The organism is Sphingomonas sp. SRI_018, assembly GCF_057586275.1.
The window spans coordinates 223447-336382 of record NZ_JBYCZO010000001.1 but is presented as its reverse complement, the minus strand read 5'-3'; the positions used below and the strand labels follow the sequence as shown (position 1 = coordinate 336382).

General features: G+C 65.7%; 118 protein-coding genes, 1 tRNA gene and 1 pseudogene (2 of these 120 running past the window's edge). 60 read left to right on the top strand and 60 right to left on the bottom strand.

What is annotated here, in order from left to right; all coding sequences use genetic code 11:
* The 4 genes in view from AC2YHA_RS01700 to AC2YHA_RS01685 are tightly spaced (at most 13 nt apart) and all read left to right on the top strand, a layout consistent with a single transcriptional unit that may run on beyond the window.
* A protein-coding gene (locus tag AC2YHA_RS01700; RefSeq protein WP_487400124.1) for a glycoside hydrolase family 3 N-terminal domain-containing protein crosses the window boundary here: on the top strand, nt 1-153 show its final stretch. It extends 2214 nt beyond the left edge of the window; 153 of the gene's 2367 nt are visible here — the last part of the coding sequence; the start codon falls outside the window, past its left edge; it ends in the stop codon at nt 151-153.
* A 13-nt stretch (nt 154-166) separates the two neighbouring features.
* Nucleotides 167-1378 (top strand): D-mannonate dehydratase ManD, encoded by a 1212-nt coding sequence (gene manD / locus AC2YHA_RS01695; RefSeq protein ID WP_487400123.1) that lies wholly within the window; start codon nt 167-169, stop codon nt 1376-1378.
* 5 nt (nt 1379-1383) lie between these two features.
* Nucleotides 1384-2682, top strand: a complete 1299-nt coding sequence (locus tag AC2YHA_RS01690) for an MFS transporter (protein ID WP_487401678.1) — start codon at nt 1384-1386, stop codon at nt 2680-2682.
* Entirely contained in the window at nt 2679-3905 is a 1227-nt protein-coding gene (locus AC2YHA_RS01685) for an SGNH/GDSL hydrolase family protein (RefSeq protein ID WP_487400122.1), read from the top strand. The genes AC2YHA_RS01690 and AC2YHA_RS01685 overlap by 4 nt, the downstream gene beginning before the upstream one ends.
* Before the next feature lie 3 nt (nt 3906-3908).
* Here AC2YHA_RS01685 and AC2YHA_RS01680 read toward each other — a convergent pair whose 3' ends face one another.
* The 4 genes from AC2YHA_RS01680 to AC2YHA_RS01665 form a co-directional block, all read right to left on the bottom strand.
* Complete coding sequence (locus AC2YHA_RS01680) at nt 3909-4376, bottom strand: hypothetical protein (RefSeq protein ID WP_487400121.1); 468 nt, start codon at nt 4374-4376, stop codon at nt 3909-3911.
* A gap of 128 nt (nt 4377-4504) precedes the next feature.
* Nucleotides 4505-5110, bottom strand: a complete 606-nt coding sequence (locus AC2YHA_RS01675; protein WP_487400120.1) for a cytochrome b — start codon at nt 5108-5110, stop codon at nt 4505-4507.
* A gap of 48 nt (nt 5111-5158) precedes the next feature.
* Entirely contained in the window at nt 5159-6667 is a 1509-nt protein-coding gene (locus tag AC2YHA_RS01670) for a YifB family Mg chelatase-like AAA ATPase (RefSeq protein WP_487400119.1), read from the bottom strand.
* Between the two features lie 64 nt (nt 6668-6731).
* Nucleotides 6732-7637 carry an isocitrate lyase/PEP mutase family protein gene (locus AC2YHA_RS01665; protein WP_487400118.1) on the bottom strand — a complete coding sequence of 302 codons (906 nt, stop codon included), beginning with the start codon at nt 7635-7637 and terminating at the stop codon, nt 6732-6734.
* A gap of 191 nt (nt 7638-7828) precedes the next feature.
* Here AC2YHA_RS01665 and rpmH point away from each other — a divergent pair, with 191 nt between their 5' ends.
* From rpmH to AC2YHA_RS01635, 6 genes are all read left to right on the top strand, one after another.
* Complete coding sequence (rpmH, locus tag AC2YHA_RS01660; RefSeq protein WP_233783256.1) at nt 7829-7963, top strand: 50S ribosomal protein L34; 135 nt, start codon at nt 7829-7831, stop codon at nt 7961-7963.
* 20 nt (nt 7964-7983) lie between these two features.
* Nucleotides 7984-8304 carry a ribonuclease P protein component gene (gene rnpA, locus AC2YHA_RS01655; protein ID WP_487400117.1) on the top strand — a complete coding sequence of 107 codons (321 nt, stop codon included), beginning with the start codon at nt 7984-7986 and terminating at the stop codon, nt 8302-8304.
* A 130-nt stretch (nt 8305-8434) separates the two neighbouring features.
* Nucleotides 8435-8647, top strand: coding sequence for a membrane protein insertion efficiency factor YidD (gene yidD / locus AC2YHA_RS01650; RefSeq protein ID WP_233783260.1), 213 nt, complete (start codon nt 8435-8437; stop codon nt 8645-8647).
* 23 nt (nt 8648-8670) lie between these two features.
* Nucleotides 8671-10371 (top strand): membrane protein insertase YidC, encoded by a 1701-nt coding sequence (yidC, locus tag AC2YHA_RS01645; RefSeq protein WP_487400116.1) that lies wholly within the window; start codon nt 8671-8673, stop codon nt 10369-10371.
* A gap of 15 nt (nt 10372-10386) precedes the next feature.
* Nucleotides 10387-11028 (top strand): ribosome biogenesis GTP-binding protein YihA/YsxC, encoded by a 642-nt coding sequence (yihA, locus tag AC2YHA_RS01640; protein ID WP_487400115.1) that lies wholly within the window; start codon nt 10387-10389, stop codon nt 11026-11028.
* 14 nt (nt 11029-11042) lie between these two features.
* Nucleotides 11043-11471, top strand: coding sequence for a nuclear transport factor 2 family protein (locus tag AC2YHA_RS01635; protein ID WP_487400114.1), 429 nt, complete (start codon nt 11043-11045; stop codon nt 11469-11471).
* 7 nt (nt 11472-11478) lie between these two features.
* Here AC2YHA_RS01635 and AC2YHA_RS01630 read toward each other — a convergent pair whose 3' ends face one another.
* On the bottom strand, nt 11479-13401 hold the full coding sequence (locus tag AC2YHA_RS01630) for an alpha/beta hydrolase family protein (RefSeq protein ID WP_487400113.1): 1923 nt from the start codon (nt 13399-13401) through the stop codon (nt 11479-11481).
* Between the two features lie 118 nt (nt 13402-13519).
* Here AC2YHA_RS01630 and AC2YHA_RS01625 point away from each other — a divergent pair, with 118 nt between their 5' ends.
* Complete coding sequence (locus AC2YHA_RS01625; protein WP_487400112.1) at nt 13520-14182, top strand: glutathione S-transferase family protein; 663 nt, start codon at nt 13520-13522, stop codon at nt 14180-14182.
* On the opposite strand, the gene AC2YHA_RS01620 is transcribed toward AC2YHA_RS01625, so the two are convergent.
* Nucleotides 14183-14644, bottom strand: a complete 462-nt coding sequence (locus AC2YHA_RS01620) for a cupin domain-containing protein (protein ID WP_487400111.1) — start codon at nt 14642-14644, stop codon at nt 14183-14185.
* Nucleotides 14645-14655: 11 nt separating this feature from the next.
* Between AC2YHA_RS01620 and dapE the strand changes: the two genes are divergently transcribed.
* Nucleotides 14656-15780, top strand: coding sequence for a succinyl-diaminopimelate desuccinylase (gene dapE / locus AC2YHA_RS01615; RefSeq protein ID WP_487400110.1), 1125 nt, complete (start codon nt 14656-14658; stop codon nt 15778-15780).
* On the opposite strand, the gene AC2YHA_RS01610 is transcribed toward dapE, so the two are convergent.
* From AC2YHA_RS01610 to AC2YHA_RS01595, 4 genes are all read right to left on the bottom strand, one after another.
* Complete coding sequence (locus AC2YHA_RS01610; protein ID WP_487400109.1) at nt 15741-17423, bottom strand: putative bifunctional diguanylate cyclase/phosphodiesterase; 1683 nt, start codon at nt 17421-17423, stop codon at nt 15741-15743. The genes dapE and AC2YHA_RS01610 overlap by 40 nt on opposite strands.
* Before the next feature lie 77 nt (nt 17424-17500).
* The gene (locus AC2YHA_RS01605; RefSeq protein ID WP_406694216.1) at nt 17501-17995 is read right to left on the bottom strand and encodes a Smr/MutS family protein; all 495 of its coding nucleotides are present in this window, start codon (nt 17993-17995) and stop codon (nt 17501-17503) included.
* A gap of 25 nt (nt 17996-18020) precedes the next feature.
* Nucleotides 18021-19295, bottom strand: coding sequence for a murein transglycosylase A (mltA, locus tag AC2YHA_RS01600; protein ID WP_487400108.1), 1275 nt, complete (start codon nt 19293-19295; stop codon nt 18021-18023).
* A 209-nt stretch (nt 19296-19504) separates the two neighbouring features.
* On the bottom strand, nt 19505-20182 hold the full coding sequence (locus AC2YHA_RS01595) for a Tim44/TimA family putative adaptor protein (RefSeq protein WP_487400107.1): 678 nt from the start codon (nt 20180-20182) through the stop codon (nt 19505-19507).
* Between the two features lie 133 nt (nt 20183-20315).
* Between AC2YHA_RS01595 and secB the strand changes: the two genes are divergently transcribed.
* The 3 genes from secB (at nt 20316) to trpS (ending at nt 23517) form a co-directional block, all read left to right on the top strand.
* Entirely contained in the window at nt 20316-20828 is a 513-nt protein-coding gene (secB, locus tag AC2YHA_RS01590; protein WP_233783278.1) for a protein-export chaperone SecB, read from the top strand.
* A 112-nt stretch (nt 20829-20940) separates the two neighbouring features.
* Entirely contained in the window at nt 20941-22500 is a 1560-nt protein-coding gene (gene murJ, locus AC2YHA_RS01585; protein WP_487400106.1) for a murein biosynthesis integral membrane protein MurJ, read from the top strand.
* 9 nt (nt 22501-22509) lie between these two features.
* On the top strand, nt 22510-23517 hold the full coding sequence (gene trpS, locus AC2YHA_RS01580; protein WP_487400105.1) for a tryptophan--tRNA ligase: 1008 nt from the start codon (nt 22510-22512) through the stop codon (nt 23515-23517).
* A 98-nt stretch (nt 23518-23615) separates the two neighbouring features.
* Here trpS and AC2YHA_RS01575 read toward each other — a convergent pair whose 3' ends face one another.
* Entirely contained in the window at nt 23616-24683 is a 1068-nt protein-coding gene (locus AC2YHA_RS01575) for a winged helix-turn-helix domain-containing protein (RefSeq protein WP_487400104.1), read from the bottom strand.
* A gap of 89 nt (nt 24684-24772) precedes the next feature.
* Here AC2YHA_RS01575 and AC2YHA_RS01570 point away from each other — a divergent pair, with 89 nt between their 5' ends.
* Nucleotides 24773-25327 carry a hypothetical protein gene (locus tag AC2YHA_RS01570; RefSeq protein WP_487400103.1) on the top strand — a complete coding sequence of 185 codons (555 nt, stop codon included), beginning with the start codon at nt 24773-24775 and terminating at the stop codon, nt 25325-25327.
* A gap of 36 nt (nt 25328-25363) precedes the next feature.
* On the opposite strand, the gene AC2YHA_RS01565 is transcribed toward AC2YHA_RS01570, so the two are convergent.
* The 4 genes from AC2YHA_RS01565 to mutM all read right to left on the bottom strand — a co-directional run bounded on the left by AC2YHA_RS01565 (nt 25364) and on the right by mutM (nt 29078).
* Complete coding sequence (locus AC2YHA_RS01565) at nt 25364-25849, bottom strand: methylated-DNA--[protein]-cysteine S-methyltransferase (RefSeq protein WP_233783288.1); 486 nt, start codon at nt 25847-25849, stop codon at nt 25364-25366.
* Nucleotides 25850-25964: 115 nt separating this feature from the next.
* Nucleotides 25965-27344, bottom strand: a complete 1380-nt coding sequence (gene dnaA, locus AC2YHA_RS01560; RefSeq protein ID WP_487400102.1) for a chromosomal replication initiator protein DnaA — start codon at nt 27342-27344, stop codon at nt 25965-25967.
* A gap of 432 nt (nt 27345-27776) precedes the next feature.
* Nucleotides 27777-28040 (bottom strand): 30S ribosomal protein S20, encoded by a 264-nt coding sequence (gene rpsT / locus AC2YHA_RS01555; protein WP_233783291.1) that lies wholly within the window; start codon nt 28038-28040, stop codon nt 27777-27779.
* Nucleotides 28041-28265: 225 nt separating this feature from the next.
* Nucleotides 28266-29078 (bottom strand): bifunctional DNA-formamidopyrimidine glycosylase/DNA-(apurinic or apyrimidinic site) lyase, encoded by an 813-nt coding sequence (mutM, locus tag AC2YHA_RS01550; protein WP_487400101.1) that lies wholly within the window; start codon nt 29076-29078, stop codon nt 28266-28268.
* A 58-nt stretch (nt 29079-29136) separates the two neighbouring features.
* Between mutM and AC2YHA_RS01545 the strand changes: the two genes are divergently transcribed.
* The 9 genes from AC2YHA_RS01545 to AC2YHA_RS01505 all read left to right on the top strand — a co-directional run bounded on the left by AC2YHA_RS01545 (nt 29137) and on the right by AC2YHA_RS01505 (nt 36644).
* Complete coding sequence (locus tag AC2YHA_RS01545) at nt 29137-29868, top strand: class I SAM-dependent methyltransferase (RefSeq protein WP_487400100.1); 732 nt, start codon at nt 29137-29139, stop codon at nt 29866-29868.
* Nucleotides 29869-30025: 157 nt separating this feature from the next.
* The gene (gene ubiB / locus AC2YHA_RS01540; RefSeq protein ID WP_487400099.1) at nt 30026-31558 is read left to right on the top strand and encodes a 2-polyprenylphenol 6-hydroxylase; all 1533 of its coding nucleotides are present in this window, start codon (nt 30026-30028) and stop codon (nt 31556-31558) included.
* Complete coding sequence (locus AC2YHA_RS01535) at nt 31558-32667, top strand: hypothetical protein (RefSeq protein ID WP_487400098.1); 1110 nt, start codon at nt 31558-31560, stop codon at nt 32665-32667. Before ubiB ends, AC2YHA_RS01535 begins: the two co-directional genes overlap by 1 nt.
* Nucleotides 32664-33833, top strand: coding sequence for a bifunctional phosphopantothenoylcysteine decarboxylase/phosphopantothenate--cysteine ligase CoaBC (gene coaBC, locus AC2YHA_RS01530; RefSeq protein ID WP_487400097.1), 1170 nt, complete (start codon nt 32664-32666; stop codon nt 33831-33833). The genes AC2YHA_RS01535 and coaBC overlap by 4 nt, the downstream gene beginning before the upstream one ends.
* A gap of 130 nt (nt 33834-33963) precedes the next feature.
* The gene (locus tag AC2YHA_RS01525) at nt 33964-34776 is read left to right on the top strand and encodes an alpha/beta hydrolase (RefSeq protein WP_487400096.1); all 813 of its coding nucleotides are present in this window, start codon (nt 33964-33966) and stop codon (nt 34774-34776) included.
* On the top strand, nt 34773-35222 hold the full coding sequence (gene dut, locus AC2YHA_RS01520) for a dUTP diphosphatase (RefSeq protein WP_487400095.1): 450 nt from the start codon (nt 34773-34775) through the stop codon (nt 35220-35222). Before AC2YHA_RS01525 ends, dut begins: the two co-directional genes overlap by 4 nt.
* Nucleotides 35219-35608, top strand: coding sequence for a hypothetical protein (locus AC2YHA_RS01515; protein ID WP_233783306.1), 390 nt, complete (start codon nt 35219-35221; stop codon nt 35606-35608). Before dut ends, AC2YHA_RS01515 begins: the two co-directional genes overlap by 4 nt.
* Nucleotides 35605-36357 carry a HesA/MoeB/ThiF family protein gene (locus AC2YHA_RS01510; protein ID WP_487400094.1) on the top strand — a complete coding sequence of 251 codons (753 nt, stop codon included), beginning with the start codon at nt 35605-35607 and terminating at the stop codon, nt 36355-36357. The genes AC2YHA_RS01515 and AC2YHA_RS01510 overlap by 4 nt, the downstream gene beginning before the upstream one ends.
* Nucleotides 36336-36644, top strand: a complete 309-nt coding sequence (locus AC2YHA_RS01505) for a peroxiredoxin (protein ID WP_487400093.1) — start codon at nt 36336-36338, stop codon at nt 36642-36644. Before AC2YHA_RS01510 ends, AC2YHA_RS01505 begins: the two co-directional genes overlap by 22 nt.
* 99 nt (nt 36645-36743) lie before the next feature.
* Here AC2YHA_RS01505 and rfbB read toward each other — a convergent pair whose 3' ends face one another.
* From rfbB to galU, 3 genes are read right to left on the bottom strand one after another with little or no spacing between them, the layout of a single operon-like run.
* Entirely contained in the window at nt 36744-37787 is a 1044-nt protein-coding gene (gene rfbB, locus AC2YHA_RS01500; protein WP_487400092.1) for a dTDP-glucose 4,6-dehydratase, read from the bottom strand.
* A complete protein-coding gene (rfbA, locus tag AC2YHA_RS01495) occupies nt 37784-38656 on the bottom strand; it encodes a glucose-1-phosphate thymidylyltransferase RfbA (protein ID WP_233783314.1) in 873 nt (290 codons plus the stop codon). The genes rfbB and rfbA overlap by 4 nt, the downstream gene beginning before the upstream one ends.
* Before the next feature lie 44 nt (nt 38657-38700).
* A complete protein-coding gene (galU, locus tag AC2YHA_RS01490) occupies nt 38701-39579 on the bottom strand; it encodes a UTP--glucose-1-phosphate uridylyltransferase GalU (RefSeq protein ID WP_487400091.1) in 879 nt (292 codons plus the stop codon).
* A gap of 99 nt (nt 39580-39678) precedes the next feature.
* Between galU and wecB (AC2YHA_RS01485) the strand changes: the two genes are divergently transcribed.
* Together wecB (AC2YHA_RS01485) and wecC are read left to right on the top strand one after the other, a co-directional pair.
* Nucleotides 39679-40815, top strand: a complete 1137-nt coding sequence (gene wecB, locus AC2YHA_RS01485) for a non-hydrolyzing UDP-N-acetylglucosamine 2-epimerase (protein ID WP_487400090.1) — start codon at nt 39679-39681, stop codon at nt 40813-40815.
* Complete coding sequence (wecC, locus tag AC2YHA_RS01480; protein WP_487400089.1) at nt 40799-42094, top strand: UDP-N-acetyl-D-mannosamine dehydrogenase; 1296 nt, start codon at nt 40799-40801, stop codon at nt 42092-42094. The genes wecB (AC2YHA_RS01485) and wecC overlap by 17 nt, the downstream gene beginning before the upstream one ends.
* An 841-nt stretch (nt 42095-42935) precedes the next feature.
* Here the strand turns inward: wecC and AC2YHA_RS01475 are convergent.
* A complete protein-coding gene (locus AC2YHA_RS01475; protein WP_487400088.1) occupies nt 42936-43955 on the bottom strand; it encodes a M48 family metallopeptidase in 1020 nt (339 codons plus the stop codon).
* 172 nt (nt 43956-44127) lie between these two features.
* Here AC2YHA_RS01475 and AC2YHA_RS01470 point away from each other — a divergent pair, with 172 nt between their 5' ends.
* Together AC2YHA_RS01470 and AC2YHA_RS01465 are read left to right on the top strand one after the other, a co-directional pair.
* Nucleotides 44128-44934, top strand: coding sequence for a metallophosphoesterase family protein (locus AC2YHA_RS01470; protein ID WP_233783324.1), 807 nt, complete (start codon nt 44128-44130; stop codon nt 44932-44934).
* Between the two features lie 149 nt (nt 44935-45083).
* A complete protein-coding gene (locus AC2YHA_RS01465; protein WP_233783326.1) occupies nt 45084-45338 on the top strand; it encodes a hypothetical protein in 255 nt (84 codons plus the stop codon).
* Nucleotides 45339-45638: 300 nt separating this feature from the next.
* On the opposite strand, the gene AC2YHA_RS01460 is transcribed toward AC2YHA_RS01465, so the two are convergent.
* The 28 genes from AC2YHA_RS01460 to rpsU all read right to left on the bottom strand — a co-directional run bounded on the left by AC2YHA_RS01460 (nt 45639) and on the right by rpsU (nt 76791).
* Entirely contained in the window at nt 45639-45770 is a 132-nt protein-coding gene (locus AC2YHA_RS01460; protein ID WP_487400087.1) for a hypothetical protein, read from the bottom strand.
* A gap of 755 nt (nt 45771-46525) precedes the next feature.
* A complete protein-coding gene (locus tag AC2YHA_RS01455) occupies nt 46526-46897 on the bottom strand; it encodes a hypothetical protein (protein WP_487400086.1) in 372 nt (123 codons plus the stop codon).
* Nucleotides 46894-47832 (bottom strand): hypothetical protein, encoded by a 939-nt coding sequence (locus AC2YHA_RS01450; protein ID WP_487400085.1) that lies wholly within the window; start codon nt 47830-47832, stop codon nt 46894-46896. The genes AC2YHA_RS01455 and AC2YHA_RS01450 overlap by 4 nt, the downstream gene beginning before the upstream one ends.
* 313 nt (nt 47833-48145) lie before the next feature.
* Nucleotides 48146-50269 (bottom strand): GumC family protein, encoded by a 2124-nt coding sequence (locus tag AC2YHA_RS01445; protein WP_233783331.1) that lies wholly within the window; start codon nt 50267-50269, stop codon nt 48146-48148.
* A gap of 102 nt (nt 50270-50371) precedes the next feature.
* Nucleotides 50372-51016, bottom strand: a complete 645-nt coding sequence (locus tag AC2YHA_RS01440; RefSeq protein WP_233783333.1) for a polysaccharide biosynthesis/export family protein — start codon at nt 51014-51016, stop codon at nt 50372-50374.
* A 102-nt stretch (nt 51017-51118) separates the two neighbouring features.
* Nucleotides 51119-52507 carry an O-antigen ligase family protein gene (locus tag AC2YHA_RS01435; protein ID WP_233783335.1) on the bottom strand — a complete coding sequence of 463 codons (1389 nt, stop codon included), beginning with the start codon at nt 52505-52507 and terminating at the stop codon, nt 51119-51121.
* Nucleotides 52508-52516: 9 nt separating this feature from the next.
* Nucleotides 52517-53815 (bottom strand): glycosyltransferase family 4 protein, encoded by a 1299-nt coding sequence (locus tag AC2YHA_RS01430; protein ID WP_233786610.1) that lies wholly within the window; start codon nt 53813-53815, stop codon nt 52517-52519.
* A gap of 5 nt (nt 53816-53820) precedes the next feature.
* On the bottom strand, nt 53821-54537 hold the full coding sequence (locus tag AC2YHA_RS01425) for a class I SAM-dependent methyltransferase (RefSeq protein ID WP_487400084.1): 717 nt from the start codon (nt 54535-54537) through the stop codon (nt 53821-53823).
* A 75-nt stretch (nt 54538-54612) separates the two neighbouring features.
* Nucleotides 54613-55743, bottom strand: a complete 1131-nt coding sequence (wecB, locus tag AC2YHA_RS01420; protein ID WP_487400083.1) for a non-hydrolyzing UDP-N-acetylglucosamine 2-epimerase — start codon at nt 55741-55743, stop codon at nt 54613-54615.
* Between the two features lie 5 nt (nt 55744-55748).
* Nucleotides 55749-56849, bottom strand: a complete 1101-nt coding sequence (gene wbjC, locus AC2YHA_RS01415; RefSeq protein ID WP_487400082.1) for a UDP-2-acetamido-2,6-beta-L-arabino-hexul-4-ose reductase — start codon at nt 56847-56849, stop codon at nt 55749-55751.
* Nucleotides 56846-57886 carry a polysaccharide biosynthesis protein gene (locus AC2YHA_RS01410; RefSeq protein WP_233783342.1) on the bottom strand — a complete coding sequence of 347 codons (1041 nt, stop codon included), beginning with the start codon at nt 57884-57886 and terminating at the stop codon, nt 56846-56848. Before AC2YHA_RS01410 ends, wbjC begins: the two co-directional genes overlap by 4 nt.
* A gap of 13 nt (nt 57887-57899) precedes the next feature.
* Nucleotides 57900-58676: an AglZ/HisF2 family acetamidino modification protein gene (locus AC2YHA_RS01405; protein ID WP_233783344.1), complete on the bottom strand. Its 777-nt coding sequence runs from the start codon at nt 58674-58676 to the stop codon at nt 57900-57902.
* Nucleotides 58677-58739: 63 nt separating this feature from the next.
* Nucleotides 58740-59492 carry a polysaccharide deacetylase family protein gene (locus AC2YHA_RS01400; RefSeq protein WP_487400081.1) on the bottom strand — a complete coding sequence of 251 codons (753 nt, stop codon included), beginning with the start codon at nt 59490-59492 and terminating at the stop codon, nt 58740-58742.
* Nucleotides 59482-60447: a UDP-3-O-(3-hydroxymyristoyl)glucosamine N-acyltransferase gene (locus tag AC2YHA_RS01395; RefSeq protein ID WP_487400080.1), complete on the bottom strand. Its 966-nt coding sequence runs from the start codon at nt 60445-60447 to the stop codon at nt 59482-59484. The genes AC2YHA_RS01400 and AC2YHA_RS01395 overlap by 11 nt, the downstream gene beginning before the upstream one ends.
* A gap of 49 nt (nt 60448-60496) precedes the next feature.
* Nucleotides 60497-61114, bottom strand: coding sequence for an imidazole glycerol phosphate synthase subunit HisH (gene hisH, locus AC2YHA_RS01390; RefSeq protein ID WP_487400079.1), 618 nt, complete (start codon nt 61112-61114; stop codon nt 60497-60499).
* Nucleotides 61111-62265, bottom strand: coding sequence for an N-acetyl sugar amidotransferase (locus AC2YHA_RS01385; RefSeq protein WP_487400078.1), 1155 nt, complete (start codon nt 62263-62265; stop codon nt 61111-61113). The genes hisH and AC2YHA_RS01385 overlap by 4 nt, the downstream gene beginning before the upstream one ends.
* A 359-nt stretch (nt 62266-62624) precedes the next feature.
* Nucleotides 62625-64001 (bottom strand): hypothetical protein, encoded by a 1377-nt coding sequence (locus AC2YHA_RS01380; protein ID WP_487400077.1) that lies wholly within the window; start codon nt 63999-64001, stop codon nt 62625-62627.
* A complete protein-coding gene (locus tag AC2YHA_RS01375; RefSeq protein WP_487400076.1) occupies nt 63998-65161 on the bottom strand; it encodes a glycosyltransferase in 1164 nt (387 codons plus the stop codon). The genes AC2YHA_RS01380 and AC2YHA_RS01375 overlap by 4 nt, the downstream gene beginning before the upstream one ends.
* A 14-nt stretch (nt 65162-65175) precedes the next feature.
* Nucleotides 65176-66384 carry a glycosyltransferase family 4 protein gene (locus AC2YHA_RS01370; protein WP_487400075.1) on the bottom strand — a complete coding sequence of 403 codons (1209 nt, stop codon included), beginning with the start codon at nt 66382-66384 and terminating at the stop codon, nt 65176-65178.
* 104 nt (nt 66385-66488) lie between these two features.
* Entirely contained in the window at nt 66489-68309 is a 1821-nt protein-coding gene (locus tag AC2YHA_RS01365) for a right-handed parallel beta-helix repeat-containing protein (RefSeq protein ID WP_233783360.1), read from the bottom strand.
* Nucleotides 68306-69613 (bottom strand): lipopolysaccharide biosynthesis protein, encoded by a 1308-nt coding sequence (locus tag AC2YHA_RS01360; protein WP_487400074.1) that lies wholly within the window; start codon nt 69611-69613, stop codon nt 68306-68308. Before AC2YHA_RS01360 ends, AC2YHA_RS01365 begins: the two co-directional genes overlap by 4 nt.
* A gap of 22 nt (nt 69614-69635) precedes the next feature.
* Nucleotides 69636-70748 carry a DegT/DnrJ/EryC1/StrS family aminotransferase gene (locus tag AC2YHA_RS01355; RefSeq protein ID WP_487400073.1) on the bottom strand — a complete coding sequence of 371 codons (1113 nt, stop codon included), beginning with the start codon at nt 70746-70748 and terminating at the stop codon, nt 69636-69638.
* Entirely contained in the window at nt 70741-71298 is a 558-nt protein-coding gene (locus tag AC2YHA_RS01350; protein WP_233783363.1) for an acyltransferase, read from the bottom strand. Before AC2YHA_RS01350 ends, AC2YHA_RS01355 begins: the two co-directional genes overlap by 8 nt.
* Nucleotides 71295-72359: a Gfo/Idh/MocA family protein gene (locus AC2YHA_RS01345; protein WP_487400072.1), complete on the bottom strand. Its 1065-nt coding sequence runs from the start codon at nt 72357-72359 to the stop codon at nt 71295-71297. The genes AC2YHA_RS01350 and AC2YHA_RS01345 overlap by 4 nt, the downstream gene beginning before the upstream one ends.
* Nucleotides 72360-72363: 4 nt before the next feature.
* Nucleotides 72364-73638: a nucleotide sugar dehydrogenase gene (locus tag AC2YHA_RS01340; RefSeq protein WP_487400071.1), complete on the bottom strand. Its 1275-nt coding sequence runs from the start codon at nt 73636-73638 to the stop codon at nt 72364-72366.
* 62 nt (nt 73639-73700) lie between these two features.
* Nucleotides 73701-74969 (bottom strand): sugar transferase, encoded by a 1269-nt coding sequence (locus AC2YHA_RS01335; RefSeq protein WP_487400070.1) that lies wholly within the window; start codon nt 74967-74969, stop codon nt 73701-73703.
* A gap of 927 nt (nt 74970-75896) precedes the next feature.
* Nucleotides 75897-76493: an FKBP-type peptidyl-prolyl cis-trans isomerase gene (locus tag AC2YHA_RS01330; protein WP_487400069.1), complete on the bottom strand. Its 597-nt coding sequence runs from the start codon at nt 76491-76493 to the stop codon at nt 75897-75899.
* 91 nt (nt 76494-76584) lie between these two features.
* Entirely contained in the window at nt 76585-76791 is a 207-nt protein-coding gene (gene rpsU / locus AC2YHA_RS01325; RefSeq protein ID WP_146570052.1) for a 30S ribosomal protein S21, read from the bottom strand.
* Nucleotides 76792-76946: 155 nt separating this feature from the next.
* Between rpsU and AC2YHA_RS01320 the strand changes: the two genes are divergently transcribed.
* Nucleotides 76947-78161, top strand: a complete 1215-nt coding sequence (locus AC2YHA_RS01320; RefSeq protein WP_487401677.1) for a nucleotidyltransferase family protein — start codon at nt 76947-76949, stop codon at nt 78159-78161.
* Nucleotides 78162-78170: 9 nt separating this feature from the next.
* Nucleotides 78171-79169 (top strand): NAD-dependent epimerase/dehydratase family protein, encoded by a 999-nt coding sequence (locus AC2YHA_RS01315; protein ID WP_233783373.1) that lies wholly within the window; start codon nt 78171-78173, stop codon nt 79167-79169.
* Between the two features lie 33 nt (nt 79170-79202).
* On the opposite strand, the gene AC2YHA_RS01310 is transcribed toward AC2YHA_RS01315, so the two are convergent.
* Complete coding sequence (locus tag AC2YHA_RS01310) at nt 79203-79628, bottom strand: cytidine deaminase family protein (protein WP_487400068.1); 426 nt, start codon at nt 79626-79628, stop codon at nt 79203-79205.
* Between the two features lie 155 nt (nt 79629-79783).
* On the opposite strand from AC2YHA_RS01310, the gene AC2YHA_RS01305 reads away from it, so the two are divergent.
* Nucleotides 79784-81070, top strand: a complete 1287-nt coding sequence (locus AC2YHA_RS01305) for an MFS transporter (protein WP_487401676.1) — start codon at nt 79784-79786, stop codon at nt 81068-81070.
* A gap of 2 nt (nt 81071-81072) precedes the next feature.
* Here AC2YHA_RS01305 and AC2YHA_RS01300 read toward each other — a convergent pair whose 3' ends face one another.
* Entirely contained in the window at nt 81073-82626 is a 1554-nt protein-coding gene (locus AC2YHA_RS01300; RefSeq protein WP_487400067.1) for a hypothetical protein, read from the bottom strand.
* Between the two features lie 134 nt (nt 82627-82760).
* Here AC2YHA_RS01300 and AC2YHA_RS01295 point away from each other — a divergent pair, with 134 nt between their 5' ends.
* Both AC2YHA_RS01295 and AC2YHA_RS01290 read left to right on the top strand, forming a co-directional pair.
* Nucleotides 82761-84068, top strand: coding sequence for a UDP-glucose dehydrogenase family protein (locus AC2YHA_RS01295; RefSeq protein WP_487400066.1), 1308 nt, complete (start codon nt 82761-82763; stop codon nt 84066-84068).
* A 9-nt stretch (nt 84069-84077) separates the two neighbouring features.
* Entirely contained in the window at nt 84078-84383 is a 306-nt protein-coding gene (locus tag AC2YHA_RS01290; protein WP_487400065.1) for an alkylphosphonate utilization protein, read from the top strand.
* A 37-nt stretch (nt 84384-84420) separates the two neighbouring features.
* On the opposite strand, the gene AC2YHA_RS01285 is transcribed toward AC2YHA_RS01290, so the two are convergent.
* Together AC2YHA_RS01285 and AC2YHA_RS01280 are read right to left on the bottom strand one after the other, a co-directional pair.
* On the bottom strand, nt 84421-84666 hold the full coding sequence (locus AC2YHA_RS01285) for a hypothetical protein (RefSeq protein ID WP_233783384.1): 246 nt from the start codon (nt 84664-84666) through the stop codon (nt 84421-84423).
* Between the two features lie 116 nt (nt 84667-84782).
* Entirely contained in the window at nt 84783-85775 is a 993-nt protein-coding gene (locus AC2YHA_RS01280) for a cysteine synthase A (protein ID WP_487400064.1), read from the bottom strand.
* A 110-nt stretch (nt 85776-85885) separates the two neighbouring features.
* Between AC2YHA_RS01280 and AC2YHA_RS01275 the strand changes: the two genes are divergently transcribed.
* From AC2YHA_RS01275 to aat, 9 genes are all read left to right on the top strand, one after another.
* Nucleotides 85886-86164, top strand: a complete 279-nt coding sequence (locus AC2YHA_RS01275; RefSeq protein WP_233783388.1) for a type II toxin-antitoxin system VapB family antitoxin — start codon at nt 85886-85888, stop codon at nt 86162-86164.
* A complete protein-coding gene (locus tag AC2YHA_RS01270; RefSeq protein WP_487400063.1) occupies nt 86161-86553 on the top strand; it encodes a type II toxin-antitoxin system VapC family toxin in 393 nt (130 codons plus the stop codon). Before AC2YHA_RS01275 ends, AC2YHA_RS01270 begins: the two co-directional genes overlap by 4 nt.
* Nucleotides 86550-87035 (top strand): DNA-deoxyinosine glycosylase, encoded by a 486-nt coding sequence (locus AC2YHA_RS01265; protein WP_487400062.1) that lies wholly within the window; start codon nt 86550-86552, stop codon nt 87033-87035. Before AC2YHA_RS01270 ends, AC2YHA_RS01265 begins: the two co-directional genes overlap by 4 nt.
* Nucleotides 87036-87112: 77 nt before the next feature.
* Entirely contained in the window at nt 87113-87538 is a 426-nt protein-coding gene (locus tag AC2YHA_RS01260) for a DUF7684 family protein (protein ID WP_487400061.1), read from the top strand.
* Nucleotides 87539-87802: 264 nt separating this feature from the next.
* Nucleotides 87803-88027, top strand: a complete 225-nt coding sequence (locus AC2YHA_RS01255; RefSeq protein WP_487400060.1) for a hypothetical protein — start codon at nt 87803-87805, stop codon at nt 88025-88027.
* Between the two features lie 53 nt (nt 88028-88080).
* Complete coding sequence (locus tag AC2YHA_RS01250; protein ID WP_487400059.1) at nt 88081-89043, top strand: class I SAM-dependent methyltransferase; 963 nt, start codon at nt 88081-88083, stop codon at nt 89041-89043.
* 95 nt (nt 89044-89138) lie between these two features.
* Nucleotides 89139-90479 carry a Y-family DNA polymerase gene (locus AC2YHA_RS01245; protein WP_487400058.1) on the top strand — a complete coding sequence of 447 codons (1341 nt, stop codon included), beginning with the start codon at nt 89139-89141 and terminating at the stop codon, nt 90477-90479.
* A gap of 125 nt (nt 90480-90604) precedes the next feature.
* Nucleotides 90605-90982: a hypothetical protein gene (locus AC2YHA_RS01240; RefSeq protein WP_233783399.1), complete on the top strand. Its 378-nt coding sequence runs from the start codon at nt 90605-90607 to the stop codon at nt 90980-90982.
* An 85-nt stretch (nt 90983-91067) separates the two neighbouring features.
* The gene (gene aat / locus AC2YHA_RS01235; protein ID WP_487400057.1) at nt 91068-91835 is read left to right on the top strand and encodes a leucyl/phenylalanyl-tRNA--protein transferase; all 768 of its coding nucleotides are present in this window, start codon (nt 91068-91070) and stop codon (nt 91833-91835) included.
* A 35-nt stretch (nt 91836-91870) separates the two neighbouring features.
* Here the strand turns inward: aat and AC2YHA_RS01230 are convergent.
* The 5 genes and pseudogenes from AC2YHA_RS01230 to AC2YHA_RS01210 form a co-directional block, all read right to left on the bottom strand.
* A pseudogene (locus AC2YHA_RS01230) lies at nt 91871-92038 on the bottom strand (DUF2155 domain-containing protein); the annotation flags it as partial.
* Nucleotides 92039-92304: 266 nt separating this feature from the next.
* Nucleotides 92305-92697 (bottom strand): NADH:ubiquinone oxidoreductase subunit NDUFA12, encoded by a 393-nt coding sequence (locus AC2YHA_RS01225; protein ID WP_487400056.1) that lies wholly within the window; start codon nt 92695-92697, stop codon nt 92305-92307.
* A 246-nt stretch (nt 92698-92943) separates the two neighbouring features.
* Nucleotides 92944-93438 carry a DUF192 domain-containing protein gene (locus AC2YHA_RS01220; protein WP_487400055.1) on the bottom strand — a complete coding sequence of 165 codons (495 nt, stop codon included), beginning with the start codon at nt 93436-93438 and terminating at the stop codon, nt 92944-92946.
* A gap of 2 nt (nt 93439-93440) precedes the next feature.
* Entirely contained in the window at nt 93441-93986 is a 546-nt protein-coding gene (locus AC2YHA_RS01215; RefSeq protein WP_487400054.1) for a cold shock domain-containing protein, read from the bottom strand.
* A gap of 105 nt (nt 93987-94091) precedes the next feature.
* Nucleotides 94092-94637: a RecX family transcriptional regulator gene (locus AC2YHA_RS01210; RefSeq protein ID WP_487400053.1), complete on the bottom strand. Its 546-nt coding sequence runs from the start codon at nt 94635-94637 to the stop codon at nt 94092-94094.
* Between the two features lie 117 nt (nt 94638-94754).
* On the opposite strand from AC2YHA_RS01210, the gene AC2YHA_RS01205 reads away from it, so the two are divergent.
* The 5 genes from AC2YHA_RS01205 (at nt 94755) to nusG (ending at nt 100160) form a co-directional block, all read left to right on the top strand.
* A complete protein-coding gene (locus AC2YHA_RS01205) occupies nt 94755-96515 on the top strand; it encodes a fatty acyl-AMP ligase (protein ID WP_487400052.1) in 1761 nt (586 codons plus the stop codon).
* 177 nt (nt 96516-96692) lie between these two features.
* On the top strand, nt 96693-99053 hold the full coding sequence (locus tag AC2YHA_RS01200) for a putative bifunctional diguanylate cyclase/phosphodiesterase (RefSeq protein ID WP_487400051.1): 2361 nt from the start codon (nt 96693-96695) through the stop codon (nt 99051-99053).
* Between the two features lie 110 nt (nt 99054-99163).
* Nucleotides 99164-99239, top strand: a tRNA-Trp gene (locus AC2YHA_RS01195).
* A 164-nt stretch (nt 99240-99403) separates the two neighbouring features.
* A complete protein-coding gene (gene secE, locus AC2YHA_RS01190; RefSeq protein WP_487400050.1) occupies nt 99404-99601 on the top strand; it encodes a preprotein translocase subunit SecE in 198 nt (65 codons plus the stop codon).
* A 22-nt stretch (nt 99602-99623) separates the two neighbouring features.
* Nucleotides 99624-100160, top strand: a complete 537-nt coding sequence (nusG, locus tag AC2YHA_RS01185) for a transcription termination/antitermination protein NusG (RefSeq protein WP_233783413.1) — start codon at nt 99624-99626, stop codon at nt 100158-100160.
* Between the two features lie 89 nt (nt 100161-100249).
* On the opposite strand, the gene AC2YHA_RS01180 is transcribed toward nusG, so the two are convergent.
* Complete coding sequence (locus AC2YHA_RS01180) at nt 100250-102130, bottom strand: acyltransferase family protein (protein WP_487400049.1); 1881 nt, start codon at nt 102128-102130, stop codon at nt 100250-100252.
* Between the two features lie 391 nt (nt 102131-102521).
* On the bottom strand, nt 102522-103367 hold the full coding sequence (locus tag AC2YHA_RS01175; protein WP_487400048.1) for an oxidoreductase: 846 nt from the start codon (nt 103365-103367) through the stop codon (nt 102522-102524).
* Between the two features lie 49 nt (nt 103368-103416).
* Here AC2YHA_RS01175 and AC2YHA_RS01170 point away from each other — a divergent pair, with 49 nt between their 5' ends.
* Nucleotides 103417-104040 carry a TetR/AcrR family transcriptional regulator gene (locus AC2YHA_RS01170; protein WP_487400047.1) on the top strand — a complete coding sequence of 208 codons (624 nt, stop codon included), beginning with the start codon at nt 103417-103419 and terminating at the stop codon, nt 104038-104040.
* Nucleotides 104041-104312: 272 nt separating this feature from the next.
* Here the strand turns inward: AC2YHA_RS01170 and AC2YHA_RS01165 are convergent, their stop codons facing one another.
* Nucleotides 104313-105221: a hypothetical protein gene (locus AC2YHA_RS01165; RefSeq protein ID WP_487400046.1), complete on the bottom strand. Its 909-nt coding sequence runs from the start codon at nt 105219-105221 to the stop codon at nt 104313-104315.
* 262 nt (nt 105222-105483) lie between these two features.
* Here AC2YHA_RS01165 and AC2YHA_RS01160 point away from each other — a divergent pair, with 262 nt between their 5' ends.
* The 11 genes from AC2YHA_RS01160 (at nt 105484) to rplL (ending at nt 112237) form a co-directional block, all read left to right on the top strand.
* Entirely contained in the window at nt 105484-105807 is a 324-nt protein-coding gene (locus tag AC2YHA_RS01160) for an ArsR/SmtB family transcription factor (protein WP_233783422.1), read from the top strand.
* Entirely contained in the window at nt 105804-106235 is a 432-nt protein-coding gene (locus AC2YHA_RS01155) for an SRPBCC family protein (protein WP_487400045.1), read from the top strand. Before AC2YHA_RS01160 ends, AC2YHA_RS01155 begins: the two co-directional genes overlap by 4 nt.
* A 15-nt stretch (nt 106236-106250) precedes the next feature.
* A complete protein-coding gene (locus tag AC2YHA_RS01150) occupies nt 106251-106478 on the top strand; it encodes a hypothetical protein (RefSeq protein ID WP_233783425.1) in 228 nt (75 codons plus the stop codon).
* A 4-nt stretch (nt 106479-106482) separates the two neighbouring features.
* Nucleotides 106483-106884, top strand: coding sequence for a DUF1801 domain-containing protein (locus AC2YHA_RS01145; RefSeq protein ID WP_487400044.1), 402 nt, complete (start codon nt 106483-106485; stop codon nt 106882-106884).
* Between the two features lie 15 nt (nt 106885-106899).
* Nucleotides 106900-107310 (top strand): DUF1801 domain-containing protein, encoded by a 411-nt coding sequence (locus AC2YHA_RS01140; protein ID WP_487400043.1) that lies wholly within the window; start codon nt 106900-106902, stop codon nt 107308-107310.
* Nucleotides 107311-107444: 134 nt separating this feature from the next.
* Nucleotides 107445-107876: a 50S ribosomal protein L11 gene (gene rplK, locus AC2YHA_RS01135; RefSeq protein WP_233783430.1), complete on the top strand. Its 432-nt coding sequence runs from the start codon at nt 107445-107447 to the stop codon at nt 107874-107876.
* Nucleotides 107877-107880: 4 nt separating this feature from the next.
* Nucleotides 107881-108579, top strand: a complete 699-nt coding sequence (gene rplA, locus AC2YHA_RS01130) for a 50S ribosomal protein L1 (protein ID WP_233783431.1) — start codon at nt 107881-107883, stop codon at nt 108577-108579.
* A gap of 235 nt (nt 108580-108814) precedes the next feature.
* Nucleotides 108815-110389 carry a L,D-transpeptidase family protein gene (locus AC2YHA_RS01125; protein ID WP_487400042.1) on the top strand — a complete coding sequence of 525 codons (1575 nt, stop codon included), beginning with the start codon at nt 108815-108817 and terminating at the stop codon, nt 110387-110389.
* A 21-nt stretch (nt 110390-110410) separates the two neighbouring features.
* Entirely contained in the window at nt 110411-110749 is a 339-nt protein-coding gene (locus AC2YHA_RS01120; RefSeq protein ID WP_233783435.1) for a hypothetical protein, read from the top strand.
* Nucleotides 110750-111290: 541 nt separating this feature from the next.
* Nucleotides 111291-111806 (top strand): 50S ribosomal protein L10, encoded by a 516-nt coding sequence (rplJ, locus tag AC2YHA_RS01115; RefSeq protein ID WP_233783437.1) that lies wholly within the window; start codon nt 111291-111293, stop codon nt 111804-111806.
* Between the two features lie 47 nt (nt 111807-111853).
* The gene (gene rplL, locus AC2YHA_RS01110; RefSeq protein WP_233783439.1) at nt 111854-112237 is read left to right on the top strand and encodes a 50S ribosomal protein L7/L12; all 384 of its coding nucleotides are present in this window, start codon (nt 111854-111856) and stop codon (nt 112235-112237) included.
* A 64-nt stretch (nt 112238-112301) separates the two neighbouring features.
* On the opposite strand, the gene chrA is transcribed toward rplL, so the two are convergent.
* Nucleotides 112302-112936, bottom strand: partial view of a chromate efflux transporter gene (gene chrA / locus AC2YHA_RS01105; RefSeq protein WP_487400041.1) — the 3' portion only. It continues 556 nt past the right edge of the window; the window shows 635 of its 1191 coding nt (coding positions 557-1191); the start codon falls outside the window, past its right edge — the gene reads right to left on this strand; the stop codon is at nt 112302-112304.

Here is a 112936-nt window from a genome sequence, read left to right as displayed (position 1 = left end):
GGCGAGGCGCGCACCGTCACCTTCACCCTCGGCCCCGAGCATCTCCGCATCTGGAACGCCGCGATGCGCGAGGTGGTCGAGCCTGGCCAGGTCGCGATCATGGTTGGCAACAGCTCCGCCGCGGTCCAGTCCACCACGCTTACCATCGCCTAACCGGGAGCCCTTCGTGCCCAAGATCACTGCCGCCCGCGTCATCATCACCTCGCCGGGGCGCAATTTCGTTACGCTGAAGATCGAGACCGACGAGGGCGTCTACGGCCTCGGCGACGCTACCCTGAACGGCCGCGAGCTGGCGGTGGCGAGCTACCTCGCCGACCATGTCATCCCCTGTCTGATCGGCCGCGACGCCCACCGGATCGAGGACGTCTGGCAGTTCCTCTACAAGGGCGCCTATTGGCGGCGCGGCCCCGTCACCATGTCGGCGATCGCCGCGGTCGACACCGCGCTGTGGGACATCAAGGGCAAGATCGCGGGCCTCCCCGTCTACCAGCTCCTCGGCGGCGCCAGCCGCGAGGGCGCGATGGTCTACGGCCACGCCAACGGCAAGACGATCGAGGAGACGATCGACAACGCGCTCCACTACAAGGAACAGGGCTACAAGGCGATCCGGCTCCAGTCGGGCGTGCCGGGCCTCGCCTCCACCTACGGCGTGTCGAAGGACCGCTATTTCTACGAGCCGGCCGACGCCGACCTTCCCACCGAGAACCTCTGGTCGAGCGAGAAATATCTCCGCTCGGTGCCGCCATTGTTCGAGAAGGCGCGCGAGGCGCTCGGCTGGGACGTCCACCTGCTCCACGACATCCACCACCGCCTGACGCCGATCGAGGCGGGCCGGCTCGGCAAGGACCTCGAGCCCTACCGCCCCTTCTGGCTGGAGGACGCGACACCCGCCGAGAACCAGGCCAATTTCCGCCTGATCCGCCAGCACACCACGTCTCCCCTCGCGGTCGGCGAGATCTTCAATTCGATCTGGGACGCCAAGCAGCTCATCGAGGAGCAGCTGATCGACTATATCCGCGCGACCGTCGTCCACGCCGGCGGCATCACGCACCTGCGCCGCATCGCCAGCTTCGCCGATCTCTACAACGTCCGCACCGGCTGCCACGGCGCGACCGATCTGTCACCGGTGTGCATGGCCGCGGCGCTGCACTTCGACCTCAGCGTGCCGAACTTCGGCATCCAGGAATATATGCGCCACACCGAGGAGACCGACGCGGTGTTCCCCCACGCCTACAGCTTCAAGGACGGCCTGATGCACCCGGGCGACGCCCCCGGCCTCGGCGTCGACATCGACGAGACGCTCGCCGCCAAATACGAATACAAGCGCGCCTTCCTGCCGGTGAACCGGCTGGAGGACGGCACGATGTTCAACTGGTGAGCGGCGTGGCGTCCTCCGCCGCATCGCGGCCCCGTCCGGTCGGCTACATCCGCTGGACGATCTGCATCCTGCTGTTCGCGGCGGTGGTGCTGAGCTACGTCGACCGGCTGGTGCTGCCGGTGCTCAAGCCCACGCTCCAGGCCGAGTACGGCTGGAGCGAGACCGGCTACGGATACGTCAACGTCGCCTTCCAGGCCGCCTACGGCATCGGCTTTCTGTTCTTCGGCAGGCTGATCGACCGCGTCGGCGCCAAGGCCGGCTATCTGATCGCGATGGGCACCTGGACCGTCGCGCACATGGCGCAGGCGCTGGTGACCTCGACGCTCGGCTTCGCGATCGCGCGCATCCCGCTCGCGATCGGCGAGTCCGGCACCTACCCGGCCGCGCTCGCCGCCGCGTCCGAGTGGTTCCCGCAGCGCGAGCGCGCGCTGGCGATCGGCATCTTCAACGCCGGCGCCAATGTCGGCGCGATCGTCACGCCGCTGATCGTCCCCGCCCTCACCCTGTGGCTTGGCTGGGAAAGCGCCTTCTGGGGCACGGGGCTGCTCAACCTCGTGTGGATCGCCGCCTGGGTGATCTATTACCGCCGCCCGCGCGAGCATCCGCGGATCACCCCGGCCGAGGTCGCCTATATCGAATCGGACCCGCCGATCGTGCAGCAGCCGGTGCCATGGCGCCGCCTGCTCGCCACCCGCCAGGCCTGGGCGTACATGTCGGGACGCTTCCTGATCGATCCGGTCTGGTGGATGTTCCTGTTCTGGCTGCCGGACTTCCTGAGCCGGCGCTATGCCATCGATCTCAAGGGCTACGGCCCGCCGCTGATCGCGATCTACGTCATCGCCGACATCGGTTCGATCCTCGGCGGCTGGGCGTCGTCGCGGATGCTGGCGCGGGGCGTCAGCGCCAACCGCGCGCGCAAGCTGGCGATGCTCGGCTGCGCGCTCATCGTCGTGCCGGTCGCCTTCGCCGCCTATGCGCCGAGCGCCTGGATCGCGGTGCTGCTGATCGGGCTCGCCTGCGCCGGGCACCAGGGCTTCTCGTCCAACCTGTTCTCGATGCCGTCCGACCTCTACCCGCGCTGGGCGCAGGGCTCGATCGTCGGGCTCGGCGGCTTCGCCGGCGCGGCGGGCGGGATGCTGATGTCGACCTATGCCGGCTGGGTGCTGCAGACGGTCGGCAGCTACACGCCGATCTTCCTGTTCTGCGGCATCGCCTATCTGCTCGCGCTCGCGGTCGTGCACGCGATCAACCCCAGCTACGCCCCGGTCACCAAGTTCGCGCCCGTGGAGGAACCGACGACATGACGCGACTGCGCTCGACATGGCTGGCGGCGCTCGCCGGCATCGCGATGCTGTGGACCGGCGCCGCGCCGGCGGAAGCGCCGTCCTCGTGGCTCGGAAGCTGGGCCGCATCGCAGCAGGTCCCGGAGGAACGCAACGCGCTGCCCGATGCCGACCTTACCGACGCGACGCTGCGCCAGGTCGTCCGCCTCAGCACCGGCGGCCGATCGGTGCGCGTGCTGCTCTCCAACGCCTTCGGCACCGAGCCGCTGGTGGTCGACGCCGCGCATGTCGCGCTCGGCACGGCGGGCAGCGCGCGGATCGGGCGCGGGCAGGCGCTAACCTTCGACGGCGCGCCGCACGTCACGATCCCGGCGGGTGCAGCCTATTGGTCCGACCCCGTCGCCATCGACGTACCGCCGCTGTCGAGCCTGGCGGTCTCGATCCACCTGCCGGCCGCGCCCGCACGCCAGACCAGCCACCCGGGCTCGCGCGCCACCTCCTATCTGGTTCGCGGCAACCATGTGAGCGACCCGGACCTGCCGCGCGCGAAGACCGTCACCCACTGGTATCAGCTCGCCGCGATCGACGTCCGCGGCACGGGCCGCGCGATCGTGACGCTCGGCGATTCGATCACCGACGGGCACGGCGTCCGCGACAACCGTGACGAGCGCTGGCCCGATCGCCTCGCCGAGCGGCTCCAGGCGGACCCGAGAACCCGCATGGTCTCGGTGCTCAACCACGGCATCGGCGGCAACCGGCTGCTGCTCGATGGGCTCGGCCCCAACGCCCTCGCCCGCTTCGACCGCGACGTGCTGGCGATGAGCGGCGTGCGCTACTTGATCGTGCTGGAGGGTGTGAACGATCTCGGCACGCTCACCCGCGACGCGCCCGTCAGCGCAGAGGCGCACGCCGACCTCGTCCGCCAGCTGATCGGCGCCTATCGCCAGATCGTCGCCCGCGCACGCGCCCACGGCATCAAGGCGATCGGCGCGACGATCACTCCCTATGGCGGATCGGACTATTACCACCCCGACGCCGCCAACGAGGCGGACCGCCAGGCGATCAACGCCTGGATCCGCGCGCCCGGCAACTTCGACGCGGTGATCGACTTCGACGCCGTCCTGCGCGATCCCGGCAAACCCACCCGGATGCTGCCCGCCTATGATTCGGGCGACCATCTCCACCCGGGTCCTGCAGGATACAAGGCGATGGCCGACGCCATCCCGCTGTCGCTGTTCCGCTGAACCCTATGAGCCGGTGATCGGCGTCCCCACCGCCACGACGTCGGGGCGGGTTGTCTGGGTTTCCGATACGGTGAAGAAGATCGGACGCTCGTGCGCCTCCGGATCGGCCTCGGCCAGCGCGAGCATGATCCGGGTGGACCGTAGCGCGACATGGATCGGCGCGGACGCGGCGGCATCGCCGATATCGACCGGCACCTCGCCGGCGAGCAGCTCGATCAGCTGAACCTCATCCTCGCTCAGGTTCGACGTCCCGGCGTCGCCGGTACGGAACCGCCGTCCGAACCGCGCCTCGAACAGCGCCATCAGGCTGTCGAACACCGGCGCGAGGATGCCCAGCCCGAACGGCTGGAGCCGCGCGAAGAGCGCCGGTTGGACAGGCGCACAGGCATCGCGGACGGCGCGCCAGCAGCGCGCGGCCTCAACGACCAGGAAAGCGGCGGAACGGGTACGGGGGACAGGCATGGCGCACATGTGACATCCTTCTCACCCCTTTGCTCTCCGTCGCTTCTTGCGACTGGTTCGCAGTGCGCTAGCGGGACTAGATGGCAGGAAAAAGACAGATGCGACGAAGCGAGACTCGGTCCGTCGCTATTCGCCGGTCACCGATCCGGAACTTCGGCCCGTTCGCCGCCGGGTGCCTGGAACGGCGGCATCCGGCCCGCCACCCGCGCCCGATCGACGAACTGATGCTTGAGCGCGGCGGCGAGGTGGAGGACGACCAGCGCGATGGTGGTGAACACCAGCACCTCGTGCACGCTGCCGAAGGTGTCGCCGGCCGCCTCGGGCAATCCGGGGATGAGCGGCAGCGGGATGCCGCCCGCAAGCTTCGTCACGCCCGATTCGCCCGCCGAGATGGTGGCAAGGCCGGTCAGCGGCAGCGCGATCAGCAGGACATAGAAGATCCGGTGGTTCCACACGGCCGCGATCCGCTCCCAGCGCGGCAGGCTTTCTGGAAAGGGCGGCGGCTTGTGGGCAAGGCGCCAGGCCAGGCGGACCAGGCTCAGCACCAGGATCGTCGCGCCGATGGTCTTGTGCCAGGTGAACCATTCGCCCCGCGCCGGACCGCGCGGCATGTCGGCGAAGGTGAAGCCGACATAGATCTGCGCCAGCACCAGCACCACCGTCAGCCAGTGGAGCGCGATCGCACCGTTGGTGTAGCGCAGCAGCACCTGGCGCTGGTCGGTCGCCTCGGGAACCGTCGCCATCGTTCCTCTCCCGTTTCGTTCGCTCAAACGCGGGGAGGCGCCGGAGGTTCAGCTGCGCGGCGCCTGCCGGCGATAGCTGAGCGCCTCGGCGACATGGATCCGCCCGATCGTCTCCGCTCCCGCGAGGTCGGCGATGGTGCGGGCGACGCGGAGCACGCGGGTATAGCCTCGCGCCGACAGCCGCATGGCCGCGGCCGCCTGGGCGAGCAGCTGGCGGCCGGGTTCGTCGGGCGTCGCATGGGCCTCGAGCAATTTGCCCTCGGCTTCGGCATTGGTGCGGATCGCCTCGCCGCGATAGCGTTCGCCCTGCACCGACCGCGCTTCGGCGACACGCGCGGCCACCTCCGCCGAGCCTTCGGCCGGCGGCGGCAGGACGAGATCGGCGGCGCTCACCGCCGCCACCTCGACATGAAGGTCGATGCGGTCGAGCAGCGGACCCGACACCTTCGCTTGATAGTCGGCCGCGCACCTCGGCGCCCGTGCGCAGGCCAGCGCCGGATCCCCGAGATGGCCGCAGCGGCACGGGTTCATCGCCGCGATCAGCTGCACCCGCGCCGGAAAGGTGACATGCGCGTTCGCCCGCGCGACGCTGACGGTGCCCGTCTCCAGCGGCTGCCGCAGCGAATCGAGCACCGCGCGCTGGAACTCGGGCAGCTCGTCGAGGAACAGCACGCCGAGATGCGCCAGGCTCACCTCGCCCGGCTTGACCCTGAGCCCGCCACCGGTCAGCGCCGCCATCGATGCCGAATGATGCGGCGCGCGGAACGGCCGCGCGCGCGTAAGCCGGCCGCCGGTCAGCGTCCCCGCCACCGACTGCACCATCGACGCCTCCAGCGCCTCGGCTGCATCGAGCGGCGGCAGGATGCCCGGCAGGCACGACGCCATCAGCGACTTGCCCGCGCCAGGCGGACCGACCATCAGCAGATTGTGCCCACCGGCCGCGGCGATCTCCAGCGCGCGCTTGGCGGTCTCCTGCCCCTTCACCTGACGGAGGTCCGGGCCGAGACCCGGCTCCTCGATCTCTCCGGGCGCCGGCGGGGAGAGCAGCTGCTGCCCCTTCAGGTGGTTGAGCAGGCCGATCAGGTCAGCGGCGGCGAGCACCCCGACCGATCCCGCCCAGGCCGCCTCGGAGCCCTGCGCGGCGGGGCAGATCAGCCCCTTTCCTTCCGTGCTCGCATGGAGCGCCGCCAGCAGCACGCCCGGCGAGGCGGTGATCCGCCCGTCGAGCCCGAGCTCGCCAACGCAGACATGATCGGCCAGCGCCTCCGCATCGACCACGCCCATCGCCGCGAGTAGCGCCAGCGCGATCGGCAGGTCGAAATGCGACCCCTCTTTGGGAAGATCGGCCGGCGACAGGTTCACCGTGATCCGCTTCGGCGGCAGCGACAGCCCCAGCGCCGCGATCGCGCCGCGCACCCGTTCGCGGCTCTCCGCCACCGCCTTGTCGGGCAGGCCCACCACCACGAACGCCGGCAGCCCGGCGACGAGCGTGCACTGCACCTCGACGCTCCGCGCCTCCAGCCCGAGATACGCCACCGTCGAGACGCTCGCGACCATGAATGCTTCCCCCTGCCCCGGATGCACTCATAGCGGCTTTCCCGTGCTTGGGAACAGACCGTGATCAGCCCTGCTTCGGCGTGTAGCGATCCTCGATCGCACCCCATTCCTCGAGGTCGGCCAGGTCCTCGAACCGCGCGAAGTCGATGCTGTCGGCCTCGTCCAGCGGCCGCCCGGCGCGCAGGTCGTCGAGACCGCGCTCGATCGCGCGCACCAGGCGGAACAGCAAGGTCGTCGGGTAGAGGATCATGCTGTACCCCAATGCCTTGAACTCGCCCGGCGACAGCCACGGCGTCACCCCGCCGCGCTCGAGCACGCTGGTGGCGAGCGGCACGCCGCCCAGTGCGCGTCCGATCTGCTCCAGCTCGGCACGGTTGCGCGGCCCCTCGACATAGACGCCGTCAGCCCCCGCCTGGAGATAGGCATCGGCCCGCCGCAAGGCGCTGTCGACGCCCTCCGGCTCGATCGCGTCGGTGCGGGCGAGGATGAAGGTGTCCCGCTCCTGCCGCGCGGCCACGGCAGCGCGGATCTTGCCGACCATCTGCTCGACCGGCACAACCGTCTTGCCTGCCATATGGCCGCAGCGCTTGGGCGCGGTCTGGTCCTCGATGAACAGCGCCGCGGCGCCTAGCGCCTCATAGCCGCGCACGGTGCGCGTCACGTTCTTGGCGTCGCCATAGCCGTCGTCGCAATCGACCAGCACCGGCAACGCGCAGCCGTCGATGATGTCCTGCACCGCGCGGTTCTTCTCGCCGAAATGCTCGAGGTCGACGTCGGGCCGGCCGTAGCGGGTGCCGACCAGCGCGAAACCGCCGACCTGATAGGCGGGAAAGCCGGCCCGCTCGATCAGCTTGGCCGTGAGCGCGTCGTGCGCGGCGGGGAGTTGGAGGCAGCCCTCGCGGTCCAGCAGCGCCTTCCACGAAATCTGGCTGCGGCGCACCGCAGGGATATCGAGCTCGGGCTCATCCATGCATATGCGAACGCCTGCGCAACGATCGCGGTTCCGGTGTCTTGTATCGACGATACACCGTCGCCACATGCCTGCCCGTGCAACACGGCGGTCACATCCGTTGACTTTGGCTCTCACCCCCGATAAGGCGCCGTTCGTTCGGGCCGTCCCCTGTGGCGGCCTTTTTAATTCTAGATACCAGGGAATGACCGATGAAGCGGACCTTTCAGCCGAGCAATCTGGTGCGTGCGCGCCGGCACGGCTTCCGCGCGCGGATGGCGACTCCGGGCGGCCGCAAGGTGATCCGCGCCCGTCGCGCCCGCGGCCGCAAGACGCTGTCGGCGTAAGCGCCGGCACGCTGGCGCGGATGACGCGCCGGGCGGACTATCTCGCTGCTAACGGCGGACGCCGGGCCCCCATGCCCGGCTTCGTCCTGCTCGTGCGCGACCGCGCCGACGGCGATCCGGCGATTCGCGTCGGCATCACCGTGTCGAAGAAGGTCGGCAATGCGGTGGCGCGCAACCGCATGAAGCGCCGCTTCCGCGAACTTGCGCGCGCGGTGCTGCCGGACAGCGGCCTGCCTGGGGCGGATCATGTCCTGATCGGCCGCCCGTCCGGCATCGAACGCGACTTCGACGCGCTCAAGGCCGAGCTCGCCAAGGCGCTGACCAAGGTGCGGCGGGTATGATTCACATCTTCGTCATGCCGGACTTGTTCCGGCATCCACCGTGCGGCGAGCACATCGCTCTCGCCTCCCGCCCTGCACCGGCGGCACGGTGGACCCCGGCACAAGGCCGGGGTGACGGGAGAAGGTCGGCATGATCGCCCGCCTCCTCATCCTCATCGCACGCGCCTGGCAGCTGGGCCCCTCGCTGATTTTGCCGCCGTCGTGCCGTTACCAGCCGAGCTGTTCGGCCTATGCAATCGAGGCGCTTCGCCGCTATGGCGCTGTGAAAGGCGGCTGGCTGGCCGCACGGCGCATCGCGCGCTGCCATCCGTGGGGCGGGCACGGCTACGATCCGGTGCCGTGAACTAGGTTTTTTCGGGGACTGACGTGAAGGAAGACCAGAAGAATTTCGTCCTGTTCGCGGTGATCGCGGCGCTGCTGCTGTTCGCCTGGCCGTGGGTCACGAGCCGCTTCTTCCCCAGCAATCCCCCGGTCACCAAGATCGAGGGCGGCAAGACCAAGGTGGTGACCCAGCCCGGCGCCACCCCGGCCGCCGACAGCGCGACGACGCTGCGCGACCGCCAGACGGTGCTGCGCGAGGCGCCACGCGTGCGGATCGACACCCCGACGCTCAGCGGCTCGATCAACCTCAAGGGCGCGCGCTTCGACGATCTGGTGCTCAAGACCTACAAGGAGACGATCGCCAAGAACTCACCGCCGATCCGCCTCCTCTCCCCCTCCGGCGCGCAGGGGGCCTATTTCGCCGGTTTCGGCTGGCGCGGCAGCGCCGGCCTCAAGGTGCCCGACGCCAATACCGTATGGCGCGCCTCGGGCGACCTGCTCGCGCCGGGCAAGCCGGTGACGCTGGAGGCCGACAACGGCCAGGGCCAGCGCTTCCGCATCGAGCTCGCCGTCGACGACCAATATATGTTCACCGCCAAGCAGTCGGTGCTGAACGGCGGCGCCGGCACGATCGCCGTCGCGCCCTACGGCTATCTCAGCCGCAGCTCGCGTTCGGCCGACGTCGATCAGTGGGTCGCGCACGTCGGCCCGATGGCGGTGCGGAACGGCAGCGCCGACTATGTCGACTGGAAGGAGGTCGACAAGGCGCCGTCGCAATACACCACCACCGGCGGCTGGGCCGGCTTCACCGATCATTATTGGCTGGCGGCGCTGGTGCCCGACCAGAAGACGCCAGTCGACATCCAGCTCCGCTCGGCGCCGAACGGCGGCTACCAGGCCGATTTCGCGGTGCGCGATTCGGCCGATGTCGCGCCCGGCAAGGCGATCACCCAGACCTCGCGCTTCTTCGCCGGCGCCAAGGAGGTGAAGACGCTGGAGGCCTATGAGCAGTCCGGCATCGTCCAGTTCGACCGCGCGATCGACTGGGGCTGGTTCGCGGTGATCGAGAAGCCGATGTTCTACTATCTCGACTGGCTGTTCCGCGCCGTCGGCAACTTCGGCGTCGCGATCATCCTCTTGACCCTCACCATCCGCGCGCTGCTGTTCCCCATCGCGCAACGCCAGTTCGCCTCGATGGCGTCGATGCGCGCGATCCAGCCGAAGATGAAGGCGCTGCAGGAGCGTCACAAGGACGACAAGCCGCGCCTCCAGCAGGAGATGATGAAGCTCTACCGCGACGAGAAGGTGAATCCGCTGGCCGGCTGCGCCCCGACGCTCCTCCAGATCCCAATCATGTTCGCGCTCTACAAGGTGCTGATCCTGACGATCGAGATGCGGCACCAGCCGTTCGTCGCCTGGATCAAGGACCTGTCGGCGCCCGATCCGCTGACGCCGGTCAACCTGTTCGGCCTGCTCGCCTTCACCCCGCCGCACTTCCTGGCGATCGGCGTGGTGCCGATCCTGCTCGGCATCTCGATGTACTTCCAGTTCAAGCTCAACCCGGCGCCGATGGACGAGGTGCAGAAGCAGGTGTTCGCGATCATGCCGTGGATGATGATGTTCCTGATGGCGCCGTTCGCGGTCGGGCTGCAGGTCTACTGGATCACGTCCAACTGCCTGACGATGCTGCAGCAATGGGTGCTCTACCGCCAGCACCCGCAGCTCAAGACGGCACCGGCGAAGTGACGGTCGCGGAACATCATGGCTGAGGAGTTCGACGCCGACCTCATCGAAGCTGCGCGCAAGACCTTCGCCGGTCCGGTCGCGTTCCTCAAATCGGCGCCGGCGCTCCAGCATCTGCCGGAGGCCGACGTTCCCGAGGTCGCCTTCGCCGGCCGCTCGAACGTCGGCAAGTCGTCGCTGCTCAACGCGCTCACCAACCGGAGCGGGCTTGCCCGCACCTCGAACACGCCCGGGCGGACGCAGGAGCTCAACTTCTTCGACGTCGGGGAGCCGCTGCGCTTTCGGCTGGTCGACATGCCCGGCTACGGCTTTGCCGAGGCACCGAAGGATATCGTCAAGAAATGGCGATTCCTGGTCAACGACTTCCTGCGCGGCCGCAGCACGTTGAAACGCGCGCTGGTGCTGATCGACTCGCGCCACGGCATCAAGCCGGTCGACCGCGAGGTGATGGACATGCTCGATGCCGCCGCAGTCAGCTATCGCCTCGTCCTCACCAAGGCCGACAAGATCAAGGCGAGCGAACTCGCCGCCGTCGCCGCGCGCACCGCCGAGGAGGCGCGCAAGCGCCCGGCCGCGCACCCCGAGATCATCGCCACCTCGAGCGAGAAGGGCCTGGGCATCGCCGAGCTGCGCGCCGCCGTGCTAGAAGCGGTCAGCTAGACAGGGAGAGGGCAATGCTGAAGCTCATGTTCGCGCTGGCGCTCGCCGCCGGCGCACCGGCACTGGCGGCCGGAGACACCGAGGCCGAGATCAAGGCAGCATCCCGGGCGTTCGACGACGCCCAGCTCCACAGGGACAAGGCTGCGCTCGACCGCTTCCTCGCCAGAGATTTCAAGTTCGTGCGCGGCTCGGGCAAGTTCACCGACCGCAACGAGTTCATCGCCGGCTTCACCGATCCGAACGTCACCTTCGAGCCGTTCGTGATCCGCGACCCGATGTACGTGCCGCTCGGCGCCGACGCCGGCATCGTCGGCGGCGAAGGCATCATCCGCGGCACCGAGAGCGGCAAGCCGTTCGAGGAACGTTTCCGCTACGCCGACACCTTCCGCCGCATCGATGGGCGGTGGCAGGTGGTCTACGTGCAGGTCACGCCGATCAGATAGCCTTCCACTATGCCGGATTGTGCTTGGCCAGAAAGCTCTCCAGCGCCTTCAGAAACTCCAGCCGATCCTCGCTTCGCGTGAAATGGTGGTCGGCGAGCGGCTGCTCGATGTAGATCGCGTCCTTGCCCGCGGCCTTGAGCTTCTGCGCCATGACGCGCGAGTGGACCACCGGGACGGTCTGGTCCTTCTTCCCGTGCACGATCAGCACCGGAATCGAGAAGCCCTCCGGATCATTGACCGGCGACACGCCCTTGAGGTCCGGCGCCTGCGTGCGTACCCAGTCCCGCTTCGCGCCGGACCAGAGGCTGTTGCTGTCCTGCCGCATCCAGCGCGTGAGGTCCGACACGCCGGCATAGGACACCGCGCAGCGGTAGAGCTTGCCGTCGCGCTCCGCCGCACGCAGCGCCGCATAGCCGCCATAGGAGGCGCCGACCATGCACACGCGCTTGGGGTCGGCGATCCCCTGCGCCGCCAGCGCGGTGACGGCGTCGTTGAGGTCGTCCTGCATCGCCAGGCCCCATTGGCCCTCGCCCTTCCTCATGAACGACGTGCCGTAGCCGGTCGATCCGCGGTAGTTGGGCTGGATCACGGCATAGCCGCGGTCGGCGAGGAACTGCGCCCACCAGTCCCATTCCTCGCTGTCGCGCGCGCGGGGGCCGCCGTGGGGCATGACGATCAGCGGCAGGTTCGCGCTCTTCCCCTTGGGCAGCGTCAGCACCGCCGCGATCTCCAGCCCATCCCGCGCCTTGTAGCGGATCGTGCGTACCGGATGCATGTGCTTCATCCGGATCGCGCTGTTGTTCAGCTGGAGCAGGTCCATCGTGTCCTCGGCTGCCCGATAGATGAAATAGGCACCCGGCGCGTCGGCGCTTCCGACATGAACGATGGCGACCGAACGGTCGCGGCTCAGCGAGACGATTCGTGGCGAGCCCCCCTTGATCTTCGAGGCCACCGTCTTCTCCAGCGCTTCCAACGCCGGATCGGTCCAGCGGATTCCCGGCCGGTCCTCGTTCACATAATAGCCGATATAGCTGAAGCCATCCTGATCGGTGATGAGCCCGCCGAGGTCATAGCCCTTGGACGAGACGAGCTGCTTGCCCCGCTCGAGCGTTTGGAGGTCGAGCTCGTACAGGGCCGAATAACCCTCATCGTCATCCGAGATCATTACCGCCTTGTTCGGATCCTTCAGGAACAGCGACGGGACGAGCAGGTCGTCGTCTCCCCTCCCGGCCTTGTCGATCGTCCGGAAGGAGCTGTGCGCATCGGGCCGGTAGAGCACGCGCCGCGAACGGCCGTCGTCGGACCGACCGATTCCCAGCCGGATCGTGCCGGCGCCATCGGCATACCAGTTGAACACACCGCTGCGCCCCGCGAGCACGGACTTGCGCCGACCATTGCTCACGTTGATTTCGTCGACGCCGGGCCAGAAGCCCGGGTCGTTGGTGTAGATCGACGTCTGCGACGCCATCAGGATGCGCGGGCTGCCGTCATTCGCCACCCAGAGGACGTCGTCGGCATTCTGCCCCGCGTCGCGGGTGGCAAGCCGGACCAGCTTGCCGTCGACGGCGCTGACGCTGACGGCGCGCCGGACGTACCAGTCATCGCCCTCGACCGGCACCTGCTGGCCGACGCCAAGGATCAGCCAGTCGTCGTTGACCCATCGCCACCAGTTGAAGTCGTTGTCGCCGAGCGCGACATAGCGCGGCTTGCCGCCGTCGAGCGGCAGGATCGTGAAATATTGCGTGCCCTGAACCGCGATCTTGGCTGCCAGCATCTTGCCGTTCGGCGACAGCTCGGGGCCCTCGAGCGCCGGCACTTCCGCGAACGCCGCGACATCGAGCGGCTGCGGCTTCGGCGGCGATTCCGCCCCGATCGCGCTCGCGCACATGAAACCCGCGGCCAAAACCAGGCCGGCAAGCCGACGTCGCATCCCCCATTCCCCCTGAGTCACATCTTTGCCCCGCCCCGATGCTGCCTTTGTCGCGGAGGCTTGGCAAGCGGCCTCGTCACCCTCGACTCGGCCGGACGATCGCGGCTAGGACGCACCCATGAAGCTCATCATCGGCAACAAGGCCTATTCGTCCTGGTCGCTGCGCGGCTGGCTCGCCTGCAAGCAATCCGGCCTGCCGTTCGAGGAGATGGTGGTCCCCCTCTACGACGATGCGTGGGAGAAGCGGCGCGAGGGCGACGAGTTCGCGCCGTCGTCCGGCAAGGTGCCGATCCTATGGGACGGCGATGTGGTGGTGTGGGACAGCCTCGCCATCGTCGAATATCTGAACGAGGCGTCGGGCGGCGACAAATTCTGGCCGACCGATCCGGCGGCACGCGCGATGGCGCGGTCGATGGCGGCGGAAATGCACTCGAGCTTCGCGGCGCTGCGCCGCAAGCACAGCATGAACATCCGCCAGGTCTATCCCGCGCAGCAGCCCGACGACGACGTGCTCGCCGATCTGCAGCGGATCATGGAGTTGTGGGCACAGGCGCGCGCCCGCTTCGGCGGAGACGGCCAGTTCCTGTTCGGTGAGTTCGGCGCCGCCGACATCATGTTCGCGCCGGTGGTGACGCGGCTCGTCACCTATTCGCTGCCCGTCGCGCGCTTCGCTCCGGCGTACATGAACGCGGTGCTCCAGCACCCCTTCATGCAGGACTGGATCGCCGCAGCGCAGGAGGAGGAATGGGTGCTCGAGCAGTTCGAGCAGACGCCGGCGTGATCACTTGATCCGCTCCGCCGGATACGGCGTCCCGTCCTTGTGGACATAGCCTTCCGGCGTGAACCGCATGTCGATATCCGGATAGTCACCGCCGATATCGTCGCCGGCGCCGACCACCACGAACACGCAATCCGCATCGCTGCGGTTCTGCAGATGATGACCGTTCGGCTCGCCGGCCGGAAACGACGCGCAATCTCCGGGCCGCAGCATCGTCTCGCCGCTATCGTCGACCAGCACCGCCTCGCCCGCCAGCATCACCAGGAACTCGTCCTCTCCGACGTGCCAGTGGCGCTGCGACGACCAGGCGCCCGGCTTCAGCGTGACGTGGCTGACGCCGAATCTGGTCAGCCCCGATGCGGGCGAGAGCCGGCGATACCAGCGCCCCTGCACCGGCCGGTCGAACGGCGCCGGATAGCCGGTGCGATTGGTCTGCGGGATTGCGTCGAGATCGAGCTTGGGCAATGCCGCCTCCGATGACGAGAGATGCGGTGGATGTCGTAGCGCTGGCGAAGGCGCTGATCGAGTGCGAAAGCGTGACGCCGGCGCGGGGTCCGGTGTTCGACGCGCTGGAGGCGGCGCTGGTGCCGCTCGGCTTCGCGGTCGAGCGATTCGTGGCGGGCGGCGAAGTCGAGAATCTGCTCGCGGTGCGCGGCTCCGGCGGACGGCATTTCGCCTTCGCCGGCCATGTCGACGTCGTACCGCCGGGCGAAGGCTGGACCAGCGGCCCGTTCGAGGGCGCGATCCGCGGCGACCTGCTCTACGGACGCGGGGCGGTCGACATGAAGGGCGCCGTCGCCGCCTTCGTCGCCGCTGTCGCCGCCGCGCCGGCCGAGGGCACCGTCAGCCTGATCATCACCGGCGATGAGGAAGGCCCCGCCCTCCACGGCACCCGCGCGCTGATCGATCGCATGGCCGAGCGCGGCCTGACGCCCGACCTCTGCCTGGTCGGCGAGCCTACGTCCGCCCAGCGCCTCGGCGACACGGTCAAGATCGGCCGGCGCGGCTCGGTCAACATCTGGATCGACGTGCCGGGGCGGCAGGGCCATGTCGCCTATCCCCATCTCGCCGACAATCCGATCCCGAAGCTGGTCACCGCACTGGCGGAGATCGACGCGGTGGTGCTCGACCACGGCAGCGAATGGTTCCAGCCGTCAAACATCGAGCCGACCGACCTCGCCGTCGGCAATCCCGCGACCAACGTCATCCCCGGCGCCGCCTCGGCCCGGCTCAGCATCCGCTTCAACGACCAGCAGCGGGGGCAAGATCTGGTCGAGCTGGTCCGCAGCATCGTCCACTCCCACGCACCGGAGGCCGACGTGCGGGCGATGATCTCGGGCGAGGCGTTCCTGACGCAGCCGGGCGCCTTCTCGACGATGGTTTCCGACGCGATCGAGGCGCAGCTGGGCGTGCGGCCCGAACTCAGCACCACCGGCGGCACCTCCGACGCACGCTTCCTTTCGAAACTATGCCCGACGGTCGAGTTCGGCCTCGTCAACGCGACGATGCACAAGCTCGACGAAGCGGTCGCGCTCGCCGACCTCCGCGCGCTCTCGGCGGTCTACGCCGACATTCTCCAGCGGGCGCTGTCGTCGCCCTGAACCCAGGCGAGGAAGGCCGCCTCGTCCATCGGCGGCGCGACCACATAGCCCTGGATCACGTCGCAGCCGAGCACGCGCAGCACGTTGGCCTGGGCATCGTCCTCGATCCCCTCGGCGACCACTTCATAGCCGAGCCCATGGACCAGGCTGATCACCGCCTGGGCGATGGCTCGGGCGCTCGCCTGATGCGCGACCTGCTCGGTCAGGCTGCGGTCGAGCTTGACCCGGTCGATCGGGAGGTCGCGCAGCCGCGGCAGATTGGAATAGCCGGTGCCGAAATCGTCGACCGCCACCGTCGCGCCATCGGCACGCAGCGCCTTGATCGCGTCGATCACGTCGTCGGAGCAATGCATCGCCAGCGTCTCGGTCAGCTCGATCTCGAGCAGCCCGGCCGGTGCCCTGGCCACGCGCATCGCATCGCGCAGGCGGCGGAAGAAGGTGGCGTTGTCGAGCTCCCGTGCGCTGATGTTGACCGCCAGCCGCGCATCGATGCCGATCGCGCCCCAGCGGGCGATGGTGTCGGCGACGCTGCCCACCACCCATTCGCCGATCTCGACGATCAGCCCGGTCTCCTCGGCGCGGCGCAGGAAGCTGCCCGGCAGCCGCAGCTCGCCCGACGGATGGCGCCAGCGCAGCAACGCCTCGGCGGCGACGATCCGCCCCTCGCCCATCGCGATCTGGGGCTGGAACACCAACGCGAACTGGCTGCGCTCGATCGCATCGCGCAGGTCGGCCTCGAGCTTCGCCCGATCGGCGATCTCGCTGGCGAGACTCTCGGTGAAATGCTCGGCACGGCCGCGGCCCGAGCCCTTGGCATGATACATGGCGGCGTCGGCCGAACGCATCAACTCGGCGAGCGTGGTGCCGTGATCCGGCCGCATCGCGATGCCGATCGACGCGCCGACCGTGATTTCCTGGTCGCCGAGGCCGAACGGTTCGCTCAGCGCGAACAGGATGCCGCGCCCGATCCGGTCGGCGTCGCCGGCGTTGGCGAGCGCCGGGAAGAACATCGTGAACTCGTCGCCGGCAAGGCGGCCGATCAGCGGCGTCAGCGCCGTGTTGCGCGGCGCGAACCGCTCGGCCACGGCGCGCAGGCGGTTGGCGACCATCGCCAGCAACTGGTCGCCGGTGGCATGGCCGAGCGTGTCGTTGACGCCCTTGAAGCGGTCGAGATCGATGAAGAAGATCGCCGCCCTCGCCCCCGGCTCGAGCCCGGCAAGGATATGTTCGGCGCTCCGGCGGAAATTGGTGCGATTGGCGAGACCGGTGACCGGATCGAACATCGCCAGTTGCTGGACGTTCTCGATCTGGCTGTGGAACTGGCGGAACAGCCCGTCCATCGCGGCGGCCAGCGCCGGCACATGCTCGCTCACCTCTTCGGGGATTTCACTTTCGAGATCGCCGTTGCCCGCTCTGGCAAGTCGCGCGATCGCGGCGTCGATCGCCGCGGCGGTGACGCTCACCGTCCGTTCGGCATAGGCCCAGCACATCACGGCGCAGACGATCGCCGGGACCAGCGCCCGGCCGGCGCTTTCCTGATCGGCTCGCCCGCCCGACGTGGCGATCAGCGCGAGGATGAACACCACCGCGCCCGCGCACATCGCAAAGGCGATCGCCCGGCTCTTGAGCGAGAAATTCTCCATCGTCTCGTGTAACGCTCGCCCTACACTGTCGAGCGCTCTGCGCCCTGTCCCCATGCGGCGATGATGGCGGTGAAGGGTTAAGAAACTTGCCGTGACTTTCGTAACACTATGTAAAGTGCGCCGGCCCCGCCGTGCCGCGGATGCGCGCCGCGAACCGCCGCGATGCGATCGGCATGGCGCGAGGCGGCGAGCCAGTCGCCCACCGCTGCACGGATCGCGCCGCGCGCGTGCGGCCGCTCGGAATCCGGCCGCGGCGGCTTGCCGGTGACGAGCAGGATCAACCGCTCGCCCGCCGCGATCGCGCGGTCGAGCGACTGGTCGAGCAGCAGATAGGCCGAGTTGAGGCCATGGCCGTGGAGGTCGACCGTCCGATCGGGCGAGACGAGTCCTCGCGCCAGCTTCCGGTCCCAGCTCGCGTCGAGCGTGGTCCCGGGCGCCGATGGCTTCGGCTTCGGCACGGGCACCTGCACCGGCGGCTTGCCCGCCGCCGCAGCCGGCTTACGCTTGACCGGCTCCGGAGCGTCGGCGACCGGCAGCGGCGGTACCGGCCCGAGCGGCCGCACGCTCGCCATCACTCGCCGCCACAGCGCCGCCTCCTCAGCGCTGAGTCGGCGCTCCGCCACTGCTGCCTCCTCCCTGGAGCCGCGCCAGCGTGCCCACCGGCAGCAGCAGGAAGGCGGTGCCGCGCGCCGACATGCCCCCGGCGATCGCGCGCGCCTCGGCCCCTGCGCCCCAGAAGGTGTCGACCCGATTGGCGCCCTTGATCGCCCCGCCGGTATCCTGCGCAACCCACAGGCCATTGGCGTCGGCGCGGTCCATCGACAGGAACACGGGCGCACCCAGCGGCACGAACTTGGGATCGGCGGCGACGCTCACCTGCGCCGTCACCGGTACACCCAGCGCACCGAGCGGTCCCGGGCCGGTGAGCTCGCGGAAGAACACCCAGCTCTTGTTCTCCTCCATGATCGCGCGTCCCTCCTCGGGGTGGGCGCGCAGCCAGGCCATGATCCCCTGCATCGACGCTTCGCCGGGCCCGAGCAGCCCCCGCTGCCGCATCAGCGCACCGATGCCGGTATAGTCGCGCCCGTTCTGGCCGTCGTAGCCGATCCGCATCACCCCGCCGTCGGGCAGACGCAGCCGCCCCGAGCCCTGGACCTGGAGGAAGAACAGCTCGACCGGATCGGCCGCCCAGGCGATCTCGAGCCCACGCCCGGCGAGCGCGCCGCGATCGATCTCCGCGCGTTCGTAATAGGGCACCAGCTTCTGCCCATCCACGCGCCCGCGGATGCGCTTGCCCTTGAGCGTGTCGGAGAAGAGGCCGAGATCGACCTCTATGATGTCCTTGGGCCGGGCGTAGATCGGCACCTCATAGCCGGGGCGGCGGGTGCGCGACCCGGCGATCTCGGGCTCGTAATAGCCGGTGGCGAATGCCTTGCCGTCGGCAATCTGCACTGCCTCGAAATAGCGGCTGAAGAAGTCGCGCGCGCCGCCGTCGGGCACGCTCGCCGCTGCCTGGCAGGCCGCGGTCCAGTCCTCCGGCCGGGTGAGGCCCGACGCATCGGCACGCCGAGTCAGCGCGGAGCACGAGGTGCGGAACGCCGCCAGAGCGCGCTGGGCGCCGTCGGGCGCGATCGGCAATGTCGCGATCGCCGGTCCGGCGACGACGCCGGCCGCCACGGCGGTCACGGCATCGGCAGGCGCCGGCGCGGCCGGTTGGGCCGCCATCGGAGTCGAGGGCGTGGGCTGGCGCACGGGCAGATGATCGCCGGGCGCGGCTGGCGGCGCCCTGCCCGGGCCTTCACCGGGCGGCACGATTCCGCTCGCGCAGCCGCCGAGCAGCACCAGGACTCCGAACAGAGCTAGTCTACGCACATGCGCCCTCCCGCTCACGTATTCCCTCTCCCTTTGGGAGAGGGAAGGAGCCGCCGAAGGCGGCGGGAGGGTGAGGGTGACTGCGGCCGGCGTGGTCACCCTCACCCTCCCACTCGGGCTATGCCCGAGCGGGCCCCTCCCTCTCCCAATGGGAGAGGGGAAATTGAGCTACGTCCTAGAAGAAACCCCCGGCCTCAGACAAGCCGCGGTCAGGCTTCATCGGTGTCAGCGAGCTTCCAGTTGGGATCGCTGCTGCGGAGCACACGGGTGAACGTCCACGACTCGTGCGTCTCGATCGCGTCGGTCAGCGAACCGGCGATCACCGCGCCGTCCTTGTCGCGGGTGACGGCGGCGACGTCCGCATCGAATCGCACGGTGATCCGCGCGGTGCGGCCTTCGACCTGCGCCTCGGTGATCGCGGCGCGCTCAATGCTGACCAGGCGGTTGTCGAGCACCTCGCCCTTCGCCTCGCGCTCGTCGATCGCGTGCACGAACTCGGCGCGGACCTCGTCCTCGCACAGCCACTTGAGCGTCTCGCGGTCGCCCTTCCAATAGGCTTCCAGGATCATGCGATAAGCGCCCTTCGCGCCCTCGATGAACTGGGCGACGTCGAAGCCGGGATCGGCCGAGACCACCGCGCGCAGGCCGCTCTCGGCACCGCTCTCGATCGTGCGCGGCGCCGCCTCGCGGTGCTCGGGCGTCACGTCGATCGTACGCGCGACCGGTGGCGCGCTCAGACGCTCCTCGGCGGGCTTCAGCGGGGTCTGCTCATGCCCCGTGCGCTTGCCCAGGACCGAATAGAGCCTGAGCGCAAGGAACGCCGCGACCATGGCGAGGAGAATGACGTAGAAAAGCACCGTGCCTCCAAAGCATCGAACGCCCAACATAGGCAAGCGTTGCGTGACATTCAAATAGGACGGTCCGTGCCATTGTCTCGCCCCGCGGCGGCTGCTAGTCGCCACGCCTGTTTTTCGAGGCGCCGGACCGCCGGCGCCGATCTTCCACGAAGGGACGTAACAAATGGCCGAAGAGAGCACGGACGCCGGCATCGGCGAGACGCTCGGCAATGGTGCGGACACCGCCCCCGTCGCGGGCGTGCTGTCGCAGTATATCAAGGATCTCTCGTTCGAGAATCCGAACGCGCCGGCGATCTACCAGAATCAGAGCGCGCCCAAGATCGACGTGAGCTTCAACATCGGCTCGGCCCAGGTCGGCGAGGACGTCTACGAGGTCATGCTCAAGATCGAGGCGCGCGCCGAGACCGAGAACGGCCAGGTCGCCTTCGTCGTCGACCTCTCCTACGCGGGCCTGTTCGGCCTGCGCAACGTGCCGGCCGATCAGATGCAGCCGTTCCTGCTGGCCGAGGCGCCGCGCATCCTGTTCCCCTTCGCGCGCCACATCGTCGCCGAAGCGGTGCGCGACGGCGGCTTCCCGCCGCTGATGCTCGACCCGATCGACTTCGGCGCGCTCTACCTCCAGCAGGCGGCCCAGGCCGAGCAGCTCGCCCAGGGCGAGACGGCCGGGCAGGCCTGAGCCTCGTTCCGACGCTCTCCCCGTTCGTGCTGAGCTTGTCGAAGCACCGTTCTTCGGTCGAAGGAAGTACGGCCCTTCGACAAGCTCAGGGCGAACGGGGAGAGTTAAGACCATGAATCTCGCACGTTCGCTCGGTTCGATAGGCGGGCTGACCCTCGTCAGCCGCGTCCTCGCTCTGGTCCGCGATTCGCTCCAGGCGGCCTTCGTCGGTGCAGGCTTCGCGTCCGACGCCTTCCTGGTCGCCTTCCGCCTGCCCAACATGTTCCGCGCGCTGTTCGCGGAGGGCGCCTTCTCCTCCGCCTTCATCCCGCTGTTCAACAAGAAGGTGGCCGAGGGCGGCGAGCTCAACGCCGGCCTGCTCTTCGCCGAGCGTGCGCTGGCGGTGCTGTTCCCGATCCTGCTGGTCTTCACGATCATATTGATCGCCGCAGCCTGGCCCCTCACCTGGCTGCTGTCGGGCGGGTTCAACAACCCGACGCCCGATCAGTTCGCCTATGCCGTCACGCTGTCGCGGATCACCCTGCCCTATCTCGCGCTGATCAGTCTGGTGTCGCTGCTCGGCGGCATCCTCAATTCGCTCGACAAATTCTGGGTCAACGCCGCCGCGCCGATCCTGCTCAACGTCGCGATGGTCGCGGGGCTGTGGTTCTTCCACGGCGCCGATGCCTATGAGACCGCGCGCGTGCAGGCGATCAGCGTGCCGGTCGGCGGCCTGCTCCAGCTGCTCTGGCTGATCTGGGCGTGCCGCCGCGCCGGAGTGAAGCTCCGCCTCGCCGTGCCGCGCATCGATGACGACGTGCGCGCGCTGTTCCGGCTGATCATCCCCGCCGCCGCCGGTGCCGGTGCCGCACAGATCAATCTCGTGATCTCGACCGCGCTGGCCGGGGCGCTGCTCGATCCTGGCTCGATCAGCTACATCTATTACGCCGACCGGCTGAACCAGCTCCCGCTCGGCCTGATCGGCATCGGGCTCGGCACCATCCTGCTCCCGACGATCTCGCGCCTCCTCTCGAACGGCAAGGACGGCGAGGCGATGGAGACGCAGAACCGCGGCATCGAGCTGGCGCTGTTCCTGACGCTGCCGGCGACCGTCGCCTTCATCGTCGCCGCCGAGCCGATCATCCGCGGCCTGTTCCAACATGGCGCCTTCACCGCCGAGGATACGATGAAGTGCGGGTGGGCACTGTCGGCCTTCTCGATCGGCCTTCCCAGCTATGTGCTGGTCAAGGTGCTGACTCCCGGCTTCTACGCGCGCCACGACACCAAGACGCCGGTCCGCTACGCCACCATCTCGATCGGCGTGAACATCGCGCTCAACCTCGCGCTGATCCCGCTGATCGGCCATATCGGCCCGCCGCTCGCGACCGCGGTGTCGTCGAGCATCAACGTCGCGATGCTCTACTGGACGCTCCGCAAGCGCGGCCATTTCGAGAGCGACCAGCGCCTCAGGCGCCGCATCCCCCGCCTCGCCGTCGCCGCGGTGCTGATGGGCGCGGTGCTGTTCGGCACCGAGCGGCTGCTCGATCCCTATCTCACCGGCGGCTTCTGGATTCGCCTCGCCGGCCTCACCGCTCTGGTCAGCCTGGGCGTTGCGGCCTATGCGGTCGCCTGCTTCATCACCGGCGCGTTCCGGCTCAGCGACCTCAAGGCGCTGGCCCGCCGCCGAGCCTAGAGGACCACAATGCGCGTCGTTTCCGGCATCCAGCCCACCGGCAATCTCCACCTCGGCAATTACCTGGGCGCGGTGAAGCAGTGGGTGCGCATGCAGGACGAGGTGGCGGCCCAGGGCGGCGAGACGATGTACTTCATCGCCGACCTCCACGGCCTCACCCAGTGGATCGACCCGCGCGAGCTCACCGCCAACACGATCGAGATGACTGCGACGATGATCGCCGCCGGCATCGATCCCGAACGCTCGATCCTGTGGAACCAGGCGCGCGTGCCGGCGCACAGCGAGCTCACCTGGCTGCTCAACAACGTCGCGCGCGTCGGCTGGCTCAACCGCATGACCCAGTTCAAGGACAAGGCGGGCAAGGATCGTGAGGGCGCCAGCGTCGGGCTGTACGATTATCCGGTGCTGATGGCGGCCGACGTGCTGCTCTACAAGACCACGCACGTCCCGGTCGGCGAGGACCAGAAGCAGCATCTCGAGCTCGCCCGCGACATCGCCACCAAGTTCAACACCGACTATGGGGTCGAGCTCTTCCCGCTCCCTGAGCCGATGGTGAGCAAGGAGGCGCCGCGCATCATGAGCCTGCGCGACGCGACCTCCAAGATGTCCAAGTCGAACCCGTCGGAGATGTCGCGCGTCCACCTGGTCGATTCGGACGACGACATCGCGGCCAAGTTCCGCAAGGCGAAGACCGATCCCGAGCCGCTGCCCGACAGCTTCGATGCGCTGGCCGAGCGCCCCGAGGCGCGCAACCTCGTGACGATCTATGCCGCCCTCGCCGACCGCACGCCGCAGTCGGTGGTCGAGGAATATGCGGGACAGGGCTTCGGCCAGTTCAAGCCGGCGCTGGCGGACCTGGCGGTATCGGTGCTGAGCCCGATCCGCGACCGGCTGACCCGCCTGCTCGACGACCGCGCCGCGGTGTCGGCGGTGCTGGCGAAGGGGGCGGAGAAAGCCGCCGCCCTCGCCGCACCGACGCTGAGAGCCGCGCAGGACGCGATGGGACTGGAGCTATAAAATCCTCCCCGAGCTTGCTCGGGGAGGGGGACCGCCGAAGGCGGTGGAGGGGCGCCGCGCAGCGGCGATCGTCCTCACCCACTTGTAATCCGATGGCGTCACTCGATTACGCGGTCACCGTGGCCGCGTGATCGGCCAAGCGCCAGCGCACTGGCCACGCAGATGCCGAACAATCCGCCTTCGATCGTCGCCGTCAAAGCCTCGCTCACGCGGCCGAAACCCTCCTCGCCCAGCAACGCGCCGATCGCGTCGAGCCGGAAGCGCGCCCCCGCAAATCCGTGCGCCAGAAGATTGAGGCTGCCGCCCAGCAGATGTCCGCCAAGCAGAGGCACGAGCAGCCCCGCGGCTCCACCGGCAAGTCCGCCGACTACAGCGCTGCCGCCGAACTCGAGCTGCCGGTCGACGGAAATCCACGTAGCAAAGCCGAGCGCCGCACCGAGCAAAGCCCCTTCCGCCGGGCCGGTCATTCCCGAGGGCGACGCGCCGAACAGCAGCGCGAACGCGTCGAGCCCGAGGAGCTTGGCGATCCCGCCGATCGCGAGGCCACCGACCATCCCTCCCGCGGTGCTCCATTGCCACCTGTCGCTCGGCATCAGGCGCACCACCGCGATTCCGCCACCCACCCCCAGGCCGGCGACGAGGCCGATCAGCACGTTGATCGCGAGCAGCACCAGCAGCACCGAGATCGCCCCCATTCCCTGCGCGGGCGACGCCGGAGACACCGCAAACCCATAGAGCAGCCCGCCGCCGACCCCCGCCAACGCGCCGCCGAGACCGGCTGCCCCGGCAGTCCGCAGGACCTGATGCAGGTCGAAGCCTCGCGGTTTCGCCGGTGCAGTGCCCTCGACACCGGCCCATTGCGCCTCGGCAATGAAACGATAGCCGTATTTCGGCACGGTTTCGATGAAGCGCGGGCGCGCGGCATCGTCGCCGAGCTCGCGGCGCAACGCGCGGATGCATTGGGTCAGCGCCTCGTCGGTCACGGGCACGCCGTTCCAGACCTCATCCATGAACCGGTTCTTGGTGACGAGCTTGCCCCGCTCGCGGAGCAATAGCCCGAGCGCATCGAGATAGCGGCCGCCCAGGTCGAGCCGCTCGCCTCCGCGAGTCAGCGAACGCTCGGCGGGATCGAAGGTGAAATCCCCGAAGCGAAGGCGACCGAGCATCATTCTTCAGCCATTTCTCATCTCCGGCTCATGCCGCTCATCCGGATCCACACCAGGATAAGAGCGCAATTTCCACAGGAGGCAAGTCCATGACGGGATCGAGCGAACGGTCCGGCGCGAGGGTCTGGAACTATTGGCGGATCGCGCGCTGGACGGCGGCATTGGCTCTGCTGCTCACGCCGCTGGTGATGATGCAGATCAGCGACGAATGGCACTGGAACATCGGCAGCTTCCTCGTTGCCGGCACCATCATTGGCGGAGTGGGCCTTCTCTACGAGCTTGCCGAACGGGCAAGCGGAAGCCGGGCCTACCGCGCCGGAGCGGCCATCGCGCTGGTGGCACCGGTCCTGCTCGTGTGGAGCACGATCGTTCGCGACGACGGCAATGGCATCGGTTTCTTCATGGTGATCATGGCAGCAGCGGTAGGCAGCTTTTCGGCCTGGTTTCGACCCGCCGGCATGGCGCGGACCATGTTCGGGATAGCGATCATGCAGGCATTGCTCGGCCTGGCCATCGCGACCGCTCCGTCGACCGCGAGCATCCCGGACGGCCCGCTCAGGGCATGGTTGTACAGCGGCTTCTTTACCGTGCTGTGGCTGATGTCGGCGATCCTCTTCCGCGTGGCCGCGAAAGAGGATCGGTGAAGCCTATCCCGACCCGGCTGCCGGAAGGAGAGTCGCTCAAATCGCGCCCCCTTCCAACCGCAGCAGCATCGCCTTCGCCTCCAACCCGCCGGCAAAGCCGGTGAGCGCTCCATTGCTCCCGATCACGCGATGGCACGGCGCGACGATCGAGATCGGGTTGCGCCCATTGGCAGCCCCCACCGCCCGCGAAGCGCTCGGGCGGCCGAGCTGGCGGGCGATCTCGCCATAGCTGCGCGTCTCGCCGAACGGGATCGTCAGCAGCGCCGCCCACACGCTCTTCTGGAAATCGGTGCCGCGGAAATCGAGCGGCAGGTCGAACGCCCTGAGCTCGCCCGCGAAATAGCGGTCGATCTGGCGCGCCGCCTCGCACAGCAGCGGATCGTCCGCCGCCTCGACCATCGTCCCGAGCGGCACCCGCGCGGGATCGTCCCCTTCCCACAATATCGCCGCGAGCCCCTTGTCGCTCGCGACCAGGGTCAGCTCGCCGACCGGCGAGTCGATCGTCTTGAACCTGTCGACCATCGTTCGTTCCTCCGATTGCATCGTCCGGAACGAGATAGCGGGCGGGCGGCCGTGCCGCTTCCCGACGCTTGCGGCCAATCCCAAATCCTCCCCGGCGCGGGGAGGATTTAAGGTCCTATCGCTCCAGCGTCCGCATCAGCGCTTTCACCGCCGCGTCGATCTCGGCGTCCTTCGCGCGCAGCTCCTCGATGCGCTTGACCGCGTGGATCACGGTCGAATGGTCGCGATTGCCGAACTTGCGGCCGATCTCGGGCAGCGAGCGGGTGGTGAGCCGCTTGGCAAGGTACATCGCGATCTGCCGCGGCCGCGCCACCGCCACCGCACGCCGCGCGGAGAGCAGGTCGACCGGCTTCAGGTCGAAATGCGTGGAGACCGCCTTCTGGATCTCGTCGATCGTGATGCGCCGCTGCGGCCCGTTGAGCGCCTCCCCCAGCGTCTCGATCGCGAAGTCGAGCGTGATCGGCTGGCCGATCAGCTGGGCATAGGCGACGACGCGGTTGAGCGCCCCTTCCAGCTCGCGCACGCTGCCGGTGATCCGGCCGGTGAGCAGCTCCAGTACCTCCTCGGGCACGCGCGCGTCGGGCATGTCCTCGAGCTTGCGCGCGACGATCGCGCGGCGCAGCTCCGGCTCGGGCGCCTTGATGTCCGCCACCAGCCCCGACTGGAGCCGGCTCAGCAACCGCGGCTCGATACCGTCGAGCACGTTGGGCGAGCGATCGCATGCGATCACCAGCCGCTTGCCCGCGCTCATGAACTCGTTGACGGTGTGGAAGAACTCCTCCTGCGTCGAATCCTTGCCGGCGATGAACTGCAGGTCGTCGATCATCAGCAGGTCGACCGAGCGCAGCTTCGCCTTGAACGCGTGCGTGTCGCGGGCGCGCAGCGCATGGACGAACTCGAACATGAAGCGCTCGGCCGACATGTAGAGCGCCGCCGCGTCCGGGCACGCCTCGCTGAAGGCATGGCCGATCGCATGCATGAGATGCGTCTTGCCAAGCCCGGTGGTCGAGTGGAGGTAGAGCGGGCTGAACCGCGGCGTGCCCGGCTCGGCGAGCAGCTTGGCGGCGTTGAAGGCGACGCGGTTCGACTGGTCGACCACGAAGCGGTCGAAGGTGAAGCGCGGATCGAAGCTCTGCACCTGCCCGCGCTTGGCCGGCGCGCGCTCGGGCAGCTCGGCGGGCGCGGGCGAATCGACCGTCAGCACGCGCTGCGGCCGCGCGTCGCTCAGCGTCTCGATCGAGACCGAGCGCAGCTCCGGCAGGATCGCGCGGAACTCATAGAACAGCCGGTCGGCATAGTGGCTCTTCACCCAGGTCGTCATGAACGCCGAGGGAAAGCCCAGGCGGACGGAATCCGAGTCGCTGCCCTCGATCAGGACCGCGGGCTTGAGCCACTGGTCGAACAGCCGCTGGCCGGCCGAATGGCGAAGGTTGGTTCGTACCCGGTTCCAGGCCTTTGCCACCGCATCGTCCAAACCCTCGCGCCTCAAAGCCATCCCGCCCACGTGCATTTGCCCTTTATGTTCTAGGCCCGCGGTGCACCCCCGCGGCCCCCGTTTTCAGCCGACAAAGACCCCCACAGCCGGAATCGAACTCCGCCTGCGAAACGCCTGGAATGTGAGTGCCGGGACGGCAGATTGCGGCCCGGAGGGACTGTTTAGGTACGTCTGCGTGAGTCGATCAAGCCCGACTCATGTCAAGATTTTGAAATATAGATGTTGACTCACGGATTCCCGTCAAATTTTTTCATTTCTGCTTTGGAGACGGTATCTTAGCCCGAATTTCTCGAAATCTGATCTCGCGAATCGCGGCGAATCCTGACTTTTCTGTGAAACCTATGTTACAGTGTTCACTTGCTGTTCACGAACGACGAAAGCCCCGCCGGGATACTGTCCCGGCGGGGCCGATCGGATCCGTCTGAAACGGGGTCAGGCGAGCGCGGAGACGCGCTTGTTGAGGCGGGAGAACTTCCGCGCGGCGGTGTTCTTGTGGAACACGCCCTTGGCGACGCCGCGGGCCAGCTCGGGCTGGACCTCGGCGAGCGCGGCGGTGGCGGCGGCCTTGTCGCCGGCGGCGAGCGCGGTCTCGACCTTCTTCACGAAGGTGCGGATGCGGCTCACGCGCGCACCGTTGATCTCCGCGCGGCGCTCGTTGCGCCGAATCCGCTTCTTCGCCTGTGGCGTATTCGCCATGTCGTTCCGTTCCTGCTTGTTCTGGATGCGGCCGCACGAGGCCGCGGAAAGGCGGTGCCCTTAGCGAGGCACCGGCCGTTGGTCAACCGTCAGAGCCGTTTGGAAAAGCGGCACCGGTCCGCTCCCCCACCCGGCCACCCATCAGGGTAGGCTCGTGGGTGGCCGGGTGGGGGAGCGGGCCGGTGCCGCCGAAATGCGCCCGCGGGCGCATTTCCAAACGGACTCTCAGCGCTGGCATTTCGGGCACCAGAAGGTCGAGCGGCCGCCCTCGACATAGCGCGCGACCGTGCCGCCGCATTCGCACGGCTCGCCCTCGCGGCCATAGACCTTGAACCGCTTGGAGAAATAGCCGAGCTCGCCGTCGGGCCGCGCATAGTCGCGCAGGGTGGAGCCGCCGGCGTCGATCGCCGCCTCCAGCACCTCGCGCACCGCCGTCACTAGCCGCGTGCGCTCGGGAGCGGTGATTCGCCCACCCTGCCGCGCCGGCGCGATCCGCGCCTCGTAGAGCGCCTCGCAGACATAGATATTGCCGAGCCCCGCCACCACGCGCTGGTCGAGCAGCAGCGTCTTGATCGAGGCGATTCGATCCGCGAGCACGCGCGCGAGGTGATCGGCGGTGAACGCCGGCCCCAGCGGCTCCGGCCCGAGCGCCCGGAACGCCGGCCAGTCCGGCAGCTCCGCGGTCGGCACCAGGTCGAGCGAGCCGAATCGCCGCGGATCGTTGAGCGCGAGCCGATGCCCCGCCCCCGTCTCCAGCACGACATGATCGTGCGCCAGCAGCTCCGCCGGATCGACCCGCCAGCGCCCGGACATGCCAAGATGGAAGACCAGCGTGTCGCCGCGATCGGTATCGATCAGGCCATATTTGGCGCGCCGCGAGAGAGCGGTCACCGTCGCCCCGGTCAGCCGCTGACCCAGATTCTCCGGCATCGGCCGCCTGAGGTCCGGCCGCCGCAGCGTCACGCGGGCGATCCGTTGCCCCTCCAGCACGGGGCGCAGGCCGCGGACGGTGGTCTCGACTTCGGGAAGCTCGGGCATTGCACCTCCATCGACGCCAGCCTTTGCGTGTCCCGCAGGCTGCGGCTAGAGGCGGCTCATGCCCGATACCGTCTCCTTCGGCTACGAGGACGTGGCCCCCGCGGACAAGACCCGTCGCGTCGGCGAGGTCTTCGCCAGCGTCGCCGGCCGCTACGACCTGATGAACGACGCCATGTCGGGCGGGATGCACCGCCTGTGGAAGGACCGTTTCGTCCGCCGCGTGAAGCCGCGCGCGGGCGAGCAGATCCTCGACATGGCCGGCGGCACCGGCGACATCGCCTTTCGCCTGGCGAAGAGCGGCGCGAGCATCACCGTTGCCGACATCAACCCGGCGATGCTCGAAGTCGGCATGAAGCGCGCCCAGCAGCGCGGCATCGACGGTCTCGTGTGGACCGAGGCCAATGCCGAGACGCTGCAATTCCCCGACCGCTTCTTCGACGCCTACACCATCGCCTTCGGCATCCGGAACGTGACCGACGTGCCCGCAGCACTGCGCGAGGCGCATCGCGTGCTGCGGCGCGGCGGGCGCTTCTACTGCCTGGAGTTCTCGACGACGCTGTGGCCGGGATTCGCCGACGTCTACGACGCCTATTCGCACCATCTGGTGCCCAAGCTCGGCAAGCTGCTCGCGAACGACGAGGACAGCTATCGCTACCTGATCGAATCGATCCGGCGCTTCCCCGACATGGCGCGGTTCGAGGCGATGATCGGCGAGGCCGGCTTCGTCCGCACCCATGCCGAGCCGATCCTGGGCGGGCTGGTGGCGATCCATTCGGGCTGGAAGATTTGAGAGTGGCCAAGATCAAATCCTCCCCGGCAAGGGGAGGGGGACCATGCGAAGCATGGTGGAGGGGGCCCTCCACCAGCGACTCGAGCGAGGCGAGCCCCCTCCACCACCGGCCTGCGGCCGGCGGTCCCCCTCCCCGTACCGGGGAAGATTTTGATACATGACCCACCCCGTCATCCACCTCTGGCGCCTGCTCAAATGGGGCCGCATCGCCGCGCGCCACGGGGCGCTGCGCGGCATCGAGCAGGACCCCAACACGCCGCCCCCGGTGCGCCGGCTCGCCCGCATCGCCCGCTTCGGCGCGCGCGTGCCGAAGGTGCCGCGCTATGCCGATGCCTTCCAGGCGATCGGCCCCGCCGCGATCAAGCTCGGCCAGACGCTCGCCACCCGCCCCGATCTGGTCGGCGAGGAGGCGGCGCACGACCTCATGCGCCTCCAGGACGCCCTGCCCCCGGTCCCGTTCGAGGCCGTCTGCCGGGTGATGGAATCGAGCCTCGGCCGCCCGGTCGGCGAACTGTTCGCCAGCATCGAGGAAGTGCCGATCGGCGCCGCCTCGATCGCGCAGGTCCACCGCGCGGTCACCACCGACGGCCGCCAGGTCGCGGTCAAGGTGCTGCGTCCCGGCGTCGAGGCCGACTTCGCCAAGGCGATCGACACCTATGAATGGGCCGCCGCCCAGGTCGAGGCGATGGGCGGCGAGGCGGCGCGGCTGCGTCCGCGCCTGGTCATCGCCACCTTCAAGCGCTGGACCGCACGCGAGCTCGACCTGCGTCGCGAGGGCGCCTCGGCCAGCGAGCTTGCCGAGGGAATGCAGGCCGAGCCCGATTTCGTCGTCCCGACGATCGACTGGCAGCGCACCTCGGGCAAGGTGCTGACGCTGGAATGGATCGACGGCATCAAGCTGAGCGACCGCGCCGCACTGATCGCCGCCGGCCATGATCCCAAGGCGCTCGCGGGCAAGCTGGTCCGCGCCTTCCTGCGCCAGGCGATCGCCGAGGGCTTCTTCCACGCCGATCTCCACCAGGGCAATCTGTTCGCGCTGCCCGGCGACCGCATCGCCGCGATCGACTTCGGCATCATGGGCCGGATCGACCGCCGTGCGCGGGTGTGGCTCGCCGAGATCATCTACGGCCTCATCACCGGCAACTACCGCCGCGTGGCGGAAATCCATTTCGAGGCGGGCTATGTTCCCCCGCACCACAATGTCGCCGAGTTCGCAACGGCCCTCCGCGCCGTCGGCGAGCCGATGCGCGGGCTGCCGGTCAAGGACATGTCGGTCGGCCAGATGCTCGACGGGCTGTTCAACATCACCCGCGACTTCGACATGCAGACGCAGCCGCACCTGCTGCTGCTCCAGAAGACGATGGTGGTGGTGGAAGGCGTCGCCACCGCGCTCGATCCCGACATCAACATGTGGGAGGTGTCCGAACCCTTCGTCGGCGAGTGGATCCGCACCGAGCTCGGCCCCGAGGCGGCGCTCGCCGACCGGCTGGTCGAGGACCTGCGCACCCTCGCCCGCCTGCCCGACCTCATCCGCAACATCGAGCGCCGCTATCCGTCGCCGGGCGGCGCGCCCCCCGCCCCGCCGCTGCGCGAGATCGAGGTGGTGCGGGTCGGCGGCGGCTGGCGCTACGTGGCGGTCGCCGCGCTTTCCGCAGCGGTGGCGGTGGCGGCGACGCTGCTGCTGAGCTGATGCCCCGGCCGCTCCCTCCCCTGTGGCTCGCCCATTCGAGCCGGTTCGCCGGCCTGTCGCGGCGGCGCGCGCTCTGGGTGGTCGCGGCGCTCGTGGTGCTGATCGCGGCGAGCCTCACCGCGCTGGCCGCGCCCCTGCCTTCGCCCGACGACGGGCAGCGCCTCAACGCCTTGGGTTCGCTCGCGCTCTACGAGAGCGTGATCGACGGGCTGCGCGCAGGCGGCGACTATTACCAGCTCACCGCCGACGCGCTGCGCGCCGGCGGCTATCCGTTGCGGCCGTTCACCGCCTTCCGCTTGCCCGCGCACAGCATCGTGCAGGCCGAGCTGCCGCGCCTGGCCTCGGTCGGGCTGCTCGGATTGCTTGCGGTCGCGGTGGCGGCCGCCTGGTGGGTGCGGCTCAGCCGGGCGCTGCCGCGGACGCCCGCGCGCGTCTCGGCGGCGGTGCTGCTGGCTGGCGGGCTCGTCACCTTCGTCAATACCGATCTCATCGCGCTGCACGAGCTGTGGGCGGCGCAGCTGGTCGCGCTGTCGCTGGCGCTGCGCACGCCGACGCGCTGGCTGGCGCCCGCCGCGATCGCGCTGCTCGCGATGCTGGTGCGCGAGACGGCGGTGCTCTACGCGCTGGTGATGGCGGGCATGGCGCTGATCGAGCGCCGCCGCGGGGAAGCCTTCGGCTGGCTCGGCGCGCTCATCCTCTTCGCCGTGGCGCTGGTCGCCCATGCCTATGGGGTGGCACAGGTCATGGGTCCGCTCGACCCTGCCATCACCGACTGGGCGGGGATGCTGGGCTTCGGCTTCTTCGTGCATTCGGTCGCGGCGGTGACGGCGCTCGATCTGCTGCCGCTGGCGGTCGCGGGGCCGCTGGTGGCGCTGGCGCTGTTCGGTTGGGCCTGCTGGCGCGATCCGCTGGCGCTGAGGGCGCTCGCGACCTTCTCCGCCTATGCGCTCGCGCTCGGGCTGGTCGTGCAGCCCGACAGCTTCTATTGGGGGCTGATGGTCGCGCCCGTGATCCTCGTCGGCCTGGCATTCGCACCCGACGGCCTGCGCGACCTCGCCCACGCCCTGCTCGACAGGCGCCGCGTCCGCGTCCAGAGGATAGCGCCATGAGGCGCATCCTGCTCATCGTCGGCGGCGGCATCGCGGCGTACAAGGCGTGCGAGCTCGTCCGGCTGATCCGCAAGGCGGGGATGCGCGTCACCTGCGTGCTGACCGAGGGCGGGGAGCATTTCGTGACGCCGATGACGCTGGCGGCGCTCAGTGAGAACCAGGTCTACACCACGCTCTGGGACCTCAAGGACGAGGCCGAGATGGGCCATATCCAATTGAGCCGCCAAGCCGACCTGATCGTCGTCGCCCCCGCCACCGCCGACCTGCTCGCGCGCATGGCCGCGGGCATCGCCGACGATCTCGCCACCACCTTGCTGCTCGCGACCGACAAGCCGGTGCTGGCGGTGCCGGCGATGAACGTGCGCATGTGGCAGCACGCCGCCACCCGCCGCAATGTCGCCACGCTGCGCGGCGATGGCGTGACGGTGATGGAGCCCGACGAAGGACCGATGGCGTGCGGCGAATACGGCCCCGGCCGCCTGCCCGAGCCGGAGGCGATCCTCGCCGCGATCGAACGCCACTTCGCCGGTCCCGGCCCGCTTGCCGGCCGGCATGTCGTCGTCACCGCCGGCCCGACCCATGAGCCGATCGACCCCGTCCGCTACATCGCCAACCGTTCGTCGGGGAAGCAAGGCTTCGCCATCGCCGGCGCGCTCGCCGAGCTGGGCGCGCGAGTGACGCTGGTCGCCGGGCCGGTGACGCTGCCGACGCCCACCGGGGTCGAGCGCATCGACGTCGAGACCGCCCGCGAGATGGCGGCGGCGGTCGAGGCGGCGCTTCCCGCCGATGCTGCGGTGCTGGTCGCCGCCGTCGCCGACTGGCGCGTCGAGCCCGCCGCGCACAAGCTCAAGAAGGGCGACGGTCCGCCCGCGCTCGCCCTTTCGCCCAATCCCGACATCCTCGCGACGCTCGGCGAGCATCCTGAGCGCCCCCGGCTCCTGATCGGCTTCGCCGCCGAGACCGAACGCGTCACCGCCCAGGCGGCCGAGAAGCGCGCGCGCAAGCACGTCGACTGGATCGTCGCCAACGACGTCTCCGGCGACGTGATGGGCGGCGACCGCAACACGGTGCATCTTGTCACCGCCGACCGGATCGAGGACTGGGAACCCATGGACAAGGAGGACGTCGCCCATCGCCTCGCCCAACGGATCGCCGATGCGCTTTGAGTGGAAAGATATGCTCGCCGCTTTCAAGCCCCTCCCCTTCAGGGGAGGGGTTGGGGTGGGGACTATCCTCAGGCGACGGAGCTTGCGGCACTCCCCCACCCCCAACCCCTCCCCTAAAGGGGAGGGGCTAGTGGCTGCCGCATGTGTCGCGCTTGCTCTCTTGCCACTCGCTCTTGCCGCCTGCGCCCCGAAGCCGACCTCTCCCGGCACCGCGCCCGCGCAGCCGACGCTCTATACCGAGAGCTTCGGCAACACGCCGCGCGACGCGGTACGCACGCTGATCGTCGTCCTCCACGGCGACGCGCCGACCGCACCGCCCTCCTACCAATATGCCGCCGCCCGCACCTTCGCCGCCGCGGTGCCGGAAAGCGCCGTGGTCGCGGTGCTCCGCCCCGGCTACAGCGACGCCGCCGGCCACCACTCGGTCGGCGAGCGCGGCCTCACCACCGGCGACAACTACACGGCCGACCGCATCGCCGCGGTCGCGCAGACGATCGGCGCGCTCCGCCAGCGCTATCCGCACGCGCGCACCATCCTGGTCGGCCATTCGGGCGGCGCGGCGATCGCCGCCGACCTCGCCGGCACGCGCGGCGGGCTGGTCGACGGGCTGGTGCTGGTCGGCTGCCCCTGCATGCTCGACGAATGGCGCGCCGGCATGGAGAAGCGCATGCCCGAGGCGCCGTTCGAGGCGCCGGTCACCAGCCTCGATCCGCTGAAGACCGTCGGCGGCATCCCCTCCGACACCCGCGCCGCGATCATCGTCGGCGCCAAGGACGAGATCGCCCCGCCCGCCCTCTCGCGCGGCTATGCCGAGGCGCTGGCGCTGCGCGGCATCGCCACCGATTTCCGCATCGTCCCCGGCAAGGGGCACGAGATCCTCGACGACCCCGAGGTGATCGACGCACTCCAGCGGCTCGCCGCCTCGCTGCCGAGACTGCCGTGAGCCTCGCCCCGATCCGCATCGCGCTCCGCCGCCTGCCGCACGGCGAGGGCCTGCCGCTGCCCGCCTATGCCACCGACGGCGCCGCGGGCATGGACGTGGTCGCCGCCGAGGCGCTGACGCTCGCGCCCGGCCAGCGCCACGCGGTCGCGACCGGCTTCGCGATGGCGATCCCGCCCGGCTATGAGGTCCAGGTGCGCCCCCGCTCCGGCCTGGCGCTCCGGCACGGGGTCACATGTCTTAATACCCCCGGGACTATCGACAGCGATTATCGCGGCGAGGTAAAGGTGATCCTAGCCAATCTCGGCGACGCACCGTTCACGATCGCCCGCGGAGACAGGATCGCGCAGCTCGTCCCCGCCCCCGTCCAGCCCGCCACGCTCGATGAGGTCGCCAGCCTCGACGAGACTGTGCGCGGCGACGGAGGCTTCGGATCGACCGGACGATGAGCATCGCCCCCATCTTCTTCCTGTCGCTCGCCCTCGCGCAGCAGCTGCCCGGCGGCGGGACGCTGGACTGGGACCGGCTGACGCCGCTGCCGTGGCGCACGCCGCCGCAGATGACCACCGACCTCAGCCAGTTCGTCGACGACGAGGTGCAGGCGAAGCGCTGCACCCCGCCCAAGCGCGCCGACGGCAAGCCGATGGTCGACGTCGACGTCGCGGTGCTGGTGCGCGCGGACGGCGTGGTGCGGGTGGCGGTGCCGCGCGCGATCGACTGCCCCACGGTCGAGCAGTTCGCCGCCGGCCTCGTCACCAGCTTCGCCCGCAACAACCTCCGCGCGACGCCAGAGGGCTGGTATCGCGCCACCGTCACCTTCACATTGGGGCAATGACCCTCACCGACGCCGAGCTCGACCGCTACGCTCGACACATCGTCCTCCGGGAGTTCGGCGGCGCCGGACAGATGCGGCTGCGCGCCGCCCATGTCGCGGTGATCGGCGCCGGCGGCATCGGCTCGCCGGCGATCCAGTATCTCGCCGCCGCCGGCATCGGGCGATTGACGGTGATCGACGACGACGCGGTCGACCTCGCCAACCTCCAGCGCCAGACGCTGTTCGGCACCGCCGACATCGGCCATGCGAAGGTCGAGGCCGGTGCGGAGGCGGTGGCGCGGCTCAACCCGCATGTCGAGGTGATCCCCCTTCGCAAACGCATCGACCCGAGCAACGCCGAAAGGCTGCTCGCCGGCACGGACGTGGTGCTCGACGGCAGCGACAGCTTCGCGACGCGCGGCGCGGTCGCCGACGCGGCGCTGCGCCTCCGCATCCCGCTGGTCTCCGCCGCGGTCGCGCAGTTCGAGGGGCAGCTCGCCGTCTACCGCGGCTGGGAGCCGGACAAGCCCTGCTACCGCTGCCTGGTCGGCCATCCCGAGGACCGCCCCGAGGAAAGCTGCGCCGAGGCGGGCGTGCTCGGCGCGCTGGCAGGGGTGATGGGCAGCCTCGCCGCGCTGGAGGCGATCCGCGCCGTCGCCCCGTTCGGCGACGACCCTGCCGGCAAGCTGCTGCTGGTCGACGCGCTGTCGCTGCGCTTCCGCACCGTCACGCTGCCCAAGGATCCCGGATGCCCGACCTGCACGGCCTGACCGTCGTCGTCACCACCGCCGACCCGGACCGCTGGCGCGCGGCGCTGATGCTGGCGAGCGCCGAGGCCGCGCTCGGCGGCCGGGCGCGCGTATACTGCCACGAGGCGGCGGTGACGCTGCTCGCACGCTCGGAACTGGTCGACACCGCGCTGGAGCTGGGCGTCGTCCTGATCGCCTGCCAGACCGGCCTCGCCGCGCACGACCTGCCGCTTCCCGATTTCGCCGAAGCCGGCGGCCTCGTCAGCCTGCTCGCGGAGCTGGGCGAGGATCGGCTGGTGACGCTCTAGCGTCTCTGAAACAGTGCTCCTGCGAAAGCAGGAGCTCAGGCCGCGAGCGAAACACCCATGATCCAGGGCTCCTGCTTTCGCAGAAGCACGATTCCACCTTCAGGCCCGCACCCGCTCCAGCCCGTGCCCGGCGGCGGCGAAGCGCTGCCACCACTCGGGATGCGCCAGGTACCAGGCGACCGTCGCCTCCAGCCCGCTCTCGAAGCTCCGCTCCCGCCGCCAATCGAGCTCGCTTTCGATCCGGCTCGGGTCGATCGCATAGCGCAGATCATGCCCCGGGCGGTCGGCGACGAAGCTCACCTGACGCCGGTAGGATCGCCCGTCGCCGCGCGGCGCCAGCCGGTCGAGCAGGTCGCACAGCGTCCTTACGACGGTGAGGTTGCTCCGCTCCGCCCTTCCGCCGATCGCATAGCGCGCACCCGGCACGGCGCGGCGCGCGATCAGGTCGAGCGCGCGGGCATGGTCGTCGACGAACAGCCAGTCACGGACATTGGCGCCGGTGCCGTAGACCGGCAGCGTCTCGTCGCCGAGCGCTCGTGCGATGGTGCGCGGGATCAGCTTGTCGGGTGACTGGAACGGCCCGTAATTGTTGCTGCAGCTGCTGATCGTGACCGGCAGGCCATAGGTCCGGCCCCAGGCCGCGACGAGATGGTCCGACGCCGCCTTCGACGCCGAATAGGGCGAAGACGGCCGATAGGCGGATTCCTCGTCGAAGTGGCCGCCATCGATCGGCAAGTCGCCATGGACCTCGTCGGTCGAGACATGATGGAACCGGAAGCCGCCGCCGACGCGACGCCAATGATCGAGCGCGGCCTCGAGCAGGTGATAGGTCCCGACGATATTGGTCTCGACGAACGCTGCCGGCCCGGCGATCGAGCGATCGACATGCGTCTCGGCGGCGAGGTGGAAGACGACGTCCGCCCCCTCGCCCGCCAGCAATTCCGCCACCAGCGCACGATCGGCGATGTCGCCCTCGACGAAGCGGTAGAGCGGCGAATCCCCGACCGGCACGAGCGCGTCGAGCGAGGCGGCATAGGTGAGCTTGTCGAGCACCACGGCACGCGTGCCGGTCGCGACCAGATACCGCACCAGCGCCGACCCGATGAACCCGGCGCCGCCGGTGACCAAGGCCGTCCGCGTCATGCCGCTCTCGCCACGCGGTCGCGAAGGTAAGCGGCATAGCCGGTCTTCCCCAGCGCCGCCGCGCGCGCCAGCACCGCCTCCGTATCCAGCCAGCCCTGGTCGAGCGCGATCTCCTCCGGACAGGCGATCTTGATGCCCTGGCGATGCTCGATCGTCCGCACGAAGGCGCCGGCGTCGTGCAGGCTGTCGTGCGTACCGGTATCGAGCCACGCGAAACCGCGCCCCAATCGCACGACGTCCAGTGCATCGCGGCGGAGATAGGCGGTCAGCAGATCGACGATCTCGAGCTCGCCGCGAGCGGAAGGCGCGAGATCGCGGGCGCGCGCCGGAGCATCGCCGTCGCAGAAGTATAAGCCGGTGATCGCCCAGTCCGATTGCGGCCTGCTCGGCTTCTCCTCGATTGCCGAGGCGCGGCCGGTCACCGGATCGAAGCTGACGACACCGTAGCGCTCGGGATCGGTCACGCGATAGGCGAACACGCTGGCACCCTCGCGCCCCGCCGCCGCGCGACATCTACCCGGCAAGCCTTCACCATAGAAAATATTGTCGCCAAGGATCAGCGCGGACGGGTCGCCGCCAAGGAAATCCTCGCCGATCAGATAGGCCTCGGGCAATCCCCGCGGCTCCGGCTGGGCGGCATAGCTGAGGGCGATGCCGAACGCCGATCCATCGCCGAGCAGCAGCTCGAACATCGGCAGGTCGCGCGGGGTCGAGATGATCAGGATCTCACGGATACCTGCCAGCATCAGCACCGACAGCGGGTAATAGATCATCGGCTTGTCGAAGACCGGCAACAGCTGCTTCGAAATGGCGAGCGTCGCGGGATAAAGCCGCGTGCCGCTGCCGCCCGCCAGAATGATCCCCTTCACTGTCCGCCCCCATGGTCCGAGCCACGGGACTAGAACCGAAATCCTTAAGCTTCGTTTGCGAGCGCCTCGCGCGCGAATTCCCGTACCGCCGGCCCGATGTCGTCACGCGCGAGCGCCAGCGCAAGGTTCGCCTGGATGAAACCCGCCTTGTCGCCGCAGTCGAAACGCCGCCCGGCAAAGGTGACGCCATGAAAGGGCTGCTCGCCGATCATCCGCGCCATCGCGTCGGTGAGCTGGATCTCGCCGCCCGCCCCCTTCTCCTGCCCTTCGAGCACGCGCATCACCTCTGGCTGGAGGATGTAGCGGCCGATCACCGACAGGTTGGACGGCGCCGTGCCGGCCTTGGGCTTCTCGACCAGCCCCTTCACCTCCGTCAGCGCCCCGTCGCGCGCACCCGGCGTGATGATGCCGTACATATGCGTCTGGTCGTCCGGCACCTCCTGCGCGCAGATCAGGTTGCCGCCGAGGCGGTTGTAGGCTTCCACCATCTGTTTGAGACAACCCGGTTGCCCCACCATCAGGTCGTCGGCGAGCAGCACCGCGAACGGCTCGTCGCCGACGATGTCGCGCGCGCACCACACTGCATGGCCGAGCCCCAGCGGCTCCTGCTGGCGGACGTAGGCGACCGCGCCGGGCTTGAGGCGGGTGGGCTCCAGGACCTCGAGCGACTTGCCGCGGCCGCTCATCGTCGTCTCGAGCTCATAGGCGATGTCGAAGTGATCCTCGATCGCGGACTTGCCGCGGCCGGTGACGAAGATCATCTGCTCGATCCCGGCCTCCAGCGCCTCGTCGACCGCGTACTGGATCAGCGGCCGGTCGACCACCGGCAGCATCTCCTTGGGCATCGCCTTGGTCGCCGGCAGGAAACGGGTGCCGAGCCCGCCCACGGGAAACACGGCCTTGCGCAGCGGCTTGATGGTCAATGGAAGTCCCCGGAAAGTTGCCGATCGATACGGCGGTGCACCGATTAGCGCAATCGGCGGTTAGCGCCCTCTTAAGCGAGTGAGGATTAGGCGGGTTCCATGGCAAGCAAGGCTCACAAGGTCCTGGTCGTGTTCGGCACGCGGCCCGAGGCGATCAAGCTGTTCCCCGTCGTCCGCGCCCTCGCCGCCGCGCCGGGCATCGAGGTGCGCACCTGCGTGACCGCGCAGCACCGCGGACTGCTCGATCAGGTGCTGGCGATCGCCGGCCTCGCGCCCGACATCGACCTCGACCTGATGGAGCCCGGCCAGTCGCTCGACCGGCTGACGGCGCGGCTGCTGACCGGCCTCGGCGAGGTGATGGACGCCGAGCGGCCCGATCGGGTGATCGTCCAGGGCGACACCGCCACCGCGATGGTCGGCGCGCTCGCCGCCTATTACCGCAAGGTGCCGGTCGGCCATGTCGAGGCCGGGCTGCGCTCCGGCGACATCTGGCAGCCCTGGCCCGAGGAGGTGAACCGCCGCATCGTCGCCCCCATCGCCGACCAGCATTTCGCCCCGACCGAAACCGCGGCCGAGGCGCTCAGGCGCGAGAATATCGATCCCGCGACGATCCACGTCACCGGCAACACCGTGATCGACGCCCTGCTCGCGACGCGCGAGGCGATCGCCGCCGATCTCTCGCTCGCCGCCGGGCTCGATCCCATCGCCGCTCGCTTCGCCGGCAAGCGGCTGATCCTCGTCACCACGCATCGCCGCGAGAATTTCGGCGACGGCATGGCCGAGATCGCCCGCGCGATCGGCCGCATCGCCGAGCGCGAGGACGTCGCGATCCTCTTCCCCGTCCATCCCAATCCCAACGTCGTGTCGGTGATGGACGCGCTGCTCGGCGACCGCGCCAACGTCGCCCGCATCGACCCGCTCGACTACCCCCACTTCATCCGCGCGCTCGGCATGGCCGAGCTGGTCCTCACCGATTCGGGCGGCGTGCAGGAGGAGGCGCCGGCGCTCGGCAAGCCGGTGCTGGTGATGCGCGAGACCACCGAGCGCCCCGAAGGCGTCGCCGCCGGCACCGCCCGCCTCGTCGGCGCGAAGGAGGACGCGATCGTTTCCGGTATCTTCACCCTTCTCGACGACAAGGCGGCCTATTCCGCGATGGCGCGCGCCCACAATCCGTTCGGCGACGGCCAGTCCGCGGCAAGGATTGCGAGGATCGTCGCGCATGGTTTCGGATGTTGAGCTCAAGGTCGCCGTTCTCGGCCTCGGCTATATTGGTCTTCCCACCGCGGCGGTGATCGCGCGCACCGGCGCCAGGGTGCTCGGCATCGACGTCCACCAGTCGGTGGTCGACACGATCAATTCGGGCAAGGTGCATATCGAGGAGGTCGACCTCGACGGCCTCGTCTCCGGCGTTGTCGCGCGCGGGACGCTGCGCGCCTCACTGCAGATCGAGCCCGCCGACGTGTTCGTGATCGCGGTGCCGACCCCGTTCGACGACGATCACCAGCCCAACATCGGCTACGTCCTGCGCGCCGCGACGACGGTCGCGACCGTGCTCAAGCCCGGCGACCTGGTCGTGCTCGAATCGACCTCGCCGGTCGGCACCACCGAGAAGGTGGCCGAGCTGCTCGCCGAGCTGCGCCCCGATCTCAACATCCCCGGCCACAGCCGCGAGACGCCGGACGTCGCCATCGCCTATTGCCCGGAGCGCGTGCTCCCCGGCCGCATCCTGATCGAGCTGATCGACAACGACCGCGTCATCGGCGGCATCACGCCCCGCTGCGCGCGCAAGGCGCTCGGCTTCTACCGGCGCTTCGTGCGCGGCGCCTGCGTCACCACGACCAGCCGCGCGGCGGAGATGACCAAGCTCACCGAGAATGCCTTCCGCGACGTCAACATCGCCTTCGCCAACGAGCTGTCGGTGATCGCCGACGGCATGGGCGTCGACGTGTGGGAGGTGATCCGGCTCGCCAACCGCCATCCGCGCGTCAACATCCTCTCGCCCGGCCCCGGCGTCGGCGGCCACTGCATCGCGGTCGACCCCTGGTTCCTGGTCGCCGCCGATCCGGCGAACAGCCCGCTGATCCGCACCGCGCGCGAGGTCAACGACCGCAAGGTCGAGGTGACGATCGCCCGGGCGGCCGCGCTGATCGAGGACCATCCCGGCCCGGTCGCGCTGCTCGGCCTCGCCTTCAAGGCCAACATCGACGACTTCCGCGAATCCCCCGCGCTCAAGGTGGCGGCGGCGCTGGCGGCGTGCTTCGGCGAGCGCATCCGCATCGTCGAGCCCCACGCCCGCGCCCTGCCGGAGGATTTCGCCGGCACCGGCGCCACGCTGACCGACATCGACACCGCGCTGGAGACCTGCCCGGTGCTGGTCGTGCTGGTCGACCACGACGTGTTCAAGTCGGTCCCGCTCGACGAGCGCGCCGACAAGGCGGTCTACGACACCCGCGGCATCTGGCCCGACCAGCCGCGCCTCAAGGCAGCCCAGGACGCGCTCCGGTTGGCGAGCTAGGCCGTGAGCTCATAGCGGGGAATGACCGAGACTGGGTGGTTAGCGGAAGATACTTGTTTCCAACTTATCGGGCGGCTCCGCATTTCCGGCAGTGCGTGGCAACAGGCGCGAGCATGTTCGCTCCGGTTATGTTCCATCCATCCTTCGACGGCGCGAAGTAGTAGCTGACGCCGCAATTCGGACACTTCATTCCGAACATTATTAGGGCGGTAAACGGCATCGTAAGCGCTACCGCTACCGCCATGCCCGCCCAGCCGCCAATTCCAAAAAATATGACGGCCAGGGCCGCTATCGCAGTGATGAAAAAACCTGCTTGGACCAATCGAGCTGCGTTCATAGACGCACTTAACCGGGAAATCGCAAGGTCCGCAATTGGGGCGCTAGCGGTCGCCGAAGTTCATGAGTCTACGCCTAAAGACGAGTCGACATACTGGAGGCGCCTTCTTCGATCCTCCCCGGTGAGAGGTGGGACCCGCACGCCGATCCGGAGCCGAACGCCGCCAGCTCGCCTCCTCTCCTTGCAATGTAGGATTTCGCCTGCTTGGCTCATCCGGTCCGAACCGCGCAAGCCTCGGTCCGCTCTTTGATCCCGTCGATCTCGTCCATGTCGCGTCGCCGGCGCGCTCGTGTCTCGTCCATGCCGCGTTGCTGTCGCGGCCGCGTCGCATCCCGCCGCAACCATGCAGCTACCGGGCGTATCGGCTCGCAAACACGCGACCTCAGTCAACTTAGTCAACATTTTCGGGCATCCTGATACCGGATGCGGCCTCGGATCAGGGGGTCGTTCTACCTATGACTTTCGTGACCTTCGACGGTTTTCCGCGGGTTTCCGGCGCCCGTCCTACAGCCCTGCGACCAGCGCCTGCCAGTCGTTGCTCATCGGCTTGTCCCGCTCGGCCAGGATCGGCGGGACATAAGGCCGCTCCGCCGACGCGGCGAACGCCGCCGCCTCGCGGTCGAGCAGCTTGGCGCGCAGCGTCCAGCGCGGATGGGTGCGCGCCAGCAGGATGCTGTTGAAATGCGCTTTGCCGAACCAGCGCCAGAACCGCGCCGGCGCCGCCGGATCATAGCTGGCATTGGCCATCAGCGCGCTGCCCAGGATGTCCGCCTCGATCTCGCTGCGCCGGATATAGCCGACCGACCGGCCGATCGCCTCGAACAGCCCGCGCTGGACGCCGGCCTGGTCGAGCCGGACCCGATGGTGCAGAATGTTATGCGCCAGCTCGTGCGCGATGACGAAGGCGAGCTCGTCGTCGCTGTCGATCGCCTCGACCATCTTGGTCGTGACCTGGACCGTGGTCCCGTCCGCCTGCGCGTCGTAGCTGTCCTTGACGACGACCTCGAACCGGCTCGCGCAGCCCATGTCAGGCTTGAACGCGATCGTCAGCGGCTGTCCCTGGCGGAGCAGGTCGAGGCGCAGCTCCCCCGACGCCGCCCGCTCCCGCAGCCGCCGTTCGGCGGCGATCAGCCGGTCGGTGGATTCGGCCTTGCCGGTATCCATCGGCCCCGGCTCCAGCACCTCGCCGTTCGCCCGCACGATCGAATCGCCGGCGCGGATGCCCGCCCGCTCGGCCGCACTTCCCGCGACCACGCCCTCGACGGCGATCGGCGCCTCGAAGCCGAAGAAGCGGCGCGCCTCCCCCCTCGCCGCGACCGCATATTGGGAGAGGTCGTGGATCTGCAGCCCCGTCCGCGGGGCGAGATCGCGGCAGAGCGCCCGGTTGGCGAGCGTGAGCCGCTCCGCGATCGTCGCCACGCGCAGGTCCTCCGCCCGCAACGCCGCGAGCACGTCGGTAACGCCTGTCGTCTGCGCCTGCGCGGCCGGCACGACCGGCGCCGCCAGCGCGAGCAGCGCAGGCAACCACCACCGAACTCCCCGCCGCAGCCGGCGACCGCCCCGCCCGATCTTGTCCATTCCGGAGGCGATAGCGCCGCCGCGCGGCCGGGCAAGCCCTTGATTGCTCCCGCGATTGCGCCAAGCCTCCCCAAGGACTATTGGCACCTCCAACTGCGCCTTAGGTGAACGAGTGGCTTTGAGTTTGCTTCGCCGTTTCGGCCTTCCCCTGCCCGCTGCACCGTCGAGCGTTCCCGAAGGGGAACGCGTCTACGCGATCGGCGACGTCCACGGCCGCCTCGACCTGCTCGACCGCCTCCTCGAGCGGATCGAGGCCGACGATGCCGCCCGCGGGCCGGCACGGTCGCAGCTGATCTTCCTCGGCGACCTGATCGACCGCGGCCCGCAGTCGCGCGGCGTGGTCGAGCGCGTGATGCGTTTGAAGGCGGAGCGCCCCAACATTCGCGTGATCGCCGGCAATCACGAGGAGATGCTGCTCGCCGCGCTCCGCTCGGAACGCGGCGAGGCGATGCGCTTCTTCATCCAGAACGGCGGGCGCGAGACGCTGCTCAGCTACGGCATCACCGAAGCGGAATATGAAGCCGGCACGCTGACCGATCTGCGCGATCTCGCCCGCAGGCGCGTCCCGGCCCACCATGTCGCCTTCCTGGGCAGCCTCGAACCTTACGTGGCGATCGGAGACTATCTGTTCGTCCACGCCGGAATCCGCCCCGGCGTCGCGGTCGAGGAGCAATCCCCCAGCGATCTCAAGTGGATCCGCGGCGAATTCCTGAATTCGAAACGCGATCACGGCAGCATCGTCGTCCACGGCCATACCGTCTCCGACGGGGTCGACGAGCAGCCTAACCGAATCGGGATCGACACCGGCGCCTTCGCCACCGGCAATCTGACCGCGATCGGCCTGGAATCGAGCGAGCGCTGGTATCTCTCGACGGCCGGCAGCGGCGCCGGCGCGCGCAGCGCGGCTATTGTGCAACAGGTTTGATCGAATCTTAACCGAAGCATAGGGTTTTGCTGGCAATCGCCGTTGCGCCTTGCGAGAAGCCAGTTGCACCCGGCGATAGCCTGTGCCATTGGAATCCGGGGACTTAGTCGCCGCCATTCGGGTGGAAATGGTCATAAAGGGAGTTTGACATGCGTCTTGCCAATCTTGCTGCAGCGACTTCGGCGCTCATGCTGATCGCCAGCCCTGCGCTTGCTGCGAGCGCAAACCCGGCGGCCAAGCTGTCGGTCGCTTCGTCCAAGTCGGTCCGCGCCGGCACCAAGGCCAAGGACGGCAGCAACCTCTCGCCGGTCCTGGGCGTGGTCGCCGCGATCGTCGCCCTGGGCGGCATCGGTATCGCTGCGGGCGTGTTCGACAGCGGCAACGACGATCCCGACAGCAACTGATCTCAGCCGGTCGTAACTGAATTCGAAAAACGGCGGTCAATCGACCGCCGTTTTTTATTGTTCCCTCACCAGATTCGGATTCGATCGATCGCAACGCGATGTGTTTGAGCGAGATATTGATCTTGGGGGAGGCTGTTCGATCAGTTCGAGGTCGGGACTATAGCGCGAGAAATGGGGTAGAGTGGACCCATTCCCCGCTAGCACGCGTTTGCTATTCATAAGAAGCTGTCCGTCATCGGATAGACAACAGCATTGGGAACAAGGGGTCATCGCGCGTTAGGTAGGCAGTGAAGGCCTGCACTATCCAATGACCGTGCCGATGGAGACGATCGCGTCCGTCTCATCAACGAACGCCAGTCGCTCAAGGTCGAACTCGGCCACCGTTTTGCACTGGTGGGCGATTGCAACGTCAGGTCGATCCTGCTCGGCCACACCACACGGCTTCCTTGAGGCGGCAGAACGTGCGCTCGATAGCGTTGCGGCCCAGAGTGGGTGGCTGAAGCAGCGTTCCAGCGCCGGTTGATCTTTGGCGGGATGTTTGGGGCCCTGCGCCGGGCCCGGCCCTGCGCGTCAGTGATGGCGCGGAGCTTGGTTTTGCGGCCACCCCCGCTGATACCGATCGCCTGGGGCGTGAGCTCTCTCTCCCTTTTCCACCTGCTGCCGAACGGTGCACCTCTACGTGCGCGCTGTCGATCAGCACCTCTGCCGGTGTATCCCCTCGGCGGCCAACGCCTCGAACACGGCGCGCCATACGCCCTTCTCGAGCCAGCGCCTGTACCGGGCGCACGGCATCTTGTGTGAACCGTAGATCACCGGCGCGCTCTTCCCGCGGCACCCGACCGCAGTGTATGCACGATCCCGCTGATCACCTGCCGGTCAGCTACTCGCGGCACCTTTCGGCAGCAACGGTCCAGCCGGTCCCGCTGCCTGTCACTCAACCAAAACTCGTCCGGCACTACCAACTCCCGACCAGGAGTGTGAACCACATTCTACACGCCAAGGGAATCCCGTTTATGGGTTCTCGCCCTGGCTCAAACTGGAGGAGTTCGGGGGAGCATGTCAGAGCACGTCAAGTTAAAACGCATCGTCATACGTGACTACAACCGGTTGAACTTCAGGGCCACGATCCACCTTGCCGCAGCCGTCGGTGATTTACGATGAATCCGCGCAGGCCGTAGGTTACGAGATCAATTACGCTGCCCCGGTTCGCGCGTCTTCTCCTCCGCGAGGGCAAACGAGGAGGCAGCGTCAGCTTGCTGATAGTAACTCCTGTCGATCCGGTTACCGATGCGATTCTGCACACGATTGTTGATACGGGTATCGAGACGCGCGGTTGGCTGTGTGTTAGGCCCCCGCTGTTCATTCGTCTGGCGTTGCCCAACTTCACCAACGGATGAGCTTGCGACCTGTCCCGCTCGATTGGGCTGCGCCGATTGCTGGCGCGGCACCGCAATCTGCGGATCCTTCGCCTGGCTCTGTGCTTGCCCGGCCGCTGGCAATAAGGCAGCTAGTCCCAGAACGATCGGCACGCTGCCACCCCTCGCCAGCTTCACCATCATCGTGCGCGCCGCACCGGCGCCAGCTGCACGCGATTGATCTGGCCGGACAGGCCCGCCACAGCATCAGAAGGTCGTGCAACCAATATCAGCGTCTGCACCGGACAATCCACCGGAACGGTGAAGTTACCTGCGAAACGACCATTTGTTCCCGTTGAATTAGGTAGCGGTACACGACCCAACTCGCGCCCATCCCGCCTGCAGCTGAGCACCCAGTAAGGCCGGGCAGACTCTTCTTGCTGAATCCCACTGCTGGAGCCCGCAATGCGATAGATACCCGGCGGCAATAGCTGCAACTGCTGCAACAATGGGCCGCCTATGCTTGCTGGCGCGGCGAAATCGAACACGCCATCCTTCCCATCGCCACGCTGAATCGACGTGGTCACGCTGCCGTCGTTGATCGGCATCCAATCAAATAACGACGGCGGGTCCATATCGGCGGCAAATTCGGGATCGCGCGAAGTATCCCGATTGACGCCCGGGACCACGGACGCATAATAGCGCCATGCATCCTCCACAAAACCGCCGGTCACCAACGCGTTAATCAGTGGAGCCAACGTAGTCTTTGGTACAGCGATTCCGGCACGCCGCAATCCAAGGAACAATGCGACAGTCGATCGCGGATCAGGGCCAGCTCCAGCAATATAACCAATGAAGCTCTCGCTCCAGTTCGGCCGAGTTGCTAAAATCTTGATTAGTTCGGAGCGGACCTCTGCTTCATTGGCAGCAGCTGCCAACAAAGGAAATAAAATACCCGCGCCCGCCACGCTTGTACGCAAGGCGATATCATAATGATGTAGCACTTCCGGAACGTCACCGCGTCCGACCGCGTCCTCGATCGCCCAGAACTGTGTTTGTAGATCGCGGCGCGATAGTTTCTGCGAATATGCAAAAAGCCGCTGGGCCGTCGCATGGTCACCACGAATCTCGGCGTTCATACCAAGCGCAACGACGGCCGGTACTGTCGTTGCATCCCGTAATAAGGCCCGTCGCGCGAGCAAGTTCGCTCGCTGGCGGTCGGCAGGCGTTGCCTCCGGTCCTGCCAGAGATAGTGCCAACCGCGCCGCAATTGGACCATTGCCGGGTGCTAGGCGATGAGCGAGCTCGGCGTTTCTACGCGCCGCTATCGCCGCCACCGTATGGGTGATCGAAACATAGCCTAGCACCGCCGCGACTATCGTCAGCGCACCGCGTACCATCCATTCTTTCCGGGTACGCCTCGCCAAGACGGATCGTCGCGGCACAGCCAGCTTACGCCTTTGCCTTGTCACTACGGCCGTAACCATAGCCATATTCGTAGCCGTAGCCGTAATGCGCCTTGCGTGCCTCGAACTTGGTGAGAATGCCGCCAAAAATGCGGGCATTGGCGCTTGCTAGTCGCCCAAGCGCGGTCTTGACCAAGCTTGAGCGGATGCCGTGTGATTCAACCGCATATATCACACCTTCCACCCGGCTTGCGATTAGCGGGGCGTCGGCCAAGCCCATAACCGGCGGGGAGTCGATCACAACGTGATCATATTCCTCAAGCAACCGGTCGATCAACAGCGACAGGCGATTGCCGGTCAGCAATTCGGCCGCGTTGGGCGGGACCGGCCCCGCAGACATGGCGGTGAAGCCCAAATCGCGCATCGGGAAAATGAGCGAGGCGATGTTATCATCGCCGGTCAGGAAGTTGCTGAGTCCGCGATCATGGCTAACTCCGCCGAGGTAATGGATGGACGGTGAACGCATATCGCCATCAACAAGGATAACCTTGCGCTGCGCGCGAGCAAGCGTGGTGGCAAGGGCCAGCGCACTGGTCGATTTGCCCTCCGCCGGACGCGTCGAGGTAACCGCAAACGAGCGCGGAACCCCATGCTCCGTGGTGAACGCAAGATTGGTCTGGACCGCAAGATAGGCGTCAACCAGCTCCGACTTCCGATCGAGCAATGCGTCCTTCGGCGTGATGTCCGCAACCTTGGGCACCGAGCCTAGGAGCGGCAAGCCAAGTCGCCGCTCGACCTCGCCCGGATCTGTGATCGCCTCGTCCATTTGCTCAAGCGCGAAGGCCGCAAGTCCGCCAAGAGCCAGCCCTGCAAGCAAGGAAAGAGCAAGGTTCAGCATTAGGCGCGGGCTTGAAGGCTTCTGCGGCACATCGGCAGCATCCACAACGGAGATGTTGTTGATACCGACGCCGCCAGCGACGCCGATCTCCTTGAAGCGCTGGAGGAGCCCATCATACAGGACGCGGTTGGTATCTACTTCCTGCTGATAGATATTATATTGAATGCTGCGGCGACGCAGGTTGAGATAACTCGACTTGAGCTGATCAACCTTATCTTTCAGCGCGCGCTCACGTTCCTGCGCCTCACGATAACTGGCTTGCAGCGACCCCGAGACCCGATTCTCCTCGCGACCGATCGACCGATCGAGCTGATCGATCTGCGACTGGATCGCCTTCGCGGCCGGATAGCCGGGCTCGAACTGCACCATCAATCGCTGGTATTCCGCAGCCAACTCTGCGCGGCGTTGGCGTAAATTATTGATTGCCGCATTGCTCAATGCTTCGGCTGATGCACCCGCGCGCCCAGCCTGCTGATAACGCGCTTCGGCCTGGATGCGCTCGGCAGTCGCCCGCACTAGCGCGGTGTTGAGGTTGGCGAGATCGTCGGCGACGATCGAGCGCTCGGCGGTCGCGCTTCCTTCCGCACCGCCTTGGGCGGGCAGATTGATAATCTGCTGTGCAGAAGCATAGCTCACTAACTGCCGTTGGGATTCGTCGAGTCGTTCCTTTGCCTGGGTCAACTGGCGCTGCAGCAGATTGCGCCCATAGGACGTGGCCTGCGACTTACGTTCAAGATTGGTCTGGATGAAGTTATCAGCCCAGGCATTGGCAACTTTAGCGGAGAATGCCGCCTCGGGGCTGGTGAAAGAGATATCGACCAGACGCGACAATCGTGTAGGATTAATCGAGAGGTTTCGGCGTAAAATTTCTCCGGCTGTACGAAGACGATCGGCACGCCCCGCGGCAGAATAACGCCCTTGGATGACCTGGAACGCCGACTCATTGCCGGCCACGCCGAACATCTCGAAGAATTTCGGATCATCTACGAGACGCAATTGATTGGCGACGCGCTCCGACAGCGAACGCGCCTTCAGCAGGCCATATTGAGTTTGATAGAATTCCTGATCTGCGATGCCACCTTCGCGCTCGACACCTTGAAAATCAGTGACTTTGCTCGTCTCACGCGAAATCTCGACCGTCGCCACTGCCGTATACTTCGGCGTCATCAAGAGTGTCGCGATCAGGCCCAGAAGAAAGCAGGCGGCAACCATGCCGATGATGACGTAACGCCAGCGCAAGGCGACGCGCAAATATTGGCGGATAAGCGACATCTTCTCGATGCTAGGCGACCGAGCGCCGCTCAAAACACGACCCGTCGTGGGACCGCTGCCGGCGTGTGGGTTCGATATAACCATATTCATGCGTCGGCCACCTTATTGCAGAAACGCCACTAAAGGAGCGGCGAGAAGGGGCGACAGCGACACGAAGTCCCGGAACAACCGGCGCTGCGGAGAATCTCCGACGACTATCACGTCATTGGCGTAGATTGGCGGATCGTCATATGCCCCACGCCGTATTGCCGCAATATTATACAGCCCGGCCATCTTACGTCCTTCGACAGTACGCAAAATGACGACGTCATCTTGCCGCGCAAACTCCGCAAGACCCTTGGCCGATGCGATCGCACGCATCAGCGTCATCTGGTTGGTGACGGGATACAACCCCGGTTCAACGACCTGGCCGTCGATCGTGACGACCTGGCTGACCGAACTCTTGATGTTGATCGTCACTTCGGGATTGCGGACGTAACGCCCGCTCAAGGCCGCTTCGATCGCCTGCGCCAGCTCCTCCGACGTCTTTCCGCGTGCATCGATCGTGCCCGCAAGCGGCATGGCTATCCGGCCGCTCGCGTCGACCTGCACTTCTCGGCTGAGATCGGGCACGTTGAAGACATCGATCTGAATCGTATCAAGCGGTCCGATCAGAGCCGGACGATCCCCCACGGTCAGATCCTGCCGCGTTGGCGCAGGCAGCGTCGTGCTGTTCTTCACCACGGTCAATTGCGCCGTCGATACCATGGGCTCCCGATGGGCGCACGCCGAAACGGCGATCGCCAAAAGGGAAGCGGTGATAACCTTTCGCATACGCTCGAAAATTTCCAGATAAAGGAGCCGGGCGGGCTATAGATGCTGTTTAGAGGCCGGTAAAGCTGACGAACCGGTCGTTTTCGACCAGTTGTTCAGCCATATCCCTGCGATCACTGCCATGGCCATCATCATCGGTGTCCGCAAGGGATAGTCGAAAATGCTGGCGACAAAAATCAGCAACAACATGGCGCTGCCCAGGCGTGGGAGCGGATGGTGCCTATCCGGTCGAAGCCACCATGCTTGAACGCTTGCCCATAGCCACCATCCCACAGCGGCCAACAGCAGCAGTAGGCCAGCCAGTCCCGTGTCGAGTACGATCTCAAGCCAATCGTTATGTACGTGGTTCAAATAGGTCGGCTTCAGCAGACCCAATGGTTCGTGCATCCGAAACACCGGATCAAAGGTTCCGAGTCCGGCGCCAAATGGAAAATATTCCTGCACCATCGCCAACACGGTCGGTAACGCACGGACGCGCATGTCCGTCCCCGTATCGGCCACGAACACACGATTGATCGAAACTGCACGCCCCGCCGCAACGCTAAGCAACACAGCGATGCCGATGGCTGCAACCACGCCCGCGACTAATACCCAGGTCACCCACCGCGGATAGGTGGTCAGCCGGCGCCGGATTCGCGACCAGGCAAGCACCAGGCCGATTACGATTCCGAGTCCTCCCACAATGATCCCGGCACGCGACCCACTTGCCAGAATGGTTAGGGCGAAGAGCAACAGCAGCCCCAAGGCGGTTGGCGCGCGCCATCTGGACACGCTGCCGGCCGAAAACGCCCATACCGGCGCGATAAGGCAGCCGAGCGCCGTGAACATCGCGAAGTGGTTGCGATTGGCGAAGGTTCCATCAACTTCCCCGACTGAATCATTGACGAACGGGTTGTCGAATGGAGCTCCGGAAAATTGCAGCAGCCCCACAAGGCTCGACAGTAAGACTCCAATCAGCAACATCCCAGGCAGCCACCTCTGCTCATTTTCCCGAAGTCCGACCACCAGCAACAACACCGCGAATGGCACGACTAACGAGAACGCCGCATTGAGCGTGGCATCGGGCACGATCGACAAGGGCCGCCAAGGTTGCGTCTGTCCGCTCGCTACCGCCGCTTCTATCAGCGGCTGGCGACCTGGCAATGCTTGCCAAACAGCTGGCGGTAACGGGATGATTTGCAGCAGCGCAATCGCCAGCGCCGCGCCCATCAGCAACGCCACCGGCCAAGCAATCGGAGAAACGCGCTCGCCGAAAAGAAAGAACAAAATAATCGCGGCCCAGGCGGCAGTGCGAACAACTGCCTGTCCCAATACGCCGGCTTGCGATGCCCCCCCGGCGAGCCAGAGCATACCGAGCAACGCCGCCAGCAGAATGAAGGCCAGACTCGGCCGAAAATTGGCCATTAGGCGCGGTTTCGATGCCATGTCGGTACTCTAACTCCTCGTTGCCGTCGGCACGTCCATCGATTTCTTCCCAACGCGGCATTCATCGATCCATGATACTAGGGCATCTACCATATGCTGCCTGCCGAACTCTTGTAAGCCATAGCGCCTCCCGTTCCGCCCCATCGACGCCCGCTGCTCCCCATCCATCTCCATCAGACGCCGTGCCTGGGCGGCGAGTGCTGGACCGTCTCCCGCTGGCGCCACCAGTCCCGCCCCGGCTTCCTTGATCACGCGCGCGCCCTCGCCATCCAGCATGGTGAGCAATGGCTTTCCCGCGGCGAGATAGCTCTGAACCTTACCCGGGATGGTCATGCTCCAGACCGGCTCGTTGCGCAACGTCACCAGCAGCGCATCCGCACCGGCAAAGAAGGATGGCATACGTTCTAGCGGGTAACGGCCGAGCAGGACGACCCGATCGGTCAACCCACGCCGCCGGATCTCCTCGCGCACCTGCGGCGCAGCGCGGCCATCGCCGACGACAAGCCATCGCACGCCGGGCGTGTCGCGCAGCGCATCGGCCGCGTCCAGTATCGCGGGAAAATCCTGCGCTTCGCCGATATTGCCCGCGAACAGAATCTTGAAATCATCGGCATAGGGAGCGAGTTCCGGCGCAGCCTCGACGGGCGCGGCACTCCCCGTGTCGAAGATCGCTTCCGCCCAGCCGGGGAAATAGCGGATCTTGCCGGCCCCGCCGGCAAGCCTCGCCACCTTCGGTTCGAATGCGCGCGACTGCACGAGGATACGATCGCACTGCGCATAGACGAAGCGCACCAGCCTCCCCACGGCGCTGAGCAAGCGCGGCGATTTCACCACGCCGATGGCCGAAAGCGTATCGGGCCATAGATCGAGGATCCACATCAGCATTGGCGCGCGCTTCAGCCTGCGCAGCAGCGCTGCCGGTAACGCCGCCGTGATCGGCGACGTCTGGAAAACGAAGATCGCGTCGAACGGCCGGCCGCGCAGCTTCCATGTACCGACCAGCGACGCGCTGATTGCGAAGCTTAGATAGTTGAGCATGAGCCACAGGCTCGATTGCCCCCGTGGAATGACCGGTACCCGTATGACCGGCACATCGCCGAAGCGATCGAACGCAGCCGGATCGGCACGATAGGCCGGGAAGATATATCCTTCCGGATAGTTAGGTTTGCCCGTCAGTACAGTTACTTCATGGCCACGCCTTACAAGCTCCGCAGACAGGTCGTTGATCCGAAAATTTTCTGGCCAGAAATATTGACTGACGATAAGTAGACGAAGCGCTCTTTCAGAATCCGGTTCCCGCCTATTCATCTTGATCAAGCCGGCACTAGTACGAAGCTGTCCCGTCGGATCGCCTTGATCAACAGCGTGCGCAATGGCGTAGAGATGCGCTCAGCTCGGCCGATGCGACTGTCGGTCACGCGATAACCCGCCTCGGCGAAGAGTGCTCGCCATTCTTCATGAGATCGGAACCGCACGCCAACCCCAAAGGTGTTAGCCTTGAACGCAGGAACGAAATCGGAGATTTTCTTAGCGATGGCTGATAAAAGCCGGCTCGAAGTTATTTCATATATCAGCCGACCTGATAAGTTCAACGCATAGGATTGATAGATATATTCATTGACGAACAAGTAATCTACTTTGCCGCGCCACGCCCTCAGAGCCTTGATCTGAAGCTGACGCGTTTCCGCTTCAGTGGCGCCGACGAGATGGTGCAGGATCAGATTGAACGTGACCACGCCTTCGTCGCCGTCCGCAATCGGCGAGAGCGCATCGCCGATGCGGCCATCGACCCCCAGCTTTCGGCATTCCTCAATCGAGCGCGGATCCATGTCGATCACCCGCGTGCTTTCGCCCGCCATTTCCGCCAGCTGCCTGGCGAAAAATCCACAACCGCCCCCGATATCGACCACTCGCTTGCCGCCACGGCCGCTGCCCAGCATATCGCGGAAATCCCTGACCTGATCATCGACGAATTCATCGTGATAAAAGGCTTCGATCTGCTCGGCGGAAAGCTTCGTCTGAATGACCATATCCCTGAAATCCCATACTCTTTCAGACAGACGCCATGTTAGACCAAAGGGGCATCGCGCGGAACGCGGCGGCTCTCAATATTCCCTCCACACCACTCTCCGAACATAGTCCGTATAACTATGCAGGATGCGCACCACCTTGGCCGACACGTTTGGCATTGAATAATCGGCAACTAGGCGCAGGTCGCGCTGCTCGCGACGGCCCTGCGTCGCCAGGATCGCCATGGCCTGCTGCACGCGTTCGAGGCTGAGGCCGGTCATCATCACCACCCCCTCCTCCATCCCTTCGGGCCGTTCGTGCGCCTCGCGGATGTTGATCGCCGGGAAGTTCAGGATCGACGATTCCTCTGTGATCGTGCCACTGTCCGAAAGCACGATGCGCGCCGATTTTTGCAGCCGCACATAATCGTGGAAGCCGAGCGGCTTTCCAAGCCGGACTTGGGGATGGAACGAGATACCGGCCACATCGATCCGGTTCTTGGTTCGAGGATGCGTCGAGACGATCACGGGCCGGTCATAGGTTTCGGCAACATGGTTCACGATTTCGACCAGGCGAAAGAAGGTTCGATCGGACTCGATATTCTCCTCGCGATGCGCGCTGACCACGAAATAATCCTGTTCGGCGAGGCCAAGCCGCTCGAGCACATCGGACGCGTCGATCCGGTCCATATAGTGATGGAGCACCTCGAACATGGGGCTGCCGGTCTTGATTATGCGATCGGGCGGCAGCCCCTCGGCAAGGAGATACTCGCGCGCGATATCGCTGTAAGTCAGGTTCACGTCAGCGGTGTGATCGACGATCCGGCGGTTCGTCTCCTCCGGCACGCGCGCGTCGAAGCAGCGATTGCCAGCCTCCATATGGAAAATCGGCACGCGGCGGCGCTTGGCGGGGATCACCGACAGGCAGCTGTTGGTATCACCGAGCACGAGGAGCGCATCGGGCCGCTCCTCTTTCAGCACGTCCTCCATGGCGATCAGGATATTACCGATCGTAGCCGAGGCGCTGCCCTTGGCGGCCTCGAGGAAGTGGTCCGGCTTGCGGATGCCGAGATCGTCGAAGAACACCTGGCTCAGCTCGTAATCATAGTTCTGGCCAGTATGGACCAGAATATGATCGCAATGCGCGTCCAGCGCACACAGCACTCGCGACAGGCGGATGATTTCCGGTCGCGTGCCGACCACGGTCATCACCTTCAGCTTCTTCATGGCAGTCAGACTTTCATGGCGACGGTGTCGGGCCGGGCGCGGTCAAAAATCTCGTTCGCCCACAGCATGACGATCAGTTCGTTGTCGCCGATGTTGGTGATGTTATGCGTCCAGCCCGGAATCGTTTCCACGATCCGGCCCTCATGCCCCTCCACGACGATCTCGTGACGCTGTCCGCTTTGAAGATCGCGGAAGCCGAAATGCGCACGGCCAGAAATGACGAGGAACTTCTCGACCTTGCTATGGTGATAATGGTCGCCACGCGTGATGCCGGGGCCGGCGGTGAAATAGGAGAATTGGCCGCTATCAGAAGTCTTCAGCATCTCGACGAAGCGGCCGCGCAGATCGGCGTGGATCGGCACTCTGTAGTCGAACAGATCGACCGGCAGATAGCTCAAATAGGTGGAATACAGGGCGCGCGTCAGCCCTGTGCCGACGCGCGGTGTCGTCAGGGTGCCACGGCTCTCCGGAAAGCTGCAGATAATCTCCGCCAGCTCGCCCACGGTCGTCTGATAAGCGGGCGTCACCTCATGATATCCGGTTGAGACGCCCTGCTCGATCAGGCGCAGGAACACTTCAACGACATCGTCGACGTAGACGAGTCGCAGCGTTGCGCTCGGGTCATGAATCTCGATCGTCTCGCCACGCGCGACGCGATGGCAAAAGGTGGCGACTGCGGAATTATAATTGGGCCGTGCCCATTTGCCGAACACATTAGGCAAGCGAAAGATCGCGATCGGCGCGCTCGAAGCCTCGCCATGCGTAAGCAGGACTGCCTCGGCCGCGACCTTGCTGTTGCCATAAGGCTGATCGCGATCGGCCTGGATAGAGGAGGAATAGATGATCGGCGCTGGATTGCCGGCCTCAGCCAACATGGTGCAAAGTTGACGGGTCAGTCCCACATTGCCGGTTTCAAATTCCGCCACATCGGCGGGACGATTAACTCCTGCCAGATGGACGACGAGTTCCGCCTCGCGCACGGCGTTCAGCCAGCTCTGCGCGTCGGTATCGCGGCTGATCGCCAGCACCGTATGACCGACTTCGCCAAGGCGCACTGCCACGTTGCGCCCCATGAAGCCGTTCGCGCCAGTAACCAGTACCTTCATGCGTAGGCATCCTCGGAAATCGGTTCGTTGCGCAGCACGCGATGGATCAACGGCAGCTTGAGCAGCAACTCCTTCATGCCTTCGACGTCGAGCCGACGAGTATTGTGCGAATTATATTCCTCGCCCTGGCTCAGCCGCGCTTCGCCTTGCTCGACAAACTTGTCATAGTTGAGGTCGCGTCCGTCAGGCGGTACGCGGAAATAGTCGCCCATATCGTCGGCGACTGCGCGCTCCTCGCGGCTCAGTAGGGATTCGAACAGTTTCTCGCCATGACGGGTGCCGATGACGCGCACTTCGTGGTCGTGCCGGTGAAGCAGTTCCTTCATCGCTGCCACGAGTGTGTTGACGGTCGCCGCCGGCGCCTTCTGGACGAAGATGTCGCCGTTGTTGCCGTGGGTGAAGGCATAAAGCACCAGCTCGACTGCATCGTCGAGTGTCATCATGAATCGCGTCATGTTGCCATCGGTAATGGTGATCGGGCGCCCAGCCAGCATCTGATCGACAAACAGCGGGATCACCGATCCACGCGACGCCATCACATTGCCATAACGGGTACCGCAGATAACGGTGCCGGTGCCCTCCAAATTGCGCGAGGACGCGACCATCACCTTTTCCATCATCGCCTTGCTGATACCCATGGCGTTGATCGGATAAACAGCTTTGTCCGTCGACAGGCAAACGACACGCTTCACGCCAGCGGCGACGGCCGCGGTCAAAACATTCTCGGTGCCGAAGACATTGGTGCGCACCGCCTGCATCGGATGGAATTCGCAGCTCGGCACCTGCTTCAGCGCGGCGGCGTGGAAGACATAATCTACCCCGCGCATCGCCGGCGCCACGCTGCGCTCATCACGCACGTCGCCCAGATAGAATTTTATCCGCGAGCTGTTGTACAGCTTGCGCATATCGTCCTGCTTCTTCTCGTCACGGCTGAAGATTCGGATCTCGCGCAGGCCGGAATCGAGGAAGCGACGCAGCACTGCATTGCCGAAGGAGCCAGTACCGCCGGTGATAAGCAGAATCTTGTTTGTGAACATTCTCTTTCCTTAATCAGGCGGCGAGCGCGGCGCGCACCATGGCCTCCTTGATGTCCGGCGCCGGATAATTGATGAGCACCGCGCGATAGGCGCCCTTGAACACGAATAAGCTGCCGGCAGCCGCTCCGACCACGCCGACCTCGCGGATCAGCGCCTCGATATCGTCCAATGATCCAGCGCCACCCAGGAAAGTGACCGGCACGCCCACCGCCTCTCGAACCCGCGTGGCCAACGTCAGATCGTAACCTTTCATCGTTCCGTCGAGATCGATCGAATTCACCACGATCTCGCCGGCACCGAGCCGCGCCGCTTCCTGGGCGAAGGCGATCGGATCAATCTTGTGGGCGCGTTTCGCATTGCGTGTGCGCAGCTCATGGCCGCCAAGCATCTTCTTGCGGACGTCGAGTACTACCACGACACTTTGCCGCCCGATCTCGGCCGCAATTTCGGCGATTAGCTCCGGCCGTTCGACCGCCGCCGCACTAATGGCGACTTTCTCGACGCCCAGGCCGATGATCCGTTTCGCCTGCGCTGCGGTCCGTACCCCGCCGCCGTAGCAAAGTGGCATACGGCATTCTGCCGCCAGATGCGCGATCACGGCGTAGTCGGGCTCTACACCGTTCGCAGTCGCATCGATATCGAGCACAACGAGTTCATCACTCTCCTTCTCGTTGAAGATTTTAACCGCATTGATCGGATCGCCGACATATTTGGGATCCTTGAACCCCACGGTCTTCACCAAGCCGCCTTCATGGATCAGCAAACAGGGAATGATGCGCGGTCGCAACATGTCAGAGCTCCGCGAGGTTCTTGCGCCGTGCGAATAGGTCATTGTCGAACGGGAACGCCGTCATCATGCAGGATTGCCTTCCATCATAGCTGCCCGCCACTTGCCATAGGCCGTTACCGTGCCGGCAACGGCATCGTCGATATGTCTCATCCGCGCAGAGACAAAATTGCGAATAAGCGGGACAGCTTCGCGCTCGCCGTCCCCCACCCACCAGATCGGATGGGTCAGTAGCTGAACCGCCGTTCCTGCGGCAATCGCCGGATGATCCAGCGGGTGGCCATAATGCCACCCGCCATTGCTATCGGAGATATAGGCGATCTCAGAGAAGAACGCGGGCTCATAAGTGTGTCGCCGGCCGGCAAATCGTCTGGAGAGATTGAGAAGCTCCGGCGCGGGACGATGGAAGGATATCGTATCAACCGGACGCCCGGTCAGCGTGGAAAGGATATCGCACTCGCGCTCGGCGGCGACGTCGAGATCGCACGCGGGATACTGCGTGGCATCGAAATGCAGGCCGATCTCGTGCCCACAGTCCATAATTTGGGTCATCAGCCCCCGGCTCTTCGCCGATGCCGGGTTGTATATGTCCGTCGACAGTAGCACGAAATAGGTCGAGGTAACGCCCATCTCTCCCTCGACCTGAGCCATTGTGGCCGCATGCTCCAACGAAAGGTCGACGTCGTGCCGGAGATACATGCAGGGCTCCTCCGGTCGCAAATCCTGCAACCTGACCGAGGAATAGCCGTTATCGCGAAGACGAACGAGGAGTGACCGATAGCGGTCAAGCACAAAACCGCTCAACGCATTAGTCAGCATCCGCCAACCTCTTCAAAGCGGCGCGGGTCCGGCGGAACTCGGCATCCGCCTGCGCCGGCGCTCCCATGACCGTCATGCCATCCGGCACGGGCTTAACGACCACCGCTCCCAGGCCAACGACCGCATCCGCACCAATCGTCACCTGATTCATGATGGTCGCGGAAGGCGCAATCCATGCGCGATCGCCGATCTTGACGCTGCCACCGATCATCGCTTCGGCGATAATCGCCACGTCCTCGCCAACTATCACATTATGCGCGACATGGACCTGGTTATCGATGCGAGCACGGGCGCCGATAATGGTGGGATTGAGCGTTCCGCGGTCGATGCTAGTGTTTGATCCGATCTCGACGTCGTCACCGATCACGACGCCGCCGACATGGGGGAACTTCTCCAGTTCCCCTATCTCGTTCCGCTCGTAGCCGAAGCCGTCAGCGCCAATCACGGTGCCGCCGGCAATCGTTACGCGACTACCAAGGCGGACATCCTGCATCAGCGACACATTGGGCCCGATCATGCATTCCGCACCAATGACACAGCCCGGTCCGATCAAGCAGAAAGGGCCGATCGAAGCGCTAGGATCGAGCTGGGCCGTTTCATCGACCACCGTCGTAGGATGTACGCCTGCAGGCGGACGGGCCGGCGCGAAGAAGTGCTTCACGGCACGCATAAACGCGAGCCGCGCGGCAGGAACGACTATCAGCGTCGTGTCCTGCAAACCCCGCAAGGTATCGACGGCGCTCTCCTCGCAGATCAACGTAACGCCCGCGAGCTTGCCGCGAAGCTCACTCAGCCGCTCCTCGGTGAGAGGACGCGAAAGAAAGCTGAGCCCATTTGGCTTGAGAGCATCCAAGGCACTTGGTGCGGTGATGCACCGATCCGCATCGCCAAGAACGGCGCCCTCCGGCCAAATCTTGTCCCGGATATCCCGGGCGTTAGGAGAATTTCCCACCATTGCCCCCTCTTCGCACTGTCGTTGATCATCGCGACCTGCCGCTTACACCCTAGAGATCAGCAAAATTCCTGAGCAGCATCGCGCCGAAATGATGACTTTTCTCGGGGTGGAACTGCACCCCCCAGACATTGCCACGCCGCACCGCGCACGCGAATGGCGCCCCATAGGTCGCAGTGGCCGCCTGGTCGGCTGGATCGGCACATGCGTAATAGAAGGAATGGAGGAAATAGAAGCGGGCATCCCGCTCCAGCCCCTGGAACAACCCTCCACCATTCGATAAAGGTTCGACATCGTTCCAGCCCATGTGCGGCAACGGCAGCTTCTCCGGCAGCGGCATTGAACGAAAATGCCGCACCGTACCCGGAATCCAGCCAAGTCCCCGCCCGCGCCCTTCCTCACTGCTGTCAGCAAGAATCTGCATGCCGACGCAGATGCCTATCACCGGCACCTTGTGGCCCACCACCTTCTCCTCGAGCAGCGGACGCATGCCAGACGCCTCTAGCAATTCCATGGCGTGATCGAACGCACCCACGCCGGGCAGCACGATCCGCTCAGCATCCGCGAGCTCGGCGGCGGTGCGCGCTGCCTTGGCAGGCACGTTCATCCGCTTGTACATGTTGAGGAACGCCCCGATGTTCCCCAAGCCGTAGTCGACAATGGAGATCAACGGATGATCGCCCGCTGGATACCAGCCATACGAAGAATCCTTGCGCCCAGATCCATAATCATCTTGTCGTTCTTGTAGTCGCGGAAGGTCTTGTTCGGGCCGTCGTGCAACGCCCGGAGCTCGGCGACCGAGATGCCGAGTTTGGTCGCGATATATTCAAAATCCTCGGCAATGGTCTCTGGATCATAGGCGGGAACGGCTACCTTCCCAAGCGCCTCATCCCGCGTCATCTGACCAGTGAGGATCAGACTCGAAAAATGCGCGCGGCGCTTGTCGTATCCGAACTTGGTCGGCAGCCAGTAGCTTTCATAGAAGCGGGTGAAACGCGATTCATAGTGCTTGTGAGCGTAGCGCTGCCATCCGAACCGGTCGATCAGCTCCTGCATCGCCGCCTCCTTACGGAAGGGAATGTAGTTGAGTGGCTTCACGACACGCACGCCCTTGGCAAAGCGATACCACACTTTGAAGCGCAGCACTCCCGCCAGAGGAAATTTCTTGAGCGGTCGAGTGCCGAATCGGCGATGGATGTCCTTCAGCTGGCGCAGGTCGGACGCGTGATAGTGCCATTCTAGCGGCTCGCGCACACATTCGGTGGAATAGTTCGCGCCGGTCAGAATGTAGGTCACTTTGTTCTTCGCGGCGAAGTTATAGAGTCCCGCAAAGAACGCATGATCCTGCGGCGTGTCCAGATGCGGTACACTCGCCTTGAAAAAGGCAAGCTGCAGGTCACGCATTTCTGGCCAGTCCACGACTTCCGTGAAAAGATCGAGGTTTAACCCGTCCACCAGCCTCTCAATGTTGTTGACCGCCTGCTGAGAATTCCACCCCGCATCAACGTGATAGAGTAACGGACGAAGGCCGAATCTTTCCTTGGCTATGTACGTAACATAACTACTGTCGACTCCGCCGCTGAGGCCGATCAGGCAATCATGATCACGCCCTCTGCCATCGCGCTTGATCTGCTCGACCTGCGCCATAATCTCACGCTCCCCGCGCTCGTCGGGGTGCCAATTTGGCAGGATGTTATCATAATAGTTGTTACAATAATCACACCATCCACGCTCGTCGAACACTATGCTCGAGTCACTCGTATCCATGATGCAGTTGTTACAAATTTGATATGGACGCACGTTGTCTCTCGCGTAAGGCATTAACGCTTGAATTTGTCGCGACTTCTCGTTGCGATGTCACCCCTTAGGATCCAGACCCAAAATCGGCAATGCCTTGGATCGCCCGAAGAGGCGTACCGGCAAGAAGCACGGCGCAGACGTGTAGCTGAAGCTACGCGCAAGCAAGCAACGCCGACCAGCGGGCTCCTGAACGCGAACGCGCAGCAACGAGCGGATTTTGGCGCATGGCGTTATCGCTCGTCAGTCACGATGCTATCCGCATCGCTCCCTCCTCACTCCTAGCTCTGCGCCAAAATCAGTTCAGTCCAGGGCCTTGCCGGTTATGGGTCCGGATCCCAGCATCGTTCGCCGACCCGAGAAAGCGCGAGGTCAGCGCCTGGTCAAACTTCGCCTCTCGGACCATAAAAGCGGAACAGGGCCAGCCATGCCAACCCGCCGAACGAGACCAGGAACGTCGATAGATGCACGTTGGTCAACGTGAGCCCGACCGGCACCATCAATACGAGCACCAGTTGCCGATTCCATTTCGCCGAAAGTTGGTCCAAAAACTTAAGATAGAAAGCCAGAACAATCGAAATCACCAGTACGCCAAACCAGCTCGCAGCGGCCACCCCCTCACCCACAAATGGGTTAGCGTTAAGATTCACGCGACTGTAGAAACCATAATACTCCGCGCCGACTATCTGACCTAGGACGGGCCAGAACTGATCAAGCCGAAAGGTGGCAGGCGGCGGCAAAATGAGATTCAATCCGGACAGGTTGCTCCACCAAGTATATCCCTTGACCGAAAACACGTCGTAATATTGAGCAAACGTCTGCGCAGGAATGGATATAGACCTAAGCAGAATAAGATCCGCAAGGAAGCGCACAAACCGCGTTGAACTCGTCAGCAGGGCGCTAACGAGACATATCATTACCATACCCGCAGTGAAGTGGTAGAGTTTCAGGCCAGACCAACGGAACGCGGCGGCTGTGACAAGCATGGCCAAGGGAATAACCAGCGATATCTTGGACGCATCGACCATGTATGACATGATCATACCCAGTATTCCCAATATCACCAGCGGCCACCGGGAAGGGCGCGCCGCCCCAATCGCGATCAACAGAGGGGCGAAAATAGAGCCGTAGTAGGTGCGCAGATAGCCCGTAACCCCGACGGTCCGATCTGCAGCGACGAATCGTTGGACGTAAACATCATCTATGCCAGCAAAGGTCATGATGTCATTGAAAACATACCATATAACAACCGTACTTAAAGCAAATAGAATTGCAATGACACTTACCAATAGGTATCCAGGCTCAAATCCGTCGCTTGGATTCTCCACATGAGATTTATTAGTTATATGGCATATCAACAGAAAGCCGATCGAGAAAGATGCCAGGCTTGGTATGTATTCTCCCGCCCCCTTTGCACCAATCATCATTGTGATTGCCATAGTGGGCACATACAAGAAGGCGTACATGAACCATATGATTATGGATGATGGCCTGTTGAATTTTGAAGGAAGAAAAAGCGACACTATAGCAACGGACAAATATATAAATGATAATTCATAAAAATTGAGATCACTATATATCAGACCAGTATAGCCCCATTCCAAACTGATGTAACTCCAGTACACCTGCCTGAATGTTATCAAATATACCAAGCCAATAATCATATTGACGGTCCGGCCGATACTGAAGATCGACTCCTGACGTCCGATCGCGCTGCAATCTGGCGTCGACTCGATTATTCCGATTTCCGGACCGCTCATGAAGATGCAACTCCCTGCTCGCCGATAGGCGAGCGCCCCGCCAACCCCTGCATGACAAGAGACTGATATTCCGCGAAAACTCTTGGCCAATCCCACATTGCGCTTAACCGCCGCACACCATTGGTGACGAGCGAGGCGCGCACCTCTTCGTCTTGCCAGACGCGCTCCATTGCCGCCAGGATCGACAATGGGTCCATCGGGTCGCAATACAGCGCAGCCTCGCCGCAGACGGCGTGCGCAAAATCCATATCTGATGTGACGATCGGCTTTCGATGATCCATCGCCTCGACATAGGGGAGACCGAAGGTCTCGAGCAACGTCGGCATCAGCAGCGCGTCGCAAGCCTGGTAGAGCGCCGGAATATACTCGGCGGAGACGCGGCCGACGTTTATCAGAACGTCGTCTAGGTTGCCGCACTTGATCCGATCCAGAAACCGCCCTGCCGCTTCATGCTCCTTCGGATCGATCGTCAGCACGATCACGACATCGACATCGCGCGCCTTGAGTTCCGCGGCGACGCGCTCGAGGATATCAATATTCTTATGAGGATAGTAATTCGCCGGATACACGAACTTGAATCGGCCTTTCGGCAGGTCGAATACAGATTTTTTCGACGATGAGGCCTCGGCCACGGTCACCGCGGCAGGAACCAGAACCACATTGTCCAAACGATAGCGCGCCTCGAGACGGCTCTTCATTGCCTGTGTTTGAGCCATGATTACGGCGGCTCTTCGCAAATACGCCTCAAAAAAATGGAGCTTCAATCTGAAGAACACCTTGTCTCGTAAAGGCAGCTTCCCCCATATCGCATGATTCGGATATACGGCGAACGCCCAATCGAAGTTGTACACTTGATGCACGTCCGTTGGGATAACAATATCCCCGAAATTCAATATAGCATCTATCCTGAGATTGTTCAAAAGGTTTGGCATGATGAGTCGATATAGCGGCAGCGTTGCTAAATTACTGTGCGCCCAGCGCGGAATATCAATTATCTTGATATTATCAGATTCAAAACTAGCATAGCTGCATCTATCTGGCGTCAGGACAAAATAGGTATCATCTGACTCGCTCTCGATCAGGAGACGAAGATAAGTATCAAATATAATCTTCCCACCACCGACTTTTGACTTCAGCCCATTTACCAGAATGTTCGACAAAACACTCTCCTGTTTTAGGCGGAAGCGCGCTCGATCCGGCTCGTGGATTCGGATTGACCGGTCACCTTCCCCACGAGCGTATCCCAGTCAAGAACCTCCTCGAAGGTTCGCCGGGCGCCGGCGGCCATGGACGCCAGACGCTCCGGATCGGAAACCAGCTCCTCGATTATTTCGGCGAGCCGATCGGCGCGTATTTCGTCGCGTGACAGCTCGATGATATTGTCATGCGCGTTCATATAAGACGTATCCTGCGCGCCGAAATTGCCGACGACCAGCGGCAATCCCATGGACACCGCCTGGACCCAGAGGCTCGACTGGCTGGCAGGAAAGATGGCGAGATCGGCCATGTCCATGAAGCGGAACAGGCCCGCGTTGTCCTGCCACCCGACGAAATGAATGCGCGGGTCATCGCCTGCGACCTCCCGCAACATGGCTGCATATTCCTCCTCACCGATATTTGCCGCGCCTACAATCACGAGCTCGATTGGCTGATGCGGCAGCCTCCGCACAGCCTCTATCAGCAACTCGGTGCGCTTGAGCTTGGCGAACTTCCCCCCCGAGAAGATCACCTTTGTCTCGGGCGCTATCCCCAGCTCTTTACGCAGGGCGCGACCTTCCTCGCGTCGAGCGATCTCGATGCCACTATCCATATCCGCCCCTAAAGGGAGCAATGTCATCTGATCCCAGCTTACCCCATAAACCTCATTAAGAAAATCTCCGGAGCCAGGAGTGACTGGATAAATCGCATCAAGGTATGGCAATCCACGATATAATATAAATTTACGCAGTACGCCATGAAGTATCTTTATGGATACCCAATTTTTTCCAGAATTGCTGTAGTCAGCGTGATAATCCATTACAAATCGAACATGTGGATTTCGCTTTTTGTAACGAACAACCTCAAGCATATCCGGCATGATATCGAGCATGAATATCATGTCCGGCGCCACTTCTTTGATGGCTTCCTTGACACCCCGATAGGAACGGAGTTTATGAAGTAAATTCATCCGAAATGGGGCACGTATTACTTTCAAATCGTCAATGTAATACACCCTACCTGGTTTCGTCGCATCGTGCCGATTAGCAATAAAGTCAAAAACTGATTCGTATGTTGAAGTAAATATCGTCACCTGGTGACCGTGTTTACGAAAATATTTCACAAGAATGTTTTCTTGGGAACCGATATTTTCATCAAACAGGTCACACATGATGAGAATTTTCAACGAACCGCCTCCACCGATAGCATATCGGATTGCCCATCTGAGCTAGTAACTTGCAATGAGACTCAGTTAGTCAAATGTTGCTTTATCGATCTTCATTATCACGCTTACATCATTTGACGCCAAACACCCTCCAAGCGGACGAGCGTGATAACTGTACCGCGCGCGACTTCGACGTCGCCGCCGCTCCGCATTATCATCGAACTGCTATTGCGCAATATGAACGGCGCATCGGCAATGATCGAGATTCGTTGCCCCTCGAATCCGCCTTGAAGCTCCGTGATTGGACTAGATTCCTGTTTGCGGAACCAGCGCTTTGGCAGCACCGCCGGTGCGCTGCCCGCCGGCAGCGTCTGCGCGATCGATGTGCTGAACGGTGCTTTGGCAGTCACCGCATTGTCCTCGACGACTATACCGCTGCCGCCATCGTCGATGATCCCGGTCTTGGATGCCGTCACGACATTGTCGCGGCAGAACCCGCGGACCGCTGTCGGAGCGATGCTGATGCCAAATCGGCCCTCAGTCTCGTTGAAATGGATGATGGTGGTTGCCGCCGCGGAGTGGATTGCGTTCCCTGTTGCCCCCCTGATCCGATTTGAGGAGATTTCTGCCTTCGGTATCTTCGCCCCGCTCACCTCCACGCCGACGGCGAAATTCGCCACGTCGTTTCCCCGCACCGAGAACGCGTCCATCCAGGTGGAGGCGAACTGGCCCACGAAAATGCCGTGCGTGCCCTTCCCCGGTGTCGCGATGAGGCGATTGTCATGTACGGTGGCAGCCACGCCGTCGGCCAACCAGACCCCGGCACCGTCGCAATTTCGCATCAGATTATCCGCGACGATCGTACCGTCGCCCGGCTTTGGCGGTGCGGTTGTCTGGATGCTGGCGATCCCGTGGTGACAGGTATCGATAATGTTTCCCGAGATTACAGCATTGCCAAAGCCGCTGATTCCGATCGCCGCGGGGACGGCGCTTCCAGAAAACGGAAGTCGTCGGTCCGTATTGGTTCTCAGGATACGGTTTCCTGTAACGATCATGTCGTTGCAGGTCTGGAGATATATCCCGCATCCGTAGAAGAGCGTCTTTCCGTCAGTCCAGATGCTGCCGCTGACGTCCTCTATGACATTGCCTTCAATGTTCACGCCATTGATGCTGTCCGTCGGGGCGCTCAGATAAACCATGATACCGTAGCAGGGATAGCCGACGATGGTGTTATCCCTGACGATATTCCCATGCTGGGATTTACCTGCCGTCACCGTCTGACAACCGATCGCGACTCCGACGCCGCTGAAGCATTGATTGCCCTGAATCAGGTTTCGGGAGGAGGCACCCGCGACTAGAACATCGTATCCAGTCGTTGCCTGACGCTCGCTGCCATCGCCCTTCACGAGACTGTCGATGAAGCTGTTTCCGATGACGCGACAGTCGTTGCTGTCCGACAACAGCACGCCACCTCGCCGCATCGCGCTGAACTGGCAATCCTCCACCACGACGCGCCGCGCACCGACGATCACGATCGCCCATCCTTCGAACAGACTGCTCGTCGTGGCGCTCGGCGTGAGATGCAGCTGGCTGAAGCCGCTATCATCCTGCTGCGTGATGAAGAGGTTTTCCTGCCGCCCTGTCTGGGGATCAAAGACGATGCGCGAAAGCGGGCCGAACCCGACGAGCCGCTGGCCTGGACGCTGCAGCGTGATCGACCGCGTGATGCGATAGTGCTTCAGCGCGGGCGGGACCAACACATGGGCGCCGGCGCTGAGCGCCGCTCTGAACGCATTCGTGTCATCGGCGCGGCCATCCCCGACAGCACCGAAATCCGTCACCGATACAACGGTGCCATGCGGAGGGAAATGCTTCAACGAGACGGATCCGGAGGCCGACATCGTCAACATTGCGCCCAACGACCCACGCCGTGAGACATCGATCAAGGGATGCTCCTTACGGTTCCTGGTTCCTGTCCGATCAGCGCTGCGCTCGCCACATACCCAGCCGCAAAATAGGCAACATATGCCGTGAATGTTACTGCCGAGAGGCAGGCCGTGGTCCACGTAAGGTTCAGAGGCCATGCCCAGGCCGCAACGAGCGCGGCAATCGTTCCCAGCAGATTGATTCCAGTGAACCAGTATCGCAGATACGGTCGAGTCGTCAGCGCAAAGACGCGAGCGACCGGCGCAACTGCAAGATTCATGATCGAGGCGGGCGCCATGATTGCGGCCAGCACGCCAGCCTCCCGCCATTCAGCACCAAAAATGAAGGCGAATAGGGTCGGGCTCGCGAACATGGCCGGAATGCCTCCGGCAAAGCCGAAGCCCATAATCAACAGAACGCTGCGAACGAAAAATGGACGCACGCGTTCCGGCGCCTGCCGCGCATCCTGCGCCAATTTCGCGTAGAAGACGTCGCTCAGGCTCCTGAATGCGAAGGCAACCGGCAGGTCCAGCGTACGGCGCATCATGAAAAAGAGACCGAGTCCCGACGCACCGAAGAGATAGGCCAGTCCGGCTGACTGGATGAAAGCGACGCTGCCGTCGATGACCTGAGAAGGAAGCAGAACCAGCGGGAACTGGCGATACCGGCGCAATGCATTCGGTACCGCCTCCTGCTGCAAGCCCCGAGGCGCGATATCTGATCCCGGCGCGGGCGATATCCGCGCCAGATGGAATGCATTTCCGATCCTTCCCAGAACCTCTCCGGCCGCGAGTATCCACCAGCTCGGCAGCAGCGCCCCGAGCGCGATCTGTGTCGCGCCGCGCACGACGTTCATCGTCACGCTGGCTTTTCCGATGACGACGGTCTCGTGACGGCGGATGCTCCAGTTCTGCAGCAGCTGGACCAAACCTTGGCTGGAGAGAAGTGCCATAAGCATCAATGGTGCGGTGAGGGGCAGGCCTCCGAACCCCGCCACCTGGAACAGAATCATCGCTGCCATGACCATGCCGGCAAGCGGTGTCAGCGTCAGCGCGAGCGTGAAAGCGCCCCTGGTCAGGGCTCGCGCATCATCGTCGGAGCTCGCTGCAGGTATGGCAAAATCATAGTTGAGGAATATGATCCCGACCGCTGTCACCGCGAAGGTGAAAAACAGGCCGTACAGTCCAAACTCATAGGGAGAATATATTCTCCCTATGAACGGTCCGGTCAGAAGGTACACGCTCTGGCCGATTGCTGTATATGCCATCATGCCGCCAACGCTGCGCGCAAACGGTGATTTACGGATATTTCTCCACGGGCGCATCAGTCGCCTTACCCGTTTGTAACTAGGCTTGCGCTGCCTTCAGCGCGGCCTCGACGATCCGATCCTGAAGTTCGGCGGACAGAAATGGGTGCATTGGCAAACTGACCGCCCTGGCGGCCGCCCACTCGGCGCGATCCTGCGACCCCGCCAGCCGGCAGAGTTCGACATAGGCGGGTTGGCGATGCAACGGGATCGGATAGTGGATTGCGGTAGGGATGCCGGCGGCCGTGAGGTGCGCGACAAACTTTGTGCGGTCCTCGACCAAGATTGTGAACTGGCCCCATACGGAGCTTCTGTCACGCCCCACCCGGATCACGTCGATGCCGGGCGCGCCCTCAAACATCGCCAGATAACGATCGCCGATACGGACCCGGGCCGCGACTTCCTCCTCGAAGGTCTCCAGCTTGGCGAGCAGGATCGCGGCCTGGATCGTATCCAGCCGCCCCCCTACGCCGACCCGGTCGTGCTGGTAGCGCTTGCTCTGGCCGTGGACGCGGATCTCGCGCATGGCCTGCGCGAGCGCGGCGTCGGTGGTGAAGATAGCGCCGCCGTCACCGTAGCAGCCGAGCGGCTTGCTCGGGAAGAAGCTGGTGCAGCCGATCGTCGACACGCCGCAACTGCGATGGCCCTTATAGGTCGCCCCGAAGCTCTGCGCCGCATCTTCGATCACCGTCACGCCGTGGCGCGCGGCGATCGCGTTGATCGCGTCCATGTCGGCGCACTGTCCATAGAGCGATACCGGGATGATCGCCTTGGTAGCCGGCGTGATCGCCCGTTCGATCAGATTCGCATCGATGTTGCAGTCCGCCAGGTCGATATCGACGAACACAGAGGTGGCGCCGACCAGCGCAATGACTTCCGCCGTGGCCGCGAAGGTGAAGGGCGTGGTGATGACTTCGTCGCCGGGCCCGACATCAAGCGCCATGAGGGCGATCAGCAGGGCCTCCGTGCCCGACGCGACGCCGATGCAATGCTCCACCCCGACATAGGCCGCCAGCCGCTGTTCGAGTTCCGCGATCTCCGGCCCCATGATGAAACGGCCATGATCGAGTACGGTGGCGATGCGGGCGTCGACTTTATGCTTGAGCGCGCGATACTGCGCCTTGAGGTCGATGAATTCGATCTTGTCAGTCATGCTCCACGCAGCTTTCCGTGCTTACCGTATAGGTGCGCTCGCACGCGCAGCGCACCTCTCCCTGACCAACGAGGCGCAGCCCGCACCGGCACATCCATCCTGCCCGCCGCGCCGGAACGCCGATCATAAGCGCATGGGGGACAACGTCTCGATTTACGACACTGCCGGCGCCGACGAAGGCATACTCCCCAATCGTGACGCCGCACACGATCGTGCAGTTGGCTCCCAGCGTGGCGCCACGTTTTACGCGCGTAGGCCGGTACTCATCCTTACGCGAGACTGCCGAACGCGGATTGTAAACGTTGGTGAAAACCATGCTGGGCCCGCAGAACACATCGTCTTCCAGCGTCACGGCATCATAGACAGAGACGTTGTTCTGGATTTTGACGTTGTCACCAATGATCACATCATTGGCAACGAACACATTCTGTCCGAGCGAGCAGCCCGCCCCGATCCGCGCGCCTGCGCATACATGAGTCCAGTGCCAGATCCGTGTACCTTCCCCGATGACGGCGCCGGGATCGACGATCGCGGTTTCATGGGCTTTCACGCGGATCGCTCCAGTGGCAATGCGACCCGCGTGCCATCGCGCGCGGCACGATAGATGGCGGTCAGCAATTCCAGCGACTGCAAACCCGCTCGGCCATCCGTCTCCGGCTCCGCCTCGCCGCGCAGCACGTCGATGACGTTGCGATAATAGAGCGGGTGGCCGAAGCCGTACACCGAAGTGGTGTGATAGCTGGCTTCCTCGATGGCGGCATCGTCGGGGTGCGGTTCGGCGAAGCTCCATTCCTTCATTTCGTTCACCGCGACGCCACCGATGCGCGCAGTCCCTTTCTCGCCTAGGACAGTGATGCTCCCTTCAAGATTCTTGGGATAGGTCAGCATCGTCACGCTCAGACTGCCGAGCGCTCCAGAACGCCAGCGCAGGCTGGCAACCGCCGTGTCTTCCGCCTCGATCTTGCGTGCCAGCGTTGCCGAATAAGCTTGGACGCTTTCCACCGGCCCGATCAACCAGCTCAGCAGGTCGATGTAATGGCTTGCCTGATTCATCAGCGCGCCCCCATCGAACTCCCAGGTTCCGCGCCATTTGGCGGCGTCGTAATAATCTTGCGGGCGGGTCCAGAAAACGTTGAGAGCTACCAGATAAATACGTCCGAAACGGTCCGCCTCGATTGCCCGCTTGAGCATCTGCAGCGTGGCGTTGCGACGGTTCTGCTTGACTACGAACAGCCGCACGCCGGCCTCGTCGCACTCGCGCACCATGCGCAACCCGTCCGACCAGCGGGTCGCCATCGGCTTTTCCGACACGACATGGCGGCCGCTACGCGCGACGGCGATGGCCTGCGCCGGATGAATGCCGCTGGGCGTCGTCAAGATCACGGCATCGGCCGTCGTGGACGCCAGCATCGCATCGAGCGAGTCATGGCATGTCGCGCCGGACCGCTCGCTTGCCGCACGCAGGGCGGCAGGATCGATGTCGCACACATCCACCAGCTCAGCATCCTCAGCGAGCGCGCCCAACGCCTCGAGATGATTCTTGGAAATGCGACCGCATCCGACCAGGGCGAAGCGGACTTTGCGACCCTTTATGGGAACAAATGCTGTCATGCGATTACGCCTTCACCACATTGGCCGCGGCCGGAAGCCGTCCGCGGCTATCAATGACCAGTGAAGCACGTGCGATAAGCTCATAATCAAATCGATCGTGATCGGTAGCGAGCAGGAGGCAATCGAAATCCGCGATGTTTGCCTCGGTCAGAGTAATGCTGGAAAGGTCGAAATGATGCTCCCGCGTCTCCGGGAAGATCGGGACATGCGGATCGTAATAACTTACATCAGCACCGGCATCGCGCAGCTTCTCCATCAGGACGATGGAGGGAGATTCACGCATGTCGTCGACATTCTTCTTGTAGGCGATACCAAGTACCAGCACCTTGCTACCCTTCAACGGCTTGGAACGCTCGTTGAGAGCCGCGACAAGCTTCATCATAACATAATCGGGCATGGCCGAATTGACCTCCCCGGCAAGCTCGATGAAACGCGTATGCACGCCATATTCGCGTGCTTTCCACGTCAAATAGAAGGGATCGATCGGAATGCAGTGGCCGCCCAACCCTGGCCCCGGCTGATAGGCGGTGAAGCCAAATGGTTTCGTAGCAGCGGCGGCGATCACTTCGTGGATGTCGATGTCGAGCTTGTCGGCGACAATCTTCATTTCATTGACTAGACCGATATTCACCGCGCGATGAATATTCTCAAGCAACTTGGTGAGCTCAGCTGCTCGAGTTGAGCTAACTGGAACCAATTTATCGATCACTTTACCATATAATGCCAGGCCGACATCAAGGCACGCGGGCGTCATGCCGCCAACGATCTTCGGGATCGTGTTAGTGCTGAAGTTGGGATTGCCGGGATCTTCGCGTTCAGGCGAGTAGATCAGGAACACGTCCTCGCCGATGGTAAAGCCCCTGCGCTCGATCCGCGGCGCCAACTCCTCCTCCGTCGTGCCCGGATAAGTCGTGCTCTCGAGCGACAGGATCTGGCCTGGACGCAGAAACGGCAGGAGTGATTCCAGCGTATTGAGAACGAACGACAGGTCCGGCTCACGGTGTTTCGTCAATGGAGTGGGCACGCACAGGATAAGCGCATCCGCTTCCCCGATTCGCGAGAAATCGGTTGTGGCACTGAACCTCCGCGAGCGCGCGGCGGCAACCGCGGAGGATGGAATATGCTCGATCAGCGTCTCGCCGGCGTTGAGGCGCTCGACCTTACCGGGATGGATATCGAAACCGAGGACCGGGTAGCCCACTTCGGAGAAGCGCAGGGCCAGCGGCAAACCGACATATCCCAGGCCAATGACGCCTATGACCGCCGACTTATTTTCCATTTTCAAAGATATTTCTAATTTACCCATAGCCCCTCAGATACCATAATAAATAATCTCAAGGATTATTTTGCACCAAATCCAGTAACCATGGTGACAAATGTACGAACGATGATTAGACTATCAATCCACAAAGAAAAATTTTTAATATAATAGAAATCGTAATATAATTTACTTCTCACATCATCGACATCCGTTACATGCCCTTGCATGATTTGCGCCCAGCCGGTGATTCCTGGCCGCACCACATGCCGATAGCGATAGAATGGGATCTCGGATTCATACCAACTCGACAGAACCCGCGCTTCGGGTCGGGGGCCGATCCAACTCATCTGCCCCCTGAGGACATTGATGATTTGCGGCAGCTCGTCGATGCGGGACCGGCGCAGGAATTTACCCAAAGAGGTAATACGATCGTCGTTGGCGCGGGTGATCGCTTCGTCTCGGCCCTCCTCATCACCCGGCGCTTTGATACGCATGGTCCGAAACTTGTAAACGATGAACGGCTTACCACGAAACCCGACGCGTTGTTGTTTGAAAATTGCAGGCCCAGGTGAATCGAAACGAATCAGGATCGCCACAACGATCAACAACGGCGACAGCAGAACGAGCGCCACGGCCGCCGCAATCCGATCTGCTAGATGTTTGGGGGCCATATACGCATATGGGGGCGACAGAGTGCCAAAACTGGTTTCGGACAAGTGCTCGAGTTCGACGCGGCCGGTTAGCGATTCCGCCAGATGCTTGCTGTGGTAGACAGGAATCCCCGACAGCGCGAAATCCGCGATGCGCCGTTCCCACTCGACAGGAAGGTCCGCACGAAGATCGACGGCGATGGCGTCCATTTCTGAGACTTGCTGTCCCGGGTTCTCCAACGGGACCCAATCGACACCTTCGATATCCAAAAGTGCGTCGTCTTCTCGCAACAGGGCACCGATGGTCAGGCGCTTACGTCCGAAAACCTGCGCATATCCAAGGTAAAATATGCCAACGGCGCAGATATATGCGCCAATCAAAATCCATCGGCTGTAATCCAAGCGCAGCAGTAAAAATACTGCAAATACAATTCCAAATGTTACCGAAAAACTAGGAATAATTGCCGAAGCCTTTTCGACTCCTGGATAGCGCCCAAGATTCCGGGCCAATATGATACCAGAAAATATTCCTACCAAACTCCCCCAGAAGGCATACGCCGTCACAAAAAAAACTTGTTCCGCTTGTGGCATAAAGATCGCACGCGCGGCAATCGGCAGAATGGCTGCGACCACGCCCCAAAACATCTGCCATCGCAGACGATGCCAATGACTATGATGCGACAGGATACTGGAGGTCATATTGCACGGGCGTTCGCCAACTACTCCATGGTGATGCGGAGCAAAGACCGGAACATTAATCGTTGTGACCGGACAGGACTCTTACAGACATCAACGTTTACTCTGATGCTCGATCCTCGCTCCTCATCCGAGACAAGGCCGCGTAGGCGGAAGTGGTACTGATAGCTCTAGGCTGTCCTTCCCCGCAGCCATCGGCCTTTACCGATAGTTTCCTCCCGATGTCGAGGATGAAACTTTCAGCGGCATGGTTTCTTGCGCGACGGAGCGCAGTCGCGTCAGCGAGATGATCGTAGCGGGATGGAAGCGACCCTGGCTGAGCCGGCCAGCGCCGGCAAATCCTCATAGATGCATTGCCGCGTCCCCGCACTCCGCGCAGCGATACATGTTCGGCGATCAGCCGCTCCGACTACCGACCGACGCTGCGCGCTTCATCCTTCGAGATCGAGCGCTGCACGAGCGGTTGGCAGCACCGGCTGATATTTCGCCGAAGCGAAAAGCAGTTCCTCGACTGCCCCATCTCGACGTTGACAGGCACGTGCGGCTAATATGCTCTTCATGCCCGCGACCGTTTCGATCACCGCGCGGTTCTGCGGCAGCTTTGCAATCTAGCAACCTCCGCTGTTTCTAGGCGGCGTGGACAAATTGCCTAGAGGCGGGCTTTCCAAGTGTCTCCGGGATATTTGATGATTTGTCGCCGCCATATCCAAACGGCGAAAGCAAACATGATTGCTCCGGTCGCTATACCTGCGACCCATCCCTTCTGCTGACTATGAAAATAGGCCACCAGAATACTGGCAATGGCCGGAGCAGATAGGGCGAGCCAATCCCGTCGGGTCACTTTCCTCATTGGGCGTAATCAGCAGCAGGAACGATGAGAGACAACGCCATCCAGGACTGTCGTTTCGTCAACACATGAGGCGCAGGCGATCAACGACCAGGCTGCGCTCCCAGAACACCGTTCGGTCCGCCGGGAACACTCGGTTCCCCACCATTCTGCATCTGCTGCTGCATCTGCATCTGGCGGATCACCGCCTCGGGCAGGAAATCGAGCAGCTCGACGTCGAACACCAGCACCGAATTGGGCGGGATCGGCCCGGCGCCCTTCGCACCGTAGCCGAGGCTCGGCTTGATCCAGAAGCGGTACTTCGCGCCCTTGTGCATGAGTTTCAACGCTTCGGAGAAGCCCGGCACGACGCCGGCGACCGGCATCGGCGTCGGCTGCTGTGACTTATCGAAGGTGGTGCCGTCGACGAGCTTGCCCTCGTAATTGACGAGCGCGACGTCGGTATCGGTCGGGGACGGGCCATCCTGGCCCTTCTCCAGCACCTTATACTGAAGGCCGGAGGCCGTGGTGACCACACCGGGTTGCCGCGCGTTCTTGCCGAGGAAGGCCAGCGCCGGATCGGTCGGCACCTGCCATGCCAGCGCCGCCGCCGCGGCCACCGCGAGCAGGATACCGAGGACGAGGTAAACGATCACCCGCCGCTTGGTGGGCGGAATCGGAACGGCGGTGACCGTCGACATGGCTGGCGTCCTAGTCCCCGGCGGGCGGCCGGCAGGAGAAAAGTTGACTAAATTGACTCAGGCCATCGCGCGGACGCGCGACGGTCGAGGCTTACTTGACGCCGTCACGCTCCATGCGCTTGCGCTCGAGCTTGCGCGCGCGGCGGACCGCGGCGGCACGCTCGCGGGCGCGCTTCTCGCTCGGCTTCTCATAGTGACGGCGCAGCTTCATCTCGCGATAGACGCCCTCACGCTGCAGCTTCTTCTTGAGCGCGCGCAGCGCCTGGTCGACATTGTTGTCGCGAACGATGATCTGCATAAATCCGCCAAACTCCGGTCCAAATGGAAGTGCGCCGCGAGCAGACACCCGCAGCGGGAAGCGCCGCCCCTAGCAGCGGACGCCCGGAAAGGCAAGCCGCCGAAGTGGTTCTTACGGAGGTTGCCAGGCCGCGGCCGAGGCGGCACGCCTTGGCGATGACGCCTCTGAATGCAAGCGCGGAGTTCCGGTTCGTCTGTGCCTGTTGCCGGGCGCCGGCCGATCCCGGGCGCGAGTCGGCCATTACGAACGCAAGCCGGGCCGTCACCGACTGGAGCCGCGTCGTGGCGATCGCCCGACGCCATCGGGTGATCGGGTTGACGGCCGACGGCGTCCGCCGCTGCGGCGGCGCGCCGGACGAGATCGCTGGCGAACTGAGAGATCTCGCCCGGAGCATGGCGGCGAACGGGCTTCGCCAAATCGCCGAGACGATCCGTCTCGATCAGGCGCTGAGGGCGGCAGGCGCGCGGCCGCTGTTCCTGAAGGGCATGCCGCTCGGCGCGCTCGCCTATGGCAATCCGCTGCTGAAGCATTCGATCGACATCGACGTGGTCGTGGAGCCGGACGCGCTCCCGGCGGCGGCGGCGGCGCTCGACGATGCCGGCTATATACGGAACACGCCCGCGCCCGATCTGCCGCCCGCCGCCCTCGCCGCCTGGTTCCGTCATGCCAAGGAAGCGAGTTGGCGCCATCCTGTTCATGGCACCTGCATCGAGCTTCACGGCCGAATCCTTCACAACCCCTTGCTCGTGCCTGCCCTCACGGCGCGCAGTCCGCGGCAGACGGTGGCGCTGCAGTCAGGAGCCGAGGTCGAGACCCTGGCCGTGCCTGAGCTTTACGCACATCTCGTCGCGCATGGAGCGATGCATGGCTGGATCCGTCTCAAATGGCTGGCCGATCTGGCAGGGATGGTCCGCAGCGCCTCCGTTTCGGTCGCGGAGCTTCATGCCATGGCCGATGCTATGGGGGCCGGACGCTGCTCCGCACAGGCACTGTTGCTCGGCGAAGCGTTATTGGGATTGGAATTGCCGGACGCGTTGGCGAACCGACTGCGCGCCGATCGCGCGATCCGGCGCCTCGTCCGCATAGCCCTCGGCTGCATGACCGGCCGGAGCGAGACCGAGGAAAGCAGGAACCCGACCGGGATTCCGCTGGCCGTTACCGCCTCGCAATTCCTTCTCCGCCCGAGCTGGCGCTACAAATGGGCGCAATTGCGGGCCCAGTCGGCCAATCCGACCGACCGCGCACGCCTGGCGGACCGGCCGTGGCTGGCCGCGCTGGCGCCGGCGATCGGCGGGGTTCGCTGGACGGCGCGCAATCTGAGACTGCTTCCCCGCGCCGTTCCGCTGGCGCAATCGGCGCGCGAGCGATAATCGGGGGGCATGAGCCCCTCTCCCATCCTAGTCACCGGCGCGGCCGGCTTCATCGGCCATGCCGTCGCGCATCGACTGCTCGACCGCGGCGAAACGGTGGTCGGGGTCGACAATTTCAACGACTATTACGATCCGGCCCTCAAGAAGGCACGGGCGGCGACGCTCGCAGGACGTGACGGCTTCCGCATGGAAAGGCTCGATATCGCCGATGCCGAGGCGGTCGCGACGCTGGTGAGGGAGAGCGGGATGACGCGGATCGTCCATCTCGCCGCCCAGGCCGGGGTCCGCTACAGCCTCGACAATCCGTTCGCCTATCAGCGCTCCAACCTGGCCGGACATCTCGCGATCCTCGAAGCCGCGCGGCATGCGCCGGGCTTCGAGCATCTCGTCTATGCCTCGTCGAGCTCGGTCTATGGCGACCGGCCGCTCGACGGCTCGGGCTTTCGCGAGAGCGACCCGGTCAACGCCCCAGTCTCGCTATACGCCGCCACCAAGCGCGCCTGCGAGCTGATGAGCGCGAGCTATGCCCATCTCTATGGCATCCCGCAGACGGGTCTCAGGTTCTTCACCGTCTACGGTCCGTGGGGACGGCCGGACATGGCCTATTTCAGCTTCACCCGCCGCATCCTCGCCGGCGAGCCCATCGAAGTGTACGGCGAAGGTAGGATGGCGCGCGACTTCACCTACATCGACGACATCGTCGACGGGATCGTCGGCGCGCTCGACCGGCCGCCCGAGGGCAAGGCGCCGCGCATCCTCAACATCGGCGACAGCAAGCCCGTCGGGCTGATGGAGATGATCGGGACGCTGGAGAGCGCGCTCGGACGGCAGGCGGAGAAGATCATGCGGCCGATGCAGCCCGGCGATGTCACAGCGACCTATGCCGATATCTCCGCGCTCAACGCGCTGACCGGATATCGGCCGAAGGTGATGCTCGCCGAGGGAATCGGGAGGTTCGTCGAATGGTATCGGGGGTATCATCAATCCCGGGCGACGAACTCGCGATAACAGCAGGCGAGCGTCGATTGCCAGGATCGACCATCATTGGTTCTCCCCTGCGGCGCTTGGGCCGCTGTAAGGCATGAGTTCCTCTAACGTCGCGACCGCATCGTCCGAGACGATGATGCGCGAATGCCAATTCCTGGGATCCACCTGTCGCATCAATTCACGGCAACGCCCGCACGGCGGCATCACATCGCCATCGCTATTCACGGCGACAATGGCGAGGATATGTGTTTTGCGGTGCTTGAGCATGTCGGCGATAGCCGCGTGTTCTGCGCAAAAACCGAGACTGCAAGCAGTGTCGATGCAGACCCCGGTGTGAATCGTATTCGACGAGGTCACCAATGCGGCCCCGACGCTAGCCGCCGAACAGTCTTCGGAACAAATCAGCTCGTGGGCAACGGCTTTTGCTGCTGCAATCAATATCCTCGGGTTGAAGTCTTCCGCGGTGTTCTCGAGGCTCATGTAGAAACCTTACCCCCTACGCGTCGTGAACAGAAGGTGCGGTTGAGCATAACCTCAAGCTGCTGAGCATTCGCGATTGCCGTCGAGTGAATCCGCGACCAGTTGCCGGGCACGACACTCTCAGCTTACCTTTGCCTGCAACCCTGGAGGAAGCTATCACCACGACGCGTCCGAAACCGCATCGCCTGCGTTCGATCATCGGCGGATCGGCGGGCAACCTGGTCGAATGGTACGACTGGTACGCCTATTCGGCCTTCACCCTTTATTTCGCGCCCCATTTCTTCCCCGAAGGCGACCGCACCGCGCAGCTGCTCAGCTCCGCCGCGGTGTTCGCGGTCGGCTTTCTGGTGCGGCCGCTCGGCGGGTGGTGGATGGGGGTCTATTCGGACCGCTACGGGCGCAAGGCCGGGCTCGCGCTGTCGGTGACGCTGATGTGCCTCGGCTCGCTGCTGATCGCGGTGACACCGGGCTATGAGACGATCGGGGTCGCCGCCCCTGCCCTGCTGGTGCTCGCGCGACTGATGCAGGGGATCTCGGTCGGCGGCGAATATGGCGCGGGGGCGACCTATCTGTCCGAGATGGCAGGGCGGCGGCACCGCGGCTTCTTCGCGAGCTTCCAGTACGTCACATTGATCTCCGGCCAGCTCGTCGCGCTATGCGTGCTGCTGGTGCTGCAGGCCGTGATGAGCGAGGCGGCGCTCGACGCCTGGGGCTGGCGCATCCCCTTCGCGATCGGGGCGGCGCTGGCGGTGATCGTCTTCTACATCCGCCGGCGCCTGTCGGAGACCGAGAGCTTCGAGAACGCACGCGCCGAGGGGGCACCGCGCTCCTCGTTCGGACGGCTGCTGACCGAGCATCCGCGCGAGTTCGCGATCGTGCTGGCGCTCACCGCCGGGGGCACGCTCGCCTTCTATGCCTATTCGATCTACCTGCAGAAGTTCCTGGTCAACACCAGCGGCTTCAGCCGCGAGACCGCGTCGTGGATCAGCGCCGGCTCGCTGTTCCTGTTCATGCTCGCCCAGCCGCTCGGCGGCGCGCTCAGCGACCGGATCGGGCGCAAGCCGCTGATGGTGAGCTTCGGCGTGCTCGGCGTGCTGTTGACCTATCCGATCTTCACGACGCTGGAGGGGACGCGCGATGCGACGACCGCCTTCCTGCTGGCGCTGGCGGCACTGCTGATCACCACCGGCTATTCGTCGATCTCGGGCGTGGTGAAGGCCGAGCTGTTCCCGGCGCATATCCGGACGTTGGGCGTGGCGCTGCCGTATGCGATCTCCAACGCGCTGTTCGGCGGCACGGCCGAATATGTCGCGCTGTGGTTCAAGCAGGCGGGGTATGAGCGCGGCTTCTACTGGTACGTCACCGCGCTGATCGGGGTGTCGCTGGTGACCTACCTCACCATGCGCGACACGCGGAATGCGAGCCTGATCCGGGAGGATTGAGGTTAGCCGGCGGTATCGTCGCCGCCGTCCTCATCCTCCTCCGGGGTTCCCGCCAGCGCTTCCTTGATCTGGCCCGCGTCGATGAGCTGGAGAAGCGCAAGCGCCCGATTGCTCGCCGCACGGTTGTGAGGATCATAGGCAAGCGGGGCGAGGACCGTACGCGCCGCCTTGGCGTCGCCATCGATCAGCAGCTGCCGGACTTGGAGCATCCGCAACCCCTGGTCCTGCGGCGACAGCTCGTAGGCGCGGGCGAGGCCGGCGATCGCGCTCTTGCTCGGCGCCACATGCTGCGCGCCGAAGCTGGTGTAGTAGAGCAGCAGCGGCTCGGCCGCGTTGGGATCGAGCCGGTTCGCCTTGACGATCCAACTGCGTACGGCCTGCCACACCTTGGGGTCGGTCTGCTTTTCGGTGACCGCGCGGCGGATCAGGACCCGCGCCTTGTAGAGCAGGCCGTCGCGCGATCGGGGATCGGCAGCGATCGCGCGATCGGCGGCCGCTTCCGCCTCGGTGTCGTTGCCCGCGTCATATTCGGCCTCGGCTAGCTGGGCCTGGACCGCCGCGTCATTGGGGAAGGGAGCGGCGCGCCGGCGCGCATCCGGCACCAGCGCCAGCGCCTGCTCGCGGGTGACGCCGCGGTCGGAGCGCATCCGGACCGACATCATCGCGTCCTCGCCGGGGCTGAGGGTGCGGACCTTGATCTCGCCGATCGGGACCTTCGACGGTTCGATGCGCAGATAGTTGGTGCGGCCGTTCATGTAGCGATCGAGATCGCGGTCGAGCGTCTTCAGATCGCCGAATGCGGTGCGCGCGGCTTCCAGGTTCGGCTTGCCCTGATTGAGGAGCGTCAGATAGCTGGCGAGCTGCCCTTTGCGCTCAGGCACCATCGTCAGCATGTGCGTGAGCAGCCAGCTCCGGCCGTAGAAGACCTCGGTCTCCTCGGCGCTGAACGGCTTGTCCGGCGGATCGAGCAGCTTCTCGATCGGCAGCTTATGCAGCACGAGCAGGCCATAGGCGCGGTGCATCGCGGTCATGCCGATTCCGACGGTGCCGTCGCGCTCGACCTTGGCGCTGGCGTTGAACTCGGCGAACCCCTCCACCAGCCAGCGCGGCAACGGCAACGACGTGTAGCCGAGCATGAAGTGATGGGCATATTCGTGGAACAGGATCGTGTCCGACTTGAGATCGGTGACATCATTCGCCATGGTGACTGCGGTAAAGGCGACCGACCCGCCCGCGCGCGGTACGTAGAAGCCGGCGACGTTGCGGCATTTGCCGCACAGCTTCTGCACCGCGCTCTCCCCGCCCGCGACATAGACGGTGAGCCGGTTCGATCGCGCGTCCGGATCCTGCGACATGCCGCGCATGTAGCGCATCGCGGCGTCGATCCGCTCGAGCCGTTCGGCATAGCCGCGCAACCACTTCTCGCCGGCGTCGACATAGATGCGGAAATGATCGCTGGTCGCCTCCCGCCACTCGGCCGCGGCGGGCGTGGCGGCGAATGTCGTCGCCAGTGCGAGGACGGTGATCGATCGGCGCAGGTGACGTGACGGTTTCATCGAGGCGGCTCCCCCTTCCGCGCAATAACCGCAAGCTATCGGGACCAAGGATCGTCGCCAAGCCCCGCCCCTTCCTTCTTGCGCCACCGCGGACTAGACGGCGACCTGAACCAACACCCTGAAGGGGACGTCTCTTGCGGATTGCGATGATCGGGACCGGCTATGTCGGGCTCGTTTCCGGTGCCTGTTTCTCCGACTTCGGGCACGAAGTGGTCTGCGTCGACAAGGACGAGCGCAAGATCGCGGCGCTGCACGCCAACGTCATGCCGATCTACGAGCCGGGACTGGCCGAGCTGGTCGCGGCCAATGTCCGCGCCGGACGCCTCTCCTTCACCACCGATCTTGCCGAGGGCGTCAAGGACGCCGACGCGGTGTTCATCGCGGTTGGCACGCCGTCGCGGCGCGGGGACGGCCATGCCGACCTCTCCTATGTCTTCGCTGCCGCGCGGGAGATTGCCGAGAACCTCACCAAGCCCGCGGTGATCGTCACCAAGTCGACCGTGCCGGTCGGCACCGGCGACGAGGTCGAGCGCATCATCGCCGAGGTCGCGCCGGACAGCGGCGCCAAGGTGGTCTCCAATCCCGAATTCCTGCGCGAGGGCGCGGCGATCAGCGACTTCAAGCGCCCCGACCGCGTGATCGTCGGCACCGACGACGAGGATGCGCGGCAGGTGATGCGCGAGGTCTACCGGCCGCTGTCGCTCAACCAGTCGGCGCCGGTGCTGTTCGTCGGACGCCGCACCGCCGAGCTCACCAAATATGCCGCCAACGCCTTCCTGGCGGTCAAGATCACCTTCATCAACGAGATCGCGGACCTGTGCGAGCAGGTGGGCGGCGACGTGCAGGAGGTGGCGCGCGGCATCGGGCTCGACAACCGTATCGGCCGCAAGTTCCTGAATGCCGGCCCGGGCTATGGCGGCTCGTGCTTCCCGAAGGACACGCTGGCGCTACTCAAGACCGCCGACGACAACGACACGCCGCTGCGTATCGTCGAGGCGACGGTGCAGGCCAACGACAGCCGCAAACGCGCGATGGGCCGCAAGGTGATCAAGGCGATGGGCGGCGAAGTGCGGGGCAAGACCGTCGCGGTGCTCGGCCTCACCTTCAAGCCCAACACCGACGACATGCGCGATGCGCCGAGCCTCGCCGTCATCCAGACGCTGCAGGACGCGGGCGCGACGGTGCGCGCTTATGATCCCGAGGGCGTCGAGCAGGCGCGGCCGCTGCTGAACGACGTCGAGTTCGCCGACAGCGCCTATGCCGCGATCGACGGCGCCGACGCGCTGGTGATCGTGACCGAATGGGACGAGTTCCGCGCGCTCGATCTCGGCCGCATCGCGCGGACGCTCAAGACGCCGCTGCTGGTGGACCTGCGTAACATCTACCCGCCCGCCGAGGCGGCGCGCGCCGGGCTGACGCTGGTCGGCGTGGGGCGGGACTAGGAAGGGACCATGAGCGGCACGGACGAATATGTGTACGACGAGGCATCCGGCGAATGGCTGTCCGCGGCCGAAGCCGCGGCGCGCGCCGCTGCGGCCGACAGCGTCGAGGTCCGCGATGCGGTCGGCAATCTCCTCGCCGACGGCGACAGCGTGATCACCATCAAGGATCTCAAGGTGAAGGGCGCCGGTCAGACGCTGCGCAAGGGCACCGTCATCAAGTCGATCCGCCTGACCGGCGATCCGCAGGAGATCGATTGCCGCTACGAAGGCATCAAGGGCCTGGTCCTGCGCGCGGAGTTCGTGCGCAAGCATTGATATCCGAGGCGGCGCGAATCGAGGCTTGGCCAGCCGCCTACTTGGCAGCAGTCGCTTCGGCTTCGCCGGTCGTGCTCGGCGCGACGCCGAGTTCGGCGAGCGGCTCGGCGGGCTTAGTGCTGTTGTCGAGCGAGGCGTCGGCGAGATTGGCGACGGTCGCCGCCTTCGACGCGCCGACCGCTTCGGCGGGCGCGCGGCTCGCCGAATTGAACACGGCGCTGGCCAGCGCGATCAGCACGAGCACCGACGCCAGGCCGGTCATGCCGACCCGCACGCGTTGCATCGTCTGGGATGAATCCTGGGGAGCGGGCTTCATAGCTGTGGTATAAATGTAACATCTCGTAACGGACTTGTCGAGGCGAGCCGATTCGAGGGACGAACCGAGCCGCCGCGCAAGCCTCAACGAGCCTCCAGCCAGTCGGGAACGCTCAGCCCTTTGCTCTGCAGCCACTCGCGATTGTAGAGCGTTGAGAGATAACGGAAACCGGTATCGCACAGGATCGTGGCGATGCGCTTGCCGGGTCCCAGCTCGCGCGCGAGCCGAATCGCGCCGGCGACGTTGATGCCGGAAGACAGGCCGAGGCACAGCCCCTCCTCCGCCAGCAGCCGGCGGACCCATTCGAGCCCCTCCTCGTCGCCGATGCGGAACTGGGTGTCGATCGGCGCGCCCTCGAGGTTGGCGGTGATCCGCCCCTGCCCGATCCCCTCGGCGACCGAGGATCCCTCCGACTGGAGTTCGCCGCAGGCGTAATAGCTGTAGAGCGCGGCGCCATGCGGGTCGCTGAGCGCGATGGTGACGTCGGCGTCCTTGGCCTTGAGCCCCAGCCCCACGCCGGCGATGGTCCCGCCGGTGCCCGCGGCGCAGGTGAAACCGTCGATGCGGCCTTCCATCTGCTCCCACAGCTCCTCGGCGGTGCCGACGATATGGGCGCGGCGGTTGGCGATGTTGTCGAACTGATTGGCCCAGATCGCGTTCGGCGTCTCCTCGGCGATGCGGCGCGAGGTGTGGACGAAATGGCCGGGATTGGAATAGGGCGCCGCGGGCACCAGCACGAGCTGGGCGCCGAGCGCGCGCAAGGTGTCCATCTTCTCGCGGCTCTGCGTCTCGGGCATGACGATGATCGTCTTGTAGCCCTTGGCGTTGCCGACCAGCGCCAGGCCGATGCCGGTGTTGCCGGCAGTGCCCTCGACAATGGTGCCGCCGGGGCGGATCTGGCCCTTCTCCTCGGCATCCTCGACGATGAACAGCGCGGCGCGATCCTTCACCGAGGCGCCGGGGTTGGCGAACTCGCATTTGCCGTAGATGTCGCAGCCGGTGAGGTCGCTCGGCCCTTTCAGCCGGACGAGCGGCGTGTTGCCGATGAGCGCAAGCGTGTCGGGTGTGATGGCCATGGCGCAGACATGGCGCGGCGACGCGGCGGCGGCAAGCGAGCGAAACTATCCGCGGTGCAATTGGCGGCGCGGCGGCCCATATGGTAGAAAGGTCGCCGACGGAGGTAGAAATGGGCGTTCAGCTCAATATCAAGAGCGCGGAAGCAAGGGCACTCGCCGAAGAGCTCGCCGAAGCCACGGGGGAAAGCATTACCGAGGCGATCACCGCCGCTCTCCGCCTCAGGCTGCGGCAGATCGCGCTCGAGAAGGCGAAGGAGCCGAATGCCATGCGTGAGCGGGAAATGGCCTTCTATCGCCTTATCCGGGGCAGCCGGATGCGTTGGAAGGGTGCGATGCTTTCCGTCGATCATGGCGATCTGCTTTATGACGAGCACGGATTGCCGAGATGATCGTCGACGCCTCCGTCCTCGTGGTGCTCCTCCGCGAAGAGCCCGAAACCGCATGGATCGAGCCGATATTGAACGCGAACTATGGAACGCTGAAGATGTCGGTCGCGAACTATCTCGAAGCGGCGATCGTCATCGATGCCAATGACGACGAAGTTCTCAGCGAACGGCTGGAACTGGTCATCGCCCATTTCGGGATCGAGCTGATACCGGTGAACGCCTATCATGCGCGCATCGGTCGGGAAGCCTTCAACAGATACGGTAAAGGTCGTCATCGCGCCCGTCTCAATTATGGGGACTGTTTCGCCTACGCTCTGGCCAGAGGCACCAACGAACCCCTTCTTTTCAAGGGCGACGACTTCAACCACACCGACATTACCTTGGCGCGGTGACGCTCAAACGCAGCTTCCTGCCCGTCGTCGATGACGGCACCCGCCTGCTCGTCTGCGGCAGCCTGCCGGGCGAGGCGTCGCTCAGGGCCGGGCGCTATTACGCGCATCCGCAGAACCAGTTCTGGCGATTGATCTCGCCGGTGATCGGGCGCGACCTGACGGCGCTCGACTATGATGCGCGGCTGACGGCGCTGCTCGCGGCCGGCGTCGGGCTGTGGGATGTCGTCGCCAGCGGGCGGCGGGAAGGCAGCAGCGACGCGGCGATCCGCGATCTCGCGCCGAATGATCTCGTGGCGCTGGTGAACAGCCTTCCACGCCTCCGCGCTGTCGCCTTCAACGGCGGAACAGCCTACCGTCATGGCAACGCACTACTCACCGCCGTTCCAGTCGAAACCATCGCCCTGCCCTCTTCGAGTCCGCTCCACACTATCGGCCTCGCCGCCAAGCAGGCCGACTGGTCGGCACTTCGCACTTTCCTTTGAGCCGTTCCTACTCGCGGATGATTATTATTGGTGAAATCCGTCACGACCAATGTGGAGTTCGATGCTAGAGCTGCGATATGGTCCATGTCCATTATCTCCACCTCTTAGCAAATCAGTCGCCGCCCGAGGTGGAGTGCCACCCCTTTATCGGAATCGTCGTAGTTGAGGCGACCGTAACGGAAGAATGGCGGACGCTAATAAGCGATTGGCTTGTCTGTAGCGGCTGTCTCTACATGGTCGCTTGGGGGAAGGAATGTAGTGCTTGGAACGATAGCGTAGACGACGCAAATCTCACGAAATTCGATTGGAAGGACATTCCGGACGACAAGTTCGTCATGACCACTTGGCATGAGAATGAAACGCTTTCCGAAGCACTCTGGTTTGCGGCTCGGTGTGCAGTGCATCCCACCGTGGCGATCGAGCATGTCGTCATTATCCATATCGCAGCGCATCAACGTGAAGCTGAACTTCTGAGCGCCTTTGAGGCAGCTCGCCACGAGTAGCACCAACAGCCTCTACCGACCGATTGCGGCCGCCCATTTACAACCCTGCCTCCTAATGCCCCTTAACGCCGCGCATATTCCAGCGATCCGCCTTCGCCGTCGAACCTTAATGGCGGTCGCGACTATCTGATCGGGGCGGCGCGAACGGTCGCGTCGTGCGTAGCGGCGGGCTTCCCGCCGGCCAAGGAGTCCCGATCCATGCCTTCATCGATCCGCTGCCCCGGCGCCACGCCGGACAGGCATCGCGCATGACGGACGATCACCATGACCGCGCCCTTTGCGCTCTGGGGCGTCACCACGGCGCTCGCGCTGGCGAATCTGGTGCTGCTGTTCCGCCTCGGCCGACGGCTCCGGCGCCAGCATCGCAGCAACCTCACCCAGCTGCTGCTGATCAACCGGCGGTTGCTCCGCCAGCCGTATTCCCGTCCGCACGCGTCGGCCGATCCGCCGCTCGATCCCACCGCCGGATTCCGGGACCCCTGTCGCTGACCAGCTTCCGCGGCTGATCCGCTCTTCCCTTCCTCTCTCATCGGAGCTTCGCGATGGCGACTCGCCATATCCCAGGCGGCCGTGACGGCCGTCCCCGACACCACGCCTCGACGCCCGCGCTGGATGCGGCGCATGCCTATGACTGCGCGGGCGGGGCCTATTGCCGCTACGCCGACGATACCGAGCGCGGGCTGTTCGCGTTCGGCGGACGCTACGACTATGCCGACCGTGCGCTGTGGGCGCGGATCGAGGCCGCGTTGGTGGCGCTCCGCACCCGGCGCCGTCATGCCATCCGCATCCTCGATCTCGGCTGCGGGCCGGGCACCTGGCTGCTGCGCACGGTCCAGCGCGCCCGCGAGCTCGGCTTCACCGCGATCGAGGCGCGCGGCATCGATCCGTCGTCCGAGATGATCGCCTTCGCCCATGTCGCGGCGCGGTCGCTGGCCGATCCGGCGATCGGCGTCGAGTTCGCGGTCGCCGACCTCGAAACGGCGCTAGCCGAGGAGGACGACGCCTCGTGCGATCTGGTGATGTGCCTCTATGGCGTCCTCAATCACGTGCCGACGTCGGCGCATGCCGCCGCGGCGGCGGCGATGGCACGGGTTGCGCGCGATACGGTGATCGCGACGGTGCGCGCCGCCGGCAGCCTGCCGACGATCTACGTCGCCGGGATCGAGGCGGCGACGCGCTTCCGTCAGGACAATGAGCGGGATCGCATGGAGGTCGACTTGACCGACGGGCGCCATATCGAGTTCGGCTCGCACCTGTTCCGCGCGGCCGAACTCCGCGCCTTGTTTGCCGGCGATTGCACGGTCGGCGAGGTGGCCGGACTCGATATCTTCCACAGCCGCTTCGTCGACCATCCCGATTGGAATCCGCCCGGCATCCGCAATGGCGCGACCGATCACCGGCTCGATCGCCTCGAACAATTGTGCGCAGACGACGAGGTGCTGATCGACAGCGCCGCGCACATCCTGCTGGTGGCGCATCCCCGCCACCGGTCCGCCGGCGACTAGGACGCGGGCGGACGCCGCCGCCGGACTCCACGCGAGAGTCCGGCGGCGGTTCTTCCCCGGTCGCGGGTGTCGGAATGTTCTGATAATGTTCCACCATGGCCAAGCTGAGTCGCCGGGATGGAAGGAACGATGCGGCGAGTACCGCTTTGCTCGCCTTTCCGCCGCGGCCGCTGCGCTGGCTGTTCCTCGACCTCAACAGCTACTTCGCCAGCGTCGAGCAGCAGCTCTCGCCCGAGCTGCGCGGCAAGCCGGTGATCGTCGCGCCGGTCGACAGCGACACCACCGTCGCCATCGCCGCCTCGGTCGAGGCCAAGCGATACGGCATCTCGACCGGCACGCCGGTCTGGGAGGCGAAGCGCAAGTGCCGCGAGCTGCTGATCGCGCCGGCGCGGCATGAGAAATATGTCGAGTTCCACAACCGCATCGTCGAGGAGATCTGGAAGCATATCCCGGTCACGCGGGTCTGCTCGATCGACGAGGTCGCCTGCCGCCTGCTCGACAACGAGAATAGCCGCGAGGCTGCGATGGCGCTGGCGCGCCGGATCAAGGCAGGCATCCGCGCCAATGTCGGCGAGTGCCTGACCAGCTCGGTCGGGATCGCGCCCAACCGGCTGCTCGCCAAGCTCGCGTCGGACATGGTGAAGCCGGACGGGCTGGTGGTGTTCGAGGGCGAGGACCTGCCGCACCGGCTCTATGACGTGCCGCTCCGCGACATCGCCGGGATCGGCGCCAAGATGGAGCGGCGGCTGGCGCGCGACGGGATCAACGACATCCGCCAGCTCTGCGAACGGCGACCGCGCGATGCGGGGAACGCGTGGGGCGGCGTCAACGGCGACCGGCTCTGGTACCTGCTCCATGGGCTCGATCTGCCCGAGAAGCCGACCCAGAGCCGCACGATCGGGCACAGCCACGTCCTCTCGCCTTCGAAACGCGGGCTGGAGCCGGCACGACTCACCGCACGGCGCCTCGCGCTCAAGGCGGCGAGCCGGCTGAGGCGCAAGGGCTATGTCAGCCGACTGCTGGTGCTCCACGGCAAGTTCGAGGACGATAAATCGGCCTGGCGAACCTCGATCCGCCTGCCGGCGACGCAGGACAGCTTCACGGTGCTGCACGCGCTCGACGCGATCTTCCCACGGCTGGCGGCGGCGGGGCGGGCGCGGCCGGGCGGGTTCCGGCTGCGGATGATCGGCGTGACGCTCGCCGAGATCGCAGCGGTAGCCGGGGACCAGGGCTCGCTGTTCGTCCATCTCGACCCCGACGATCCCTTGGCACGGGAGACTCGGACGCTGTCGCTCAGCCGCGCGATGGATCGGATCAATGAGCGATTCGGGCGGAACGCCGTGACCGTCGGTCCGCTCCACGGCGGGCGCATCGACCGGGTCGGCACCAAGATCGCGTTCGGGCGCATCCCCGAGCTGGACGAGTTCCACGAATGAAATCCGTGGCTTCCCGCCGAAACGCGAGATATCTGCTTAAATGCTGCGATGCACGACCGTCCCAAATCGCTGCAAAGCTAGGGTCTTGACGTCAGTTGCTGCGTGCGCGAAGGCACCTTCCCGTCATGAAAAGCCTCCTCCCCGCTCTCGCCGCGGTGGCGCTCCTGCCGCTCGCCGCCTGCAACAACCAGCCCGAGGTCGTCGACACGCGCGCGAAGGATCCGCTCGCCGAGCAGATCAAGAACGCGCCGCCGGTCGAGCTGCCGCCCTCGATGGAAGCGTCGGTGACCTTCCGCTGCAAGGACAACAGCCTGGTCTATGTGGACTTCTTCCAGGGCCACAAGCAGGCGAACCTGCGCACCGACAAGGGCGGATCGCCGATCCAGCTCAAGGCCGATGCCGAGGGCAATCCCTATCAGGGCAACGGCTACACGATGACCGGCGACAAGAAGCAGATCGACCTGACCGCACCGGGCAAGGGCGCGCAGAGCTGCAAGGCCTGACCCGAAGGACAACAACCGATATGAGGGCCGGCGGAGCGATCCGCCGGCCCTTTTGCTTGGGGACGCGGCAGGATAGGTTGACGGCGTGAGCCGGCCCGCCGCCCCGACGCGTCTCGACCCCGACCTGGTGCTCCGCGCCTATGCGATGAGCGTGTTCCCGATGGCGGACTCACGCGATGCAGAGGGCGTCTACTGGGTCGAGCCCAAGCATCGCGCGATCCTGCCGCTCGATCGTTTCCACCTCTCGCGCTCGCTGAGGAAGACGATCGCGCACGATCGCTTCCGCGTCACCGCTGATGCGGCGTTCGAGCGGATCATCGCGCTGTGCGCCGAGCCGTCCGGCGACCGCGAGGATACCTGGATCAACCCCAGCATCGAGGAGGTGTTCGTCACGCTCCACGCGCGCGGCTTCGCCCATTCGATCGAGGTGTGGGACGGCGATCAACTCGCGGGCGGGCTCTACGGCCTTGCGCTCGGCCGCGCCTTCTTCGGCGAGAGCATGGTGAGCCGGGCGCGCGACGCCTCGAAGGTGGCGCTCGCCTGGCTGGTGGCGCGGCTCCGGGTCGGCGGGTTCGCGCTGCTCGACTGCCAGTTCCAGACCGAGCACCTAGCGTCGCTGGGCGCGATCGAAGTACCGCGGGCGAACTACAATGCGTTGCTGGGCGCCGCGCTCGGCACCACGGCCGGCGGGCTGGCGACGGGCGCACCTTCGGTCGACGGCGATTGGGGCGCGCTCGACCGGCTCCGCGTTCCGCGCTCTCCGCCGGCGCCCGAAGGTGCGGCCGAGAAGGTCACCGTATCCGGGCCGGTGGCTGGGAAGGACATCGTGCAGCTCTTGGGCCATACGTCGTAGACCGGGTGCTGGACGACGTTCAGCGACGGCCGTTCCTTGTAGACCCAGCCCGAAAACACGCGCCGCCAGGCATTGTCGGTGCCCTGGACGTCGAGCTGGAGGAAGGCGCCGGTGAGCTGGTCCTGCTCCCAGGGCGCGGTCGTCTCGCAGGCGCGCAGGCGGATGATCGCGTTGCCGATGCGGATCGCCTGGCCCGGCTTCATCGTCAGGTCGCGACTGTTGCCGTTACGCTTGTTGAGGAAGCCGACCACCGCGACGCGGTCGGCCATCGGCGTCTCGCCCTTCTGCAGCGCCGTGACCTGCTCGACGGCGACCGGTGCCGGAGCGGGTGCGGGCGTTGGTGTCGACGCGGCACGATTGGCGGCAGGCGGCGCGGCGGCGCGGCCGATGCCGAACCATTCGGCGCCCTGCCAGGCGCCCACACCCAGCACGGCCAGGAGCGCGGCGCCGCCGAGCCAGCGCGTCCAGCTCATTCGCCGGGCGTCCATGCCTCATAATCGCCGGTTGCCGCGGCGCGGACCCCGCCCGCCTCGAGCGCACCCGACGGGCGATAGGCGGAGGTGGTGCCGGTCAGATTGGGAACGGGCGGCTTCTGCCACGGCCGGACCGGCGGCAACGCGCGCTCGGGCACGTCGTCGATCTGGTGGTGGAGCCAGCCGAACCATTCGGGCGGAATGCGGCTGGCGTCGTTGGAGCCGCTGTAGATCACCCAGCGGCGCGGCCGGCCCGCGGTGTCGCGCCCGCCCTCGTAATAGAGGTTGCCGAGCGAATCCTCGCCGACCTTCGTCTTGCCGCGCAGGCCCGCCATGGTGCCCCAGGTGGCGCCGGTCCACCAGGTGAACGGATTGAGGTTGATACCCATGCGCCGCGGATAGCCGAGCCTCGCGCCGGTGCCAAGTTTTTGAGTCGGTCTGGTCGAACGTCTTCAGATCCGAGAAGCCCTCCAATCCTCCCCCGCCAGGGGGAGGTGTCAGCCGCAGACTGACGGAGGGGGAGGTCGGCGACCCACTATCGGTTTGCTTCCTCCCCCTCCGTCACGCTTCGCGCGCTACCTCCCCCTGGCGGGGGAGGATTTGAATGTCTTCGCAGGAGCACGGATGTCAGTCTTCTACTTGGGCCAGGTGACCTTGTCGCCGGTCGCGATGCCCAGTTCGGCCGCGCGGCCGCCGACGATCTCCAGCACCGCCGCCACCGGCTCGCCCGATGGAATCGGATCGGTCGAGAACGGCACCGCATTCTCGGCGATCGTCGCGATGGTGCCGTCGGCGCGGATGAAGATGATGTCGAGCGGGGTCGGCGTGTTCTTCATCCAGAAGCTCGCCTCCCGCGGCGGGCCGCCGTCGGCTGGATAGGGCGTGAAGATCATCGCATCGTCCTTGCCGAGATCGGTGCGGAACATGAGGCCCCGCTCCTGCTCGGCCGGCGTGCGCGCGATCTCGGCGGTGAAGATGTGCTTGCCGTTCGCGGAGGTGACCGTGACCGGAACCTTCTTGACCGCTGCGGTCGCATTGGCGGCACCGTCACCGCTGCAGCCGCCCGATGCCACCGCGGCGAGCGCCAGCCCCGCCGCCGCCAGGGCGGTCCTCGCAAATCCCGAACGCATGACTACTCGTCCTTCTCGACCTCGACCGCGAGCGGCCCCTTCTCGCCCTCGAACACACGGGCGCGCAAGGGCTGGTCGGGCTCGACCTCCTCGATGCCGGCGCGGCGCAGTGTCTCCATATGGACGAAGATATCGCCGGGCGCGTCCGGACGCACCAGGAATCCATAGCCCTTGAGGCGATTGAACCATTTGACCGCGACCGGCTCGAACGGACCGGCATCGGCGATCAGCTTCAGCCGGTCGGCACGATCGCCGCCGCCACGGCTGCGCGGCCCCTCGACCGCGTTGGAGAGGTCGATCGACAGGATCGCCGACGCCTGTGCCCCGCGCTCGCGCCGCACCGTCTCGCACACCACGCGCGCGCCTTCGGGCAGACTGCGGCGGCCGTGCGCGCCAAGTACGGAGAAATGAAGTAATATGTCGCCCACGGCGGGATCATCGGCCACGATGAAGCCGAACCCGCGCGTGACATCGAACCATTTGACGACGCCACTATGGACTTCAGGAGGCGTCAAACCGCTACCCTGTTCGACGGATCCATCGAACATATCCATATCATGACTCGTCGCGACCTGCCCCACATCGGTACGCATCGAAATTCCCCCGGAGGCGATCTGTAACACAGGCCCGGCGAGCGGCGCAAAGTCTTTGAACTAGCCATTCTGAACCGTTTCTCCAACGTCCGAAAATGGCACTTCTCCAGGTTTCATCGCGACGATCCAACGCGCCAGCTCCAGCGGATGTCCGGCGCGCAGGAGCTGCCCGAGCGCGCGCTCGCGCGCCGCGCGGTCCGGCAGCTCGGCGGCATAGGGCCCGATTCGCCGCCGCCGCGCAAAGGCGAGCGCGCTCTGCCGTGCGCGTGCCGCGATCACCGGCTGGAGTGCCGCCGTCTCGTCCTCGCCGATGCCGGCATGGCGGAGCTCGCCGGCGATTCGCCGCGCGCCCAGCCCTCGCCGCGCCATCGACGCCGCCCGCGCCTCGGCGAAGGCGGCATCGTCGACATAGCCGAGCGTGGTCATCCGGCGGGCGATCACGGCGGGATCGGGCGGCTCCTCCCCGTCCCATCCGCGTTCGCGAATCTTACGGTCGAGATAGCGGCGGAGCTTGGTCTCGGTGGTCGCGAATCGTTCGACATAGCGAAGCGCCAGCCGTTCGAGCCCGGACGGATCGAGAGCGGGGCGTGGGCGGGCGGAGGACATGCGCCTTGTTTGTGCCACAGTGACAACCGAATTTGAACGTCTGCGCACGGCAGGGGTGGCGGTATTTTAGCGCTGCCCCCAAGGGGGACACAGCGCGGACGAGGGATGCGACGACGAATGAATTCGGTGACCACGGTGCCTTTGGAGCAGCCTGCGGCGCTGGCTGCGACTCCGACCGAGGATGCGCTTCCACGCCGCTTCTCAGATTTCGAGACACTCGGCGAGGCGCTCGACTATGCCGCGCGCGGCAAGCGCGGGCTCAATTTCCATGACGCGCGCGGCACGCTGGTGCGGGCCTATCCTTTCGCCGAGCTGCGGACGGACGCGCTCGCGCAGGCGCGGCGGCTGATCGCGGTCGGCGTGGCGCCGGGCGACCGCATCGCGCTGATCGCCGAGACCGGTGCCGAGTTCGCCAGCCTGTTCTTCGGCGTGATCTATGCCGGCGCCTGGCCGGTGCCGCTGCCGCTGCCGACCAGCTTCGGCGGGGCGAGCTCCTACATCGAGCAGCTCCGCGTCCAGCTCGCCAGCTGCGATCCCAGGATGCTGCTCTATCCGGTCGAGCTCGCGCAGATGGCGGACGAAGCCGCGCGGATCGCGGGCGTCGAGGGGATCGACTGGGAAAGCTTCACGGCGCGCGAGGCGCCGGAGGCCCAGCTGCCCGAGGCGGGCGCGGACGATATCGCCTATCTCCAATATTCGAGCGGCTCGACGCGTTTCCCGCATGGCGTCGCGATCACGCACCGCTCGCTGCTCAACAATCTCGCCGCGCACAGCCACGGCATGCAGCTGATCGAGAGCGACCGCTGCGTCTCCTGGCTGCCGTGGTATCATGACATGGGGCTGGTCGGCTGCTTCCTGTCGGTGGTCGCCAATCAGGTCTCGACCGACTATCTCAAGACCGAGGATTTCGCGCGCCGGCCACTGGCGTGGCTCGATCTCATCAGCCGTAATTCCGGCACCTCGCTCAGCTATTCGCCGACCTTCGGCTACGACATCTGCGCGCGGCGCATGTCGAGCCAGACCAAGGCGAGCGACCGCTTCGACCTGTCGCGCTGGCGCGTCGCGGGCAACGGCGCCGACATGATCCGGCCCGACGTGATGCAGAGCTTCGTCGACGCGTTCGGCGACGCGGGCTTCCAGGCCAAGGCGTTCCTGCCGAGCTACGGCCTCGCCGAGGCGACGCTCGCCGTATCGATCATGCCCCCGGGCGAAGGCATCGTCGTCGAGCTGGTCGAGGAGACGCAGCTGTCCGGCATCGCCGCGGGCGAGGACCGGCCGCAGCGTTTTCGCGCGATCGTCAACTGCGGCAAGCCGGTGCGCGACATGACCGTCGAGATCCGCGAGGAGGACGGCACCCCACTGCCCGAGAAGGCGATCGGCAAGGTGTGGTGCAAGGGCCCATCGGTGATGACCGGCTATTTCCGCGATCCCGAGGCGACCGACGCCTGCCTGGTCGACGGCTGGCTGGACACCGGCGACATGGGCTACATGTCCGACGGCTACGTCTATGTCGTCGGCCGCGCCAAGGACATGATCATCATCAACGGGCGCAACCATTGGCCCCAGGACATCGAATGGGCGGTCGAGCAGCTCCCCGGATTCAAGGCCGGCGACATCGCCGCCTTCGCGATCACCACGCCGGGCGGCGAGGAGACGCCGGCGGTGCTGGTCCAGTGCCGCACCTCCGACGATGCCGAGCGTTCGCGCCTGCGCGACGCGATCCGCGATCGAGTGCGCGCGGTCACCGGCATGAACTGCGTGGTCGAGCTGGTCCCGCCGCGCACGCTGCCGCGCACCAGCTCGGGCAAGCTCAGCCGGGCCAAGGCACGCAACCTCTACCTGACCGGCGAGATCAAGCCCTACGACATCGCGGCCTGAGGCGGTCGCCCGACTTCTTCGACGGAGATCGCTTGGCGGACGATCGATATTCAGCGTGCCCGCGTGAGTCTGCTCTAAGCCCCTCCCCTGAAGGGGAGGGGCTTGAATCTGGCCTAAAACGATCGAACCGCCGGGCGCCTAACGATCCGTCAACCGTCTTGCCGCTAGGCACGGCGGGTGGACGAGGGGACGACATCGCAATTCGCGCAGCCGCGCATCGACGCGCGCGCTCTGCTGGGGCTCTATGACCCGGCGGATACGACCGATTGGGGACCGATTCGCGCCGCGCAGATGAACGCCGGCGCCCAGATGGCGCTGTTCATGCTCGGCGCCAACGTGATCGGCGCTGCCCTGGTCGTGCTGGCCTTTGCCCCCCTCGTGCCGTCGTGGGAGCTGGCGAGCTGGGGATCGATCGTCGCGGCGGCAGCCTCCGCGGTCGCCTTTCGCCGACTGGCAGCGCGCCACCGCACTACCAGCACCGCCACCGTCCGCGACGTCCGTGGCACGGTGATCGACGGCATCGTACTGGCCGCGGTCTGGTCCGTGCCTCCGCTGCTGTTCGCGTTCGACGCCGATCCGATGACCTTGCTGGGGCTGTGGATCGTGCTGTCGGTGCTGATGGCGTCCGCCTCCTTCGCCATGGCGGCGCTGCCGCTGGCGACATTGACCTTCCTGTTCGTGATCGGCAGCGCCGCAGCGACCTCCTTCGCGGCGATGCACATGTACGGCTTCGCAGGCGCGGTCGCGGTGTTCACCGCCGTGCTGATGGCGGCGTGCTTCGCGCGCGGGCGTGCGCTGGTGGTGATCCGCGCCAACGAGCTGTCGCTCGGCGAACGCGACCAGACCGTCAGCCTCCTGCTCCGCGAGTTCGAGGAGGATAACCAGGCCGACTGGCTGTGGGAGATAGACGCCCAGCGGCGCGTCGTGCGCGCGAGCCCGCGCTTCGCCCATTCGATCGGCCGCGATCCCCGGACGGTCAACGGCATGTCCTTCCTGGAGGTGCTGGCCGGCCCGACCTGGGAGAACGGCAATTTCGCCGCCGCGCTGCGCGAGATGGCCGACAAGCTCAAGGCGCGCGAGCCGTTCCGCGGATTGATCCTGCCCGTCTATGTCGACGGCGAGGAACGCTGGTGGGAGATGTCGGCCTCGCCGCGCCATGACGAGGCCGGCGGCTTCATCGGCTTCCGCGGCGTCGGCTCGGACGTGACCGACCAGCGCCGGACCGCCGACAAGATCAACCGCATGGCGCGGTTCGACACGCTCACCGGCCTCCCCAATCGCCTGCTCATCCATGAGGCACTCGGACACGCGATGACCGAGGCGGAGAAATGGGGTTCGCGCTGCGCCTTCATGATGATCGACCTCGATCGGTTCAAGGCGGTCAACGACACGCTCGGCCATCCGATCGGCGACCGGCTGCTCGGCCGCGTCTCCGAACGGCTGAAGGCGCTGATGACCGACGACGAGATGATCGGCCGGCTCGGCGGCGACGAGTTCGCGGTGGTGGTGCGCGACGGCACCGACATGGCGCGCCTGGAGAGGCTCGCCCGCACGATCATCGCGGCGCTGAGCGAGCCCTATGAGGTCGACCAGCACACGCTCTACATCGGCGCCTCCGTCGGCCTCGCCGTGGGTCCGCGCGACGGGCGCACCGCGGAGATGCTGATCCGCTCGGCCGACCTTGCGCTCTATCGATCGAAGGATGCCGGCGGCGGCGCCTTCCACGCCTATGAGCCGCAGCTGCACATGCAGGCGGAGGAGCGGCGCGTGCTCGAGATGGCGCTGCGCAGCGCCCTGGAGAAGAACGAGCTCCACCTCGCCTATCAGCCGGTCGTCGACGCCGGAGCGGGCCGCCTTACCGGGTTCGAGGCGCTGCTGCGCTGGACCCATCCCGAGCTCGGGCCGATCTCCCCCGCCAAGTTCGTGCCGCTCGCCGAGGACGCGCGGCTGATCGCGCCGATCGGCGAATGGGTGCTGCGCACCGCCTGCCATGAGGCCGCGCGGTGGGAAGCGCCGGTGCGAGTCGCGGTCAACATCTCTGCCGAGCAGCTCCACAATCCTGCGCTCGTCGCGGTCGTCGCCAACGCGCTGGCGAGCTCCGGCCTCCCCGCCGACCGGCTCGAGCTCGAGGTCACCGAGAGCGTCTTCATGCGCGAGGGCACCGCGGCGACGCAGGTGCTCGAGAAGCTGCTCGACCTCGGCATCCGTCTCAGCCTCGACGATTTCGGCACCGGCTATTCCTCGCTCGGCTATCTCAGCCGCACGCGCTTCTCGTCGATCAAGATCGACCGCAGCTTCGTCCAGGCCGCGTCGAAGGGCGTCAGGGAAGCGATCGCGATCATCCGCGCGGTGGTGGCGCTCGCCCAGTCGCTCGGTATGGCGACCACCGCGGAGGGGGTCGAGAGCGAGGACGAGCACCGCATGGTGCAGGAGCTCGGCTGCACCAAGGTGCAGGGCTATTACTTCGGCCGCCCTCTCCCGGTGGAGGAGGCACGCGCGCTCGCGAGCCGCGCGGCGGGCCAGGCCCGCGCCGCCTGAAGAAAAGACTTTCAATGTAGGATTTCGCTTGCTTAGGTGGCCCCGCGGCGGCCGATTCGTCCCTCGCCCCTTGCCCCCCGATCGCCGGATCGTTAGAGGGCGCGGGCCGTAGGAGTGTAGCTCAGTTGGTAGAGCATCGGTCTCCAAAACCGAGGGCCGGGGGTTCGAGTCCCTCCACTCCTGCCAATCCCCGTCATCGCGGATAGCGGCGCTTGCGCTGCAGAGCGGTCGTCGCTAGATAGCGACCCCAATCCGACAGCGTGGATGGGCTGCGCCGGTGCCTTGATGAGGGCCGGGCGGCGGTCCTATGCTCGCTGACGGGCAAGACGCGAGCAGAAGGCTGATCCCAAGTGGCGAAGACGTCCCCGATCGAATTCATCCGCCAGGTGCAGGCCGAGACCCGCAAGGTGGTCTGGCCGACGCGCCGCGAGACGGTGATGACCGGCGTGATGGTGATGATCATGACGGTGCTCTTGGGCCTGTTCTTCTTCGGCATCGATTCCGTGTTCGACGCGATCGTCCGCGGCCTGCTGAACCTCGCCAAGTAATTCACGAAAGACGGACACGCACATGTCGCGCTGGTACATCATTCACGCCTATTCGGGCTTCGAGAACAAGGTCCGCGATTCGATCATGGCCGAGGCGACCCGCCTGGGCCTCGACGCGCTGGTCGACGCAGTCGAGGTGCCGACCGAGACGGTGACCGAGGTGCGCCGCGGCAAGAAGGTGCAGTCGGAGCGCAAGTTCTTCCCCGGCTATGTCCTCGCCAAGCTCAACATGAACGACGACGTCTATCACCTCGTCAAGAACACGCCGAAGGTGACGGGCTTCCTGGGCTCATCGGGCAAGCCGCAGCCGATCAGCGAGGCCGAGGCCGCGCGCATCCTCAACACCAAGGAGGAGGCCGCCGCGGCGCCCAAGGCCAAGGTCAAGGTCGATTTCGAGATCGGCGATTCGATCAAGGTGCTCGACGGCCCGTTCGCGACCTTCAACGGCATCGTCGAGGAGCTCGACTTCGACAAGTCCAAGGTCAAGGTCAGCGTGTCGATCTTCGGCCGCGCGACACCGGTGGAGCTGGACTTCGACCAGGTCGAGCGCAGCAAGTAATCTCCGACCCGATCGGGATCAGGCAAGGCCGGGGAGCGAAAGCATCCCCGGCCTTTCTGTATCTGGGGCTCTGTATCTGGGGCAACCGATCACCCCAGCGGCAGCGCCCCACGCCGCGCGAAATCCCCCAGCACCCGCTCGGCGCCGGTGAGGCTCAGGTGGTGGTAGTCGAAATAGAGCGGCTTGCCCCCGGCCAGCAGCGCGCAGCGGCTGGCGTCGCACAGCACGTCGGCCGGATCGAGATAGACGAGGTCGCGCCCGCGCCAGCGCCCGGCGAGCTCGCGCATCCGCATCTCCACCTCGGCGAGGTCGGCGCGGCGGCGCCCCTCGGCCTCGGCGAGCCTGCCGCCCAGCGCGAGCCGGGCCAGCCGGCGCGGCACGTCGAAGCGGTTGGGCGGCACCGGCCCGACCAGCACCACCTGCCGCCCGTCGGCGAGGAGCTCGGCGATCGTGGCATCGAGGCCCGGCCATGCCCGGTCATAGGCGGGGTCCATCCAGAAGCCGGCGAGATAGATGGTATGGAGCCGTCGGTCGGCGCGGATCGCGTCGAGCACGTCGCCGTTGACGCGCGCGCAGCCGGGCGCGGCGCCTGACGCATAGCCGAGCGCCGGCGGGCAGCTCGACTGGGTGCGCTCGACCAGCGCCCTCCCCTCCCGCGCGGCGATGCGGCCGAGCGCATAGGACAGCTCGACGCCGTGGCTGTCGCCCCACAGCAGCGCGGTCGGCGCCACCCCCGGCGCGCCGAGCGTGCAGGGCCTCCGCCCTGTGGTGGCGGTGTCGTGGCAGCGGGCCCGCTCCGGGCTGACGTCGTCGCGGGCGGCGGCCATGCGCCCGATCTCCGGCGCGAAACGCCCCGGCCAGCCGCCCAGCATCGCCATCGCCAGCGATGCCGCGCACAGCCCTCCCATCGCGCTGGCGCTTGCCGCGAAGATCGCGCGCCGGCCGATCGCCTGCGGATCGCGGAACGGCCGCTCGACGAAGCGCCACGACAGGACCGCGGCCGCCAGCGAGACGAGGATCGCCGCCGCGCTCAACCCGCCCGACAGCGGCCGGTCGAGCGCATATTGGGCGAAGACGATCACCGGCCAGTGCCAGAGATAGAGCGAATAGGAGACGAGGCCGATGCCGATCAGCGGCCCACGGCCGAGCAGCCGGCCGACCGCCGTGCCCGGCGCGCAATGGATCAGGGCGGCGGCGCCGAGCACCGGCGGCAGCGCGGCGGCGCCCGGGAAGGGGGTCGTGCTGTCGTAGGCGACGACCGCGCCGGCGATGGCGGCGAGGCCGGCCAGCGCGAGCGCCTCGCGCACCCGGGGCGCCCGCACCGGCGGCACCGCGCCGAGCGCGAGCAGCGCGCCCGCGAACAACTCCCACGCGCGTGGCGGCAGCAGGTAGAAGGCGAAGCCCGAACGGTCGCCCTGCAGCGCGATCGCCCAGGCGAGCGAGCCGGCGGCGATCGCTCCGACGATCGCGCGTCGCCGGCCGGGTGCGAGGCGATGGATCAGCAGCAACAGCAGCGGGAAGCCGATGTAGAACTGCTCCTCGATGCCGAGCGACCAGCTGTGCAGCAGCGGCTCGACGTCGGCGCCCATCTGGAAATAGCCGACCTTCGAGAAGAAATAGATGTTGGAGACGAACAGCGCCGCGGCGAGCGCCGAGCGCGGCACCGTCGGGAAATCTCCCGGCAGGTAGAGGACGGCAGCCGCGATCAGCACCGTCGCCAGCACCACCGTCAACGCCGGCAGGATGCGGCGCGCGCGGCGCTCGTAGAAGCGCAGGATCGAGAAACGGCCGCCGTCGATCTCCCGCGCGATGATGCCGGTGATGAGATAGCCCGAGATCACGAGGAAGATGTCGACACCGACGAACCCGCCGGAGAAGCCCGGGACGTGCGCGTGGAACAGCAGCACCGGCAGGATCGCGACCGCGCGCAGGCCGTCGATGTGTGGCTGATATCCGGACGCCCGTCCCATCGGGAGCCGTCTAGGAGGGAAAGGGTAATGCGACGTTACCGATCCTGACTCGTCATGCCGCGGCGCGGATCATCAAGGCGATCGGAGTGATAGGGCAGTCGGTGTCCGGGCTTAGGTTGTGAAACCAAAAACGGGAACGACCGCAAACGCCCCCGGGACGCCTGGAGCCCCCCTGTAGGCTCTCGTAGATCTATAAGAGTCTGTTTGAAAATGCACCAGACGGCGCATTTCGGCGGCACCGGCCCGCTCCCCCACCCGGCCACCCATCAGGATACGCTTGTGGGTGGCCGGGTGGGGGGAGCGGGCGGAACCGCCAAGGTTCCGGCGATGCGCAGCATCGTTGGAATGCGGGTGGAGGGCGGTGCCGCTTTTCCAAACAGGCTCTAAGCGCTCATGAGGTGAAGCTGGTGGAGCGCGAGAGCGCCTCCCAAGCGGCGATTTCGGCTCTCATCTGGTCGAGCTTTTGTCCGACCAATCCAAGCGCGTCATCACCCAGGAACAGCCGCGCTGGCGGATTCGAGGAGTCAATCAATGCGAGGAGCGCCTGCGCAGCCCTGGTGGGATCGCCCGGCTGATTGCCGCTCTTCGCCTGTCGTGCGGCGCGGATCGGGTCCATCACCGCGTCATAGTCGGGGATGCTGCGCGGTGTGCGATCCATGGATCGTCCCGCCCAATCGGTGCGGAACTGCCCGGGAGCGAGTGCCGTCACCCGAATTCCGAAGCTCGTCACTTCCTTGCCGAGCGCCTCTGAAATGCCTTCAAGAGCGAACTTGCTCCCACAGTAGAAGCTGATTCCAGGCATCGTGATGAAGCCGCCCATTGAGGTGACGTTGACAATATGACCGCGACGTCGCTCGCGCATGCCTGGCAGCACCGTCTTCATCATCGCGACAGGACCGAACACGTTGGCAGCGAACTGGCGCAGGAGATCGTCCATGGAGGATTCCTCCAGCACGCCCTCATGGCCATAGCCGGCATTGTTCACCAGCACGTCGATCGCGCCAGCCTGTCGCTCTGCTGCAGCCACAGCCGCCGGGATCGCATCATAATCGGTCATGTCCAGCACAAGCGGATGGGCACGAGTCGGCGCGAGCGCGGCAAACGCCTCGCCGTCGCTATCCCGGCGTACGGTGCCGATCACACGGTGGCCGGCGTCCAGCGCGCCGGCGGCGAATGCTCGCCCCAGACCAGAGCTGACGCCGGTAATGAGGAAAGTTTTGGGATTGGCAGCGGCCATGGCTAACTCCTGGTGACGACAACGATCTATATCATGATATAGAAAAGACATGGCGCACAGCAAGACCCACCCTTCTTCCACCGGAACGAGAGGCGAGCCCCTTCGCCAGCGCGTCATCGACGCGGCGGAACGGCTGCTTCGCGACGGCAAGGCCGATTTCTCGATGCGGGACCTTGCCGCCGAAGCTGGAGTCAGCTTCGCGACGCCCTTCAACCAGTTCGGGAACAAGGCCGCGATCATGCATGCCCTTTCGAGCCGACGAATCGACACGATGACCAAGCGGTTTGCCGAGGTCGCTACGCTCCCGGATGCGGCCGACCGCATCCTGCTAGCCATAGACACCGCAGTCGAGGTGATGCTCGAGGAACCGGAGGTCAATCGGGCAGTGCTGGGATGGCTTGGCGCAGCCGGCCCGTCCCGTGGGAAGGTCCTCGCCCACTCCACAGGCTTATGGTCGTTGGCGCTGGGCGCTGGCGAAGGCTTGACCACGACCGGGCGGGAGCGAGCGCTGCGCTGCTTGCCCGGTCAGCTCGCTTTCGCCTTTCGCGGGGTGCTGTCCTTCTGGACCGCTGGCGAACTGTCGGACGAGGCGCTCGCCTCGAATGCGCGAGAGATCGCGAGAACCTTGCTGCTCGGATTCACCGAACGGCCATTTCCCGATCCCGGCTCCTAAGAGTCCGTTTGGAAATGCGCCTGAAGGCGCATTTCGGCGGCACCAGCCCGCTCCCCCACCCGGCCACCCATCAGGATACGCTTGTGGGTGGCCGGGTGGGGGAGCGGGCGGAACCCGCCAAGGTTCCGGCGATGCGCAGCATCGTTGGAATGCGGGTGGAGGGCGGTGCCGCTTTTCCAAACGGACTCTAAGCTGTCGATCGGCCATCCGCCAATTCCGGCCGTTCGATTTATGAGTCGATGGCGAATTGCCTTGTCCGGGAATGTCCCCGGTCAACCGGTACCGTCGTCCCCATCCCAATCGGTGATCCGCCAGCCGCCGAACAGGGCGCGGCGGGGGGCGTGGGGCGGCTGGGCCGGATCGGCCTTGCTCCAGCCCGTCACCTGCTCGAGGTCGGGGAGGACGGGCACCTCGCCGGGCCAGGCGCTCGGCACGCCGCGCGCGCGGCGGGCGGCTTCGGCGATGAGGAAGGCTTCGCGGTCGCGCGCCATCCGCGCCTCGTGCATCAGGGCTAGGCGCATCGAATAGGCATCTCCGGATTCGCCGCGCCGGCGCCGGGCCTCGGGCGGCACCTCGGCCAGCCGCGCCTCCTTCTGGTGGAGATAGAGGAGTTGCAGCGCCTGCTCGGGCGTCATGCGCGGCATGGCGGGGCGGTCGTTGTGGCGCCAGTCGTCGTGCTCATGCGCCTCGACCGCGAAGCCGGCGAGCAGCGCGGCCTCGACCTGCTCATAGCCCTCCTGGAGCGCCAGCCGCATCTCGCGCGCGAAGCCGGGATCGCGGCGGCGCAGGTCGTAGAAGGCGGCGTGGGAAAAGCCCGCCGCGGCCGCGGCGAGGCGGACATTGGCGGTGACGCTGAGCGCGGCGAGGAAGGTCTGGCGCGCGGTGCGGGTGAGCGCGCCCTTCTGTGCGCGGCGGAGCTGGACCCGGCCCGAGGGGGTGCGGACCGGCCGCGGCTCCCCTTCCCCCGCATCGGCGACACGACCGTGCAGCCGCGCATGGGCGACGGCGAGCGCGGCGTCCCATTGCGCGGCGAAGGCGGGGTGCCTGGCGCGGCGCTTCGTCAGCATCGAGCGGTTGAGGCCGAGCTGCTCGGCGGCGGCGCGGGCATTGCCGGTGCGGCGCAGGACGCGCAGGAATGCGCGGTTCTGCATCACCTGGTTGCGGTTGAGCGGTCTGGTCATTCCCGAGGGGGTCGCAGGAAAAATCCTACATTTCTAGGGGGGATCTACTCCAGATCCTCCCCCGCCAGGGGGAGGTGGCGTCGCGTAGCGATGACGGAGGGGGAGGAAGCACGTCGCTAGGGGGTCGCCGTCCTCCCCCTCCGTCAGCCTGCGGCCGACACCTCCCCCTGGCGGGAGAGGATTTGGAGCAGGCGCCCTGCGTTGACAGACTCATAACTCGTGAGTTATGCGACAACCCATAGCCAACGAGTTATGGGTTTCGATGCCGCACGTCCACGACATCCTCTTCAAGACGCTCGCCGATCCAACGCGGCGGGCGATCTTCGAGCGGCTGTGCCGGGAGGGGGAGCAGACGGTCGGGGCGCTGACCGCGCATGCCGGCGTATCGCAGCCGGCGGTGTCGAAGCATCTCGGCGTGCTCAAGCAGGCCGGGCTGGTGCGCGACCGGCAGGACGGGCGGCAGACGCACTACAGCGCGCAGCGCGGCGCGCTGGCGCCGCTGGTCGACTGGACGAGCCGGATGACCGGCTTCTGGGAACAGCGGTTCGACGACCTCGAGGATTTGCTGAAAAGGATGGATCAATGACCGAGACCATGGCCGAGACGCGCAGCGTCGTCGTCGAGCGCGACATCCCGCATCCGCCGGAGCGGGTCTGGCGCGCGCTCACCCTGCCCCACCTGATCGAGGAATGGCTGATGAAGAACGACTTCGTTCCCGTCGTCGGCCACCGGTTCAACCTGACCGGCGAGTGGGGCGGCGTGCTGGATTGCGAGGTGCTCGTCGTCGAGCCGGACCGGGAGCTGGCCTACAGCTGGAACTTCCGGCACGACGATCCGGCGTTCGACCTGGAGAGCGTGGTGACCTTCACGCTGACGCCGACGGGCACCGGCACGCGGCTGCGCATGGAGCAGCAAGGCTTCCGGCCGGACCAGAAACAGGCCTATGGTGGCGCCAGGGCGGGATGGCAGCAGTTCCTCGCCCGGCTGGAGCAGGTCGTGGCGCGCGCCGACTGAGAGAGGGAGGCTCCGATGAACTGGAATGCGTGGATCCGGCAAGGCCATCGCTGGCTGTCGATCGTCTTCACCGTGACCGTGATCGCCAATTTCGTCGCCATGGCGCTGGGGGAGCCGCCGGCCTGGGTGGTCTATTCGCCGCTGCCGCCGCTGTTCCTGCTGCTGTTCAGCGGGCTGTACATGTTCGTGCTGCCCCATGCCGTCCGGTGGCGCGATGCGCGGCGCGCGGGCAGCCGGGCGTAGCGCCGTGGAGCCGAAGCTGCTGTCGGGCGGCAATCCGCAGATCGCCAAGGGCTACGGCGACGCGCCGGTGCAGGCCTATATCGCGGCCATGCCGGACTGGAAGCGCGAGATCGGGCAGCGCATCGACGCGGTGATCGAACGCGCCGTCCCCGGCGTGCGCAAAGCGGTGAAGTGGAACTCGCCCTTCTACGGCGCCGATGAGGAGGGCTGGTTCCTCTCGTTCCATTGCTTCACCCGGTACGTCAAGGTGACCTTCTTCCAGGGCGCCTCGCTGCACCCCGTGCCGCCGGGCAAATCCAAGTACGAGGCGGTGCGCTATCTCGACATCCACGAGGGTGCGTTCGACGAGGCGCAGTTCGCCGACTGGGTGAAGCAGGCGAGCAAATTGCCGGGCGAGCGGTTGTAGGAGAGGACGAGCGTCATGACGGATGGACTTGGGGATGGTTCGCCCTCGGAGCTGATCGACGCGCGGATCGCGGCGCTGGGCGACTGGCGGGGCGCGATGCTGGCCAGGCTGCGCGCCGTCATCAGGACGGCCGATCCGGATGTGGTCGAGGCGGTGAAGTGGCGCAAACCGTCGAACCCGATGGGGGTGCCGACGTGGGAGCATGCCGGGATCATCTGCACCGGCGAGACCTACAAGGACAAGGTGAAGCTGACCTTTGCCCAGGGAGCGTCGTTGGAGGACCCGTCGGGGCTGTTCAACGCCAGCCTGGACGGCGGCACCCGGCGTGCGATCGATTTCCGGGAGGGATATCCGATCGACGAGGCGGCGCTGGCGACGCTGGTCCGGGGCGCGGTGGCGCTGAACCTGTCCCGCGGGCGCGGCTGACCGGGCGGCATTCACCCGGTTGCGCAATCGGGCCCGTTGCTATAAGGGGCCGCGCTTCCGTCCCATCGATGGAATCCCTGCGGGAGAGCGCGTTCGCGCGCTCGTCTGGACCGCTAAACTTGGAATAGAGTGACATGGCAAAGAAGATTACCGGCTATATCAAGCTGCAGGTGCCCGCCGGCGCCGCCAACCCGTCGCCGCCGATCGGCCCGGCGCTGGGTCAGCGCGGCGTCAACATCATGGAGTTCTGCAAGGCGTTCAACGCCGCGACCGGCGACCTCGAGAAGGGCGCGCCGATCCCGACCGTGATCACCGTCTATGCGGACCGCAGCTTCTCGTTCGAGACGAAGACGCCGCCGGCGACCTTCCTCATCAAGAAGGCGGCGAACCTCAAGTCGGGCTCGAAGGAGCCGGGCAAGGTCTCCGCGGGCAAGATCGCGCGCTCGAAGCTCAGCGAGATCGCCGAGATCAAGATGAAGGATTTGAACGCCAACGACATCGAGGCGGCGACCCGCATCATCGAAGGCTCGGCCCGCGCGATGGGCCTCGAAGTGGTGGAGGGCTGATCCGATGACCAAGCTCAGCAAGAAGGCGAAGGCGCTGGCCACCGCGGTCGACCGCGAGAAGCTCTACGGCGTCGACGAGGCGATCAGCCTCGCCAAGACCCACGCGACCGCCAAGTTCGACGAGACCATCGAGGTCGCGCTCAACCTGGGCGTCGATCCGCGTCACGCCGACCAGATGGTGCGCGGCGTCGTCACGCTGCCCAAGGGCACCGGCAAGACCGTGCGCGTCGGCGTGTTCGCCAAGGGCGCGAAGGCGGATGAGGCCCGCGAGGCGGGTGCGGACGTGGTCGGCGCCGAGGATCTGATGGAGATCGTCCAGGGCGGCACCATCGACTTCGACCGCTGCATCGCGACCCCGGACATGATGGGCGTGGTCGGCCGGCTCGGCAAGGTGCTGGGTCCGAAGGGCCTGATGCCGAACCCGAAGCTCGGCACCGTGACCATGAACGTCGCCGAGGCCGTCAAGGCGGCCAAGGGCGGTCAGGTCGAGTATCGCGTCGAGAAGGCGGGCATCATCCACTCGGGCATCGGCAAGGCGTCGTTCCCGGCAGAGGACCTGCGCGCGAACTTCGACGCGCTGGTCGACGCGGTGATCAAGGCCAAGCCGTCGGGCGCGAAGGGCAAGTACCTGAAGAAGGTCGCCGTCAGCTCGTCGATGGGCCCGGGCATCAAGGTCGACACGGCCGAGGTCGCGGGGGCCTGAACCTCCAATCCTCCCCCGCCAGGGGGAGGTGTCAGCCATAGGCTGACGGAGGGGGAGGACGGCGACTCACGATCGGCGTGCTTCCGCCCCCTCCGTCACGCTCCGCGTGCCACCTCCCCCTGGCGGGGGAGGATTGAAAGGACACGGACCTGAACCCATGCAAAGAAAGGGCCGGAAAGGATTTTCCGGCCCTTTTTCTTTGAAGCCGCGGGCCAGGATGGGGTAAAGGCGGGCCATGCCGATCAGGAATGAAGTAAAGCCGACCTTTTTCGGACGCGCCCGCCTAGTGGTGGCGTGGTCCGCGCTTGCCGCCGCAATCGCCGCGCCGGCGTCCGCGCAGCAGGCGCCGAAGCCGCCGCAGCAGTTGTTGCCGCCGCAGGTGCTGTCGCAACAGAAGGGCCCGGTGGAGGCTCCACCCGCCGCGACCACGGGCACGCCGGCGCAGAATACGCCGGTGCCCGCGCCGTTCGTGCCGGCGCCCCCGATCATCCCGCTGCCCAAGCTGAGCGCCGAGCAGGCGGCGCAGCTCACGCAGATGCTGCGCGAGGGGCGGATGGCGCAGGGGCTGCGCTATGCCCGCGACGAGCGGCCGATCCCGACCGAGAACGACGCGCTGGTGCGCGCGGCGCTCGACTATGCGCGGGCGGTGCACAACGGCCGGCTCGATACGGCGGACTTCGAGGAGGACTGGGGCCTGCGTCCCGGCGCCTACGATCCCCTGCCCGCCTTTGCCGAGGCGGTGAAGGGCAACAGTCTCGGCCGCTGGATCGCGCAGCTGCCGCCGCCTTACGCCGGCTATGACGGGCTGCAGAAGGGGCTGGAGCGCTACCGCGCGATCGCCGCGGCGGGCGGGTGGAAGGCGCTGCCGGCCGGGCCCGACCTGGCGCTGGGCGCCACCGGCGCGCGCGTGGCGGCGCTGCGCGAGCGACTGGCGATCGAGGATCCGGAGGTGACGGGGACCGGGAGCAAGTTCGACGAGGCGCTCAAGGACGCGGTGGTGCGGGCGCAGCGGCGCTACGGGCTCAAGCCCACCGGCGTCGTTTCGACGCAGACGCTCGCCGCGCTGAACGTGCCGGCCCAGGACCGCGTGCGCCAGATCATGGCGAACATGGAGCGCTGGCGCTGGCTGCCGCCGGAGCTGCCCAAGGACCGCATCCAGGTCAACATCGCCGCCGCGGTGCTGACCGTGTTCGAGGGCGACAACCCGATCATGTCGATGAAGGGCGTGACCGGCCGGCCCGGCGACGAGACGCCGATGCTGCAGTCGACGATCCACTCGATCGTGCTCAATCCGCCGTGGAACGTCCCCGCCGGCATCGCCCAGCGCGAGCTGTTTCCCAAGGGCGCGGGCTATCTTCGCGCCAATGGCTTCAAGGTGATCGGCGAGGGACCGAACCGCCGCCTCCAGCAGCAGGCGGGGCCGCAGAGCGCGCTCGGGCGCTACAAGTTCGACTTCAACAACCCTTATGCCGTGTATCTGCACGATACGCCGGTGCAGGCGAAGTTCGCGAGCTACGACCGGCTCGCCAGCCACGGCTGCGTGCGGCTGGAGCGGCCGGCGGACCTCGCGCAGCTGCTGCTGCGGAGCGATCCGGCGTGGACGCCGGAGACGATCCAGGCCGCGGTCGACACCGGCAAGACGCAGCGCGTGCAATTGAGCCGCCAGGTGGCGGTGTACCTGCTCTACTGGACCGCCTTCGCCAGCGCCAACGGCACGATGAACTTCCGCGGCGATCCCTATGGCTGGGACAAGCTGCTCGCCGACAAGATCGAGAAACGCTCGGTCGCGCAGGCCGCGGTCGCCAACTGACCATCGACAGGAGAATCCGACTTGAACACCCGCCGTCTCGCCCTCGCCGCCGCTTCCGCGCTCGCGCTGACGCTCGCGGCCTGCTCGGGCTCCGAGCCCACGCCGGCGCCGACCAACGACGCGGTCGACACCACGACCGAGGAGGTCGTCAACGAGGCGCCGCCGGTCGTGAACGAGGCTCCGGTGGCCGAGCCGACCGCGAACGCCACCGCCACGCCGGCCCCAGCCGTCACGGATGACCGCTCCGCCGACGAGCAGATGTACGACGACGCCGACGCCACCGGCATGACCGCCCGCGTCGACCGCAGCGGCGGCGGCTCGAACGAGAGCGCGCCGACCGGGGTGACGGAGGAGAAGTAAGGTCGTCTCGGCCGGTGTGGGGATGAATTTGTTCACGCAGAGGCGCAGAGAGCGCGGAGATGTCTCGCCCGTGGTTCCCGTCTCGCGTCAGCGAGACAGCAATCCCCTGCGGCACCCATTGAAGATCAAGGCCGCTGACGCGGCTGAAGCCGCGGCTGGCGGCGTATCTCTGCGCTCTCTGCGCCTCTGCGTGAATAAATCTTCTTTGCGCCTTCGCGCGCCTTTGCGTGAACCCCTTCTTCTGAATCGATCGGATTGACTTTTCCCCACACCAGGCTATTGGCGCCCGCTTGCCGGCATGGGTTCGCCCCGCGCCGGCACCGTCCGAGACAGCGGGTGGCCGGGATCTGCCGGCCTTAATCTCCCGCCTAGACGGGGACAGAATTCTTCCGGGCGCCGGCTGCCGGCGCATCGGATCGGGCCAGGCGTTGCCGCGGCCGACATGATCCTGCCCCTCACGGACAAATGCGCTCGACCCCACAAGGGCCGGGCGAGTGGACCGGGCTGTGCCCTAGGCACGGCTCATTTTGAGGAGAATGGCATGGATCGTTCGCAAAAGGCCGAGTCCGTCGCCGAGCTGAACCGCACCTTCAACGAGGTCGGCGTGGTGGTCGTCACCCGCAACCTCGGGCTGACCGTCGCCCAGTCGACCCAGCTGCGTTCGAAGATGCGCGACGCCGGCGCGAGCTTCAAGGTCTCGAAGAACAAGCTTGCCAAGATCGCGCTCGAGGGCACCGATTACGCGGGTCTTTCCGACCTGCTGACCGGGCCGACCGCGCTCGCCACCTCCGTCGACCCGGTCGCTGCCGCCAAGGCGGCGGTCGACTTCGCGAAGACGAACGACAAGTTCGAAATCGTGGGCGGCGCGATGGGCAAGCAGGTGCTCGACGTGGAGGGCGTGAAGGCGCTCGCTTCGCTGCCGTCGCTGGACGAGCTGCGTGGCAAGATCGTGGGCCTGCTGGTGGCGCCCGCCACCAAGCTCGCGACTGTCACCCAGGCTCCGGCTGCGCAGCTGGCGCGGGTGTTCGGCGCCTACGGCAACAAGGAAGCGGCATAAGCCGCTGGCAATTACCGACTTTAACCTGATCCGATTGGAGTATTGAAATGGCTGATCTGAACGCGCTGGTTGACCAGCTTTCCGAACTGACCGTCCTCGAGGCCGCCGAGCTCTCGAAGCTGCTCGAAGAGAAGTGGGGCGTTTCGGCCGCCGCTGCCGTCGCCGTTGCCGGCCCGGCCGTCGGTGGCGCCGGTGGCGCTGCCCCGGCCGCCGAGGAGAAGACCGAGTTCGACGTGATCCTGACCGGCGACGGTGGCAAGAAGATCAACGTCATCAAGGAGGTCCGTGCGATCACCGGCCTCGGCCTCACCGAGGCGAAGACGCTGGTCGAGTCGGCTCCGAAGGCCGTCAAGGAAGGCGTCAACAAGGACGAGGCCGAGAAGATCAAGAAGCAGCTCGAGGAAGCCGGCGCGAGCGTCGAGCTCAAGTAAGCTTCACTGCTTGGTTGACATGGAAGGGCGGTCCCGGTCGGGGCCGCCCTTTCTTTTTGGCTGTTCAGGAGAACAGCGCCGCCCCTATTGCTCCGCCGAGGGCGACCAGCGCCGGTACGGCGAAGCGGCCTTTCCAGAACCAAGCCGCCGTCAATGCCGCGACGAAGACGATCGCCACTGGCCAGAGCGCCGGTGCCCGGTCGAGGACCGCGAGCCCTAACTGCAGGCATGTCGCCGCGATGATCCCCACCACCGCCGCCGCGATCCCGTCGAGCAGGCGGTGCAGCGCGGGATTCTCGACGATCCGCTCCAGGCGCTCGAACAGGATCATCGAGAAGGCGAAGGCCGGCAGGAAGATGCCTGCCGTCACCGCCAGCGCGCCGATCCAGCCGCCCGCGACATAGCCGACGAAGGTGCCGAAGATCACCAAGGGCGCCGGCAGCATCCCGGCCAGCGCCACGCCATCGAGGAAGGTGCCGTCGGACATCCATCCGCGGCCGACCGTGTCGTGGCGGACATAGGGGATGGCGGTATAGGCCCCGCCGAAGGTGAGCAGGCCGCCCTTGAGGCCGGCGACGAACAGCGCGGCGGCGGTCGCCTCGCCCGACATCACCCGAGATGCGGCGGATGGATCGCCGACGGCGTGGAGGGCGAAGGCGAGCAGCAGTCCGCCGGCGGCGAAGGCGACCGCGACGCCCG

Coding starts and splice junctions, on each gene's coding strand:
- AC2YHA_RS01630 (WP_487400113.1), bottom strand. CDS start 13,401: ATGCGACGTCGGCTTGCCGGCCTGGTTTTGGCCGCGGGTTTCATGTGC.
- AC2YHA_RS01505 (WP_487400093.1), top strand. CDS start 36,336: ATGCCCGACCTGCACGGCCTGACCGTCGTCGTCACCACCGCCGACCCG.
- AC2YHA_RS01165 (WP_487400046.1), bottom strand. CDS start 105,221: ATGACCAGACCGCTCAACCGCAACCAGGTGATGCAGAACCGCGCATTC.
- AC2YHA_RS01220 (WP_487400055.1), bottom strand. CDS start 93,438: ATGCGTTCGGGATTTGCGAGGACCGCCCTGGCGGCGGCGGGGCTGGCG.
- AC2YHA_RS01125 (WP_487400042.1), top strand. CDS start 108,815: ATGCCGATCAGGAATGAAGTAAAGCCGACCTTTTTCGGACGCGCCCGC.
- AC2YHA_RS01675 (WP_487400120.1), bottom strand. CDS start 5,110: ATGGCGACGGTTCCCGAGGCGACCGACCAGCGCCAGGTGCTGCTGCGC.
- trpS (WP_487400105.1), top strand. CDS start 22,510: ATGCGCGTCGTTTCCGGCATCCAGCCCACCGGCAATCTCCACCTCGGC.
- AC2YHA_RS01425 (WP_487400084.1), bottom strand. CDS start 54,537: ATGGTCATTCAGACGAAGCTTTCCGCCGAGCAGATCGAAGCCTTTTAT.
- AC2YHA_RS01170 (WP_487400047.1), top strand. CDS start 103,417: ATGGCGCACAGCAAGACCCACCCTTCTTCCACCGGAACGAGAGGCGAG.
- murJ (WP_487400106.1), top strand. CDS start 20,941: ATGAATCTCGCACGTTCGCTCGGTTCGATAGGCGGGCTGACCCTCGTC.
- nusG (WP_233783413.1), top strand. CDS start 99,624: ATGTCGCGCTGGTACATCATTCACGCCTATTCGGGCTTCGAGAACAAG.
- AC2YHA_RS01300 (WP_487400067.1), bottom strand. CDS start 82,626: ATGAAACCGTCACGTCACCTGCGCCGATCGATCACCGTCCTCGCACTG.
- AC2YHA_RS01610 (WP_487400109.1), bottom strand. CDS start 17,423: ATGGAGAATTTCTCGCTCAAGAGCCGGGCGATCGCCTTTGCGATGTGC.
- AC2YHA_RS01575 (WP_487400104.1), bottom strand. CDS start 24,683: ATGCTCGGTCGCCTTCGCTTCGGGGATTTCACCTTCGATCCCGCCGAG.
- AC2YHA_RS01280 (WP_487400064.1), bottom strand. CDS start 85,775: ATGGCCATCACACCCGACACGCTTGCGCTCATCGGCAACACGCCGCTC.
- AC2YHA_RS01320 (WP_487401677.1), top strand. CDS start 76,947: ATGACGCCTCTGAATGCAAGCGCGGAGTTCCGGTTCGTCTGTGCCTGT.
- AC2YHA_RS01150 (WP_233783425.1), top strand. CDS start 106,251: ATGAACTGGAATGCGTGGATCCGGCAAGGCCATCGCTGGCTGTCGATC.
- AC2YHA_RS01595 (WP_487400107.1), bottom strand. CDS start 20,182: ATGTTGGGCGTTCGATGCTTTGGAGGCACGGTGCTTTTCTACGTCATT.
- coaBC (WP_487400097.1), top strand. CDS start 32,664: ATGAGGCGCATCCTGCTCATCGTCGGCGGCGGCATCGCGGCGTACAAG.
- AC2YHA_RS01275 (WP_233783388.1), top strand. CDS start 85,886: ATGGGCGTTCAGCTCAATATCAAGAGCGCGGAAGCAAGGGCACTCGCC.
- wbjC (WP_487400082.1), bottom strand. CDS start 56,849: ATGAAGGTACTGGTTACTGGCGCGAACGGCTTCATGGGGCGCAACGTG.
- AC2YHA_RS01535 (WP_487400098.1), top strand. CDS start 31,558: ATGCCCCGGCCGCTCCCTCCCCTGTGGCTCGCCCATTCGAGCCGGTTC.
- AC2YHA_RS01260 (WP_487400061.1), top strand. CDS start 87,113: ATGGTCCATGTCCATTATCTCCACCTCTTAGCAAATCAGTCGCCGCCC.
- AC2YHA_RS01180 (WP_487400049.1), bottom strand. CDS start 102,130: ATGGGACGGGCGTCCGGATATCAGCCACACATCGACGGCCTGCGCGCG.
- AC2YHA_RS01455 (WP_487400086.1), bottom strand. CDS start 46,897: ATGATGGTGAAGCTGGCGAGGGGTGGCAGCGTGCCGATCGTTCTGGGA.
- AC2YHA_RS01355 (WP_487400073.1), bottom strand. CDS start 70,748: ATGACTGACAAGATCGAATTCATCGACCTCAAGGCGCAGTATCGCGCG.
- AC2YHA_RS01285 (WP_233783384.1), bottom strand. CDS start 84,666: ATGCAACGCGTGCGGGTCGGCATGACCGGCCTGGCGTCGGTGCTCGTG.
- AC2YHA_RS01510 (WP_487400094.1), top strand. CDS start 35,605: ATGACCCTCACCGACGCCGAGCTCGACCGCTACGCTCGACACATCGTC.
- wecB (WP_487400090.1), top strand. CDS start 39,679: ATGGCAAGCAAGGCTCACAAGGTCCTGGTCGTGTTCGGCACGCGGCCC.
- AC2YHA_RS01225 (WP_487400056.1), bottom strand. CDS start 92,697: ATGGGTATCAACCTCAATCCGTTCACCTGGTGGACCGGCGCCACCTGG.
- AC2YHA_RS01160 (WP_233783422.1), top strand. CDS start 105,484: ATGCCGCACGTCCACGACATCCTCTTCAAGACGCTCGCCGATCCAACG.
- AC2YHA_RS01570 (WP_487400103.1), top strand. CDS start 24,773: ATGACGGGATCGAGCGAACGGTCCGGCGCGAGGGTCTGGAACTATTGG.
- AC2YHA_RS01435 (WP_233783335.1), bottom strand. CDS start 52,507: ATGGCATCGAAACCGCGCCTAATGGCCAATTTTCGGCCGAGTCTGGCC.
- AC2YHA_RS01360 (WP_487400074.1), bottom strand. CDS start 69,613: ATGCGCCCGTGGAGAAATATCCGTAAATCACCGTTTGCGCGCAGCGTT.
- rplK (WP_233783430.1), top strand. CDS start 107,445: ATGGCAAAGAAGATTACCGGCTATATCAAGCTGCAGGTGCCCGCCGGC.
- rplJ (WP_233783437.1), top strand. CDS start 111,291: ATGGATCGTTCGCAAAAGGCCGAGTCCGTCGCCGAGCTGAACCGCACC.
- AC2YHA_RS01335 (WP_487400070.1), bottom strand. CDS start 74,969: ATGACCTCCAGTATCCTGTCGCATCATAGTCATTGGCATCGTCTGCGA.
- AC2YHA_RS01245 (WP_487400058.1), top strand. CDS start 89,139: ATGGCCAAGCTGAGTCGCCGGGATGGAAGGAACGATGCGGCGAGTACC.
- AC2YHA_RS01340 (WP_487400071.1), bottom strand. CDS start 73,638: ATGGAAAATAAGTCGGCGGTCATAGGCGTCATTGGCCTGGGATATGTC.
- yihA (WP_487400115.1), top strand. CDS start 10,387: ATGGCTGAGGAGTTCGACGCCGACCTCATCGAAGCTGCGCGCAAGACC.
- AC2YHA_RS01140 (WP_487400043.1), top strand. CDS start 106,900: ATGACGGATGGACTTGGGGATGGTTCGCCCTCGGAGCTGATCGACGCG.
- AC2YHA_RS01565 (WP_233783288.1), bottom strand. CDS start 25,849: ATGGTCGACAGGTTCAAGACGATCGACTCGCCGGTCGGCGAGCTGACC.
- AC2YHA_RS01440 (WP_233783333.1), bottom strand. CDS start 51,016: ATGGTATCGACGGCGCAATTGACCGTGGTGAAGAACAGCACGACGCTG.
- AC2YHA_RS01430 (WP_233786610.1), bottom strand. CDS start 53,815: ATGAATAGGCGGGAACCGGATTCTGAAAGAGCGCTTCGTCTACTTATC.
- rplL (WP_233783439.1), top strand. CDS start 111,854: ATGGCTGATCTGAACGCGCTGGTTGACCAGCTTTCCGAACTGACCGTC.
- AC2YHA_RS01310 (WP_487400068.1), bottom strand. CDS start 79,628: ATGAGCCTCGAGAACACCGCGGAAGACTTCAACCCGAGGATATTGATT.
- rplA (WP_233783431.1), top strand. CDS start 107,881: ATGACCAAGCTCAGCAAGAAGGCGAAGGCGCTGGCCACCGCGGTCGAC.
- AC2YHA_RS01405 (WP_233783344.1), bottom strand. CDS start 58,676: ATGTTGCGACCGCGCATCATTCCCTGTTTGCTGATCCATGAAGGCGGC.
- rpmH (WP_233783256.1), top strand. CDS start 7,829: ATGAAGCGGACCTTTCAGCCGAGCAATCTGGTGCGTGCGCGCCGGCAC.
- AC2YHA_RS01270 (WP_487400063.1), top strand. CDS start 86,161: ATGATCGTCGACGCCTCCGTCCTCGTGGTGCTCCTCCGCGAAGAGCCC.
- AC2YHA_RS01450 (WP_487400085.1), bottom strand. CDS start 47,832: ATGAACGCCGAGATTCGTGGTGACCATGCGACGGCCCAGCGGCTTTTT.
- yidD (WP_233783260.1), top strand. CDS start 8,435: ATGATCGCCCGCCTCCTCATCCTCATCGCACGCGCCTGGCAGCTGGGC.
- AC2YHA_RS01290 (WP_487400065.1), top strand. CDS start 84,078: ATGAGCGGCACGGACGAATATGTGTACGACGAGGCATCCGGCGAATGG.
- AC2YHA_RS01155 (WP_487400045.1), top strand. CDS start 105,804: ATGACCGAGACCATGGCCGAGACGCGCAGCGTCGTCGTCGAGCGCGAC.
- AC2YHA_RS01380 (WP_487400077.1), bottom strand. CDS start 64,001: ATGAGCGGTCCGGAAATCGGAATAATCGAGTCGACGCCAGATTGCAGC.
- rfbB (WP_487400092.1), bottom strand. CDS start 37,787: ATGACGCGGACGGCCTTGGTCACCGGCGGCGCCGGGTTCATCGGGTCG.
- AC2YHA_RS01205 (WP_487400052.1), top strand. CDS start 94,755: ATGAATTCGGTGACCACGGTGCCTTTGGAGCAGCCTGCGGCGCTGGCT.
- AC2YHA_RS01680 (WP_487400121.1), bottom strand. CDS start 4,376: ATGTGCGCCATGCCTGTCCCCCGTACCCGTTCCGCCGCTTTCCTGGTC.
- dapE (WP_487400110.1), top strand. CDS start 14,656: ATGACGAGAGATGCGGTGGATGTCGTAGCGCTGGCGAAGGCGCTGATC.
- AC2YHA_RS01445 (WP_233783331.1), bottom strand. CDS start 50,269: ATGTCGCTTATCCGCCAATATTTGCGCGTCGCCTTGCGCTGGCGTTAC.
- AC2YHA_RS01330 (WP_487400069.1), bottom strand. CDS start 76,493: ATGTCGACGGTCACCGCCGTTCCGATTCCGCCCACCAAGCGGCGGGTG.
- AC2YHA_RS01385 (WP_487400078.1), bottom strand. CDS start 62,265: ATGCCTTACGCGAGAGACAACGTGCGTCCATATCAAATTTGTAACAAC.
- AC2YHA_RS01250 (WP_487400059.1), top strand. CDS start 88,081: ATGGCGACTCGCCATATCCCAGGCGGCCGTGACGGCCGTCCCCGACAC.
- AC2YHA_RS01410 (WP_233783342.1), bottom strand. CDS start 57,886: ATGTTCACAAACAAGATTCTGCTTATCACCGGCGGTACTGGCTCCTTC.
- rpsU (WP_146570052.1), bottom strand. CDS start 76,791: ATGCAGATCATCGTTCGCGACAACAATGTCGACCAGGCGCTGCGCGCG.
- AC2YHA_RS01465 (WP_233783326.1), top strand. CDS start 45,084: ATGCGTCTTGCCAATCTTGCTGCAGCGACTTCGGCGCTCATGCTGATC.
- dnaA (WP_487400102.1), bottom strand. CDS start 27,344: ATGGCTTTGAGGCGCGAGGGTTTGGACGATGCGGTGGCAAAGGCCTGG.
- rnpA (WP_487400117.1), top strand. CDS start 7,984: ATGACGCGCCGGGCGGACTATCTCGCTGCTAACGGCGGACGCCGGGCC.
- AC2YHA_RS01315 (WP_233783373.1), top strand. CDS start 78,171: ATGAGCCCCTCTCCCATCCTAGTCACCGGCGCGGCCGGCTTCATCGGC.
- AC2YHA_RS01515 (WP_233783306.1), top strand. CDS start 35,219: ATGAGCATCGCCCCCATCTTCTTCCTGTCGCTCGCCCTCGCGCAGCAG.
- AC2YHA_RS01670 (WP_487400119.1), bottom strand. CDS start 6,667: ATGGTCGCGAGCGTCTCGACGGTGGCGTATCTCGGGCTGGAGGCGCGG.
- AC2YHA_RS01175 (WP_487400048.1), bottom strand. CDS start 103,367: ATGGCCGCTGCCAATCCCAAAACTTTCCTCATTACCGGCGTCAGCTCT.
- AC2YHA_RS01625 (WP_487400112.1), top strand. CDS start 13,520: ATGAAGCTCATCATCGGCAACAAGGCCTATTCGTCCTGGTCGCTGCGC.
- rpsT (WP_233783291.1), bottom strand. CDS start 28,040: ATGGCGAATACGCCACAGGCGAAGAAGCGGATTCGGCGCAACGAGCGC.
- AC2YHA_RS01635 (WP_487400114.1), top strand. CDS start 11,043: ATGCTGAAGCTCATGTTCGCGCTGGCGCTCGCCGCCGGCGCACCGGCA.
- wecB (WP_487400083.1), bottom strand. CDS start 55,743: ATGAAGAAGCTGAAGGTGATGACCGTGGTCGGCACGCGACCGGAAATC.
- AC2YHA_RS01210 (WP_487400053.1), bottom strand. CDS start 94,637: ATGTCCTCCGCCCGCCCACGCCCCGCTCTCGATCCGTCCGGGCTCGAA.
- AC2YHA_RS01605 (WP_406694216.1), bottom strand. CDS start 17,995: ATGGCGAGCGTGCGGCCGCTCGGGCCGGTACCGCCGCTGCCGGTCGCC.
- AC2YHA_RS01240 (WP_233783399.1), top strand. CDS start 90,605: ATGAAAAGCCTCCTCCCCGCTCTCGCCGCGGTGGCGCTCCTGCCGCTC.
- secB (WP_233783278.1), top strand. CDS start 20,316: ATGGCCGAAGAGAGCACGGACGCCGGCATCGGCGAGACGCTCGGCAAT.
- mutM (WP_487400101.1), bottom strand. CDS start 29,078: ATGCCCGAGCTTCCCGAAGTCGAGACCACCGTCCGCGGCCTGCGCCCC.
- wecC (WP_487400089.1), top strand. CDS start 40,799: ATGGTTTCGGATGTTGAGCTCAAGGTCGCCGTTCTCGGCCTCGGCTAT.
- AC2YHA_RS01545 (WP_487400100.1), top strand. CDS start 29,137: ATGCCCGATACCGTCTCCTTCGGCTACGAGGACGTGGCCCCCGCGGAC.
- AC2YHA_RS01345 (WP_487400072.1), bottom strand. CDS start 72,359: ATGACAGCATTTGTTCCCATAAAGGGTCGCAAAGTCCGCTTCGCCCTG.
- AC2YHA_RS01665 (WP_487400118.1), bottom strand. CDS start 7,637: ATGGATGAGCCCGAGCTCGATATCCCTGCGGTGCGCCGCAGCCAGATT.
- AC2YHA_RS01215 (WP_487400054.1), bottom strand. CDS start 93,986: ATGTTCGATGGATCCGTCGAACAGGGTAGCGGTTTGACGCCTCCTGAA.
- AC2YHA_RS01395 (WP_487400080.1), bottom strand. CDS start 60,447: ATGGTGGGAAATTCTCCTAACGCCCGGGATATCCGGGACAAGATTTGG.
- ubiB (WP_487400099.1), top strand. CDS start 30,026: ATGACCCACCCCGTCATCCACCTCTGGCGCCTGCTCAAATGGGGCCGC.
- AC2YHA_RS01255 (WP_487400060.1), top strand. CDS start 87,803: ATGACCGCGCCCTTTGCGCTCTGGGGCGTCACCACGGCGCTCGCGCTG.
- AC2YHA_RS01400 (WP_487400081.1), bottom strand. CDS start 59,492: ATGCTGACTAATGCGTTGAGCGGTTTTGTGCTTGACCGCTATCGGTCA.
- AC2YHA_RS01685 (WP_487400122.1), top strand. CDS start 2,679: ATGACGCGACTGCGCTCGACATGGCTGGCGGCGCTCGCCGGCATCGCG.